Source organism: Rhodococcus sp. YL-1 (assembly GCF_001942025.1).
Classification (GTDB): Bacteria; Actinomycetota; Actinomycetes; order Mycobacteriales; family Mycobacteriaceae; genus Rhodococcus_F; species Rhodococcus_F qingshengii.
This window is the reverse complement of the sequence record NZ_CP017299.1, coordinates 4,285,001-4,400,343: the sequence shown is the minus strand read 5'-3', so window position 1 is coordinate 4,400,343 and position 115,343 is coordinate 4,285,001. Positions and strand designations below refer to the sequence as shown.

Annotated in this window: 101 protein-coding genes (2 of these 101 running past the window's edge); 57 read left to right on the top strand and 44 right to left on the bottom strand. The window is 63.5% G+C overall.

The window, feature by feature from the left end:
* A protein-coding gene (locus BH682_RS20235; protein ID WP_075833896.1) for an ABC transporter permease crosses the window boundary here: on the top strand, nucleotides 1-372 show its 3' portion. The gene continues 387 nt to the left of window position 1, outside the view; the window shows 372 of its 759 coding nt (coding positions 388-759); its start codon lies beyond the left edge, outside the window; it ends in the stop codon at nucleotides 370-372.
* Nucleotides 373-381: 9 nt separating this feature from the next.
* On the opposite strand, the gene BH682_RS20230 is transcribed toward BH682_RS20235, so the two are convergent.
* Both BH682_RS20230 and dapD read right to left on the bottom strand, forming a co-directional pair.
* Nucleotides 382-1,764, bottom strand: a complete 1,383-nt coding sequence (locus BH682_RS20230) for an amino acid permease (protein WP_058228135.1) — start codon at nucleotides 1,762-1,764, stop codon at nucleotides 382-384.
* Entirely contained in the window at nucleotides 1,764-2,717 is a 954-nt protein-coding gene (dapD, locus tag BH682_RS20225; protein WP_019749368.1) for a 2,3,4,5-tetrahydropyridine-2,6-dicarboxylate N-succinyltransferase, read from the bottom strand. The genes BH682_RS20230 and dapD overlap by 1 nt, the downstream gene beginning before the upstream one ends.
* 49 nt (nucleotides 2,718-2,766) lie before the next feature.
* Between dapD and dapE the strand changes: the two genes are divergently transcribed.
* The 10 genes from dapE (at nucleotide 2,767) to BH682_RS20175 (ending at nucleotide 11,216) form a co-directional block, all read left to right on the top strand.
* A complete protein-coding gene (dapE, locus tag BH682_RS20220) occupies nucleotides 2,767-3,837 on the top strand; it encodes a succinyl-diaminopimelate desuccinylase (RefSeq protein ID WP_030536946.1) in 1,071 nt (356 codons plus the stop codon).
* Nucleotides 3,838-3,853: 16 nt separating this feature from the next.
* Complete coding sequence (locus BH682_RS20215; protein ID WP_003945176.1) at nucleotides 3,854-4,657, top strand: TIGR00730 family Rossman fold protein; 804 nt, start codon at nucleotides 3,854-3,856, stop codon at nucleotides 4,655-4,657.
* Nucleotides 4,651-5,208 (top strand): TIGR00730 family Rossman fold protein, encoded by a 558-nt coding sequence (locus tag BH682_RS20210; protein ID WP_042923356.1) that lies wholly within the window; start codon nucleotides 4,651-4,653, stop codon nucleotides 5,206-5,208. The genes BH682_RS20215 and BH682_RS20210 overlap by 7 nt, the downstream gene beginning before the upstream one ends.
* A gap of 112 nt (nucleotides 5,209-5,320) precedes the next feature.
* Nucleotides 5,321-7,093 (top strand): long-chain-acyl-CoA synthetase, encoded by a 1,773-nt coding sequence (locus BH682_RS20205; protein WP_003945170.1) that lies wholly within the window; start codon nucleotides 5,321-5,323, stop codon nucleotides 7,091-7,093.
* 30 nt (nucleotides 7,094-7,123) lie between these two features.
* Nucleotides 7,124-8,023, top strand: a complete 900-nt coding sequence (folP, locus tag BH682_RS20200) for a dihydropteroate synthase (protein WP_050656816.1) — start codon at nucleotides 7,124-7,126, stop codon at nucleotides 8,021-8,023.
* The gene (locus tag BH682_RS20195) at nucleotides 8,020-8,961 is read left to right on the top strand and encodes a glucosyl-3-phosphoglycerate synthase (protein WP_003945188.1); all 942 of its coding nucleotides are present in this window, start codon (nucleotides 8,020-8,022) and stop codon (nucleotides 8,959-8,961) included. Before folP ends, BH682_RS20195 begins: the two co-directional genes overlap by 4 nt.
* A 32-nt stretch (nucleotides 8,962-8,993) precedes the next feature.
* On the top strand, nucleotides 8,994-9,371 hold the full coding sequence (locus BH682_RS20190; RefSeq protein WP_007736086.1) for a DivIVA domain-containing protein: 378 nt from the start codon (nucleotides 8,994-8,996) through the stop codon (nucleotides 9,369-9,371).
* Complete coding sequence (locus tag BH682_RS20185) at nucleotides 9,371-9,940, top strand: DNA-3-methyladenine glycosylase I (RefSeq protein WP_075833893.1); 570 nt, start codon at nucleotides 9,371-9,373, stop codon at nucleotides 9,938-9,940. The genes BH682_RS20190 and BH682_RS20185 overlap by 1 nt, the downstream gene beginning before the upstream one ends.
* A gap of 151 nt (nucleotides 9,941-10,091) precedes the next feature.
* Entirely contained in the window at nucleotides 10,092-10,259 is a 168-nt protein-coding gene (locus tag BH682_RS20180) for a DUF3117 domain-containing protein (protein WP_003945169.1), read from the top strand.
* Nucleotides 10,260-10,376: 117 nt separating this feature from the next.
* Nucleotides 10,377-11,216 carry a putative RNA methyltransferase gene (locus BH682_RS20175; protein WP_075835395.1) on the top strand — a complete coding sequence of 280 codons (840 nt, stop codon included), beginning with the start codon at nucleotides 10,377-10,379 and terminating at the stop codon, nucleotides 11,214-11,216.
* A 6-nt stretch (nucleotides 11,217-11,222) separates the two neighbouring features.
* On the opposite strand, the gene glgA is transcribed toward BH682_RS20175, so the two are convergent.
* Nucleotides 11,223-12,395, bottom strand: a complete 1,173-nt coding sequence (glgA, locus tag BH682_RS20170; protein ID WP_075833891.1) for a glycogen synthase — start codon at nucleotides 12,393-12,395, stop codon at nucleotides 11,223-11,225.
* Nucleotides 12,396-12,527: 132 nt separating this feature from the next.
* Here glgA and glgC point away from each other — a divergent pair, with 132 nt between their 5' ends.
* On the top strand, nucleotides 12,528-13,742 hold the full coding sequence (gene glgC, locus BH682_RS20165; protein ID WP_003945185.1) for a glucose-1-phosphate adenylyltransferase: 1,215 nt from the start codon (nucleotides 12,528-12,530) through the stop codon (nucleotides 13,740-13,742).
* On the opposite strand, the gene BH682_RS20160 is transcribed toward glgC, so the two are convergent.
* On the bottom strand, nucleotides 13,739-14,374 hold the full coding sequence (locus BH682_RS20160) for an O-methyltransferase (protein WP_007736091.1): 636 nt from the start codon (nucleotides 14,372-14,374) through the stop codon (nucleotides 13,739-13,741). The two genes, glgC and BH682_RS20160, sit on opposite strands and share 4 nt — an antisense overlap.
* A 330-nt stretch (nucleotides 14,375-14,704) precedes the next feature.
* On the opposite strand from BH682_RS20160, the gene sigE reads away from it, so the two are divergent.
* The 4 genes from sigE to tatB all read left to right on the top strand — a co-directional run bounded on the left by sigE (nucleotide 14,705) and on the right by tatB (nucleotide 17,734).
* A complete protein-coding gene (gene sigE / locus BH682_RS20155) occupies nucleotides 14,705-15,301 on the top strand; it encodes an RNA polymerase sigma factor SigE (protein WP_029255812.1) in 597 nt (198 codons plus the stop codon).
* A 52-nt stretch (nucleotides 15,302-15,353) separates the two neighbouring features.
* The gene (locus BH682_RS20150) at nucleotides 15,354-15,713 is read left to right on the top strand and encodes a hypothetical protein (RefSeq protein WP_003945180.1); all 360 of its coding nucleotides are present in this window, start codon (nucleotides 15,354-15,356) and stop codon (nucleotides 15,711-15,713) included.
* 30 nt (nucleotides 15,714-15,743) lie between these two features.
* Complete coding sequence (locus tag BH682_RS20145) at nucleotides 15,744-17,267, top strand: S1C family serine protease (RefSeq protein ID WP_411561151.1); 1,524 nt, start codon at nucleotides 15,744-15,746, stop codon at nucleotides 17,265-17,267.
* Between the two features lie 74 nt (nucleotides 17,268-17,341).
* On the top strand, nucleotides 17,342-17,734 hold the full coding sequence (gene tatB, locus BH682_RS20140; RefSeq protein WP_003945177.1) for a Sec-independent protein translocase protein TatB: 393 nt from the start codon (nucleotides 17,342-17,344) through the stop codon (nucleotides 17,732-17,734).
* Between the two features lie 64 nt (nucleotides 17,735-17,798).
* Here the strand turns inward: tatB and BH682_RS20135 are convergent, their stop codons facing one another.
* From BH682_RS20135 to BH682_RS20115, 5 genes are all read right to left on the bottom strand, one after another.
* Nucleotides 17,799-18,935, bottom strand: coding sequence for an Mrp/NBP35 family ATP-binding protein (locus BH682_RS20135; RefSeq protein WP_003945178.1), 1,137 nt, complete (start codon nucleotides 18,933-18,935; stop codon nucleotides 17,799-17,801).
* A 24-nt stretch (nucleotides 18,936-18,959) separates the two neighbouring features.
* Nucleotides 18,960-19,823: a lytic transglycosylase domain-containing protein gene (locus tag BH682_RS20130; protein ID WP_003945171.1), complete on the bottom strand. Its 864-nt coding sequence runs from the start codon at nucleotides 19,821-19,823 to the stop codon at nucleotides 18,960-18,962.
* A gap of 145 nt (nucleotides 19,824-19,968) precedes the next feature.
* A complete protein-coding gene (locus BH682_RS20125; protein WP_047268997.1) occupies nucleotides 19,969-21,399 on the bottom strand; it encodes a lytic transglycosylase domain-containing protein in 1,431 nt (476 codons plus the stop codon).
* A 114-nt stretch (nucleotides 21,400-21,513) separates the two neighbouring features.
* Complete coding sequence (locus BH682_RS20120) at nucleotides 21,514-22,056, bottom strand: DUF1003 domain-containing protein (RefSeq protein WP_003945067.1); 543 nt, start codon at nucleotides 22,054-22,056, stop codon at nucleotides 21,514-21,516.
* On the bottom strand, nucleotides 22,053-23,339 hold the full coding sequence (locus BH682_RS20115) for a magnesium transporter MgtE N-terminal domain-containing protein (protein WP_003945077.1): 1,287 nt from the start codon (nucleotides 23,337-23,339) through the stop codon (nucleotides 22,053-22,055). The genes BH682_RS20120 and BH682_RS20115 overlap by 4 nt, the downstream gene beginning before the upstream one ends.
* 72 nt (nucleotides 23,340-23,411) lie before the next feature.
* On the opposite strand from BH682_RS20115, the gene BH682_RS20110 reads away from it, so the two are divergent.
* The 6 genes from BH682_RS20110 to BH682_RS20085 all read left to right on the top strand — a co-directional run bounded on the left by BH682_RS20110 (nucleotide 23,412) and on the right by BH682_RS20085 (nucleotide 29,533).
* A complete protein-coding gene (locus BH682_RS20110) occupies nucleotides 23,412-24,374 on the top strand; it encodes an HpcH/HpaI aldolase/citrate lyase family protein (RefSeq protein ID WP_020908461.1) in 963 nt (320 codons plus the stop codon).
* Nucleotides 24,375-24,481: 107 nt separating this feature from the next.
* Nucleotides 24,482-24,976 carry a general stress protein gene (locus tag BH682_RS20105; RefSeq protein ID WP_003945065.1) on the top strand — a complete coding sequence of 165 codons (495 nt, stop codon included), beginning with the start codon at nucleotides 24,482-24,484 and terminating at the stop codon, nucleotides 24,974-24,976.
* A gap of 251 nt (nucleotides 24,977-25,227) precedes the next feature.
* Nucleotides 25,228-26,565, top strand: coding sequence for an ABC transporter substrate-binding protein (locus BH682_RS20100; RefSeq protein ID WP_030536939.1), 1,338 nt, complete (start codon nucleotides 25,228-25,230; stop codon nucleotides 26,563-26,565).
* An 80-nt stretch (nucleotides 26,566-26,645) separates the two neighbouring features.
* Complete coding sequence (locus tag BH682_RS20095; protein WP_044480569.1) at nucleotides 26,646-27,527, top strand: carbohydrate ABC transporter permease; 882 nt, start codon at nucleotides 26,646-26,648, stop codon at nucleotides 27,525-27,527.
* A 1-nt stretch (nucleotide 27,528) separates the two neighbouring features.
* Nucleotides 27,529-28,359: a carbohydrate ABC transporter permease gene (locus tag BH682_RS20090; protein ID WP_075833885.1), complete on the top strand. Its 831-nt coding sequence runs from the start codon at nucleotides 27,529-27,531 to the stop codon at nucleotides 28,357-28,359.
* Nucleotides 28,360-28,363: 4 nt separating this feature from the next.
* On the top strand, nucleotides 28,364-29,533 hold the full coding sequence (locus BH682_RS20085) for an ABC transporter ATP-binding protein (RefSeq protein WP_003945069.1): 1,170 nt from the start codon (nucleotides 28,364-28,366) through the stop codon (nucleotides 29,531-29,533).
* 3 nt (nucleotides 29,534-29,536) lie between these two features.
* Here BH682_RS20085 and BH682_RS20080 read toward each other — a convergent pair whose 3' ends face one another.
* Complete coding sequence (locus tag BH682_RS20080; RefSeq protein ID WP_007736112.1) at nucleotides 29,537-29,773, bottom strand: hypothetical protein; 237 nt, start codon at nucleotides 29,771-29,773, stop codon at nucleotides 29,537-29,539.
* 126 nt (nucleotides 29,774-29,899) lie between these two features.
* Between BH682_RS20080 and BH682_RS20075 the strand changes: the two genes are divergently transcribed.
* Together BH682_RS20075 and BH682_RS20070 are read left to right on the top strand one after the other, a co-directional pair.
* Nucleotides 29,900-31,165 carry a sensor histidine kinase gene (locus tag BH682_RS20075; protein WP_075835393.1) on the top strand — a complete coding sequence of 422 codons (1,266 nt, stop codon included), beginning with the start codon at nucleotides 29,900-29,902 and terminating at the stop codon, nucleotides 31,163-31,165.
* Nucleotides 31,166-31,175: 10 nt separating this feature from the next.
* Nucleotides 31,176-32,279 carry a winged helix DNA-binding domain-containing protein gene (locus BH682_RS20070; RefSeq protein ID WP_075833883.1) on the top strand — a complete coding sequence of 368 codons (1,104 nt, stop codon included), beginning with the start codon at nucleotides 31,176-31,178 and terminating at the stop codon, nucleotides 32,277-32,279.
* Here the strand turns inward: BH682_RS20070 and BH682_RS20065 are convergent.
* Nucleotides 32,272-33,135, bottom strand: coding sequence for a hypothetical protein (locus tag BH682_RS20065; protein WP_003945080.1), 864 nt, complete (start codon nucleotides 33,133-33,135; stop codon nucleotides 32,272-32,274). The two genes, BH682_RS20070 and BH682_RS20065, sit on opposite strands and share 8 nt — an antisense overlap.
* A complete protein-coding gene (locus tag BH682_RS20060) occupies nucleotides 33,125-33,823 on the bottom strand; it encodes a metallophosphoesterase family protein (RefSeq protein WP_003945097.1) in 699 nt (232 codons plus the stop codon). Before BH682_RS20060 ends, BH682_RS20065 begins: the two co-directional genes overlap by 11 nt.
* A gap of 71 nt (nucleotides 33,824-33,894) precedes the next feature.
* Between BH682_RS20060 and BH682_RS20055 the strand changes: the two genes are divergently transcribed.
* Nucleotides 33,895-34,479: a suppressor of fused domain protein gene (locus tag BH682_RS20055; protein ID WP_019749342.1), complete on the top strand. Its 585-nt coding sequence runs from the start codon at nucleotides 33,895-33,897 to the stop codon at nucleotides 34,477-34,479.
* Nucleotides 34,480-34,504: 25 nt separating this feature from the next.
* On the opposite strand, the gene BH682_RS20050 is transcribed toward BH682_RS20055, so the two are convergent.
* Both BH682_RS20050 and BH682_RS20045 read right to left on the bottom strand, forming a co-directional pair.
* Nucleotides 34,505-34,951, bottom strand: a complete 447-nt coding sequence (locus BH682_RS20050; RefSeq protein WP_037131905.1) for an SRPBCC family protein — start codon at nucleotides 34,949-34,951, stop codon at nucleotides 34,505-34,507.
* Between the two features lie 134 nt (nucleotides 34,952-35,085).
* Complete coding sequence (locus tag BH682_RS20045; protein WP_007736118.1) at nucleotides 35,086-36,156, bottom strand: magnesium and cobalt transport protein CorA; 1,071 nt, start codon at nucleotides 36,154-36,156, stop codon at nucleotides 35,086-35,088.
* Nucleotides 36,157-36,325: 169 nt separating this feature from the next.
* Between BH682_RS20045 and BH682_RS20040 the strand changes: the two genes are divergently transcribed.
* The 4 genes from BH682_RS20040 (at nucleotide 36,326) to BH682_RS20025 (ending at nucleotide 39,759) form a co-directional block, all read left to right on the top strand.
* Nucleotides 36,326-37,180 (top strand): PHP domain-containing protein, encoded by an 855-nt coding sequence (locus BH682_RS20040; protein WP_042923377.1) that lies wholly within the window; start codon nucleotides 36,326-36,328, stop codon nucleotides 37,178-37,180.
* Nucleotides 37,177-37,791, top strand: coding sequence for a MarC family protein (locus BH682_RS20035; protein ID WP_164490628.1), 615 nt, complete (start codon nucleotides 37,177-37,179; stop codon nucleotides 37,789-37,791). The genes BH682_RS20040 and BH682_RS20035 overlap by 4 nt, the downstream gene beginning before the upstream one ends.
* Before the next feature lie 3 nt (nucleotides 37,792-37,794).
* Nucleotides 37,795-38,187: a hypothetical protein gene (locus BH682_RS20030; protein ID WP_007736120.1), complete on the top strand. Its 393-nt coding sequence runs from the start codon at nucleotides 37,795-37,797 to the stop codon at nucleotides 38,185-38,187.
* Nucleotides 38,188-38,565: 378 nt separating this feature from the next.
* Nucleotides 38,566-39,759 (top strand): NAD(P)-dependent malic enzyme, encoded by a 1,194-nt coding sequence (locus tag BH682_RS20025; RefSeq protein WP_003945072.1) that lies wholly within the window; start codon nucleotides 38,566-38,568, stop codon nucleotides 39,757-39,759.
* A gap of 73 nt (nucleotides 39,760-39,832) precedes the next feature.
* On the opposite strand, the gene BH682_RS20020 is transcribed toward BH682_RS20025, so the two are convergent.
* From BH682_RS20020 to BH682_RS20005, 4 genes are read right to left on the bottom strand one after another with little or no spacing between them, the layout of a single operon-like run.
* Nucleotides 39,833-40,522 (bottom strand): ABC transporter permease, encoded by a 690-nt coding sequence (locus tag BH682_RS20020; RefSeq protein WP_003945081.1) that lies wholly within the window; start codon nucleotides 40,520-40,522, stop codon nucleotides 39,833-39,835.
* Nucleotides 40,519-41,202 (bottom strand): ABC transporter permease, encoded by a 684-nt coding sequence (locus tag BH682_RS20015; RefSeq protein ID WP_007736121.1) that lies wholly within the window; start codon nucleotides 41,200-41,202, stop codon nucleotides 40,519-40,521. Before BH682_RS20015 ends, BH682_RS20020 begins: the two co-directional genes overlap by 4 nt.
* Nucleotides 41,203-41,206: 4 nt before the next feature.
* Nucleotides 41,207-42,352 (bottom strand): ABC transporter ATP-binding protein, encoded by a 1,146-nt coding sequence (locus tag BH682_RS20010; RefSeq protein ID WP_003945084.1) that lies wholly within the window; start codon nucleotides 42,350-42,352, stop codon nucleotides 41,207-41,209.
* A 4-nt stretch (nucleotides 42,353-42,356) separates the two neighbouring features.
* Nucleotides 42,357-43,295 carry an ABC transporter substrate-binding protein gene (locus tag BH682_RS20005; RefSeq protein WP_003945094.1) on the bottom strand — a complete coding sequence of 313 codons (939 nt, stop codon included), beginning with the start codon at nucleotides 43,293-43,295 and terminating at the stop codon, nucleotides 42,357-42,359.
* 203 nt (nucleotides 43,296-43,498) lie between these two features.
* On the opposite strand from BH682_RS20005, the gene BH682_RS20000 reads away from it, so the two are divergent.
* Complete coding sequence (locus BH682_RS20000; protein ID WP_030536932.1) at nucleotides 43,499-44,383, top strand: ABC transporter substrate-binding protein; 885 nt, start codon at nucleotides 43,499-43,501, stop codon at nucleotides 44,381-44,383.
* A gap of 21 nt (nucleotides 44,384-44,404) precedes the next feature.
* On the opposite strand, the gene BH682_RS19995 is transcribed toward BH682_RS20000, so the two are convergent.
* The 3 genes from BH682_RS19995 to BH682_RS19985 form a co-directional block, all read right to left on the bottom strand.
* Nucleotides 44,405-45,346, bottom strand: a complete 942-nt coding sequence (locus tag BH682_RS19995) for an alpha/beta hydrolase fold domain-containing protein (RefSeq protein ID WP_007736126.1) — start codon at nucleotides 45,344-45,346, stop codon at nucleotides 44,405-44,407.
* Nucleotides 45,347-45,409: 63 nt separating this feature from the next.
* Nucleotides 45,410-46,240, bottom strand: a complete 831-nt coding sequence (locus BH682_RS19990) for an SDR family NAD(P)-dependent oxidoreductase (RefSeq protein ID WP_042450371.1) — start codon at nucleotides 46,238-46,240, stop codon at nucleotides 45,410-45,412.
* Nucleotides 46,237-47,811, bottom strand: a complete 1,575-nt coding sequence (locus tag BH682_RS19985; protein WP_075833881.1) for a flavin-containing monooxygenase — start codon at nucleotides 47,809-47,811, stop codon at nucleotides 46,237-46,239. The genes BH682_RS19990 and BH682_RS19985 overlap by 4 nt, the downstream gene beginning before the upstream one ends.
* Before the next feature lie 71 nt (nucleotides 47,812-47,882).
* On the opposite strand from BH682_RS19985, the gene BH682_RS19980 reads away from it, so the two are divergent.
* On the top strand, nucleotides 47,883-48,512 hold the full coding sequence (locus BH682_RS19980) for a TetR/AcrR family transcriptional regulator (protein ID WP_007736130.1): 630 nt from the start codon (nucleotides 47,883-47,885) through the stop codon (nucleotides 48,510-48,512).
* 72 nt (nucleotides 48,513-48,584) lie between these two features.
* On the opposite strand, the gene BH682_RS19975 is transcribed toward BH682_RS19980, so the two are convergent.
* The 5 genes from BH682_RS19975 to BH682_RS19955 form a co-directional block, all read right to left on the bottom strand.
* Entirely contained in the window at nucleotides 48,585-52,346 is a 3,762-nt protein-coding gene (locus BH682_RS19975) for a multifunctional oxoglutarate decarboxylase/oxoglutarate dehydrogenase thiamine pyrophosphate-binding subunit/dihydrolipoyllysine-residue succinyltransferase subunit (protein ID WP_075833879.1), read from the bottom strand.
* Nucleotides 52,347-52,521: 175 nt separating this feature from the next.
* Entirely contained in the window at nucleotides 52,522-56,331 is a 3,810-nt protein-coding gene (locus tag BH682_RS19970; protein ID WP_075833876.1) for an ABC transporter ATP-binding protein, read from the bottom strand.
* A 36-nt stretch (nucleotides 56,332-56,367) separates the two neighbouring features.
* Nucleotides 56,368-57,141 carry an ABC transporter permease gene (locus tag BH682_RS19965; protein WP_075833874.1) on the bottom strand — a complete coding sequence of 258 codons (774 nt, stop codon included), beginning with the start codon at nucleotides 57,139-57,141 and terminating at the stop codon, nucleotides 56,368-56,370.
* The gene (locus tag BH682_RS19960; RefSeq protein ID WP_030536929.1) at nucleotides 57,138-58,139 is read right to left on the bottom strand and encodes an ABC transporter ATP-binding protein; all 1,002 of its coding nucleotides are present in this window, start codon (nucleotides 58,137-58,139) and stop codon (nucleotides 57,138-57,140) included. Before BH682_RS19960 ends, BH682_RS19965 begins: the two co-directional genes overlap by 4 nt.
* 68 nt (nucleotides 58,140-58,207) lie before the next feature.
* Entirely contained in the window at nucleotides 58,208-58,957 is a 750-nt protein-coding gene (locus BH682_RS19955; protein ID WP_003945111.1) for a hypothetical protein, read from the bottom strand.
* Between the two features lie 154 nt (nucleotides 58,958-59,111).
* Here BH682_RS19955 and BH682_RS19950 point away from each other — a divergent pair, with 154 nt between their 5' ends.
* Nucleotides 59,112-59,522, top strand: a complete 411-nt coding sequence (locus tag BH682_RS19950) for a VOC family protein (protein WP_003945129.1) — start codon at nucleotides 59,112-59,114, stop codon at nucleotides 59,520-59,522.
* 11 nt (nucleotides 59,523-59,533) lie between these two features.
* On the opposite strand, the gene BH682_RS19945 is transcribed toward BH682_RS19950, so the two are convergent.
* Together BH682_RS19945 and BH682_RS19940 are read right to left on the bottom strand one after the other, a co-directional pair.
* On the bottom strand, nucleotides 59,534-60,568 hold the full coding sequence (locus BH682_RS19945) for a glutathione S-transferase family protein (RefSeq protein WP_042450363.1): 1,035 nt from the start codon (nucleotides 60,566-60,568) through the stop codon (nucleotides 59,534-59,536).
* A gap of 23 nt (nucleotides 60,569-60,591) precedes the next feature.
* Nucleotides 60,592-61,281, bottom strand: coding sequence for a hypothetical protein (locus BH682_RS19940; protein WP_007736143.1), 690 nt, complete (start codon nucleotides 61,279-61,281; stop codon nucleotides 60,592-60,594).
* A 126-nt stretch (nucleotides 61,282-61,407) separates the two neighbouring features.
* Here BH682_RS19940 and BH682_RS19935 point away from each other — a divergent pair, with 126 nt between their 5' ends.
* Nucleotides 61,408-62,031, top strand: a complete 624-nt coding sequence (locus tag BH682_RS19935) for a PadR family transcriptional regulator (protein WP_007736146.1) — start codon at nucleotides 61,408-61,410, stop codon at nucleotides 62,029-62,031.
* A gap of 2 nt (nucleotides 62,032-62,033) precedes the next feature.
* A complete protein-coding gene (locus BH682_RS19930) occupies nucleotides 62,034-63,518 on the top strand; it encodes a DHA2 family efflux MFS transporter permease subunit (protein ID WP_003945132.1) in 1,485 nt (494 codons plus the stop codon).
* Here BH682_RS19930 and BH682_RS19925 read toward each other — a convergent pair.
* A complete protein-coding gene (locus tag BH682_RS19925; protein WP_075833871.1) occupies nucleotides 63,478-64,878 on the bottom strand; it encodes an FAD-binding oxidoreductase in 1,401 nt (466 codons plus the stop codon). The two genes, BH682_RS19930 and BH682_RS19925, sit on opposite strands and share 41 nt — an antisense overlap.
* On the opposite strand from BH682_RS19925, the gene BH682_RS19920 reads away from it, so the two are divergent.
* From BH682_RS19920 to BH682_RS19905, 4 genes are all read left to right on the top strand, one after another.
* Nucleotides 64,877-65,677: an enoyl-CoA hydratase/isomerase family protein gene (locus BH682_RS19920; protein WP_007736151.1), complete on the top strand. Its 801-nt coding sequence runs from the start codon at nucleotides 64,877-64,879 to the stop codon at nucleotides 65,675-65,677. The two genes, BH682_RS19925 and BH682_RS19920, sit on opposite strands and share 2 nt — an antisense overlap.
* A gap of 93 nt (nucleotides 65,678-65,770) precedes the next feature.
* On the top strand, nucleotides 65,771-66,964 hold the full coding sequence (locus tag BH682_RS19915) for a class I adenylate-forming enzyme family protein (RefSeq protein ID WP_029538443.1): 1,194 nt from the start codon (nucleotides 65,771-65,773) through the stop codon (nucleotides 66,962-66,964).
* 35 nt (nucleotides 66,965-66,999) lie between these two features.
* A complete protein-coding gene (locus tag BH682_RS19910) occupies nucleotides 67,000-67,761 on the top strand; it encodes a crotonase/enoyl-CoA hydratase family protein (RefSeq protein WP_003945127.1) in 762 nt (253 codons plus the stop codon).
* A 7-nt stretch (nucleotides 67,762-67,768) separates the two neighbouring features.
* Entirely contained in the window at nucleotides 67,769-68,734 is a 966-nt protein-coding gene (locus BH682_RS19905; protein ID WP_003945144.1) for an adenosine deaminase, read from the top strand.
* A 3-nt stretch (nucleotides 68,735-68,737) separates the two neighbouring features.
* On the opposite strand, the gene BH682_RS19900 is transcribed toward BH682_RS19905, so the two are convergent.
* Complete coding sequence (locus BH682_RS19900) at nucleotides 68,738-70,051, bottom strand: D-arabinono-1,4-lactone oxidase (protein ID WP_030536924.1); 1,314 nt, start codon at nucleotides 70,049-70,051, stop codon at nucleotides 68,738-68,740.
* A gap of 78 nt (nucleotides 70,052-70,129) precedes the next feature.
* Between BH682_RS19900 and BH682_RS19895 the strand changes: the two genes are divergently transcribed.
* Together BH682_RS19895 and BH682_RS19890 are read left to right on the top strand one after the other, a co-directional pair.
* Nucleotides 70,130-70,777 (top strand): TetR/AcrR family transcriptional regulator, encoded by a 648-nt coding sequence (locus tag BH682_RS19895; protein WP_075835391.1) that lies wholly within the window; start codon nucleotides 70,130-70,132, stop codon nucleotides 70,775-70,777.
* Nucleotides 70,778-70,847: 70 nt separating this feature from the next.
* On the top strand, nucleotides 70,848-72,023 hold the full coding sequence (locus BH682_RS19890; protein WP_007736155.1) for an amino acid deaminase/aldolase: 1,176 nt from the start codon (nucleotides 70,848-70,850) through the stop codon (nucleotides 72,021-72,023).
* 46 nt (nucleotides 72,024-72,069) lie between these two features.
* On the opposite strand, the gene BH682_RS19885 is transcribed toward BH682_RS19890, so the two are convergent.
* The gene (locus BH682_RS19885) at nucleotides 72,070-75,513 is read right to left on the bottom strand and encodes a TM0106 family RecB-like putative nuclease (RefSeq protein WP_075833869.1); all 3,444 of its coding nucleotides are present in this window, start codon (nucleotides 75,511-75,513) and stop codon (nucleotides 72,070-72,072) included.
* 83 nt (nucleotides 75,514-75,596) lie between these two features.
* Here BH682_RS19885 and BH682_RS19880 point away from each other — a divergent pair, with 83 nt between their 5' ends.
* Nucleotides 75,597-76,238, top strand: coding sequence for an alpha/beta hydrolase (locus tag BH682_RS19880; protein WP_003945142.1), 642 nt, complete (start codon nucleotides 75,597-75,599; stop codon nucleotides 76,236-76,238).
* Nucleotides 76,239-76,243: 5 nt separating this feature from the next.
* On the opposite strand, the gene BH682_RS19875 is transcribed toward BH682_RS19880, so the two are convergent.
* Entirely contained in the window at nucleotides 76,244-76,861 is a 618-nt protein-coding gene (locus BH682_RS19875) for a cysteine hydrolase family protein (protein WP_030536921.1), read from the bottom strand.
* Between the two features lie 92 nt (nucleotides 76,862-76,953).
* On the opposite strand from BH682_RS19875, the gene BH682_RS19870 reads away from it, so the two are divergent.
* The 3 genes from BH682_RS19870 (at nucleotide 76,954) to BH682_RS19860 (ending at nucleotide 80,096) form a co-directional block, all read left to right on the top strand.
* On the top strand, nucleotides 76,954-77,655 hold the full coding sequence (locus tag BH682_RS19870) for a FadR/GntR family transcriptional regulator (protein ID WP_030536920.1): 702 nt from the start codon (nucleotides 76,954-76,956) through the stop codon (nucleotides 77,653-77,655).
* A complete protein-coding gene (locus tag BH682_RS19865; RefSeq protein WP_075833867.1) occupies nucleotides 77,652-79,022 on the top strand; it encodes an FAD-binding oxidoreductase in 1,371 nt (456 codons plus the stop codon). Before BH682_RS19870 ends, BH682_RS19865 begins: the two co-directional genes overlap by 4 nt.
* Nucleotides 79,023-79,109: 87 nt before the next feature.
* Nucleotides 79,110-80,096 (top strand): NAD-dependent epimerase/dehydratase family protein, encoded by a 987-nt coding sequence (locus tag BH682_RS19860; protein ID WP_223304679.1) that lies wholly within the window; start codon nucleotides 79,110-79,112, stop codon nucleotides 80,094-80,096.
* A 56-nt stretch (nucleotides 80,097-80,152) separates the two neighbouring features.
* Here the strand turns inward: BH682_RS19860 and BH682_RS19855 are convergent, their stop codons facing one another.
* From BH682_RS19855 to BH682_RS19840, 4 genes are all read right to left on the bottom strand, one after another.
* Nucleotides 80,153-81,940, bottom strand: a complete 1,788-nt coding sequence (locus BH682_RS19855; RefSeq protein ID WP_003945133.1) for an AMP-dependent synthetase/ligase — start codon at nucleotides 81,938-81,940, stop codon at nucleotides 80,153-80,155.
* Between the two features lie 139 nt (nucleotides 81,941-82,079).
* Nucleotides 82,080-82,778, bottom strand: coding sequence for a hypothetical protein (locus tag BH682_RS19850; RefSeq protein WP_003945151.1), 699 nt, complete (start codon nucleotides 82,776-82,778; stop codon nucleotides 82,080-82,082).
* Nucleotides 82,779-82,904: 126 nt separating this feature from the next.
* The gene (locus BH682_RS19845) at nucleotides 82,905-83,531 is read right to left on the bottom strand and encodes a phosphoribosyltransferase (RefSeq protein ID WP_054825881.1); all 627 of its coding nucleotides are present in this window, start codon (nucleotides 83,529-83,531) and stop codon (nucleotides 82,905-82,907) included.
* Between the two features lie 55 nt (nucleotides 83,532-83,586).
* Complete coding sequence (locus tag BH682_RS19840; protein ID WP_054831898.1) at nucleotides 83,587-84,414, bottom strand: carbon-nitrogen hydrolase family protein; 828 nt, start codon at nucleotides 84,412-84,414, stop codon at nucleotides 83,587-83,589.
* A 102-nt stretch (nucleotides 84,415-84,516) separates the two neighbouring features.
* Here BH682_RS19840 and BH682_RS19835 point away from each other — a divergent pair, with 102 nt between their 5' ends.
* A complete protein-coding gene (locus BH682_RS19835; RefSeq protein ID WP_003945121.1) occupies nucleotides 84,517-86,292 on the top strand; it encodes a DEAD/DEAH box helicase in 1,776 nt (591 codons plus the stop codon).
* A gap of 101 nt (nucleotides 86,293-86,393) precedes the next feature.
* Here BH682_RS19835 and BH682_RS19830 read toward each other — a convergent pair whose 3' ends face one another.
* The 4 genes from BH682_RS19830 to BH682_RS19815 form a co-directional block, all read right to left on the bottom strand.
* Nucleotides 86,394-88,292, bottom strand: coding sequence for an ABC transporter ATP-binding protein (locus BH682_RS19830; protein ID WP_054831899.1), 1,899 nt, complete (start codon nucleotides 88,290-88,292; stop codon nucleotides 86,394-86,396).
* A 92-nt stretch (nucleotides 88,293-88,384) separates the two neighbouring features.
* Entirely contained in the window at nucleotides 88,385-88,981 is a 597-nt protein-coding gene (locus BH682_RS19825; protein ID WP_007736169.1) for an AMIN-like domain-containing (lipo)protein, read from the bottom strand.
* A gap of 56 nt (nucleotides 88,982-89,037) precedes the next feature.
* Nucleotides 89,038-89,448, bottom strand: a complete 411-nt coding sequence (locus BH682_RS19820) for a YchJ family protein (protein ID WP_075833865.1) — start codon at nucleotides 89,446-89,448, stop codon at nucleotides 89,038-89,040.
* A gap of 22 nt (nucleotides 89,449-89,470) precedes the next feature.
* Nucleotides 89,471-91,033, bottom strand: a complete 1,563-nt coding sequence (locus BH682_RS19815; RefSeq protein ID WP_075833863.1) for a long-chain-fatty-acid--CoA ligase — start codon at nucleotides 91,031-91,033, stop codon at nucleotides 89,471-89,473.
* Between the two features lie 262 nt (nucleotides 91,034-91,295).
* Here BH682_RS19815 and BH682_RS19810 point away from each other — a divergent pair, with 262 nt between their 5' ends.
* The 5 genes from BH682_RS19810 (at nucleotide 91,296) to BH682_RS19790 (ending at nucleotide 97,545) form a co-directional block, all read left to right on the top strand.
* Nucleotides 91,296-92,069 (top strand): ABC transporter ATP-binding protein, encoded by a 774-nt coding sequence (locus BH682_RS19810; RefSeq protein ID WP_003945134.1) that lies wholly within the window; start codon nucleotides 91,296-91,298, stop codon nucleotides 92,067-92,069.
* A gap of 4 nt (nucleotides 92,070-92,073) precedes the next feature.
* Nucleotides 92,074-94,608 carry an ABC transporter permease gene (locus BH682_RS19805; RefSeq protein WP_075833861.1) on the top strand — a complete coding sequence of 845 codons (2,535 nt, stop codon included), beginning with the start codon at nucleotides 92,074-92,076 and terminating at the stop codon, nucleotides 94,606-94,608.
* Nucleotides 94,609-94,676: 68 nt separating this feature from the next.
* Nucleotides 94,677-95,123 carry a hypothetical protein gene (locus tag BH682_RS19800; protein ID WP_007736175.1) on the top strand — a complete coding sequence of 149 codons (447 nt, stop codon included), beginning with the start codon at nucleotides 94,677-94,679 and terminating at the stop codon, nucleotides 95,121-95,123.
* Nucleotides 95,124-95,230: 107 nt separating this feature from the next.
* Nucleotides 95,231-96,406: an acyl-CoA dehydrogenase family protein gene (locus BH682_RS19795; RefSeq protein WP_007736177.1), complete on the top strand. Its 1,176-nt coding sequence runs from the start codon at nucleotides 95,231-95,233 to the stop codon at nucleotides 96,404-96,406.
* A gap of 8 nt (nucleotides 96,407-96,414) precedes the next feature.
* Nucleotides 96,415-97,545, top strand: coding sequence for an acyl-CoA dehydrogenase family protein (locus BH682_RS19790; protein ID WP_030536908.1), 1,131 nt, complete (start codon nucleotides 96,415-96,417; stop codon nucleotides 97,543-97,545).
* Nucleotides 97,546-97,603: 58 nt separating this feature from the next.
* On the opposite strand, the gene BH682_RS19785 is transcribed toward BH682_RS19790, so the two are convergent.
* Nucleotides 97,604-98,950, bottom strand: a complete 1,347-nt coding sequence (locus BH682_RS19785; protein WP_042923399.1) for a DUF5691 domain-containing protein — start codon at nucleotides 98,948-98,950, stop codon at nucleotides 97,604-97,606.
* Between the two features lie 104 nt (nucleotides 98,951-99,054).
* Between BH682_RS19785 and BH682_RS19780 the strand changes: the two genes are divergently transcribed.
* On the top strand, nucleotides 99,055-100,284 hold the full coding sequence (locus BH682_RS19780) for a hypothetical protein (RefSeq protein WP_075833859.1): 1,230 nt from the start codon (nucleotides 99,055-99,057) through the stop codon (nucleotides 100,282-100,284).
* Between the two features lie 136 nt (nucleotides 100,285-100,420).
* Entirely contained in the window at nucleotides 100,421-101,191 is a 771-nt protein-coding gene (locus tag BH682_RS19775; protein ID WP_003945109.1) for a hypothetical protein, read from the top strand.
* 2 nt (nucleotides 101,192-101,193) lie between these two features.
* Here the strand turns inward: BH682_RS19775 and BH682_RS19770 are convergent, their stop codons facing one another.
* A complete protein-coding gene (locus BH682_RS19770) occupies nucleotides 101,194-102,141 on the bottom strand; it encodes an aldo/keto reductase (RefSeq protein ID WP_007732210.1) in 948 nt (315 codons plus the stop codon).
* A 183-nt stretch (nucleotides 102,142-102,324) separates the two neighbouring features.
* Between BH682_RS19770 and BH682_RS19765 the strand changes: the two genes are divergently transcribed.
* Genes BH682_RS19765 through BH682_RS19755 form a run of 3 tightly spaced genes read left to right on the top strand, consistent with a single transcriptional unit; the run spans nucleotide 102,325 to nucleotide 107,146 of the window.
* On the top strand, nucleotides 102,325-102,750 hold the full coding sequence (locus BH682_RS19765; RefSeq protein ID WP_064112462.1) for a hypothetical protein: 426 nt from the start codon (nucleotides 102,325-102,327) through the stop codon (nucleotides 102,748-102,750).
* Nucleotides 102,750-106,853, top strand: a complete 4,104-nt coding sequence (locus BH682_RS19760; protein ID WP_075833857.1) for a cation-translocating P-type ATPase — start codon at nucleotides 102,750-102,752, stop codon at nucleotides 106,851-106,853. Before BH682_RS19765 ends, BH682_RS19760 begins: the two co-directional genes overlap by 1 nt.
* Before the next feature lie 11 nt (nucleotides 106,854-106,864).
* Entirely contained in the window at nucleotides 106,865-107,146 is a 282-nt protein-coding gene (locus BH682_RS19755) for a hypothetical protein (RefSeq protein ID WP_030536904.1), read from the top strand.
* A gap of 69 nt (nucleotides 107,147-107,215) precedes the next feature.
* Here BH682_RS19755 and BH682_RS19750 read toward each other — a convergent pair whose 3' ends face one another.
* Complete coding sequence (locus BH682_RS19750; RefSeq protein WP_075835387.1) at nucleotides 107,216-112,699, bottom strand: ATP-binding protein; 5,484 nt, start codon at nucleotides 112,697-112,699, stop codon at nucleotides 107,216-107,218.
* Between the two features lie 542 nt (nucleotides 112,700-113,241).
* Nucleotides 113,242-114,015 (bottom strand): hypothetical protein, encoded by a 774-nt coding sequence (locus BH682_RS19745; RefSeq protein WP_223304680.1) that lies wholly within the window; start codon nucleotides 114,013-114,015, stop codon nucleotides 113,242-113,244.
* Nucleotides 114,016-114,230: 215 nt separating this feature from the next.
* Between BH682_RS19745 and BH682_RS19740 the strand changes: the two genes are divergently transcribed.
* Both BH682_RS19740 and BH682_RS19735 read left to right on the top strand, forming a co-directional pair.
* Nucleotides 114,231-114,962, top strand: coding sequence for a GNAT family N-acetyltransferase (locus tag BH682_RS19740; RefSeq protein WP_075833855.1), 732 nt, complete (start codon nucleotides 114,231-114,233; stop codon nucleotides 114,960-114,962).
* Between the two features lie 53 nt (nucleotides 114,963-115,015).
* Nucleotides 115,016-115,343, top strand: partial view of a sigma-70 family RNA polymerase sigma factor gene (locus tag BH682_RS19735; protein WP_003945115.1) — the 5' portion only. It continues 647 nt past the right edge of the window; only the first 328 of its 975 coding nucleotides appear in the window; the start codon lies at nucleotides 115,016-115,018; its stop codon lies off the right edge, out of view.

The following is a 115,343-nucleotide window of genomic DNA, read 5'->3' as shown; positions in this document are numbered from 1 at the left end:
GCAGGTGACGCCGGAAGATTCTTGACTCTGTCCGGCGACGAGAACTGGCGGGTCGTCTACGGAACACCGATCTACGCGTTCTTCTGCGTAGTTCTAGCAGTCGGAGTCGGCGCGTTGCTCCGGCAGTCTGCAGGTGCGATCGCATTATTGCTGTTGTGGCCCTTGCTGATCGAGAATCTTTTCAACCTGTTCGGAAGTATCGGCGAGAAGATCATGCCGTTCCTGCCGTTCATGAACGCCAACAACTTTCTCGGTTCCAGCGGTGTCGTCGATTTCCACTGGGGACCCTGGGGCAGCCTGATCTACTTCGCCCTCTTCGTACTCGTCGTATTCGGTCTCAGCATCGTCGTCGTGAACAGGCGGGATGCATAGGCACACGGATCAGACGGGCTGATTCTGCTTACGCCAACGGGCGTTCAGGAAACCCAATGCCGCGATCACGAGGAACAACACGGTGGTCGAGATCAACTGTGCTCGGGCATCGGCGTCGAAGAGCATGAGGACGACGAACACACCGAGCATCGCGAGTGTCGCGTAGCTCAGATACGGGAACAGCCACATCCGAACCGTCAGCTTGCCCGACGCTTCGAGTTGTTTTCGCAGTCGCAGATGCGAGACGACGATGAAGATCCAGATGACCAGCAGCGCAGCGCCGACTGCGTTGAGCAGGATGCCGAGCAGGTCGTCGGGGAGCAGCCAGTTGAGCAGGACGCTGACGAAGCCGAAGAACACCGACAGCAGAACGGCATTGGTCGGAACTCCGGTGCTCGATAGTTTCGCCATGAAGGCGGGTCCGTCGCCGCGGCGCGAAAGTGAGAACGCCATGCGAGAGGTGCCGTAGATGTTGGCGTTGAAGGCGGAAAGCAACGCCACCACTACGACGAGTTCCATGAACCCGGCAACGCCTGGAATGTTCGCCTTGTTCAGGACGGCCACAAACGGGCCGCTCTCGAGTTCGGGGTCGTTCCAGGGCAGCACCAGAACCATGATCGAGATGGCGCCGATGTAGAAGACGCTGATGCGCCACACGACGCTCCGGACAGCGACGGCGATGGAGCGTTCCGGATTCTCGGATTCGGCTGCGGCGATGGTGACGATCTCGATCCCACCGAAGGCGAATGCCACGACGAGAAGTCCTGCGGCTATGCCGGACAATCCATTGGGCATGAAGCCGCCCTGCCCGAACAGATTGCTCGTACCGACCGGATCGGTATCGGGGAGGATGCCGAACACCAGCAGGACGCCGATGACGAGGAAGGCGATGATGACGGTGACTTTGATTGCGGCGAACCAGAACTCGAACTCGCCGAAGTTGCTGACCTTGGCCAGGTTCACCACGGCGAAGAACACCACGAAGACCAGGGCGACAACCCATTGCGGGATCGACGGCACCCAGTCGTTCACGATCGCCGAAGCCCCGGTGATCTCGGCGCCCAGCACCATGATCAGCATGAACCAGTAGAGCCAGCCCATCACGAAGCCGGCCCACTCGCCGATCCCCAGGCGCGCGTAGTGAGAGAAGGAACCGCTGGCCGGGATCGCGGCGCCCATCTCGCCGAGCATGCGCATCACGAACACCACGACGGCGCCCGCAAGGATGTAGGAGATCAGGACGGCCGGCCCGGCCTTGGCGATACCGACGCCGGTTCCGAGGAACAGGCCGGCGCCGATGGCCGAGCCCAAGCCCATCATCGTCAGATGGCGGACCTTGAGACCGTGGCCGAGAGCAGTGGTTGTTCCGTCGGAGACGTCGGTGCTACTCATCAGTCGTTGGCGTGCAAAGCAGCGTTCAGTTCGACGCCGGTGCCCTTCCACGGCACGACCTCGACGGCACCCGAGACCGAGTTACGACGGAAGAGAAGGTTCGACTTGCCGCTCAGTTCCTTGGCCTTGACGACGGTTCCGTCCGGGCCGGTGACCTTGGTGCCGGCGGTGACGTAGAGGCCCGCTTCGAGGACGCAGTCGTCGCCGAGCGAAATGCCGAGGCCGGCGTTTGCACCGAGGAGGCAGCGCTTGCCGAGGGAGATCGTTTCCTTGCCTCCACCGGAGAGGGTGCCCATGATCGAGGCGCCGCCGCCCACGTCGGATCCGTCGTCGACGACGACGCCCGCCGAGATGCGACCTTCGACCATCGAGTTGCCGAGGGTGCCGGCGTTGAAGTTGACGAAGCCCTCGTGCATGACGGTCGTTCCGCTGGCGAGGTGTGCACCGAGTCGGACACGGTCCGCGTCACCGATGCGAACTCCGGACGGCACGACGTAGTCGACCATGCGGGGGAACTTGTCGACGCTGAACACGGTCACGACGCCGCGGATGCGCAGACGCGAGCGAACCTGCTCGAAACCTTCGACGGCGCACGGGCCGAAGTTGGTCCACACGACGTTGCTGAGCAGGCCGAACTGGCCGTCGAGGTTGACACCGTGGGGTGCGACTAGACGGTGCGAGAGGAGATGGAGGCGCAGGTAGACGTCATGTGCGTCGACCGGCGCCTTGGAGAGATCGGCGATGGTGGTGCGCACGACGACCTGCGATACCTCGCGAGCGTCATCAGTGCCTGCCAGCAGTGCAAGATCGGAAGGAATATCTGTTCCCTCGACGTTCTCGGTACCGGTCTTGTCGAATGTTCCCAGCTCCGGTGCCGGGAACCAGGTGTCGAGGACGGTTCCGTCCGCGGTCACGTTGGCGATACCTACTGCTGTTGCTCCCTGTGCGCTCACGGGACTAGAGATTACTGGGTGGTGGGTGCACCGGCCTAGGCTGGTGCGTGTGAGCATCCTCGATCTTGCTTCGGACCCCATCGACTTGACGGCCGCCCTGGTCGACATCCCCAGCGTCTCGCACGACGAATCCGTCATTGCGCAGGCTGTCGAGGATGCGCTGCGTGAGCAGACTTCGGGCTTCGAGATCATCCGCAACGGCAATGCCGTGTTGGCGCGTACGTCGCGTGGTTTGCCCAGTCGGGTCATGCTCGCCGGACATCTGGATACGGTGCCGATCGCGGACAACGTTCCTTCGCGGCGTGACGGCGACATCCTGCACGGCTGCGGGACCGTGGACATGAAGTCGGGCGACGCGGTCTTCCTACACCTTGCGGCCACCATCGAGAACCTGGCCCACGATCTGACCCTCGTCTTCTACGACTGCGAAGAGATCGCCGCAACGTACAACGGCCTGGGACGGATCGAACGCGAGATCCCGCAATGGCTCGCGGCGGACGTCGCAATTCTCGGTGAGCCGACGGCCGGTTTCATCGAGGCCGGGTGTCAGGGCACGATGCGGGTGCGGTTGACGGCTTCGGGAACTCGCGCCCATTCGGCCAGGTCCTGGCTGGGGGACAATGCCATTCACAAGTTCGGCGGAGCGTTGGAGCGGTTGTCGAGTTACCAGCCGCGCTCGGTCGACATCGACGGTTGCGGCTACCGCGAGGGCTTGTCGGCGGTGCGGATCTCCGGTGGCGTCGCCGGAAACGTCGTCCCGGACGAAGCCGAGATGGACGTCAATTTCCGATTCGCGCCCGATCGCAGCGAGGTACAAGCCGAGGCGCACGTGCGCGAAGTGTTCGACGGTCTGGGCCTCGGATTCGAGGTCACCGACTCCTCGCCCGGCGCGCTGCCCGGCTTGGCGAACCCGTCCGCTGCCGCCCTGATCGAGGCGGCCGGTGGTCAGTTCCGTGCGAAGTACGGGTGGACCGACGTGTCCAGGTTCTCGGCGCTCGGCATTCCTGCCGTGAACTACGGACCGGGTGATCCGAACCTCGCGCACAAGCGCGACGAGCACGTTCCGGTGCAGCAGATCACCGACGTCGCGGCCGTGCTGAGGAAGTATCTGTCGGCCTGACCGTTAGCCTTGCCGCATGGCACCAGAGAAGAATTCGGCTTCGAAGAAGCAGAGCTCGTCGATCAAGCACCGCGGGCCGGTTCAGCTTCGACGCAAGCGCAAGGACGAGAAGACCACGACGGATCAGCGCTTGCTCGACAAGCGCGGACCCACGGATTGGGTACACACCGATCCGTGGCGTGTGCTGCGTATCCAGAGCGAATTCATCGAAGGTTTCGGCGCACTCGCCGAGGTCCCGCGTGCGGTGACGGTGTTCGGTTCGGCCCGCACCACGGTCGATCATCCCGAGTACCAATCCGGGCGCGAGCTGGGAACGGCGTTGGCCGAGGCCGGGTACGCCGTCATCACCGGTGGTGGGCCAGGAGTGATGGAAGCTGCCAACCGCGGTTGCAGCGAGGCCGGCGGGTACTCGATCGGCCTCGGCATCGAGTTGCCGTTCGAGCAGGGACTCAACGAGTGGGTGGATCTCGGAATCAACTTCCGGTACTTCTTCGCACGCAAGACGATGTTCGTGAAGTACTCCCAGGCATTCATCTGCCTGCCCGGCGGCTTCGGAACACTCGACGAGCTGTTCGAGGCACTCACCCTGGTCCAGACCCACAAGGTCACGCGCTTCCCGATCGTCCTGTTCGGTACCGAGTACTGGTCCGGACTCGTCGACTGGATTCGCGGCACCCTCGAGCGGGACGGCAAGATTTCCGAAGGTGACGTGAATCTGCTGCACGTCACCGACAGTGTGGAAGAAGCAGTACGAATCGTCCTCAACGCCGACAAGGGCGTCGACGAGGCCGCAGATCTGGGGAAAGAAGAAGAATGGTGACCGATTCCGACAAGAAGTACTCGATCTGCGTCTACTGCGCGTCGGGTCCGGTGGACGAATCGTTCCTGGCATTGGCGTCAGAAGTGGGAACCGCGATCGGTCGACGCGGATGGCAGTTGGTCTCGGGCGGTGGCAACGTGTCGATGATGGGCGCTGTCGCCGAGTCCGCTCGCGCGGCGGGTGCCTGGACCGTCGGCGTCATCCCGAAAGCCTTGGTGCACAAGGAAGTTGCCGACGTCGACGCCGACGAACTGATCGTCACGGACACCATGCGCGAACGCAAGAAGCTGATGGAAGACCACGCCGACGCGTTCATCACGCTGCCCGGCGGAATCGGGACGCTGGAAGAGTTGTTCGAGACGTGGACAGCCGGCTACCTGGGAATGCACGAGAAACCTGTCGTGATGCTCGATCCCGTCGGCCACTTCACCGGCCTGCTCGAGTGGTTGAACAAGCTCGACGGGACCGGCTTCGTCGGGCGTCAGGCGCTGGACACTCTGCTGGTGAGGACGGACGTCGAGGCCGCGCTCGACGCGTGCGTCAAATCCTGATCAGACGCGTGCGTGAAACCCTGACCTGGGGCATGGCGGGCTTTATTACCGTGCAGTAAGGTGGCCGCAGACTGGGCGGCCGAATGGGCGCCGGATACGTGTTAGGGGAGCCATGAGTTCGGAAGCCCGTTCGACCGTCGGCCTGCTCGATCTGGCGGCAAAACTGCCGTCGATGATCACCGAGGTGCCGATCCTGGCGCGGGGGGCCGCCGGGCTCACCCGTAAGCCTTCGGCCAAGGAATCGATCGGGTTGATCTTCCAGAAGGCCGCGCACGCGCACCCGTCGCGCCCGTTCATCCGGTTCGAGGGCCACGCGACCAGTTACGCGGAAGCCAACGAACTGGTGAACCGCTACGCGGACGTTCTCCGTGGTCGAGGAGTCGACCGCGGAGACGTCGTCGGAGTGCTGGCAAAGAACACTCCCGAAGCGCTGCTGATCGCCTTGGCCGCGGTAAAACTCGGCGCGGCAGCGGGCATGCTGAACTACAACCAGCGCGACGACGTTCTGGCACACAGCCTTACGCTCCTCGACGCGCGGGTCCTGGTGGTCGCCGACGAGTGCGAAGAAGCCCTCGAATCGTTGCCCGCCGGATTTAGCGGACCGAACCAACTTCTCGTCAGCGAACTCGCGGATCTGGCGAAGACAGCTGATCCGTCCAACCCCGCGGTCACCGCCGAGGTGCTGGCAAAGGAGAAGGCGTTCTACATCTTCACCTCGGGCACCACCGGAATGCCCAAGGCCAGCTTGATGACTCACTTCCGTTGGCTGAAGTCGATGTCGGGCCTCGGGTTGATGGGCGTGCGCTTGCGCGGCTCGGACACCCTGTACTGCTGCCTGCCGCTCTACCACAACAACGCGTTGACGGTCTCGCTGTCCTCGGTGCTCGCGTCCGGTGCGACAATCGCGATCGGACGTCAGTTCTCGGCCTCGCGGTTCTGGGACGACATCGCACTGAACAAGGCGACCGCGTTCACCTACATCGGCGAACTGTGCCGCTATCTGCTCAACCAGCCGGTCAAGCCGACCGACAGCGACAATGCTGTTCGGCTGATGGTGGGTAACGGTCTGCGCCCTGAGATCTGGGCCGAATTCACCCAGCGGTTCGGCATACCCCGCGTCGCCGAGTTCTACGGTGCGAGCGAATGCAACATTGCGTTCGTCAACGCACTCAACGTCGACAAGACGGCCGGCATCTGCCCGTTGCCGCACGCCGTCGTGGAGTTCGACGAGGACACCGGAAAAGCGTTGCGTGGAGCCGACGGTCGACTCCGCAAGGTTTCCACGGGTCAGGTCGGACTCCTGCTGTCGAAGGTCACCGACCGGGCGCCTTTCGACGGTTACACCGACGAAGCGGCGAGCAACAGCAAACTGGTACGCGGCGGATTCAAGGACGACGACACCTGGTTCGACACCGGAGACCTGGTGCGCAAGCAGGGATGGGGCCACGTCGCCTTCGTCGACCGTCTCGGCGACACCTTCCGTTGGAAGGGAGAGAACGTCGCCACCACGGAGGTCGAGGGCGCGCTGAGTTCGCACCCGGCCGTCGAGGAAGCAGTTGTCTACGGCGTCGAGATTCCGGGCACCGACGGTCGCGCGGGCATGGCGGCAGTCAAGCTGCGGGACGGTCAAAGCTTGGAGGGAAGTGAAGTCGCGGCACACCTCTACGGCAAGCTCCCCAACTACGCGGTCCCGCTGTTCATCCGCATCGTCGACTCACTCGAACACACCAGCACTTTCAAGTCGCGCAAGGTGGAATTGCGCAACGAGGGTTACGACGTCGGCGCCGACACTCTGCACGTTCTCGAAGGCCGCGAGGGTGGTTACGTGGACTCGTACGACGAATACGTCGGAAAGGTCGCGGCGGGCTCGGTACCCAAGGGCTAGACCGAGTTCCGTCATGCCAGTATGAGTGGCATGTCTTCACTCCCCGGTTCTACCGCGCAGCCAGGTCCGGCGCCCACCCTGTGTGGGCGTCCGGTCGCGGTCGACCGTGCACTGGTGATGGCCATCGTCAACCGCACTCCCGATTCCTTCTACGACCAAGGCGCGACGTTCTCGGATTCGGCAGCGATGGCTGCCGTCGACAGGGCCGTCGACGAGGGCGCCGATCTGGTGGACATCGGGGGAGTGAAAGCTGGGCCCGGTGACCTCGTCGACGCCGACGAAGAGGTCAGGCGAGTCGTTCCGTTCGTCGCCGCGATCAGAGCCAAGTACCCCGAGCTGATCATCAGCGTCGACACCTGGCGGAGCGGCGTCGCGCGGTTGGCACGCGTCGAAGGCGCCGACCTGATCAACGACACGTGGGCGGGTGCGGATCCCGACCTCGTCCTGGTTGCTGCCGAGACTGGTGCCGGGATCGTCTGCTCGCACACGGGTGGCGCGGTTCCGCGCACCCGCCCGCATCGTGTCCGCTACGACGACGTCGTCGCAGATGTGGTCACCGAGGTCGTGTCGGCGGCAGAGCGCGCCCTGGCACTCGGGGTTCCGCGTGACGCGATCCTGATCGATCCCACCCACGATTTCGGTAAGAACACCTTTCACGGGCTCGAGTTGTTGCGGAAAGTGGACGTTCTTGTAAACACCGGGTGGCCAGTGCTGATGGCGCTGAGTAATAAGGACTTCATCGGGGAGACTCTTGGTGTGGAGCTTTCCGAGAGGTTGGAGGGAACATTGGCAGCGACAGCAATGGCCGCGGCGGGCGGCGCCCGGGTGTTCCGTGTTCACGAGGTGGCGTCCACCCGTCGAGTCGTCGACATGGTGGCCGCGATCCAGGGACGCCGTGCCCCGGTACGTACGGTTCGAGGTCTGGCATGAGCATCACCGGTGCGGGCCCGACCCGCGTATGGGCAGACGCCAACAGTTGGGACCATCCGAGTTGGACGGTCGCCGAGCTCGAACGGGCGAAGGGTGGCCGAACCGTCTCGGTGGTGTTGCCCGCACTCAACGAAGAGGACACCGTTGCCGCGGTGGTCGACACCATTCATCCGTTGCTCGGTGGCCTGGTCGACGAGTTGATCGTTCTCGATTCCGGTTCGACCGACAGAACCGCCGAGCGTGCTCGCGCTGCTGGAGCAACGGTGATCAGTCGTGAGAGCGCGGTCCCGTCCATCCCGCCGACTGCGGGCAAAGGTGAGGTGCTCTGGCGTTCGGTCGCCGCAACGACCGGTGATCTGATCGCATTCGTCGACTCCGATCTCATCAATCCCGATCCGGCGTTCGTGCCCAAACTGCTGGGGCCACTGCTCACGGTTGACGGCATCCATCTGGTGAAGGGCTACTACCGCCGTCCGCTGCGCGTGAGCGGCACGGAGGATGCCAACGGCGGCGGGCGAGTCACGGAATTGGTTGCGCGGCCCATGTTGGCCGCGCTGCGGCCGGAACTCACGTCGGTACTGCAACCGCTTGGCGGTGAATACGCGGGCACCCGTGAGCTGCTGTCCGCTGTCCCGTTCGCGCCCGGCTACGGCGTCGAGATCGGTTTGCTGCTCGACACGTACGACACGTTGGGGCTGGCGGCGATCGGTCAGGTCAATCTCGGCGTGCGCAAGCATCGCAACCGGCCGCTCGCCGACCTCGGCGTGATGAGCCGGCAGATCATCGGAACGATGCTCAGGCGGTGCGGGATCGAGGATTCGGGTGCCGGGTTGACCCAATTCCTGGTCGACGGCGATTCTTTCGTGCCCGAGACCACCGAGGTTTCGCTACTCGATCGACCCCCGATGAATTCGATAGTGCGCACCGCGGGGGTCTGACCGCTCACACTCGGGTATGGGAGTATCGGTCCATGATGACGATCCTCCTGTACCTGATTGTCATGGCTCTGGTCGGCGCGATGATCTTCCTCGCCGCCAGCGCTGTGTTCGGGCGCTCGGAAGAGCTGCCGCCGCTGCCTCCTGGCACGACGGCGACCGTACTCCCGGCAGAGGACGTCACCGGGGCGGATGTCGACGCGCTGCGTTTTCAGCAGGTGCTGCGTGGCTACAAGGCGAGTGAAGTGGATTGGGCCCTGCATCGCCTCGGGTTGGAAATCGATTCTCTGCGTGCACAACTGGGCCGTGACGAGCGGTCTGAGGTCCTGGTGAAAGCGGATGCTCCGGACAAGGCCGAAGCATCGCAGGAGGAGCCTGAGACCGTATCCGAATCGAAGGATTCCCAGGGCTGATGGCCGACGGACTCGTTCGGTGCGGCTGGGTGGTCGAGACGCCCGGCGACACGCTCTACCGCGACTATCACGACGAGGAGTGGGGGCGTCCGCTGCACGGGCGCGACGAACTGTTCGAACGACTCGCCCTCGAAGCATTCCAATCGGGACTTTCGTGGATCACGATTCTGCGCAAACGCGAGGCGTTCCGCGAAGCCTTCGACGGGTTCGATCCGGACAAGGTCGCAGCGTACGGAGTTGCGGATGTCGAGAGATTGCTCTCCGATGCCGCGATCGTCCGCAATCGCGCGAAGATCGAGGCGACGATTTCCAACGCCCAAGTGCTCGTGAATTCGCCCGATCTGGACCTCGATTCGTTACTCTGGTCGTTCTCGCCGCCTCGACGCACCAGAAGACTGACATCAATTGCAGAGGTTCCCGCGGTCACTCCCGAGTCGACTGCCATGGCTAAGGAACTCAAGCGGCGCGGGTTCAAGTTTGTGGGTCCTACCACGGCTTATGCGCTCATGCAGGCCACCGGAATGGTCGATGATCACGTGGCTGATTGCTGGGTTCCGGCGCAGGTGTGACGGACGACTGAACACCCCTAAATGTGACTCAGATTCCCGGTTCCCGCATCCATAGGGAACAATGGAGGGTACGAGCCTCGCTGATTGTTGGCGGGGCGCACCGTTAGTCGAGGCGCAGAGCAATGCAGCGCAGATCTGGAGGGAGCAGAGGATGGCGGCCATGAAGCCCCGGACCGGGGACGGTCCCCTCGAAGCAACCAAAGAGGGACGAGGAATCGTCATGCGGGTTCCACTCGAGGGTGGCGGACGCCTCGTCGTCGAGCTGACCCCGGATGAAGCTGCAGCGCTCGGTGTGGAACTCACGAACGTCACCAGCTAGTCGGGTCCAGGTTGTAGCAGTACGAACAACAGCACGTGATTGCACGCAGGCTCCGTATCCGTTTCGGTACGGGGCCTGAAGTGTGTGCGCACCGCCGGTAGCCGAAAGGACGGATCAATGCTTGCCGCCGTGATCGATCTTCTGTCCTGCCCGCAGTGTGCTGCTGATCTGGAATTGGTGGACGGCGCCGCCGAGTGCGACCGCGGACATCGATTCGATATCGCTCGCCAGGGTTACGTGAGCCTGATCAGTGGCGGTGCCACGAAGTTCACCGGCGACAGTGCCGAGATGATTGCCGCGCGTGCACGATTGCTCGGCGCCGGCCACTTCGGCCCGCTGATGGATGCCGTCACCCGGGCCTGCGCGACGACGGCGAGGTCGGATCCCGCGCGGATCGTCGAAATCGGCGCAGGCACAGGACAATACCTCGCACACGTCGTGGATTCGCTGCCTGATTCTCGGGCGATAGCCTTGGACGTGTCCAAGTTCGCGGCCCGGCGTGCCGCGAAGGTCCACGAAAGAATCGGTTCGATCGTCGCAGACGTCTGGCAACCACTGCCCATTCGCGGCGGAGCGCTCTCTCATGTGCTCTGTGTGTTCGCTCCTCGTAACGGTCCGCAGTCCCATCGAGTTCTCGCCGAAGACGGCGCTCTGGTGGTCCTGACGCCCACCGACAGGCATCTGCGCGAGCTGATCGACATTCTCGCGATGGTCCGGGTCGACGACCGCAAAGTGGAACGTCTCGAATCGTCGATGGCCGGATACTTCGAGCGTGTGAGTAGCGACGAGGTCGAGTTCACGATGTCACTCTCACACCAGGACGTCCTCGACTTGGTGGGGATGGGACCGTCGGCGAGACACCTGACGCCCGCCGATCTGGCTGCCGCCGTGGAGAAGCTGCCACAGCCGAGTACCGTCACCGCGTCGGCGACGGTCTCGACCTATCGCAAGATCTGACGCGGATCAGCGTCTCGTGACGGCGTCCGCGTAGACCTCGAGCGTCTGCTTGGCGATTTCGGCCCAGGAGAACTCGTCGATCGCACGGATCCTGCCCGCACGACCCATCGCGTCGGCGCCTTCTCGGTCGGCGACAACGGCATTGACGGTGGCCGCGAGCGATTCCTCGAACGCGTTCGGCTCGTAGGCGTTGTAGTGCACGAGTCGACCGGTGACGCCGTCGGCGACCACCTCGGGGATGCCGCCGACGTCGGAAGCGACCACGGCGGTCTCACACGCCATGGCTTCGAGATTGACGATCCCGAGGGGTTCGTACACCGAAGGGCAGACGAATACCGTTGCTGCCGAAAGTATTTCCCTGATCTGCTCGGTCGGGAGCATCTCGCGCACCCAGTAGATATTGCCCCGGTGCCGGGCGAGTTCGGCCACCGCCTTCTCCGTCTCGGCGGCGATCTCCGGCGTATCGGGAGCGCCGGCGCACAGCACGAGCTGAATCTCCGGGTCGAAGTGGTGGGCTGCCGCGACGAGGTGCCCGACGCCCTTCTGCCTCGTGATGCGTCCGACAAAGGCCACGATGGGTTTTGCCGGGTCGACGCCGATCGACGCGAGTGCGGACTGTGCTCCCGGCGCAGATCCCCCGGGATGCCATACCTCGGTGTCGATTCCGTTGCGGACTACGTGAACGCGACTCGGATCGACAGCGGGGTACGCGTCGAGGACGTCGAGTCGCATACCGGAACTGACGGCGATGATCGCGTCTGCGTGCTCGACGGCGTTGCGTTCGGACCACGACGAGATCCGATAGCCGCCGCCTAGCTGTTCGGCCTTCCACGGGCGTCTGGGCTCGAGTGAGTGCGCGGTGAGGATGTGCGGCACGTCGTAGAGAGCCGACGCGAGATGCCCGGCCAGTCCGGTGTACCAGGTGTGGGAGTGGACGATGTCGACACCGGCCGCGGCGTCCGCCATGCGCAGTTCGGTGGAGAGCGTCGTCAGGGCCGGGTTGGATCCGGCGAGAGCGGGGTCGGGAGAGTGGACGATCACGCCTTCGCGCGGGGCGCCCATGCAGTGCACGTCGACCTCGCACAGCCGTTTCATCTGAGCGACGAGCTCGGTTACGTGTACTCCTGCGCCGCCGTAGATCTCCGGCGGGTATTCCTTGGTCATCATCGCGACTCGCACGCGCTAAACCTAACCGCCCGTGGTCGATCCGGCTACCGATCACGTTATCCTCGACCGTTCGGAGGGGGACACGATCGGACCTCTCGGACTGCTTCGCTAGCGGGAGTTCACCAGTGCGGATAGGTTAGCGGTGTGAGAAGCCAGCCGCATGTGCTTGGAATCGTGCTCGCCGGGGGCGAGGGCAAACGCTTGTATCCGCTGACCGCGGACAGAGCGAAGCCCGCAGTGCCCTTCGGAGGTGCATATCGACTTATCGACTTCGTGTTGAGCAACCTTGTCAACGCGGGATATCTGCGTATTTGTGTGTTGACGCAATACAAGTCACATTCACTCGACCGCCACATTTCGCAGACGTGGCGATTGTCCGGGTTCGCGGGTGAGTACATCACCCCGGTCCCGGCCCAGCAGCGGCTCGGGCCGCGCTGGTACACCGGCAGTGCCGACGCAATCCTGCAGTCGCTCAATCTCGTTTACGACGAGGACCCCGAGTACATCGTGGTTTTCGGTGCCGACCACGTGTACCGGATGGATCCGGAACAGATGGTTCAGCACCACATCGAATCCGGGGCAGGCGTGACGGTCGCGGGTATTCGTGTACCGCGAAGTGAGGCTTTTGCTTTCGGCTGCATCGACAGTGACGAGTCCGGACGCATCACCCAGTTCCTGGAAAAGCCCGCCCATCCTCCCGGGACACCGGACGACCCCAATTCGACGTTCGCGTCCATGGGTAACTATGTGTTCACCACCAAGGTACTCGTGGACGCCATCCGCGCTGATTCAGAGAATTCCGATTCCGATCACGACATGGGCGGCGACATCATTCCCGCCTTGGTCGCCGCGGGTGAGGCGTCGGTCTACGACTTCAAGGACAACGTCGTTCCCGGTGCCACTGATCGAGACCGCGGCTACTGGCGTGACGTCGGTACCCTCGACGCCTTCTACGACGCTCACATGGACCTGGTGTCGGTGCACCCGATCTTCAATCTCTACAACCGTCGCTGGCCCATCCGCGGCGCCACCGAGAATCTCGCGCCCGCAAAGTTCGTGAAGGGCGGACTCGCGCAGGAATCGGTGGTCGGTGCTGGGTCGATCCTGTCCGCGGCGACCGTGCGCAATTCGGTACTCAGTTCCAACGTGATGATCGAGGACGGTGCGACCGTCGAGGGCAGCGTGCTGATGCCGGGTGTGCGCATCGGCAAGGGTGCCGTCGTACGGCGAGCGATCCTCGACAAGAACGTCGTCGTCGGTGACGGCGAAATCATCGGCGTCGATCTCGAACGTGACCGCGAACGATTTGCCGTCAGTCAGGGTGGCGTCGTCGCCATCGGTAAGGGCGTCTGGATCTAGAGCTTGCTCGCGCAGAGGAGGCCGTCACCGAGGGGGAGGAGGACTCGAATGAGTCGCTCGTCCTCGGTCACGGCCTTTGCCGCTTCTCGGACCGCAACCGTTGTCGCGTCGCGTGCGGAGCTGTCGGCAACGCGGCCGTCGGCCAGGGCGTTGTGCAGAACGATGACACCGCCGGAGCGCAGCAGGCGGACACCTTCGCGGACGTAGTGCGGGTGGTCGATCGCGGCGCAGTCGACGAATACCAGGTCGTAGCCGCCGTCGGCGAGCCGGGGAAGCACGTCGAGAGCCCGTCCGTTGATCAGGCGAGTGCGTGCCGGAGCGATTCCGCTTTCGCGGAAGGTCAGCTTGGCGGCCCGCTGGTGTTCGGGTTCACTGTCGATCGTGGTCAGGACGCCGTCGTCGCGCATTCCGTGCAGAAGCCACAGGCTGCTCACGCCGGCTCCGGTACCCACCTCGACGGCCGTCTTCGCGTCGAGCATCCTCGCGAACATCGCGAGCGTCGCACCGACGGCGGGCGTCACCGGATGGGCTCCGAGATCCAGCGCTCGATCTCGCGCCGCGGTCAAAATCTCGTCCTCGGAAACTACGTCCTCGACGTGGCGGAGTATCTGTTCGGCGTGGGTCACGCTCATGAGGTTATCGGGCGGTTCGGATTGTCGCTGCAAGGCGCGCAGTCACCAGGATTCTCAGGAATCCCTCAGGCTCCTCATATGGCGTGCACACCGCGATGAGAAAAGGTGTATACATCGCCGGATCGAAGATCGCACGGCGGTATCGATTTCTACCAAGTTGATCTTTCGCAGCTCGGTGATCGGGAACAAATCACAGCATCGGCTGGTTCTCCCGAATATCGCGCATCACGTGATTCGGACAACGCGGTGATCGAACTACGCGATCCCGAGCAGGAGGATCAACTTATTTACCAGGTCAACGACGAGCCTCGCCCTCGAGAGTCGGAAGTTTTGACGACGGAATCGGCTGTGGATTCCGAATTGATCGGCACTGCTGTGTTCGATGCAACTGGTGAGAAGTCCTCCATGCCGTCTTGGGACGAACTCGTGCGTCAGCACGGTGACCGGGTGTACCGCCTGGCCTACCGGTTGTCAGGCGATGCCCAGGATGCCGAGGACTTGACGCAGGACACCTTCATCCGGGTGTTCCGCTCGCTCTCCGATTATCAGCCCGGAACTTTCGAGGGCTGGTTGCACCGCATCACCACAAACCTGTTCCTCGACATGGTTCGCCGACGCAATCGCATCCGTATGGAAGCGCTGCCCGAGGACTACGACCGCGTTCCCTCGCCCGGTCCCGACCCCGAGCAGATCTACCACGACGCGCGCCTCGACGCAGGTCTGCAAGCCGCACTGGACTCGCTCGCACCTGAATTTCGTGCCGCTGTCGTGCTCTGTGACATCGAAGGTCTGTCGTACGAGGAAATCGGTGCCACACTGGGAGTGAAGCTCGGAACGGTTCGTAGCCGTATCCATCGTGGGCGACAGGCGATTCGTGATCATCTGGCAGCGCAGCGCGCAGCCGAATCCGAACTCGTCGGTTTCTGACGGTCGGGTTCGAGCTACAGAGCGGGACGTGGTCAATCACCTGGAGGGACGAATGACGGAGGCGCGGGCACATCGCCAGTTCGGTTCGACCGAACATCTGGCCAGCGAGGCAATCGCTGCCTACGTCGACGGAGAACTCCGAATGCAGGCCTACTTGCGGGCCTCGCATCACATCTCGATCTGTGCCGAGTGCGCTGCGGCCGTCGATGCTCAGCAGCAGGCACGTGGTGCGCTGCGTCGAAGCGGCGAGATGACGATGCCGTTGTCCCTGGTGGGACTTCTCAGCCAGATTCCTTCGTGCAACAGTCCGACTACCGGGCCGAATTCGGAAAACGCCGACAGTTCCGTCGGTAATCAACCCGCCGGCTTCTCCACCATCAGCAAGAGGTTGTCCCGTCGCTGGCGCAAATGACGCCGCGCGCCAGCTTCCCGGCGCGGATCAGTGATACTGGACCATGTGACTGACGGAAAAAGGGGGCACTCCGGAGTGAGTTCGGATTCTTCGGCAAACGGTTCGGTGGACAGACCGGCAGATGCGCCGGTTCTCGACCCCCGTCCGGTCTATCGACCCCAGATCGATCCGGCCTCGCGCCAGGTGTTCGGTCGGCCGAGTGGAGTCGAGGGCTCGTTCACTCCGGTGGCCGCGCGATCGACTTCGTCCTCCGATGTCGTGATCGGGACTCCGGACCCGGTTCTGGCCGAAGCGTTCGGTCGACCCGCAGACGCCACCGAGTCGATCGGTCGCGATCCCGATGCGACGGCGAACAACACGCCCGACGAAGAACCGCCGCGTGATCCGTGGCGTGATCCTGAATCCGCCGTCTCGCTCGGCAAGCCCGCAGAGTCCGAGGCGCCGGTGCAGTTGCCTCCCGCCCAGAAACTCGACGTGCGTGAGCTGTTGTTCGGTCGCAAGGTCGCCCCCTCGGCACTGGCCGCGCTTGCGGGCATGGCGCTTGTCATCGCTCTCGTCGGTGGGTTGCTTGCCACTGTCATCACTGCCGATCGCAGTTCACTCACCAGCTCACGTGTCACGCTCGTTCAATCCGGCGGTGGGGAACAGCCGGAGTCTCAGGTGGCGAAGGTCGCCGACGCGGTACTGCCATCAGTGGTGTCGATTCAGGTCGCCGTCGGCGACCAGGGCAGCACGGGTTCCGGTGTGGTCATCGACGGCGCCGGATACATCGTCACCAACAACCACGTGATCTCCTCGGCCGTTCCGCCCGCTCAGGACGCGAAGATCCAGGTGATCTTCTCCGACGGAACCAAGACCGACGCCCAGATCGTCGGACGTGACGTCAAGACAGACCTCGCAGTGCTCAAGGTGTCGGCGAACAATCTGACGGTCGCTCAGCTCGGAAAATCCGAGGATGTTCAGGTGGGCGACGACGTCGTCGCCGTCGGCTCACCGCTCGGATTGAGCAAGACCGTCACCCGCGGAATCGTCAGTGCACTGAACCGGCCTCTGCGGTTGTCGGGTGAAGGCACCGACACCAACGCCGTCATCGACGCCGTCCAGACCGACGCGGCGATCAACCACGGCAACTCCGGTGGTGCGCTCGTCGACGACGAAGCCCGCGTCATCGGCATCAACACCGCAATGCTCAGTGAGTCCGGCGGTTCGGTCGGGCTCGGCTTCGCGATTCCGATCGACACGGTGACCGAGGTGGCGCAGACCATCATCCGCGACGGCAAGGTTCATCACCCCGACATCGGCGTGAATGCCCGCACCGCGGTCAACGACGCGACCAGTGGTGCGGCAGTGGCCAATGTCCGCGACGGCAGCCCCGCTCAACGTGCGGGGATCGTCGAGGGGGACGTCATCGTCAAGGTCGGTGACCGACCGGTGACAAGCGCCGACGAATTGGTGGTTGCGGTCAACGCGACGACCGTCGACCAACCCGTCAACGTTCAGTTGATCCGCGACGGACGGCAGGTCGACATTTCGGTCACGCCGGTGTCGGACTGATCGGCCCCTGCGATCTTCCTGTGAGGTTGATCCGGACATGCGCGCACCGAGCGAGCACACAGTAGGCTGACCCTGTGTTTGGCAACATCGGTTGGGGCGAGTTCATGATCCTCCTCGTAGCGGCTCTGGTCATCTTGGGACCTGAGCGGCTTCCTGGTGCGGTCTCCTGGGTCACGAAATCTCTGAGGCAGGTGCGCGAATATGCTTCGGGCGCTTCCAATCAGCTCAAGGAAGAACTGGGCACCGATTTCGAGGATCTGCGTAAACCGCTCGCAGATCTGAACAAGCTGCGCGGAATGACGCCGCGCGCTGTGATCACCCAGCACCTCCTCGACGGCGACGACTCCATCTTCACGGGCAACTTCGACAAGAAGCCGCAGAGCGGAGTGCAGGAGCCGAAGACGCTGTCGAAGGACAAGCCACTCACCGCCGGCGAACGTCCTCCTGTGGACTTCGACGCCACCTAGATTCGACATACGCAAGGGCGCCTGTCACCGATCGGTGACAGGCGCCCTTCCGTATGAGGGGGTTCTACAGGTTGCGAACCGTGTTGATACCGAGCGACATTCCGGCCAGCCCGCGCTGACGGACGGCCAACTTGTCGGCGATGTCCTTGAGTGCGATGGCTGCGGGTGAATCGGGAGCGCTGAGGACGATCGGCGTCCCGGCGTCGCCTGCCTCGCGGACGGACGGATCCAGCGGGATCTGTCCGAGAAGCGGAACCTTGGCGCCGACGGCCTTCGTGAGGCGATCGGAGACGGTCTGCCCGCCGCCTTCGCCGAAGACGTCCATACGGGTGCCGTCGGGAAGTTCGAGCCAGGACATGTTCTCGACGACGCCGGCGACGCGCTGGCGGGTCTGCAGGGCGATCGCGCCCGCGCGCTCGGCGACCTCTGCAGCAGCCTGCTGCGGTGTGGTGACGACCAGGATCTCGGCGCTCGGGATGAGCTGAGCCACCGAGATGGCGATGTCACCGGTGCCGGGCGGCAGATCGAGCAGCAGCACGTCCAGATCGCCCCAGAACACGTCGGCGAGGAACTGCTGGAGCGCGCGGTGCAGCATCGGTCCGCGCCAGACGACAGGTGTGTTGCCCTGGGTGAACTGCGCGATGGAGATCATCTTCACGTCGTGGGCGACGGGCGGCATGATCATGCGCTCGACCTGAGTCGGCTTGGCGTCGGTGCCGAGCATGCGGGGGATCGAGTGGCCGTAGATATCCGCGTCGAGTACACCCACGGACAGTCCGCGCGCGGCCATTGCTGCCGCGAGATTGACTGTCACGCTGGACTTTCCGACTCCGCCCTTGCCGGAGGCCACGGCGTAGACGCGGGTGAGTGAACCGGGCTGGGCGAACGGGATGACGGGCTCGGCGGAATCGCCGCGAAGCGACTTGCGAAGCTCGGTTCGCTGAGCGTCGTCCATGACGTCGAGTTCGACGCGAATCGCGCCGACCCCGGCGACATCGGCGACGGCCTTGGTGACGCGTTCGGTGATCTCGGTGCGCATCGGGCAGCCGGCGGTCGTGAGATAGATGCCGATGTCGACGCTGTTGTCACTGGAGAGGGAGATCCCCTTGACCATCCCCAGTTCGGTGATGGGTTTGCGGATCTCTGGGTCCAGAACTCGCGCGAGCGCGGAGCGAACGTCGGACTCGGTCAGTACAGACATGACTCCATGGTAAGTCCAGGTAGGTCAGTGGATGCGCGGCAGGTCCGATGCGGCGGGCACGATGCCGGTGGAGTACCCGAGCGACCAGGCCAGAACGTTGGCGACGTAGGCGGCCGAGTTGTTGTAGCGGTGGATGGCGGAGGCAACCTGGGTGACGTCCTGCATGTTGAGTCCGCCGTCGCACAGGTACTTGCCGGTGGTCAGTGCGGAGTCGAAAAGGTTCTGCGGGTCGGCGATTCCGTCACCGTTGCCGTCACCGGCGTATTGGTTCCACGTGGACGGGATGAACTGCATCGGGCCGACTGCGCGGTCGTAGACGGTGTCGCCGTCGAGGGCGCCGCCGTCGGTGTCCATGATGACGGCCTGGCCGGGGAGGCTGCCGTTGAGTGGCAGGCCGATCACGGGCTTGTAGAGGTTGCCGTTCGCGTCGGCGTCCTTGCCGTCGTTGGCGTGGCCGGATTCGACGCGGCCGATTCCGGCGAGGAGCGTCCAGTGCATGTTGCAGTTGGGCTTCTCGACAGCGAGGATTCGCTCGGCGTTCTGGTAGGCGGCGACGCTCACGCTCGGGATTCCGAGTGCTCCCTCGGCCATCGAGGCGGGGAGCGGGGGAGTGGCCTGCACGGGAGCCAGCGGCGCGGGTTCCGGCGCGGGGGCGGGAGCCGGCTCGGCGATTGCTTCGACGGCGGGCAGAATCTGCGCCTGCGGTTCCTGCGTGGCTTGTGCGGCGGTGTCCACCGTTTCGGCGGAGCTGGTGTTGAAGAACGGGACCTTGGGAGCGGCGCCGGCCGTGTTGGCTGCGGTGACGAGTCCGATAGGGATGAGTCCGGTGAGCGCGATGACCGAATTTCGACGGATGTGCGAATCTGTCTTCTTGCTGTGCCGACCCACTGTTTATGCCTCCTGAACCTCCGCGAGGAGGTTTTCCGTTCAACTGACGGAGTCGAGGCTACCTGATTTGTTGCGTTTCCGTTATTCAACCGTGATCTAGAAGGGCAGTTTGGGGCATATGCACTGTTCTTTCGTGATTTTTCGGTTACAGAGCGGGCATGCCGGGCAGGCCTGGGAAGAACGGCACGAATGCCGGAGCCGGGGCCGGAGCGGGCTCCGGTGCGGGTGCGGGTGCCGGTGCCGGTGCGGGCTCCGGAGAGGGGGCGGCGGGTGGAGAGGATTCCGCGGGAGCCGCGTCGGTGGTGGCGGGTGCCGTGGCGGCCACTGCCATGCCCGGGATCGTGCACGGCAGAAGGATGCCGTCCTGCAAGGCGTCGAGGGCTGCGGGGTCCGGAAGGATCACACACATGTCGTCGGGCCAGCGCCATCCCTCGGCCGTCAGAATCGGCCACACGAGACCCCGTGAGGTGAGGACGGGGAGCGGGATGATCGGACCGGGAGCTGCGTTCCGGGCGGCGTTGGGTCCCGGAGCGGGGCTGGTCGGCATGACGCCCGGCGGGATCAGGGCCTGGATCTCGGGTGAGAGTGCAGGCATGTCCGGCAGACCCGGGAAGAGGGGAGTGGTGGTCGGGGTCGGCGTCGTCGACGCTGATTCCTTGTCGCCGGCCGCCGGATCGGTAGCCGCAGCCGCGGCGAGTACGGCCGAAGCGGCGGAGTCTGCCGAGGCGGCGGCGTTGATCGCGGAGCTTCCGGTGTTGATGCCCGAGGTGTACGGCAGCTGACCGGAAGGAATGACACCGTTCTTGTATGCCGTCGACCACATGATCACGTTTGCTGCGTAAGCGGCCGAGTTGTTGTATCGCAGAACAGCTTTGGTCTCCTGGGCGACATCGCGCAGGTTGAGTCCGCCGCTGCAGAGGTACTTCGCTGCCGAGAGTGCCGCATCGAAGACGTTGTTGGGGTCCTTGATTCCGTCCCCGTTGCCGTCGCTGGCATATCCGGCCCAGGTGGCCGGAATGAACTGCATCGGCCCGACGGCGCGGTCGTGAGTGGGGTCGCCGTCGATTGCGCCCTTGTCGGTGTCCCGAATGACTTCGTTGCCTGCCAGCCGTCCGTCGAGGACGGGGCCGAGGATCGGGGTGACCGTCGTACCCACCGAGGTCGTCTTGCCGCCGTTGGCGTGACCGGATTCGATGCGTCCGATGCCGGCCAGAAGATGCCAGGGGATTCCGCATCCCGGTGCCTCGGTCATCATCACCAGCTCCGCGGAGCGGTACGCGTTCAGGACGATCTCGGGGATGCCCAGAGAGGTGAGGACGACGGCCGCGGCGTTGGGCGCTGCCGGGGCGCCGGCGACCGTATCGCTGGGCGGGGCCGATCTTTGCGTTCGGACCGTGCGGGGCGTCGGGAGGAAGTCGACAGAGTCCGGCTGCGCAATCGAGGCGGAGCCCGCCAGTGCGATCGGAACCTGTGACCCTCCGGTCGGTGCGCTTCCGGCAGTGAGGGCCGCTGGACCTGTGACGACGAGCAGTCCCCCCACCAGTGTGGATGCTGCAATCATTCCGCGTACTCGCACGATTCCCCTTTGCTGGCGCTCCCGCTCCGGAGTACCCACCGTGATATCCATATTGCTGTGACTTACGTTACATATCGGTCACGGTGCGTGCAGCAAAACTCAGCGAACGCTCAGCTAGTTGTGACTTTGTTTCGCAGTATTCGAGTCACGGTGCTTCTTCTTCGGGGTCGGTTCGCCGTCGGCAGCAAGGATCGACTTGATCTCCTCGAGCTCCCGTCGCAGGTAGTCGCGGGTGGCAACCTCGCCGACGGCGATACGCAGAGCTGCGAGTTCTCGGGCGAGGAATTCGGTATCCGCCTTGGTTTGCTCGGCGCGTGAGCGGTCCTCCTCGAGCGAGACCCGGTCGCGGTTCTCCTGACGGTTCTGGGCCAGCAGGATCAGCGGCGCCGCGTAGGCGGCCTGGGTGGAGAAGGCCAGGTTGAGCAGGATGAACGGGTACGGGTCCCACTGCAGGGCCACCGCGAACACGTTGATCAGGATCCAGACGATCACGATGATCGTCTGGATTGCGAGATAACGCCCGGTGCCGAGGAAGCGGGCGATGCGTTCACTGACGCGCCCGACAGCTTCGACGTCGAAATCGAGATTGAACCGGCGGCTTCCGCGAGGCGTTTCCAGTCGTTGCCGTGCGGTCGTGCTCGACGCCCGTTCGCTCATCGGAGTAGTTCCTCGTCGTCGGAGTAATCCTCACGCCAGTCTTCCGGCAGGAGGTGATCGAGCACGTCGTCGACCGTCACGGCCCCGATCAGGTGGTTCTCGTCGTCCACGACCGGCCCGCATACCAAGTTGTACGTCGCGAAATATCGGGTGACCGACGCCAACGAGTCGTCCGGGGCCAACCGGGGCATGTCGGTGTCGAGTAGTCCGCCTACCAGGCTGGCGGGAGGCTCGCGGAGAAGCTTCTGCAAGTGGACGCAGCCGAGATACCGCCCGGTCGGAGTCGCCGTCGGCGGACGTACGACGAAGACCATGCTCGACAGCGCCGGGGTCACGTCGTAGTTGCGGGCGCGGGCAAGGGCCTCCGCGACCGTCGTCGAGGCCGTCAGTACCACCGGTTCGGGCGTCATCAGACCACCGGCAGTGTCCGGGGAATGCTCGAGCAGGCGTCGAACAGGTTCGGAATCCTGCGGGTCCATCAACTGAAGCAGTGACTCGGCCTCGGTTTCGGGCAGCTCGCCCAACAGGTCGGCGGCGTCGTCGGGATCCATCGCTTCGAGTAGATCGGCGGCACGTTCGACTTCCAGGTGCATCAGCAGATCGGTCTGGTCGTCCGCCGGCAGTTCCTGCACGACGTCGGCGAGGCGTTCGTCGTCGAGCGCCACGGCCAGTTCGTGGCGGCGCTTCTCCGGCAGTTCGCGCATGGCGTTGGCCACATCGGCGGGTCGCATGCCTTCGTACTGGAGAAGCAGGTGAGCTACGCCCTGGCCGGGGAGTGAGAGATCGCTCTGGGTGAGGCCGGCGACGTGCTGCCAGTCGACGATGTGAATCGCCGCGCGTCGACCGAGGCGTCCGCGATGGCCGCGAACCGCGACCTTGGAGACCACCCAGTCTCGCGTCCGCGTCGATTCGATTCCGAGATCGACGACTATCGTGTCGACGCCGTGAAGCTCCTCGAGTTCCGGGTCGTCCACGCGCACATGCGAATCGAGTACCTGCGCCAGAGCGAGCACTTCGCCCGGGCGCTGGTTGAAGCGCCGCAGACTGACGTTACCGGTGGTGAGGGTGACTGCACTCGGTTCGATTGCTGTCACACGCAACATCGGAACGAAAATGCGTTTGCGCGTGAACATTTCGATCACCAGACCGAGAACGCGGGGTTGCTGGCGTCCGATGCGGACCGTGATGACGACGTCGCGCACACGACCGATCGATTCGCCGTCCGGGCCGAGTACAACCAGGCCGGCAAGCCTGGCTGCAAATACCTTGCCTGCTGCTGCCATGATTGCAAGGCTAATTCGTCCAGCGTCAAAATCTGCAACGGCGCCACCGAAAATCGAGAAGGGCAGTCCGCAATGACTTCACGCAACCGTTCCCGTCGATCGGTATTGGCAGTTCCCGGCAGCAGTCGGAAGATGATCGACAAGGCGAAGGGATTGCCCGCCGACGAGATCTTTCTCGACCTCGAAGATGCGGTGGCGCCGCTGGCGAAGCAGGCGGCCAGGGAGTCGATCGGCGACGCGTTGGCCGAGGACGGGTGGGGCAAACAGGTCAAGGTCGTCCGGGTCAACGACTGGACCACCGAATGGACGTATGCCGACGTCGTGGAGGTGGTGGGCCGTGCCGGAGCGCATCTGGACGCCATTCTGCTGCCCAAGGTTCCCGATGCGAGTCACGTCCAGGCGCTCGATTTGTTGTTGACGCAGGTCGAGAAGGCCAACGGTCTCGAGGTCGGCAAGATCGGGATCGAACCGCAGATCGAGAACGCGATCGGCTTGACCAACATCGACGCGATCGCCACCGCGAGTCCCCGCGTCGAGGCGCTCGTGTTCGGCCCGGCCGACTTCATGGCGAGCTTGAACATGCGAACTCTGGTCGTCGGTGAGCAACCGGACGGCTACGACCGCGGTGACGCGTATCACCACATCCTGATGACCATCTTGATGGCCGCGCGGGCGCACGGCGTCCAGGCCATCGACGGGCCGTACCTGCAGATCCGCGACGTCGAGGCTTTCACTCGGTCGGCTGCGCGAACGGCAGCGCTCGGTTTCGACGGCAAGTGGGTTCTGCACCCCACGCAGATCGAGGCGGCCAACGAGGTGTTCAGTCCGCGCCAATCCGACTACGACCGTGCGGAACTCATCTTGGACGCGTACGCGTTCCACACCTCGGCTGCCGGGGGAGGGCGGGGCGCCGTCATGCTCGGCGACGAGATGATCGACGAGGCGAGTCGCAAGATGGCACTGGTGATTTCGGCCAAGGGCCGCGCCGCGGGGATGACGCGCACCTCGGAATTCACGCCGCCCGAACACGCCTGACGCTCGCATAGCCGAACGAATCAGGTCTGTAAAGGGCACAATAGGGGGTAGATGTACTTGCGTCATCCGCGTGGATGACGTGCCCGAAAAGAGGAGCGCAGCCAGCCATGTCCAATCCGCTCGGTCAATCGTCGAATGGGTCGCGCCGTGGAGCGTTGCCGACACCGCCTTCGGGATGGCCCATCGGGTCGTACCCCACCTACGCCGAGGCGCAGCGCGCAGTCGATTACCTCTCCGATCAGGAATTCCCGGTTCAGGACGTCACGATCGTCGGCGTGAACCTGATGCAGGTCGAGCGAGTTCTCGGTCGGTTGACGTGGGCCAAGGTGATCGGTGGCGGCATCGTCTCCGGTGCTTGGCTCGGTGTCTTCTTCGGCCTGGTGCTCGGAATCGTCACCGGTGGTTTCCTCGCTCCGCTGATCGCGGGCATCGTGGGCGGCATCATCTTCGGTGTCATCTCCACGACGATTCCGTACGCCGCGACGCGTGGGCAGCGGGACTTCGCCTCGACGATGCAGTTGGTCGCCGGACGTTACGACGTACTGTGTGAGCCCAAGACGGCGGAGTCGGCGCGCGACCTGCTCGCCAAGCTCGCCATCTGACATTCTCGCTCGGGCTGCCAACTTGTGTGATCTCGGTTACTTTATGTACACGCGGGCGAGGTAGTACTCGCTTCCCGTGACCGTTTGCCGGACAAGGAAATAGGTCCCTTCTCCGGCAAAAGTGCCGATGTGTGGTGCGTCGGCCAGCCGTAACGACTGCGCCGTCTCGCCGCCCGAGGAGGACGGCTGTGCAGAACAAGAGATCGCGGGCGGGGCAGAACGAGAGATCGCGGGCGGGACAGAAGAAGAAATTGCGGGCGGGGCTGCTCGGCGCGGCAACATTGTTGTTGGCGCCCTTGCTCAGTGCGTGCGGATCGGACAATGACGACGGCGTGGTGCTGTCCTTCTACACCGCTGCCGACGGCGCCGAGCAGTATGCGGAGGCCGCCGCCAATTGTTCGGCGGCGTCGAACGGCGCGTACCGGGTCGAGCAGAAAACTCTGCCCAAGGGTGCCGACGACCAGCGACTTCAGTTGGCCCGGCGTCTGACCGGCAACGACAAGTCACTCGATCTGATGACGCTCGACGTGGTGTGGACTGCCGAATTCGCCGAAGCGGGATGGGCATTGCCGCTTCCTGACGACGTGGCGGCCGAGGTCAGCAACGGGACGCTCGAGGGTCCGCTGGAGTCGGCGAAGTGGCAGGACCAACTCTATGCGGCGCCATTGAACACCAACACCCAATTGCTCTGGTATCGAAAGGATTTGATGCCGGACGGGCAACCACCCCAGACCTGGGATCAGATGATCGACATCTCCGAAGGCCTGGCCGCGGAGGGGCGCCCCAGCTGGATCGGTGTGCAGGGCAAGCAGTACGAAGGATTGATGGTCTGGTTCAACACCCTTCTCGCCAGTGCCGGCGGATCGGTGGTGGGGCCGGACGGAACAACCGTGACGGTGGCCGACGGTGATGCTGCCCAGCAGGCGCTGACCGTCATGAAGCGCGTCGCTACCGCCAAGGGTGCGGATCCCTCGATCTCGCAGGGGGATGAAGCGTCGTCGCGACTGGGTATGGAGAGCGGCAAATCTGCCTTCCAGGTCAACTGGCCGTTCGTGCTGCCCGGCATCATGGAGAACGCCGAGAAGGGCGATCTGCCGTACATCGACGACAAGGGCAACGTCACCAGTGAGAACACCGGAAACACGGTGCTCACGGTGAACGGAGAACGGAATTTCCTTGCCGCTCCGTATCCCTCGGTGATCGAGGGTAAGCCGGCCGAGGTCACGATCGGCGGCTTCAACGTGGCGGTGGCCAAGACCAGCCAGCATCCGGACCTCGCTTTCGATGCGCTGACCTGTCTGCGTAACGAGGAGAATCAGCGCAACAACGCGGTAGCCGGTGGCGTTCCGCCGACTCTCGAGAGCCTGTACGACGACCCGGCGTTCCAGGAGGCGTACCCGGCGTGGCGTGAGGTTCGCGACAGCCTGGACACCGCTTCGGTTCGTCCGGTTTCTCCTGCCTATCAGAGTATTTCGACGCTCATCACTGCCACGCTGAACCCTGTGGGAAACATCGATCCGGAATCGACCGTGAACGATCTTGCCGAGCAGGTACGCAAGGCAGTCAATTCCGAGGGGCTGATTCCGTGACGATCGACAGCGAAAATTCGGGAGCTGCACCAACAGTCGCGACGGCATCGCCGGAGCCGAAGCACTCCGCGAAGTCGAAGATGTCGGACGGAAAGGCGGCCGAGCGTCGCCTCGGTCTCTGGCTGGTGGCCCCGGCCGCGATTCTCATGATCGCGGTGACCGCATATCCGGTGGTCTACGCCGTGTGGCTGAGTTTGCAGCGCTACGACCTGCGCTTCCCGGATCAACGAAAGTTCGTGTGGTTCGACAACTACGTGTCGGTGCTGACCGACGGTTACTGGTGGCAAGCGTTCGCGGTGACGACGTCGATCACGGTTGTCTCGGTCGTCATCGAGTTCGTTCTCGGACTGACCATCGCACTGGTGATGCACCGAACGATCGTGGGCAAGGGGCTCGTCCGCACCGTTGTGCTCATCCCGTACGGCATCGTCACCGTCGCGGCGGCATACAGCTGGTACTACGCGTGGACGCCGGGGACCGGCTACCTCGCCAATCTCCTGCCCGACGGCAGTGCGCCGCTCACCGACCAGATCCCGTCGCTCGCGATCATCGTCCTTGCCGAGGTGTGGAAGACGACGCCGTTCATGGCGCTGCTCCTGCTCGCCGGCCTGGCGCTCGTGCCCGACGACCTCCTCAAGGCGGCTCAGGTGGACGGCGCCGGTGCGTGGACCCGGTTGGTACGCATCATCCTTCCGCTGATGAAGCCCGCCATCCTCGTCGCTCTGCTGTTCCGCACACTCGACGCGTTCCGCATCTTCGACAACATCTACGTGCTGACGAAGGGAGCGAACGACACCGGGTCGGTGTCGATTCTGGGTTACGACAATCTGTTCAAGGCATTCAACTTGGGTATCGGATCCGCGATCAGCGTGCTGATCTTCGTGTGTGTGGCAGTGATCGCGTTCATCTTCATCAAACTTTTCGGTGCTTCGGCTCCCGGATCCGATACGGAAGGACGCTGACATGACCGTGACTCCCAGACTCAAGGTCAGCTGGTCCGTCGTCAACCTTCTGGTCTTGCTGTACGCGTTGGTTCCCGTCCTGTGGATTGCGAGCCTGTCCTTCAAGCCCGCCGGAACCATCAAGGACGGCAAGTTCATTCCGGAGAAGTGGACCCTGGACAACTACCGAGGAATCTTCGACACCAGCGCCTTCACCAGTGCTCTGATCAACTCCATCGGCATCGGACTCATCTCGACGGTCATCGCCGTGGTGATCGGAACCATGGCTGCTTACGCGATTGCGCGCCTGGATTTTCCGGGCAAGAAGCTGCTGGTGGCTGTTGCCCTGCTGATCGCGATGTTCCCGCAGATTTCATTGGTGAGCCCGCTGTTCGACATCGAACGACGGCTCGGACTCTTCGACACCTGGGCCGGACTCATCCTGCCGTACATCACCTTTGCGTTGCCGTTGGCGATCTACACGCTCTCGGCATTCTTCAAAGAGATTCCTTGGGAACTCGAGAAGGCGGCGCAGATGGACGGCGCGACGCCGGGGCAGGCGTTCCGGAAGGTGGTAGCTCCGCTCGCCGCGCCCGGCATCGTCACGGCGGGCATTCTGGTGTTCATCTTCTGCTGGAACGATCTGTTGTTCGCGATCTCGCTGACGTCGACCGAACGCTCCATCACCGCCCCTGCAGCCATCGCAAACTTCACCGGCGCTTCACAATTCGAGGAGCCCACCGGGTCGATCGCCGCGGCCGCCATGGTCATCACCATTCCGATCATCATCTTTGTTCTGTTCTTCCAACGTCGTATCGTGGCCGGGCTTACTTCCGGCGCAGTGAAGGGATAAGCCTGTGGCCGAGATCGTGCTGGACAAGGTGACCAAGCTGTACCCGGACGGAGCCAAGGCGGTCAGTGATGTCGACATCACCATCGCCGACGGAGAATTCATCATTCTCGTGGGCCCGTCCGGTTGTGGAAAATCCACGACTCTCAACATGATTGCCGGGCTGGAAGACATTTCGACCGGTGAGTTGCGGATCGCGGGTGAACGCGTCAACGAACGCGCCCCCAAGGACCGCGACATCGCGATGGTCTTCCAGTCGTATGCGCTGTATCCGCACATGACGGTGCGCCAGAACATCGCGTTCCCGTTGACCTTGGCGAAGATGTCCAAGGACGAGATCAACGCCAAGGTCGACGACGCGGCGCGGGTCCTCGACCTCACCCAGCATCTCGATCGCAAACCGGCGAACCTGTCGGGCGGTCAGCGTCAGCGTGTGGCGATGGGACGCGCAATCGTGCGCAGCCCGAAGGCGTTTCTCATGGACGAGCCGCTTTCCAACCTGGACGCCAAACTGCGCGTGCAGATGAGGACGGAGATCGCCCGTCTGCAGCAGCGGCTCGGTACGACAACGATTTACGTGACCCACGACCAGACCGAGGCGATGACGCTCGGCGATCGGGTAGTCGTGCTGCGCGGCGGAATCGTGCAACAGATCGGTGCGCCGCAGGAACTCTACGATCGTCCGAACAATCTGTTCGTGGCGGGGTTCATCGGGTCCCCGTCCATGAACTTCTTCCCCGGACAGTTGACGGCCGACGGTGTGAGCACGCCGATCGGCGATGTTCGCCTGCCCGCGGCGGCGCAGTCGAAGATCTCGGGCAGCGGCTCGGGCAAGGACGTCGTGGTCGGTATCAGGCCGGAACATTTCGAGGACGTGGCGCTGGTCGATGCAGCGCAGAAGCCGCACGGTGGGACGTTCACCGTCGACGTCGACGTGCTGGAATCGATGGGTTCGGACAAGTACGCGTATTTCCTCGCTGGTGGCCCCGCCGTCAATTCTCGTGAACTCGAGGAACTCGCCGCCGATTCGGGAACGGCCGTCGCTGGTGGCGGTCAACTGGTTGCCAGGCTCTCGTCCGAGTCCACGGTGGCCCAGGGCAGGTCTGTCGATCTCTGGTTCGATCCCGCCAAGATCGCAGTGTTCGACGGCGGTACGGGAGCCAATCTGCTGCTGTGACCTTTACCCGGGCAAGGTGACCGAATACGTCGCGCCCCAGGGGAGCGGTACCTGTTCGGGGCCGGGCGCTGCGTCGGCCGGTTCGGGTAGGGGGACCAGGCGGCCGAATTGTTCGTGATGGGTGGAGGCCGGGGCGGCTTGCGCTGTCCCGGCGACCACGGCGATCGGCGCCGCTGCCAGGGCGCCGGCGACGGCAAATCGAGTGGCGATGCGGCGCTTGCTTGCTCGGGTCGAGATCATGAGCACTCCTGCGTGGTTTCGAGGTTCGGTGAATGCTGTGTCATTCACGATATTGCGGGTTGATTGTGAAATCTCGTGTGCGAAGCTCATTCACAGGGAACTGGGATGGGCGGCACAGGAGGACAGATGAACGAATCCTCGGTACGAACCGAGCACCTGCCCGGTGGCCCGGACCTCGAGCGGATCATGCGCGAACACGCCTACCGCGGTGCGTACCTCCAACTGACGGTGCGTGGCGCTCTGGTGCTGCTCATCGCCCTGACACTGATCTTCGTCCCGCCGATGAACGACGCGGGATGGTGTTTCGCGATTCTGGGCACCTATGCCCTCTGGTCGGCAGCCGTGGCGCTGTGGATCCGCAAGGGCGGCACCGGCCCGGTGACGATGATCTGGCTCGGCTTGTTCGTCGACCTTGCCGTGCTCGCAACTCTGACATTGCTGACCGGTCTCGCGGCCGAGCAGAGTTGGACCGCCGACATCTTGAGCAACGGGCTCTTCGTCATTCCGGTTCTGGCGTGTACGCAACTGCGGACGGACGTGTGTGTCGGCGTCGTTGCCTGCACGATCGGGGTGTTCTTCGTTTCCAGTTGGGCAACGATGACTTCGAACTCCGAGCCGTGGCCGTCGATCCTGCTGAGCACCATGGCCTTGGCCGGAGTAGGCGCGGGCGCAATCGGACTGACTCGGATTCAAAGATCACGCGTGCTGACCATCGGGCACCTCGTCGGGCATCGCACGAGCCTTCTTGCCGAGCTCATGGGGCTCGAGCAGCGTGAGCGCACGGAACTGTCGGAGCAATTACACGACGGGGCGCTGCAGTACGTCCTCGCGGCGCGGATGGATCTCGACGAATTGGCAGACAGCGCGGAGCCTGTCGCCCTGGCGCGAGCTGGGAAAGCGCTCGGTGAAGCGACAACGCTGTTGAGATCCTCCGTCTCGGAGTTGCATCCCACTGTCCTTGTTCACGTGGGTCTTGCCCGCGCAATCGGGGACCTCGCGCGATCGGCGCAGGGACGCGGCGGAGTAGTGGTCGACGTCGACACTTCGGGCTGGAACGACGATCTGCGCACGTCCGCGGACGACGTCCTGTTCGGCGCCGCACGAGAGCTGCTGGCCAACGTCGTCAAACATGCCGGTGCGCACAATGTTCGGATCGAGCTCGCACGACTGGACCACCGTGCGGTGCTGGTGGTCTCGGACGACGGCCGGGGGATCAGCGCCGATCGGATTGCCGAACGACGGGCCGCCGGCCACATAGGGCTGCTCTCGCACGAACTGCGAGTGGTTGCTGCGGGTGGCTCGTTCTCGGTCGGGCCGGGTGAAGAGTCCGGAACCCTCGCGCGAGTCGAGATACCGTTCCAGATCGTCACCGAATCCGACCACGAGCGCTGAGGAGTTGTCGATGACACTGATCACCGATCGCGAGCTCAACCTGGCGACACTGGCGAGGCAGTTCCTGCTGCGGAGGGCCGAGGTCAGCGCGTTGGATGCGATCGAGCACCTGGCGGGTCTGCAAGCCCAGGCGCCGACGCCTCCCTATCTGGCACTGTGGGCGCGGCTGAAGAACTTTGCAGCAGAAGACCTCTCCACCCTTGTGGAGAAGCGCCAGGTGGTGCGGCTGGTTGCCATGCGGGGCACGGTTTTTGCTCTCTCGGCCGCGGATGCGGGCCCCTTCCGGGCCACGGTTCAGACGATCATGGAACGCGATCTCCACACCAACAGCACACAGCGTGCGGCGCTCACCGGGTTGGATCTCGACGCTCTGGCGCGGGCGGGACGGGACCTCGTAGCGGACGGGCCGCTCACCCAGATGCAGATGAGACCGATACTGGCAGAGCGCTTTCCCGGTCACGCGGCCGAGGGACTGGCGCACGGAGTTCGAGGACTTCTGCCGATGGTGCAGGTCCCACCGCGAGGCCTGTGGGGACGATCCGGAGTACCGGCACTGACGACCTTGGAGAATTGGCTTGGCACGGAAGTGAGTTCATCGCCGGATCCGGATGCGATGGTGCTTCGTTATCTGGCGGCCTTCGGGCCCGCCAGTGTGAAAGATGCGCAAGCGTGGTCAGGGCTCACGAGACTCGCCGAAGTCTTCGAGAGGCTACGTCCCGGCTTGATCACCTTTGTCAACGCGAAAGGGGCCGAGGTGTTCGACCTGCCGGACGCGCCACGACCGACCTCCGGAACACCGCCGGTCAGAATCCTTGCTCCGTTCGACAACATCCTGCTCTCGCACGCCGACCGCTCGCGAATCATGGACGAGCAGTACCGAACTCGCGTCTTCACCGTGAACGGCATCATCAAGCCCGCCATCCTGGTGCGCGGGAAGGTGGTGGGATATGCGACGGTGACGCCGGCAAAGGAGACGGTCGAGTTGGGTGCGACTCTGTTTGCGCAGCAACCGAAGACCGCCCTCGCGTCCATCGAGAAAGAAGCGCGTTCGTTGCTGAAGTTCATGCACCCGAAGATCCCGAACCGCGAGGTTCGCTTCACTGCATCTACGTAGCGGGCTTGTGCTTTCGGGGTGCTCGATCGCGCAGTTCGGCCACGATCTCGTCGTTCCACATGTGGCGCCGCACCAACCGGTACCGCTCCCGGGCGATCCACAAGTACGCCTCGGCATCGGTGTGCTCGGGCAACATGTCGGCGCCCCTCAGCATTCGCACGACGGGGAGAAACTCCTCGCCGAACCAGCGCCGGGCGACCGTGTCTCGGCCGAGGAACTCACCCTTTTCCTGCATGAGCCGAAAACCCCACGCCTCCACGCACTCACTGAGTTCGGCGTACTCCCACGGGTCGGTGACCTGGACAGCTTCGCGTTGTGAACCCTGCAGCGGAACGCGAGTGAGGAAGAGTCGGCGATGGTCCTTGATGAGCAGATCGGCGCGCTGAGTGATGCCTTCCGGCGAGATGCGCGTGATGATCTCGGTGACGTACGCGTCGATTGTCTTCTGGTGCATCGCACACGCAATGGACACTCGGTGGTGTCCGTCGATCACGAAATGCATGGAGCCGACACGGTACAACTGAACGGGTGGCACCGATTCGCCGCGTCGTTGCGCCACCGCAAGTCGCTCCCAACGAGCGCGCGAATGAGTGGACGTCGGACGGAAGTACCTGTCGAAATCACCTGTGCGGTCGACACTTCCGACTATCGATTCGATGGTGACGACCTGTAGACCCAGAGACTTCTCACCAACCTTGCCGAGCGCTGCGACAACCTCGTCGAACGGCAGGATCGCGTTGACGTCGTCCGGTTCGCGTCGTAGCCAACTGACCAGACGGGCAACGTCGGCGCGTCGACGCTGACGAGCGAAGTCGTTTTCCGCGTCGGCTGTGGGAAATCCGGTGTCACGAGCCATGTCGGCGCCTCACGATCGTCGGCGGAGTACCTGGGGAAATCTCCATCAGCGTGAAGCCGACGGTATTGAGCACGATAGTCCGGCCTACCTCCAGATCGAGAGGTGTTCGCCCGTGCGGGTGGATGTGTCCGTGAATCATGACCGTCGGATCGAGGGTGCGGATCAAGGGGGTGAAGCATTCGAACCCACGATGTGGCCGATCCTCGGCGTCGCCGACACCGCGGGCGGGGCTGTGGGTGAGCAGCACATCCACGCCCGCCCGGCCGCCGGGAAGCCTCGATTGCCAGGCGTTTCGCCAGGTGAGCGAGCGGGCGCGTCGGCTCTGCTGGCGCTCGGACCACTGATTGGGACCCGTGTTGTATCGGATGGAACCACCGAGGCCCGCGATCCGCAGACCGGCGACGGTCACGATGCGTCCGTCGGCGTTGACTGCTCCGGTCGGGCCGGGCCACTGCGCCGGCATACCTGCCCGCATCCAACCGGATCTCTTGTTCGAATATCCGGACAGATCGACGTCGTGGTTTCCGGGAACGAACACGCACGGCGCATTCAGCTGATCGGACAGGTACTCCAGATACGCAAACGGCAGATCGCCCGCGCCCAGGATCACGTCGACTCCGAGTGAACGAACTTGACTGCTCCACAGGAATTCGACGGTCTCGTCGCTGACAGCGAGAACGGAGACCATTTCGACGACGCTACCGCCACCGCGAGGTATCTGCGCTGCGAACCTCGCGGGCACGGTGTTTAGATGGACGAGTGTCAGACAGCGTCGTATCTTCCGTCCGGGCCCATCTCGTCAGCAGCATCGAGGGGCCGGACCCCACCGCGGCCTCAGTGACGTTCCTCGGTGTCGAACCGCTGGACGTGCTGCGTTTCGAATCACCCGACGGACTGGTCCGCTACGTCACACTGGGGTGCTCGCGTCATCCGATGGGCGACCCCAACGAACTGGTCGCAGACCCCACACGCGGTCCTCGCGCCGAGTTGGTGCTCACCCTGCGCGGTGGCACGGGTGTCGCGTCGGGTGTGGCCAGGACGCTCGCGGTCCTGGCTGCGGCGCCGTCCGTCGAAGGCGTCGTGCTGCTCGAGGACGCACTGTTGGACCTGGGCGAGCCGCTGTGGAAGGACACCGCGTTCACGGCGGTGCTTCTCGGTGACAGCGGGATCGCCGACCTGACGCTGCCGGAGCCGTTCGATCCGGTGCGCTTCCTTGGCGTGGTCCCCCTGACCGGTACCGAAGCCGCCTGGGTGCGTCTGCGCGGCGCGGAGGCGCTGCGGGAAGCGTGGACCGAGGCGGGGATCGACATTCGCGATCCGCACCGTTCCGCTGCCTCGCTCTAGCTGCGCCGGCGCTTTGTCCGTCAGATCATTCGGCGTGCACGAGGATGTCCGCCAAGTTCTCGAGACTTACCCGAACCGTCCGTGAAAATGCTTTCGTGACGATCGGGTCGGCCATCTTGCCGAATACTCCTCCCAGGCCGCTTTCGCTGTCGAGTCGGTAGGTGACCCGAGTGCCGTCACCGACTTCTTCGCAGGTCGTGGTCTGCGAGAAGCTGACCGGACTTTCGACGGACGTCGATTTCGACGATCTCGGTGGGTCGTACTCGGTGAATTCGGATGTCCACTCGAGACGCTTGCCCAGAATTCGCGAGACGCCGTGCCAGCGGCTTCCCACGCCCATCGGGCCGTCGGTGATCTGTTTGCATTCGACCATCGAGTTTTCCCAATTGGGCCAATTCTCGGCGACGGACATGTACTCCCAGACGTCTTTGGGTGGCAACGCGATCTCTACGGATTGCTCGACTGTAGGCATGGTTGTTCCTCCACTTCTCCTTGGGTCTGAATTTGCTTGTCGCAAAATGGATTTCGGGAACGGAATGAAAATGCGTACCCATATCCATTGTCCGCCTGCGACGGTGGCAAGTACAGGGAGTCAGAAGGAGTTGTTCACAGCCAGTTGTTGCGACGGAAGAGAAAGAACAAGCCGACACACACCGACGCGATGAGGAACAGGATGGACTGATAGCCGTACTTGTAACCGAGTTCCGGCATGTTCTCGAAGTTCATCCCGTAGATACCGGCAACGCCGGTCGGCACGGCGGCGATAGCGACCCACGCGGAGATCTTGCGCATGTCGGTGTTCTGCTGCACCGCGATCTTCGCGAGTGCGGCGTCGACCAGCGAACTCAACACCTCGTCGTATTCCGAGATACGTTCGGCCACGATCGTGTGGTGATCTCGTACGTCACGGAAGTATCGCCGGATCTCCTTCGGGACGAGGCCGCCCGCGGGCTGGGTCAGCTGGAGCAGTGGCAATCCGAGTGGAGTGACCGAGCGTCGTAGTTCGACGATTTCACGTTTGAGCAGGTAGATGTGCTCGACGGCAACGGTGTTCCGCGGGTTGAACACCAACTCTTCCATGCTGTCGACGTCCTGTTCGACGAGTTGGATGACGGAGAGATAGCTGTCGACGACGTGGTCGGTGATCGCGTGCAACACCGCGAACGGGCCCATGGTGAGGCGCTCGGGGTTCTGCTCGAGTGACTTGCGCACGCTTGCCAGTTCGGAGTGATCCCCGTGCCGGACGGTCACCACGAAGTCGGGGCCGACGAACACCATGATCTCGCCGGTTTCGACGATCTCGCTCGCCGTCGCGACGGACTCGTGCGGTACGTAGACGACCGTGCGCAGCACCAGGAACATGACGTCGTCGTAGCGTTCGAGTTTCGGGCGCTCGTGTGCATGGACAGCATCCTCGACCATCAGCTCGTGGAGTCCGAAAGTTGCTGCGACATCTTGCATCTGACCTTCGTCGGGAGCGTGCATGCCCACCCAAACGAATGCGTTGTCGCGACTACGAACCTCGGCCAACGCAGCGCGGTGCGTGTACTTGCCCGGCAACCGCACGCCGTCCACGTAGACCGCGCAGTCGACGATCGCGCGGGCTGCCGGAACGGGGATCTTGGGCGCATCGGCTTGCGTCGATTTGCCGTTCGACCAATTCGGCAGTGACGGCATGGTTGGCACGCTCGCTCCTTCTCGGTCTGTAATGCAGTGGAACGGCAGGGGAACGGCACTACAGCGACACCTGATCGAATTGCGCTGCCGCTGCGGCGTAATCGTACGTCAGCTTCCGGCTCGCCCACCGGAGCGCGATGAAGTTGCCGATTGCTGACACACTGGAACAGTGCGAATAGATCTTCACACCCACTCCAACGCATCGGACGGCACCGACACCCCGGCTGCCCTCATGCGCGCCGCAGCCGACGCCGGACTCGACGTCGTCGCCATCACCGATCACGACACGACTTCGGGCTGGGCCGAGGCGGCGCAGGCCTTGCCGGCCGGCGTCAGCCTGGTTCGTGGGATGGAGATGTCGTGCGAAGGTCGAGGTGAGCGTGGTTGGCCGGTCGCTGTACATCTTCTGGCGTACCTGTTCGATCCGACGCACCCCGAATTCGCAAAAGAACGTGAGCGACTGCGCGCCGAACGCGTCGAACGTATCCGGGTGATGACGACCATGATGGCGCGTGACGGTCTGCCCGTCGATCCCGATCAGATCTTGGCTGACGCCGGTCCGTCCGTCGGACGCCCGCACGTCGCAGCGGCCCTGATGCGAGCGGGAGTGGTGTCGAGCATCAGTGAGGCTTTCTCCGACCTGTTGTCCAGTCGAGGACGATACGACGTTCCCAAGTACGACACTCCGCTCGAGTACGCCGTCGAACTGGTGGCAGCCGCCGGGGGAGTGACCGTCCTGGCGCATGGACGGGCCCGTTCGCGCGGCGGATTGCTTGCGCTCGACCACATCCGCGATCTGGCCGATCTGGGTCTCGGGGGTCTCGAAGTCGATCACCCGGACCATCGCAGCGACGATCGTGACGTCCTGCGCCGCCTGGCTGTCGACCTCGGTTTGGCAGTCACCGGATCCTCTGACTACCACGGCGAGAACAAGACGATCGGACTCGGCGACGAGCTCACGGACGAAGCCGAGTTCGACAAACTCGTCTCGGCCGCCACCGGCGTGGAGGTACTGGGGCGCTGATGCTCGACACCACGCTCTACCTCACCGTGTTCATCACGCTGTTCGTGATCATGGACCCGCCCGGAGTCATCCCGGTGTTCTTGTCACTCGTCGGACGTAAAAGCCGTGAAGATCGCAATCGAGCGGCATGGCAGGCCCCCGCCGTCTCCCTGGCGGTCATCTCGGTCTTTGCCATCGGCGGTCAGGCGATCCTCAACTACCTCCACATCGGCATTCCGGCGTTGCAGGGCGCCGGCGGATTGCTGCTGCTTCTCATCGCACTCGAACTGCTGACCGGCAAGGCCTCCAACCGTCCGCAGGGAGCCGACGACGTCAACGTCGCACTCGTTCCTCTGGGAACGCCGATGATGGCCGGTCCCGGTGCGATTGCAGCCGTCATCGTCTTTGTCGCCCAGGCCGACGGTGAAGCGGCGTCGTATCTGGCGATCGCGTTGGCGATTCTGTCCATCCACCTCGTGCTGTTCGTGGTCCTGCGCTTCTCGACCGCACTGATCCGGATACTGGGCGAGGGTGGCATCAGTCTGCTGGCACGCATCGCCGGTCTTCTGCTCGCCGCCATCGCGGTTCAACTCATTGCGGAATCAGTCCGCGGATTCGTCGCGGGAGCGTAAGAGATGACATACGACGACAGGTACGACCGGAACGACAGGTACGAGGACGACTACCAGTACCAGGAATATCAGGACTATCAGTACGAAGACGATTACGACTATCCCGCCGACAAACGACAATGGCTGCTGGTCCGCGCTCTACGCGCCCTGAGTGGCACCGTGGCGGCCGGAATCGTGGTCTTGACACTCGTGATCATCGGTTCGGCATATCTGGGCGGCAACCGCGGATTCCCGGGTCCGGGAACAACGTCGATCACCGCGCACATTGCGGCCTCGGTGGTTGCTCTCGCCGCGCAGATCTGGTGCGACCGCAGGCGGGGTATCGCGGCGGTTGCCGGATCGGTGGTCGTGCTCGTGGTGGCGGGGCTGTTGTTGGTGACGCAGTGGTGGGGATGACTGGGTGGGGATGACGGCTCGGGTTCGAGTGTGGTGAGGAATCCGACCGCTTGGAGGATTTGATTGTGATCCGACTCTGGTGGCAAACTGGAGTTGCTTCGAGGCGGCGCCACAGCCCGGCCCCGAAGTGCAGGTTTCGTCAGAATTTCTCCCGAAACCTAGATTGCATGGATACGCCAGGGCTCACCCGCCCCACACCATGACGCTTCGGATGTATTGCGGCCCACTTTCTCGCGCACGCCGAATGCTCTTCTTCTCAGTAGTCGTTCGCGGAAGAAATGATCTCTGACCGTTGTGAACGTAGTTTCGCAGCGGTCCGAAGGATTACTTCCCAGTAACCCAGCCCCGCTTGAGGCTGGACTAATCAGGAGTGTCATCGTGTCCCTCGTGACTGAAGCCATCAACGTACCCAAGGTCGAGTTGACCGACGAAGAAATCTTTGCCGCTCACGTCGGTGGCAAGCTCTCGGTCGAGACCACAGCACCGCTCGATACGCAGCGGGCCCTCTCGATCGCCTACACGCCGGGTGTTGCTCAGGTGAGCCGCGCCATCGCTGCAGACGAAACCCTCGCCGATCGATACACGTGGACCAACCGACTCGTCGTCGTGGTCAGCGACGGCACCGCGGTTCTCGGACTCGGCGACATCGGCCCCCGCGCGTCGCTGCCCGTCATGGAGGGCAAGTCGGCACTGTTCAAGAACTTTGCCGGACTGAACTCCATTCCGCTGGTTCTCGACACCAAGGACCCCGACGAGATCGTCGAGACACTCATCCGACTGCGTCCGAGCTTCGGCGCGGTCAACCTCGAGGACATCTCGGCGCCGCGTTGCTTCGAGATCGAGAAGCGCGTCATCGAAGCTCTCGACTGCCCCGTCATGCACGACGATCAGCACGGAACCGCCATCGTGGTCCTCGCGGCACTCAAGGGCGCCGTGAAGGTCCAGAGCCGCGACATCACCACACTCAAGGTCGTCATCTCCGGCGCCGGCGCTGCGGGTGTTGCCTGCGCGAACATCCTGCTCGCCGCCGGAATCAGCGACGTCATCGTGCTGGACTCGAAGGGCATCATCTCGGGTGAGCGCAGCGACCTCAACGACGTGAAGGCAGAACTGGCGGCCCGCACCAATCCCCGTGACCTGCATGGTGGTGCCATCGAGGCTCTCGAAGGTGCCGATGTGTTCCTCGGTGTCTCGGCGGGCAAGATCCCCGAGGAGCTCATCGCTTCGATGGCTCCCGAGTCGATCGTGTTCGCACTCTCCAACCCGGACCCGGAGATTCACCCCGAAACCGCGTCGAAGTACGCGGCGATCGTGGCGACGGGCCGTAGTGATTTCCCGAACCAGATCAACAATGTTCTTGCCTTCCCCGGTGTCTTCAAGGGCGCGCTCGACGCCGGCGCCCGTCGCATCACCGAAGGTATGAAGCTCGCTGCCGCCGAGGCAATCCTGTCGGTGGTCGGCGACGAGTTGGCGGCGGACAAAATCGTCCCCAGCCCACTCGACCCTCGCGTGGCACCCGCAGTAGCGGAAGCCGTCGCGGCCGCAGCGCATGCTGAGGGCGTGACCAGCTAAGAGGGACTACGAAAGCCCCGATCGGAACCCGCACACAAGGTTCCGATCGGGGCTTTTTCGTGTGTACCGAGAGCTACAGACGAGTGAGGTCGGGTGTTCGGCGTAGCCTGCCGGTCCCGGGAACCGATGCCCAGACCACCAGCGCCAGTAAGCCGTCCACGACGAGAGCCACAACCGCGACCAGGATTGCGCCGACGACCACTCGGTCGTACTTGTAGAGCGCGAGACCGTCGAAGATGTACCGGCCGAGGCCGCCGAGGTTGACGTAGGCGGCGACCGTTGCCGTGGCAATCACCTGCAGTGTCGCGTTACGCAGTCCGCCGAGAATCAATGGCAGCGCATTGGGTATCTCGACGCGGAAGAGCACTTGGAGTTCGGTCATACCCATCGCCCGTGCGGCCTCGACGACGCCGCGGTCGACGCTGGCGATTCCGGCGTACGTGCCGGCGAGTAGTGGGGGAATACCAAGAATGACGAGGGCGAGAATCGGCGGCATCACTCCCAGACCCATGAGAAGAACGAGGAAGGTCAGCAGGCCGAGAGTAGGCAGTGACCGCAGTGCGTTGACCAGACTGACGACCACGATCTCACCGCGACGCAGATGGCCGATGAGTAATCCGATGGGCACCGCGATCACAGCCGAAAGTGCCACGGCCAGAACGCTGTACCAGAGGTGCTGGAGGATGCGGGTGCCGATTCCGGTGTCGCCGCTCCAATTTCCGGGATCGACGATGAAGTCCCAGGCCCCGGTGAAGATGCTCATACGGGTTCCCCCTCGGCTGACAGGACGGCGGGAACCTTCGACGAGGTCGACGTTCTGGTCCACGGGGTCAGGAATCGGCCGATCAGATACAGGATCAGATCGAGCGCCAGTGCCAGCACGACGATCGCGATGATGCCCGCAACGATCTGGTCGGGATAGTCGCGGTCGTAGCCTTGTTTGAACAGGACTCCAAGCCCGCCGATTCCGATCAGAGATCCGACTGACACCAGCGAAATATTGGTAACGGCAATAACTCTGATGTTCGCGATCATCACCGGCAGCGCCAATGGCAACTCGACCGTCAGAGCGCGTCGTAGTGGTGTGAAACCGACGGCGGTGGAGGCGTCGATGACGTTGTCCGGCACCGAGTCGAGTGCTTCGGGTACAGCCCGGATGAGCAGTGCCGTCGCATACACGCTGAGTGCGATCACGACGTTGAGAGGATCAAGGGTCTTGAGTCCGAACAACTGGGGGATGGTGACGAACAGCGCGAGCGACGGAATCGTGAACGCAATGCTCGCCAGGGTCAACGTGATTCGGCGCAGCCATCTGACGTTGCGGATCGCTGTTCCGACCGGAACGGCAATCAGGAGACCGATCAGCAAAGGAAGCAGTGCCAGATACAGATGGGTCTTCGAGTAATCCACGACCGTCGAGAAATTGTCGATGAGCCAGCGCATGCCGCTACGACCCGAATCCCTCGGTGAAGGCGACGCGGTTGCGTTCCTCGTCCTCGCGTCGACGCTGATCTGCCAATTTCGCCACGACTTCGGAACCGAGGATCCCGCCGATGACCGCTCCCTCGCCGTCGACGGCAACGCCGATACCGGAAGGCGACGAGATTGCCGCATCGAGTGCTTGGCGGAGATCGCCGCCGGGGGAGAACAGCGAACCACCGGCAGACGTCGACTGAGCAAGGGTTCGTCCCGAGCGCAGGCCTTCGACGCCGGTCACGTCGATCCATCCCTGCGGAGTTCCGTTGTCCGTGACCACGAGAACCCACTCGCCCAATTCGAGACGCAGAGCCTTCAATTCGTTCTCGACGGCCGTGCGTACAGGGTGCAACGGAACCTCGTCGGCAGCGCGGAACGACAATCCCCGATATCCGCGATCGCGCCCGACGAATCCGGCGACAAAATCCGTTGCCGGTGCAGCCAACACGTCGCGAGGTGCCGCCACCTGCTGAAGCCGCCCGCCGGGACCGAAGACGGCAATGTGATCACCGAGTTTGACTGCCTCGTCGATGTCGTGGGTGACAAAGACGATCGTCTTCTTCAGTTCGCTTTGCAGACGGAGCATTTCGGTCTGCAGATCCTCACGCACGACGGGGTCGACGGCGCTGAACGGCTCGTCCATCAACAGGATCGGCGGATCGGCCGCCAATGCACGCGCAACTCCCACACGTTGCTGCTGCCCACCCGAGAGTTGCCCGGGGTAGCGGGTGGCAAGTGAGATGTCCAGACCGACTCGTTCGAGCACACCCAACGCGGCTTTACGGGCGGCGCGGCGGGACTCACCGCGCAGCACCGGAACCGTTGCGACGTTGTCGATCACGGTGCGGTGCGGAAGCAGGCCGGCGTTCTGGATGACGTACCCGATACCGAGACGCAGTTTCACCGCGTCGGTCTGGGCGATGTCGCGACCGTCGACGAAGATCTTGCCCGACGTCGGTGTGATCATCCGGTTGATCATGCGCATCGACGTCGTCTTGCCGCACCCGGACGGCCCCACGAACACCGTGAACGACTCGGCCTCGATGGTGAGATCGAGACGGTCGACGGCGGTGGTGCCGTCCGGATACTGCTTGGTGACGCCCTCGAAGGTGATCACGTGACTACGAGACCGGCTTGTCGAGGCCCTGCGCCGTCACCCACGCCTTGGCCGCCGCTGCCGGCTCCGTCTTGGTGTCGCCGGACACCTGGACGTTGAGTGCCAACAACTCTTCGGTGGTGAGCTTGGCGGACACCGCATCGAGGACCGTCTTCAACTTGTCGGAAGACTTCGACGCGCGCAGCACCGGCACCACGTTCTGAGCCGGGAAATTGTTCTTCGGGTCTTCGAGAACCACGAAGTTGTTCTCCGGGATGGAGGCCGACGTCGTGAAGATGTTTGCCGCGGTGATGTCACCGGAGGAGAGAGCCTTCACGGTTGCCGGTCCACCGCCGTCGGCGATCGGAACGAAGTTGGCTGCCGAGATGTCGAGGCCGTAATTGGACTTCAAACCGGGCAATCCGGCTGGACGTTCCTGGAACTCGGCCGGAGCACCGAACTTGACCTCGGCGGAATGCGGAGCCAGATCGGCGATCGTCTTCAGGTTCCACTTGTCAGCGGTTTCCTTCGTGACGACGACGGCGTCCTTGTCCTCGGCGGATGCAGGCGTCGCAATTGCCAATTCCGACCCGAGAGCTGCGGGAAGAGCAGCGAGGACGTCAGCGGAGCTGGTGGCCGTGCTGTCGGGATCCAAGTACTGCAGGAGATTTCCCGTGTAATCCGGAATGACACTGATGGACCCGTCCTTGAGTGCCGGAATGTACGCCTCGCGGCTGCCGACGTTGAACGACGTGGACACATCGAACCCGTTGACACGCAGTGCTTCGGCGTAGATGTTGGCGATCGTCTCGGATTCGGTGAAGTTGGCGGAGCCGACGACGATCGCGTTGGGATCGCTGTTGGAGTCACCGTCGCTGCTACCGCACGCTGTCAGTGCAGTCAGAGAGACAACGGTTGCCGCGGCTACGAGCCAACGGTTGGAACGAAATCGTGAGGTGCGCATGAGCGTCCTTCCGGTTTTTCGGGCGTCCCGTGTTTCGGGCGTCGGAAACCATTCCCTTATGGCGAAGCCACCCGAGTGACTTCGACGGCGCCGCCACCGAGTGGCTGCGTCAGGACTGGTTACCGCGCATCGCCCGACAAGTGTAACGATAGGTACCGACATGGCACGGTTTTCGATCCATGGGATTGGATGTGAGGATTTCGGTGAAGAGCACACGCACGAAGTATTCGACTGTTGTTGCAGCACTGATGGTCCTGCCGATTCTCAGCGGATGCGCAAACGGTGATTCGGTGGTAGAGGGTGCCGAAGCGGAGTCTCGTGACCAGATCGTGGTGGCTGCTGACGCATCGGTGGAGAGTTCGGTGTTGGCCGAGGTGTATTCGACGGTGCTCTCCTCCTCCGGCCTGTCGGCTCGCGTCGAATCGGTGGGTGGTGGCCGAAACCAATCACTCGAGGCTCTGGACGCAGCGCGAGTCACTTTGGTGCCCGAGTTCACCGGCGCGCTGCTCGATCACTACGACCCGTCATCCCCGGCCCGCAAGGCCGACGACGTCTTCGAAGCCTTGAGTCGCTCTCTGCCGGAGGGTCTTTCGGTCTCCGACTATGCGATGGCCGAAGATCGTGCGGTCCTCGCACTCGACACCGGATACGCACAGTCGTTGGGAGCGAAGACGATAGAAGCCTTTGCTCCTTCGTGTGCCGCGGCGAGGCCGCTCGTCTCCGCGAGATTCGTCGAGGACGGGGCAGTGGAACAGTTGGCCGAGGGCGCCGAGTGTGTCTTCGCCGGTGTCGATCAGGCAACGCCGGCAGACGTACCCGGTGCACAAGTATTCGGAACCACGACGCTGTCGGCGTTGGCACAATCCGATGCCGTCACAGTGCTCGCTGATTCGAATCACGTTCTGGCTGCGCAGAATGTCGTTCCGCTCTTTCGAGCGGGCGCACTGGGAGATTCGGCTGTCAAGGCGCTCAGCGTCGTTGCCGGTGAACTGTCCACCACCGATCTCGCCGCAATGATCGAGCAGGTGCGGACCGGCAAGGCGTCAGCCTCGGAAGTCGCCCGCACCTGGTGGGACACCCGTCAGTGACATGGACGGGTGTCCCAGCCGTCAGTGACTGTTCGAGCCTACTGCTGAACTCGAATCATCTTTGGCACGAATCAGTTTCGATGCGATGAACTGGCCGAGGTCGGAAACGGCGTCTGCTGCTTCCTTCACCAGTGACGCCTGTGCGTGAGCCACGTGCCAGAGTCTTGCGTACTCAACCAGGGACACGTCGACGCCGGCAGCGGAGAGCTTGTCGGTGAACGTCATGATCTGCGGGTAGAGGACTTCCTCGGAACCGACGTGAATCCTGGTGGGTGGCAACCCGTCGAGCTTGCCATGCATCGGTGCGTAGCCGGGATCAGTACGGTCGCCTCCGGCAAGGTAGGCGTCGGCGGCGTCGAAGGACCACGCTGTGTTGACCACCAGGTCGGCCTTTTTGGTGGCACCCCGATCGCCGGGATCGACCCACGGTGAGATCAGTGCAAGCGCGCCGGGGGTCACGCCGTGACGCTCGATCAGACGGATAGCGGTCGCCGCGGCCAGGCCGCCACCGGCCGAATCGCCGGCGATGGCAACGCGGTCTTCCGAATAGTCGAACTCGGTGACCAACTGCATGAAGGCTGAGACCGCGTCGTCGAGAGCGGCGGGATACGGATTCTCCGGCGCGAGACGGTAGTCCAAGGTGAAGACCGCACTGGACGACTCACGGGCGAGATGAGCTGCGAGAGAACGGTGTGTGGACAGCGAACCCAGCGTGTACGCCCCGCCATGCAGGTAGAGAACTGCGGTGGGGCGCTCGGTTGCGCCGACGGTGATCTTCTCTGCCGGTCGGCAAGCCAGCTCCAGCGGGCGCACGACGGCGCCCGCTGGAACCTGCTGTAGCGGTGCCCCGGCCTCGAGCAACAGACGTTGAATCCGATACGGCAGCCGCGAGTTGAAAGCCAGACGGAAGTACGGCTTCAACAAGAATGCGACCACGGGCAGCGGAAGGGTGAACGTGCTCACCGGCAGGGCTCCTGACTCTTTGTGCGAACTGCGCTGTGAAACGAACTGCGCTGTGAAACGAACTCAGCTGGACTTGGGCATCATTCGGCCGGCGACGATCGCGACGATGCGCTGGTAGCCCGATCCTACGAGGCGAACCCAGGCGTCGAGTGCGATTGCGTCCATCCCGATGAGAACTCGCGGCTTGCTCTTCCGAACACCGTTGACGATCGTCTTGGCGGCGTCCTCCGGTGTGGTGCGCGCGAGCTTGCGGTCGAAGAACTCGGAGAAGACCGCAAGATCTTCACCCGGGCCTGCGGTGGCGTTGCGTGCGATGGCGGTCTTGATTCCGCCCGGGTGCACACAGGTCACCTTCACCGGGTGCTTGGCGATCAGCATTTCCTGGCGAAGCGACTCGGTGAAACCGCGAACGGCGAACTTGGCCGAGTTGTATGCGCTCTGACCCGGCATCGACAGCAGACCGAAGAGGCTCGACACGTTCACGACGTGCCCGTCGCCGGAGGCGATGACGTGGGGGAGGAATGCCTTGGTGCCGTTGACAACTCCCCAGAAGTCGACGTCCATGACACGTTCGAAGTCCTTGAATTCGGACTTCTCGAAAGTGCCGTGGTAGGCGATTCCGGCGTTGTTGTAGATCTGGTTGACCTTGCCGAAGTGGGCGACAACCGCGTCGGCGTACTCGAGAACCGCTTCGCGCTGGGTGACGTCGAGATGGTCCGACTTCACCTCGGCGCCGATGGCTTCCACCAGACGCGTTGTCTCGGCGAGCCCGATGGTGTCCACGTCGGAGATCGCCAACTTGGCGCCCTGGCCGGCCAGGTTCAGTGCTAGTGCGCGACCGATGCCCGATCCCGCTCCGGTGATGACTACGACCTTGCCTGCAAAATCACTCATTGTGCTACTGCCTTCTCGTCGTCGAGGTCGATCTGTGAAGTGGTCGCGGTGCCGACGGCGCCGCGATCCGAGGTGGCGACGCTGCGGTATGCCGCGAGGTCGAAATGCTTGGTGGCGTTGCGGAACTGGAAGGTGAAGCCAGGCCACAGGGTGGTGTTGTTTCCGTGCTTGTCCATGTACCAGCTGGCGCAACCGCCGTTGTTCCACACGCTCTTGGACATAGCTGCCTGCAGGTCCTTGTTGTACTTGTCCTGCTTGTCCTTGCGCACCTCGATGGTGCCGATGTCGTACTTGTCGATGGTGGCGATCGCGTCGACCAGGTAGTTGATCTGCGACTCGATCATGAAGACCATCGACGAATGTCCGAGGCCGGTGTTGGGTCCGACGAGGAAGAACATGTTGGGGAAGTTGGCAACTGCCGCGCCCTTGTATCCCTGCATGCCGGTCTCTTCGAAGACCTCGGCGAGCGAGCGTCCGTCCTTGCCGAAGATTCCCGCGAAGGTGGGGGAGTCGGTGACGTGGAATCCGGTCGCCACGACGATGGCATCGATCTCACGGGTGATGCCGGTCTTCGAGACGATCCCGTTGGCGGTGACCTCCTCGATGCCTTCGGTCACCAGGTCGACATTGTCCTGGGCGAGGGTGGGGAAGTAGTTGTTCGAGATCAGCATGCGCTTGCAGCCGATCTGGAAGTTGGGCATGACCTTCTTGCGAAGATCCTTGTCCTTGATCTGGGCCTTCAGGTGACGCTCGGCGGCGAACTGCAACGGCTTCATGAAGACCGGCGCCTTGGCCAGGCCGACGACCTGCGTCTCTCGCATCCAGTAGATACCGGTGCGGCACAACTTCTGGAAGCCGGGGAGGTACTTGAACGCGAGGTGCTCGATCTTGGTGTACTCGCGGTCTGCGCGGGGCAGGATCCACGGCGCCGTGCGCTGGTACACGTCGAGATGCGAGACCTTCTTGCCGATGGCCGGCACGATCTGGATGGCCGAGGCGCCGGTTCCGATGACGGCCACACGCTTGCCGGTCAGATCGGCGTCGTGGTTCCAACGCGAGGAGTGGAAGATCTCGCCCTTGAAGCCGTCGATGCCCTTGATGTCCGGAAGTGAAGGCTCACACAATGCGCCGACGGCCGAGACGACGATCTTTGCGACGAATTCGCCCTTGTTGGTGCTGACGTGCCACCGAGCAGACGCCTCGTCCCAGCGTGCGGAGAGAACGTCGCAGTCGAAGATGTGCTTGTCGAGCACCTTGTGGCGGTTGGCCACCGACTGGATGTACTTGTAGATCTCGGGCTGAGTGGAGAAGGAGCGCGTCCACTCCGGATTGAGTGCAAAAGAGTACGAGTACAAATGCGACGGCACGTCACACGCGGCGCCCGGGTAGCTGTTGTCACGCCAGGTTCCGCCGACGTCGTTGCCGCGCTCGAGAACGACGTAGTCCGTGATGCCGGCCTGTGCCAGTTTGATCGCCGCACCGAGACCGGCGAAACCACTGCCGATGATCAGTGTGCCGACGTGGCGAGTATCCGCGGCAGGTGCTGAGGTATCTGTAACTGGAAGACTCATGTAGGGAACGATATGCCTTTATTGAGTCACGGTCAATAGCTTATTGACGAATATTCAGTAGTCTATTGGGCATGGACGCAGTAAAGCGAACGCGGCTCGACCCTGCGCAACGCCGAGCGCAACTCATCGACCTCGGGGCGCGGATGCTGGCCGAACGGCCGCTCGAACAGATTTCCGTCGAGGACATCGCCGATCAGGCTGGTGTCTCGCGGGGGCTTCTGTTCCACTACTTCGCGTCGAAAAGCGAGTTCCATCTGGCGATCGTCCGACACAGCAGTGAACAGATGCTCCAGCGCACCGAACCGAGCGAGTCGGACGATCCGATGCTCACCCTCCGCTCGGTGCTGGCGTCGTACGTCGACTACGTGACCGAGAACCGCAATACCTACGTCTCGCTGCTCCGGGGGACCGCCAGCGGGGATCCGCAGATGCGTGAGGTGTTCGAGCAGACTCGCGACATCATGGCCAAGAGAACCCTCGATCAGCTCCCGAAGATCGGCCTGACTCGAACACCTCAGGTGGAGTTGGCCGTTCGCGGTTGGATCGCGTTTGTCGAGGAAGCCACCATCAGTTGGCTCCGAGCGCCCGCCATCACCCGCGAGGAACTGATCGACCTGACGGTTCAGTCGTTACCTGCGTTGGCACTGGCCGCCGTCGGCTTCGATGCCGGGCCGGATCTGGGCCTGCTGCAATCGAATTGACGTGAACGCAGAAAGGCCGGGCCCCACACTCCTTGCGGAATGTGGGGCCCGGCCCTTGTCAAATTACTGAGATCAGTTGGTCGGCAGGAACGCCTCGTCCAAGATCTCCTGCTGCTCCACCGCGTGGACCTTGCTCGATCCCGAAGAGGGAGCGGACATCGGACGACGCGAGATGCGCTTGATACCGGTCAAGGTCTCCGGCAGAAGGTCCGGCAGAGCCAGCCCGAGGAACGGCCACGCACCCTGGTTTGCGGGCTCTTCCTGGACCCAACGGAACTGATCCGCATTCGGGTAACGGTCCAGGGTCTCCTTGAGGCGACGCTTCGGCACGGGGTAGAGCTGCTCCATGCGCACGATGGCGATGTCGTCTCGCTCGTCCTTGTGCTTCTTCGCCAGGAGTTCCCAGTACAGCTTGCCGCTGACCAGCAGAACCCGCTTGACCGATTCGCGTGCGCTTTCGCCGCTCTCGTATGCCGGCTCCTCGAAGACCGAACGGAACTTGCCCGTCGTGAAGTCCTCGACGTTGCTGACGGCAGCCTTGTTACGCAGCATCGACTTGGGCGTGAAAACCACCAGCGGACGGCGGATGCCGTCGAGGTGATGGCGACGCAGCAGGTGGAAGTAGCTGGCCGGAGTCGACGGAACCGCAACGGTCATCGAGCCTTCTGCACACAGCTGAAGGAAACGCTCGATGCGACCGGAGGTGTGGTCCGGACCCTGACCCTCGTGACCGTGCGGCAGGAGCAGCACGACGTCGGAGAGCTGACCCCACTTGGCCTCACCCGAAGAGATGAACTCGTCGATGATGGTCTGCGCGCCGTTGACGAAGTCACCGAACTGCGCTTCCCACAGGACCAGAGCGTCGGGGTTACCGACCGAGTAGCCGTACTCGAAGCCCAGACCTGCGTACTCGGTGAGTGCGGAGTCGTAGACCATGAACTTGCCGCCGTTTTCGGCGTCGGCAGCGATCTTGGCGATCGGGCTGTACTCGTTGCCGGTCTTGCGGTCGATGAGGACCGAGTGACGCTGCGTGAACGTTCCTCGCTTGGAGTCCTGACCCGCGAGGCGGATCAAGGCACCCTGCTCGGCCAACGAGCCGAACGCAAGCAATTCTGCGAACGCCCAGTCGACATGTCCCTCACGGGCCATCTCGCGGCGCTTCTCGGCAACCGGCTTGACGCGCGGGTGAACGGTGAAGCCGTCGGGGACGTTGACGAACGCATCACCGATGCGCTCGAGGACCTCGGGAGCGACAGCCGTGGTCAGGCGAGCCGGGGGAGTCTGGTCGAGTTCGACGGACTCGGACGGTTCGGGCTGGAACTTCTCGAGTTCACGGACCTCGTTGAAGACCCGTTCGAGCTGGCCCTGGTAGTCGCGAAGTGCGTCTTCGGCTTCCTTGAGCGAGATGTCACCGCGGCCGATGAGGGACTCGGTGTAGCTCTTACGAACGCTGCGCTTGGTGTCGATGACGTCGTACATGGCCGGCTGGGTCATCGACGGGTCGTCGCCCTCGTTGTGACCGCGACGGCGGTAGCAGATGAGGTCGATGACAACGTCCTTGCCGAACTTCTCACGGAAGTCGACGGCCAGCTGAGCAACCCAGACGCAAGCCTCGGGGTCGTCGCCGTTGACGTGGAAGACCGGTGCGGCGATCATCTTCGCGACGTCGGTGCAGTACTCGGACGAGCGTGAATGTTCCGGAGCGGTGGTGAAGCCGACCTGGTTGTTCACGACGATGTGCACGGTGCCACCGGTGCGGTAACCGCGAAGCAGCGAGAGGTTGAGCGTCTCGGCGACAACACCCTGACCGGCGAATGCAGCGTCACCGTGCAGCATGAGCGGCAGGACGGTGAAGCCTTCTTCGCCCTTGTCGAGGATGTCCTGCTTGGCGCGGACCAGGCCTTCGAGAACCGGGTCGACGGCCTCGAGGTGCGACGGGTTTGCGGTCAAGGAGACAGCGATGTCGTTGTCGCCGAACATCTGGATGTACGTTCCGCTGGCACCCAAGTGGTACTTCACGTCGCCGGAGCCGTGAGCGGCTGCCGGGTTCATGTTGCCCTCGAACTCCGTGAAGATCTTGGAGTACGGCTTGCCGACGATGTTGGCAAGGACGTTGAGACGGCCACGGTGCGGCATGCCGATGACGACCTCGTCGAGCTGGTGCTCGGCGGCCTGGTCGATCACGGCGTCCATCATCGGGATGACTGCTTCTGCGCCTTCGAGCGAGAAGCGCTTCTGGCCGACGTACTTGGTCTGCAGGAACGTCTCGAAGGCCTCGGCGGCGTTGAGCTTGCTCAGGATGTACTTCTGCTGAGCGACCGAAGGCTTGGCGTGATGGCCCTCGACGCGGTCCTGGATCCACTGACGCTGATCCGTCTCGAGGATGTGCGTGTACTCGACGCCGACGTGGCGGCAGTACGCGTCGCGCAGCACGCTCAACACGTCGCGCAGCTTCATCTTCTCTTGGCCGTGGAAGCCGCCGACCTTGAACTCACGGTCCAGATCCCACAGCGTCAGGCCGTGGCTGATGACGTCGAGGTCGGGGTGGCTGTGGAACTTGTCCTTGACGAACTGCAACGGGTCCGTGTCGGCCATGAGGTGGCCGCGGTCACGGTATGCAGCGATCAGTTCGAGAACGCGGGTGTTCTTGTCGACAGCGCCTTCCGGCACGTCCTTGCGCCACCGCACCGGCTCGTACGGGTTGCCGAGCGCGTGGAAGATCTCGTCGTAGAACTCGTCGCTGATCAGCAGGTTGTGGATCGTGCGCAGGAAATCGCCCGACTCGGCACCCTGGATGATGCGGTGATCGTAGGTCGAGGTGAGAGTCATCAACTTGCCGACGCCCATCTCGGCCAGCTTCTCGTCGCTGGCGCCCTGGAACTCGGCGGGGTATTCCATCGCGCCGGCACCGATGATGGCGCCCTGGCCCTTCATCAGGCGAGGAACGGAGTGAACCGTGCCGATACCGCCCGGGTTGGTCAGCGAAATGGTGACGCCGGTGAAGTCTTCGCCGGTGAGCTTGCCTTCACGGGCGCGTCGGACGATGTCCTCGTATGCCGCGTGGAACTGGACGAAGTTCATCGACTCGGTGTTCCGGATGGCGGCAACTACCAGTGAGCGGTTGCCGTCCTTTCCGGGAAGGTCGATCGCGAGTCCGAGATTGGTGTGCTCGGGCGTGACCGCGTTCGGCTTGCCGTCGATTTCGGCGAAGTGCCGGTTCATGTTGGGGAACGCGTTGACTGCCTGGACGATCGCGTAACCCAAGAGGTGGGTGAACGAGATCTTGCCGCCGCGGGTACGCGCGAGGTGGTTGTTGATGACGATGCGGTTGTCGAACATCAGCTTCGCGGGGATGGCACGCACGCTGGTTGCAGTCGGGATCTCGAGCGAGAGCGACATGTTCTTGACGACTGCGGCTGCGGCGCCGCGGAGAACCTTGGTTTCCTCGGCTCCGCCGGCAGGGGCAGGCTTCGCAGTAGAGGCCGCGGGCTTGGCTGCTGCGGGCTGGGCCGGGGCGGCCTTGGCGGCGGGCGCTGCCGTCTTCGCGGGGGCCGGAGCGGCAGCCTTGGCAGCCGGCGCAGGAGGTGCGGTCTTGGGGGCGGGAGGCGTGGCCTTGGGAGCAGCAGGCGGAGCTACAACAGCGGCGGGTGCAGCCGCGTTGCCGTTCGAGGCAGTCCCGTTTCCACCTCCCGTGTTCGCCGAGTCCGGCGAGTAATCGGTCAAGAATTCGTGCCAACTGGGATCCACGGACGACGGATCGTCCTGGAAGCGTTGGTACATCTCGTCAACCAGCCACTGGTTCTGTCCGAATTGGGATGTAGAACTGCTGCTCACGGCAGGTGTTCGCCTCGTTTCTATTTCGGTACCCGATCAGAGCGCCTATATACATGAGATTAGCCCGAGCGTGTGACGAGCAATTGTGCGGCACACAATTTGTGAGCTGTCTCACGGAAGTCCGTGATCTTGCGATCGCGCACTACCTCTCGGCGGTACAAATCCGTGCCGACTGTCACGCGACGGGGTTGCCTTCGATGACAGTTCTCGACGTCAGATTATTCCCCTCACGCGCCTGCGATGCATCCCAGAGTCCCGAGTAGTGACCACCGGCATACCGCAGAACATCGTGCGGGCCGTATTCAACGATACGTCCCCGGTCAACTACGACAACGAGGTCCGCTCGGGCAGCTGTCGCGAGGCGGTGAGCTACGACGACGGAAGTCCGTTTCCGGGTGACCGACCGACTTGCTTCGAGCACCATTCGTTCGGTCGCGGGATCGAGCGTCGCGGTCGCCTCGTCGAGGAGCAGAAGGTCCGGGTCGACGAGTTCGGCACGGGCCAATGCGATCAGTTGGCGTTGGCCCGCCGAGAGCCCCTGGCCGCGCTCGCCGACGGGATGATTCATGCCTCCACGCATGTCGGCTATCGAATTCAGTGCGCCGACGGAACGTGCCGCTTCCTCGATCTCCGCGTGCGACGCCGACGGCCTGCCGTACGCGATGTTGTCGGCGACCGTGCCGGTGAACAGATGGGCTTCTTGTGGGACCACGCCGAGGCGACGTCGGTACTGCGAGAGGTGGAAGTTCCGGATGTCGGTTCCGTCCACGTCGACCGATCCGGACGTCGGGTCGTAGAAGCGGGCGAGCAACTTCACGACCGTCGACTTCCCGGCACCGGTTCGGCCGACCAGAGCGACGGTCGTGCCCGGCGGGATTTGCAGATCGAAATCGGAGAGGGCGTCGACGTCCGCACCCGAGTACCGGAACCCGACCCCGTCGAGATGGACGGCGCCGTCGAGTCGTCCGGAGATCGCGATCAAATCCTCGCTGTCGGCAGTCTCGATCGAACTGCGAGTGCGCAGCAGGTCGCCGATTCGTTGCAATCCGACGTTTGCCTGTTGGTAACCATCGAACACTTGTGAGAGTTGCTGAATCGGTCCGAACAGCAGACCGAGGTAGAGCACGAAAGCGATCAGTACGCCGGGCGAAGTCGATCCGTTGGCGATCTGGTGCGCACCGACGAACACGACCGCGGCCAACGCGAGGTCGGACAGGAACGAAATGAAAGGGAAGTAGATCGAAATGGCTCGCTGCGACCGCATCCGCGATCGGCGGTAGCTCTCGGAGCGTTCTGCGAACCTACGCGCAGCACCTTCTTCGCGGCGGTAGGCCTGAGCCGCTCGCAGACCGGCGATGTTCTCTTGGAAGTCGGCATTGACGAGCGAGATCCGTTCGCGGGACTGGCTGTAGGCAACCGAGGAGATCTTGCGGAAGACCACGGTCGCGACCACGAGCGGTGGGATGACGGCCAGCGCCACCAGGCCGAGCGTCACGTCGGTCGCCAGGAGGGCGATCGAAATTCCGCCGACGGTCAGGACGCTCACGATCGCCGTTGACATACCGGTTTGGATGAACGACGAGAGCGCGTCGACGTCGGTGGTCATACGCGTCATGATGCGGCCGGACAATTCCCGTTCGTAGTAGTCCAGACCCAGGCGCTGCAAGTGTGCATAGCTGCGGACGCGGAGCCCGAACAGCACGCGTTCACCGGCTCGGGCCGTGAGCACCGTCATGACCGCCACGATGACCCAGTCTGCGGCGACCAGGAGCGCGCCGAACGCCGTCGCGATCCAGAGTGTGGTGCTGTCTGCGGTCACGACTCCGTGGTCGATCGCATATCTGACGAGGGAGGGAAATGCGATCGCCGCGGCGGAGTCCAGGGCAAGGCACACGACAACCGCCAGTAGAACCCAGCGGACCGGCCTCAAGATCTGTCGGAGTGAGAACTGTGGATTCGATTCGCGCAGGCTCTCAGGAGCGATTCCGGGGTCTTCGCGTGCGGGTGGGAGAGCGTCGACTGCTGCCCGCAGGGACGGCGTCACCGCGATTCCGCTGAGCGCTCCGGCCATCGGTCCGCCCGCACCCTGCGTCGTAGCGGCTGTGCTGTCGGCTTCGGATTCCGGTGCCTGCGGCCACAACTGCTCGGTTGTCGGCTCGCTGCGGTCACGTCCGAAAGCATCGGAGTCGACGTCGTCGAGTTCGGCCGGTAGTTCCGGCGGCGAGGAGAACAGGGCACGAAAGAGCGGACATCGCGCTTCCAGTTCGTCCACGGTTCCGGAGTCGATGATCCGTCCGCCGTCGAGAACCGCGACCCGGTCTGCGAGCGTCAGGGTGGACCGCCGGTGAGCGAGGATGAGCGTGGTCTGGCGCCGTCTGGCCCGGAACGAGTCGAAGATCGCGGCTTCGGTAGCCGCATCGACTGCGGAGGTCGCGTCGTCGAGGACCAGGATCCGTGGGTCGACGAGCAGTGCCCTGGCAAGTGCGATGCGCTGACGCTGGCCGCCCGACAGCGTCAGACCTCGTTCACCGACAACGGTGTCGTATCCGTCCGGGAGTGCCTCGATGAACGAATCTGCCTGTGCCAGTGCTGCTGCGTCGCGGATGTCCTCGTCGGAGGCGTCCTCGCGACCCAGTGCGATGTTGGCGGCAATGGTGTCCGAGAACAGGAAAGGTTCGTCGAAGACCAGGCTGACGGCGGCACGAAGCTGCTCACTGCGCAGTTCGCCGATGGGGAACGTCTCGCCCGCGGTATCGACGGTCACTACACCCGAAGTCGGGGCGTAGAACCGGGGGAGAAGCAAGGACAACGCGGTCTTGCCCGACGCGGCCGGCCCCACGACGGCGACGGTCTCGCCCGGTTCTATGCGGAGGTTCAGCCCGGTCAGGACGTCGCGTTCGGTGTCGAACCCGAATGCGACGTCTTCGAAAGTGACGCCGAGCGGACCGTCGGGCAGGTCCACCGGATGGTCAGGATCGGCGATGTCCGGCTGAGCGTTGATGACGTCGTAGACACGCTCGACAGCGGCGCGCGCAAGCTGCGCCATGACGATGACCGACGACAGAGTTCGGGTGACGCCGGTCATCGTCACGATGTAGGTGGCGAACGCGAGAAACGTTCCCACGGTGATCTTGTCGTGCAGTGCGAGATACCCGCCGAGGGCGATCACTCCCACCTGCCCCAGCTGGGGCAAGGCGGCCATGGTCGGCGCGAATTTCGCGTTCAACCACGCGGCGCGAAGACGCTCCGAATACAGCGTGCGGCTGTGCTTTTCGAGTTGGTCGACGGCTCGTTTTTCCTGCCCGAATCCCTTGACGACGCGCACGCCCGTGACGGTTTCCTCGACATGTTGGGCGAGGTCGGCGGCCCGCTGCTGCGCGGACCATGTTGCGGCGAAGAGCATCGGTCGCATCAGGAACACCACCAGCCCTACTGCGGGGATGACGGCGACAGCGACGAGAGTCAACAGCGGCGAGAGCCACGCCATGATGCCGATCGCGAGCACGAATTGCAGGAGCGCACCCGCGGACATGGGCACCATCGCGAGCAAACCCTGGACGAGTTGTAGATCGGTGATGGACCGGGATACCACCTGGCCTGTGCGGATCTGATCCTGCCCGCGTCCGTCGAGGCGTTGCAGCGAGCCGAGCAGGGCGAGCCGCAAGTCGTGTTGAACATCGAGCGAGAGTCGGCCGGCAAGCATCCGTCGGCCGTACTGGCACGCGAAGCGCACGACCGCGAGCAGCGCGATCGCCAGCGCGGCGAACCCGATCACCTTGCCTGGGTTCTCCTGGCTTGCGGCGTCGAGCGCATAGCGGGTCAGAAGAGGAAACGAGATGTCGATCGCCGAAGCGATGACGGTCACCAGAAGCGCGCCGATGGCAACTCTTCGGTGCAACCAGCATGCGTGCGCCAAGCGGCGGATCCAGCCCGGAGCTCGATCGTCCTCTCCAGCTACCGGACTGTCCGTGTTGATCGTGTTCATCGAGATCCACGGTAGACCCGGCCCCAGACAGCCTTTTCAGGTGATGTCGCGGGTCCTGGTCCGCAGCCAACCGAGCCCGCAGAACAGAACCACCCAAGCTGCCAGCATCATCGGGCCGCTCGGCCAGGACGCAAACGCGTCGACGTCGATCGACGGGGCCGCATTGATGATCGTGCCGATCGTGGCCGACACCGGAAGCGCGGCCCCGACCCCGCCGAGATCCATCGCGAGCAGCACTGCGCGGACGATCCATTCACCGAAGACGAACCACAGGATGACCGAGAGGGCACCGGCCATCGACGAACCGGTGAGCAGTGCCACCCCGGCGCCGAGCAGTGCCCACAGAGCGCACGCCAGAATGCCTGCGGCGCAGATGGCGAAGAGATCGGTGGTGAAGCTGAAGTCCCGGCCGAAGAGCAACATCGCGCCGATGCTGACTACTTCGACCGCCAATGCGTAGCCGACGGCGAATACCGCGACGACGGCAAGTTTTGCGCCGAGAACTCCGTCACGGCCGCGAGCTGTGAGGAACGTCGTGGTGAGAGTTTTGTAGCCGAATTCGGATCCGGCGGTGAGTGCTCCGAAGACAGCCGCGAACACCAGGACAAGCGTGTTGGAGACACCGAGGCTGACGCCGGTGGACACGACATCGACGTCGAAGGTGGTGTCAGCCGAATCGGCCACGACTTCGACGAACGTCCGAGTCGAGGCAGCAATCAGCACGGCCACGACGACCGGTGCGATGGCCAGTGCCCACCAGTAGCGCAGGGTGAGAACTTTGAGTGTCTCCGCGCGCACGAGCGTGGTCATCGGTGTCCTCCGGAAGGTCCGTATGCGGCAGGGCCGTAATAGCCCGGTCCGGAACCGGGACCGGGTGGGCGGTGGTATCCGACCTGGGGGACGGCATATTGCGGCGTTGTCATGGCCAGGAACAGTTGCTCGAGATCTGCGCCTTCGGTTGCGACACCGAAGATCGTGACTCCGGCGGCGGATGCCACCGGTGGCAGTACCGACGTGTCGGTGCCGCCCACGGCGAGCCGTCCGTCCTGGGTGATCTGGGCGTCGATGATTCCGCGAGCGGCCAATGCCGTGGCGAGGAGCGCTGGGTTGGAACACGAGACGAGCAGTCGACTGCGCTGCGAGCGGCGAAGTTCGTCCATGGTCCCTTGGTAGACGAGTGAGCCGGCGCTGACGATGACCACGCTGTCGACGGTCGCTTCCACTTCACGAAGCGCGTGACTCGAGATCAGAACCGTTCGGCCGGAACCGGCGAAGGTCTGCAGGAACTGACGAAGCCACGCCATGCCCTCGGGGTCGAGTCCGTTCGCGGGTTCGTCGAGCACGAGGATCTCGGGATCACCGAGCATCGCGGTGGCAAGGATCAGGCGTTGGCGCATCCCGAGCGAGAAGGTGCCGGTCTTGTGGGCTCCGACCGATCTCAGACCGACCATGTCCAGCACCTGCGCCGCGCGCTGAGTCGGCATGCCGATAGCGGCCGCGTAGATCTCGAGGTGTCCGAGGGCCGTTCGTTTCGGATGGAGACTGCCGACATCGAGTACTGCGCCGACGGTCCGAGCCGGGTTTGGCAGCAAACGCATCGGGGTGCCGTTGATCGTGGCCGATCCCGACGTCGGTGACACCAGTCCGAGGAGCATCCGCAACGTGGTCGTCTTGCCCGAACCGTTCGGACCGAGAAACCCGGTGATCGAGCCCGCCTGAACGTCGAAGCTCAGGTCGTTGACCGCGCGCGCCGCCTTGAACGTCTTCGTCAACCCACGAATCTCGATGGGGGCAGAGAAGGATCCCATTGCGGTGTTCGTCAATGCTGCTCCCGGGTCGGCGGCGAATACGTGATGCGAGCCTACGGCCCGGACGGCTATCTGCGGATGGCCCGGCGTGTCTCCGTCTGGGGAAGCACTGCGGCATCGTCGGCAGGCATCACGATCAGGTGGTCGGTCCACCTGGCCGGTGCCGGTCCGAAGGCTTCGCGCGCATTCTTGACGACGCCCTTGCCGATTGCACGGTTGCCCGCACCGCCGATGACCGCACCGATTCCGGCCGGAACGAGCTTGCCGAGGATCAGTGCGCTGCGCTTGGCGGCGTACTTGGTCACGAATTTCCGCACGAGGGTGCTGTTCATTCCCCTCATCGTGGGTCCGGGAATCTTGCTCGTGATTGCCGTTCCCCAGTTCTTGGCTGTGATTCCGGTGGCCTTCTGCACGATCTCCATACCGGATTCGCCGAGGGCGACTGCCAGGACCAGGGCACGTCGTTGCTGGTGATCCTGTACGGAGATTCCATGCACTGACGCAATTGCCAACGTCAGCAGCGCTGACGCCTCGAGGAAGAAAGCCGATTCCGCACCGACGGCAGCGATGGACGCGACCGTTCCGACGCCCGGCACCGCGGCGGTGGCGCCGACGGCACTGCCGCTGCCGGTCACGGCGAGAATGAACATCTTCTCCATCCGCTCGACGATCTGAGCAGGTGACTCGTCGGGGTGGGCCTTACGGACATGGTTGACGTATTTGGCCACTGCGGGCGCTTGCAGGCGGCTTCCGTTGTCGAGAACGGAAACGAGGACCTTCTCGATACGCCCGCTGTCGTTGTTCGTCGACTTGCTCATTGCTGCCCCTCCACAGTTGTCCTCCTCTGAAGCGAGGTGGACCGTATCTCGAGAATAGGTGAAGTTTTCGCTGGCGGCGGTGATCACCGGGGCCATAGGCTCGTACGAGACTCGGTTTTCTTCGTGAGTTTTCCCAGGCAGGAGTTCGAGTGTTATGACCGCCACTTCGGAATCTCGTTCGACGACCATCTGGCCGACGCTGCGCTACCTCGACGCCCGTGCGGCAATCCACTTTCTGGTGAGCACCTTCGGTTTCGTGGAGAAGGCCGTCTACGGAGAGGGAGACGTGGTCGACCACGCCCAACTCGACTGGCCGGGCGGTGGCGGCATCATGTTGGGTTCGCCGCGCACCGATTCGGCGATCGCCGGCCTGCCGCCTGGAATCGGTTCGGTGTACATCGTCGTGGACGACGCGGACGCCGCCGATGCACTCCACGAACGCGCTGTCGCGGCGGGCGCCACGATCACGCAGGGATTGCGCGACGAGGACTACGGTTCGCGGGGGTTCACCTGCCGTGATCCCGAAGGTGTGTACTGGAGTTTCGGCACGTACGCAGGGGAGTAGCCCCCCGCGACCTACCTGGTGGCCCAGTGCTCTGCCGGAACCACTTCCGACGGGATGGGCGGATGAGGTGGTGTGCCGTCCCCGAACGGTCGGCCACCCAACTGTTCGCGTCCGTGCGGTTCGAGCCAGTGTGTCAATTCCGGTCCCTTGGGCACGATTCCGGAGGGATTGATCTCGGAATGCACGATGTAGTAGTGCGCTTTGATCTGTGTGAAGTCGATGGTGTCACCGAATCCGGGGGTTTGGAACAGATCGCGCGCGTAGTCCCACAGCACCGGCATCTCGCTGAGTTTGCTTCTGTTGCACTTGAAGTGGCCGTGATAGACGGGATCGAACCGCGCCAGCGTGGTGAACAGGCGCACATCGGCTTCGGTGATGGTGTCGCCCACCAGGAAACGTTGCCGGGCAAGACGTTCGGTGAGCCAGTCGAGGCGAGCGAACAGCGTGTCGTATGCCTCGTCGTACGCCTGCTGTGAACCGGCGAAACCGCAGCGGTAGACGCCGTTGTTGACGTCGCGAAAAACGTACTCGGCCACTTCGTCGATTTCGTTTCGCAATGGCTCCGGGTACAGATCCGGCGCGCCTTCGCGGTGGTACTTCTTCCATTGCGTCGAGAAGTCGAGGGTGATCTGTGGGTAGTCGTTCGTGATCACCTTGCCCGTGGCGATCTCCACCATGGCGGGCACCGTGATTCCCCTGGGGTAGTGGGGATCTCGGGCGAAGTATGCGTCCTGCAGTCGCGGGATCTTCAGTACGGGATCGACGCCGCCCGGGTCGAGATCGAAAGTCCAGCTTCGCTTGTCGTGAACCGGACCGCAGATGCCCATCGACAGTACGTCTTCGAGGCCGAGTAGGCGGCGGACGATGATGGCGCGGTTTGCCCACGGGCAGGCACGTGCCACGATCAACCGGTATCGCCCGGGTTCGACGGGGTACCCGTCGCGGCCGTCCTCGGTGATCCGGGTCGGGATGTAGTTGGTGTCGCGTTTGAATTCACGACCCTCTTCGACGAATGTCGGTTCGCTCGCGCCGTCTTCCGTACTCATCTGCGGTCCCTCTCGTTCGAGTGTCAACTGGGCAGGTGCACGTGTACCCGAGCGTATGCCCCCAGAACGTCGAATTTGGCTTTACGTGGAAGCGTCGCTCCGATCGCACTGCCGCGACTTGTGCGTAGCTGCGGGATCAATCCGGAATCGAGAGCGTCCTCCGCAGCGAGAAGCGTTACTGCGCAGCCGATTCCGTGACGGCGATGCGCTGGAGCAGTCAGGGTCGTGAGATCTGCCACGAATCCCTGAAATTCGGAGTATGCCGCGCATCCGAGCACCTCGGCGGAATCGGTGAGGGCGGTGAACCACCGCGTCCGGTTCCCGAGGTCGGCTGTGGTGCTGTCGTCGGGTGGGCACAGCGCAGCGACGGCGAGGGCATCGTCGATGTCGTGGGAAATCAGTAGTTGCTCGTCGGGTGGCGCGTCCGTGTAGTCGCCGAGGAAAGCGAGATCGACGGGGCCGGTGATTCGGCCGCCGTGATCGCCGGCGATCTCGAGCAGACGCGCCGGTTGCAGCAGGGCGTCGACGGAGATGTCCTCGGTGCGCTCGATGAACCACTGCGGCCCGACGATTGCACCTGAGCCTGCCAGATCGAGAACGTGGATGTCGTCGCCGACGACGCGGGCCGTGTGTGCCGGCCGAAGTGCCGAGTCGCCGAGGCCCAGTTCACGTGCCCAAGCGAGTCGGATGATGTCGAGGTGATGTTCGTCCACTTGCTACAGGCTAGTCCGATTCGAACGGGTTGATCGAGATGGACAGAGGTCGTATATTCCATGTGGACTATTTCAGGTGGAATAGTCAAGAAATAGTCAATTGCGGCTTGTCAGGGAGGGGGACTCATGGGTGACGTGTCACTGACGCCTCTGGGAATCACCGTTCTGGGCCTGCTGTCCGAGCGTTCGATGCATCCGTACGAGATGTATCAACTTGCCTCGGTTCGCCGGGGCGATCAGTTGGTGAAGATCAAGCCGGGATCGCTCTATCACACGGTTTCCCGGCTGGAGAAGCAGGAACTTCTGGCCTCGATCGGGACCGATCGTGAGGGCAACCGGCCCGAACGGACGACGTACGAGATCACCGCCCGGGGCCGTGAGGCCCTCGAGCATCAACTACGTGAGATGTTGGCGGTTCCGGTGCGGGAGTATCCGCGGTTGCCGCTCGCGCTCGCTGAAATGCACAACCTCTCCGCGTCCACCGCGTGTCAGATGCTTCGAATTCGTCTCGCGCACCTCGACAAGACGATCGCGAAATTCGAGGCCGACTACGAAGCGCTGAAGGCGGCGGAAAAACCACGAATCTTCACGGTGGGCGCGGACTACGCCCACGCACTGACCGTCGCCGAAAGAGAGTGGATCGGCGCGTTGGTGACAGACATCGAGAGCGGCGAAATGCCCTGGCTCTCACAAGAACTTCTCGACCGGCTGGCCGGCTCCGCAGGCTCGTCCGCACTACCTAAGGACTGAAGATGGAAAAGCAGGTCAATCCCTGGCACGCGCTGTGGGCGCTGTGTATCGGGTTCTTCATGATTCTGGTGGACAGCACCATCGTCGCTGTCGCCAACCCTGCGATCATGGAGGACCTCGGCACCGACATCAACAAGGTCGTCTGGGTCACCAGCGCGTACCTGCTGGCGTACGCGGTGCCGCTGCTCGTCACCGGCCGGCTCGGTGACAGGTTCGGACCGAAGAACCTGTACATGATCGGCCTCGTACTGTTCACCGGCGCTTCACTGTGGTGTGGTCTGTCCGGCAGCGTCGAGATGCTCATCGTGGCAAGGGCTTTCCAGGGTCTGGGCGCCGCAATGATGACGCCTCAGACCATGGCCGTCATCACACGCACGTTCGCGCCGAACAAGCGTGGCGCCGCAATGGGCCTGTGGGGCGCGGTTGCCGGTGTTGCGACGCTGGTCGGTCCGCTTGCCGGTGGTGTGTTGGTCGACAATCTCGGCTGGGAATGGATCTTCATCGTCAACGTCCCTGTCGGTGTCATCGCCTTCCTCCTCGCGTGGAAGCTTGTTCCGTCGTTGCCGACCAGCGAGCACAAGTTCGACATTCCCGGCGTGATTCTCAGCGCCGCAGGCATGTTCCTGCTCGTGTTCGGAATCCAGGAAGGCAGTTCGTACGACTGGAACGGATTCGTCTGGAGCCTGATCGGCGCCGGTGTGGTGTTGCTCGCGGTGTTCGTGTTCTACCAGTCGCGCAACAAGAACGAGCCCTTGCTCCCACTCGAACTCTTCAAGGACCGCAACTTCTCGCTCGCCAACGTCGCCATCACCGCGATGGGCTTCGCGATCACGTCGATGGTCCTTCCTCTGATGTTCTACACCCAGGCAGTTCGCGGACTCTCCCCGACGCAGTCGGCGCTCCTCCTCGTTCCGATGGCCGTGCTGACCGGCATTTTTGCGCCGATCATCGGCAAGCTCGTCGACAAGACGCATCCGCGCTACATCGCGGGCACCGGCTTCCTGCTGTTTGCGATCGCCCTGGGCTGGCTCGCACTGGTGATGTCTCCCGACGTTGCGATCTGGGAACTGCTCCTGCCGATCGGCCTGATCGGCTTCGCCAACGCATGCATCTGGTCACCGCTCGCGGCCACCGCCACACACAACCTGCCTCCGATGCAGGCCGGCGCCGGCGCCGGCGTCTACAACACCACCCGGCAGGTGGGTGCGGTTCTCGGCAGTGCCGCGATCGGAGCACTGATCACCGCACGATTGGCGGCTCAGGGTCTGACCGGCGGCAGTTCCGAAGCCGGAGTGGGTCACCTACCCGAGTTCGTCCGTGAACCGTTCAGCACGGCGATGTCGGAGTCGATCTGGCTGCCCGCAGGCGTACTGCTCATCGGCTTCGTCGCTTCGGTGTGCTTCGCTCGGCCTCTGCGCGGCGACGCACACGACGACGCGATGGCCGTCAGCGCCGAAGCGCGTCGGGAAACATCACTGCACGATTGAGATAGTCGCTCGGGTCCAGGGCTCGCTTGATCGCCCACATCGTGGCTATGTCCTCCGCAGAGAGGGCCAGGTCCAGATAGTTGCGTTTGAGCGAGCCCACCCCGTGCTCGGAACTGACGTTTCCGCCGTGATCGCGAACCAGTTCGAGGACGCTGCGGTACACGGTGTCGGCGTTCGGGCAGTTCAGGACGTTGAGGTGGATATTTCCCTCGGCGACATGTCCGAAGAGGATCGGAATTGCCTCGGGGGCACGACTCGCGATCACCGCCGCGGCGTCCTCGGCGAAGGTGGCAAGCGAGTCCAGCGGCAGCGCCGCGTCGAATTTCAGTGGGGGACCGAACAGTCCGACCACTTCGGCGAAACACTCCCGCGCCGCCCACAAACGCGTCGAGCCGGGATCGTCGACCGCCACTGCCGGGTTCTCCGGTGGGTCGATGCGTTCGAGCAGCTCGGCCAGGTCTTCCAGCGGATCGTGGGCCGCGGACACCTCGGCGAGGAGGTACCACGGTCGCCCCGTCGGAACCGCGGCTTTCAAATGGCGTGCGGCCAGTTCGAGACCGCGCCCGTCCAACAATTCGAGTGCGTCGACGCCGTCGAGAGTGCGCAACACTCGCCCTGCCTCGACGACGTCTTGGAGTGCGTCGAAACCGATCAGCGTCGTGACCCGGTGAGTCGGTACCCGTCGTAGTTTCAGATCGACTGCCGTGACCACACCAAGAGTTCCCTCGCTGCCCACCCACAGAGCGGGCAGGTTGTATCCGGAATTGTCGGACAACACTTTCGGTGACCGGCGCACAGGAGTTCCGTCGGGGAGTACCACCTCGAGTCCGAGCACCTGTTCGGCCATGTTCCCGTATCGAACCGTGTGCAGGCCACCGGCATTGGTGGAGACCATGCCGCCGATCGTCGCAGTGTCCCGCGAGGCTATGTCGACACCGAACTTCAAACCGGCGGCGGCGGCCGCCGAATGTACCTGCGCGAGTGTCGCTCCCGCACCGACGGCGATCCGACCGGCGGCAACATCGACTTCGCCGATCGCCTCGAGGCGTTCGGTGGAGAGCAGGACGTCGTCGTGCTCGGGCACCGTCCCGGCGACCAGACCGGTTCGCCCGCCCTGAATGGTGACCGGTACGCCGCGCGAGCGGCACACGTTCAGCACTGCCGAGACTTCGGCGGTATTTCCGGGTCGGACCAGAGCGCTGGCGCGCCCGCTGTAGCGCCCTGTCTGGTCGGTGGAACGGGTCGCCAACACGTCGGCGTCGTCGACGACGAACCGGTGTCCCACAACGTCCGCGAGTGCATTTCTCAGACCCTCCACCCGACGATCGTAGGCCGGTTCGATGTGGCAGTGTGGCGGCATGACTGCTCCCGAATCGCATCCCACCCGCCTCGAGCGCTTCACCACCGATGGTGGTGCCGAGGTGGCTGTCCTGACGTTCGCGCACGGACCACTCAATCTGTTCGATCAGGCCATGTTCGACGCCGTCATCGCCGATGTTGCAGCGCTGACCGAAAACCCACCGCGCGCTGTGCTTCTGCGCGCCGAGGGCAAGGTCAACTCGGCCGGCGTAGACGTCCATGTGTTCGACGGACTGAACCCGGAGCAGGGAGCGGAATTGTGGCGCGAACTGTTCGCCCAGATCTGCCATCCGCTCGAGGCGTTGCCGTGCCCGGTCATCTACGCGGCGCACGGGCTGACGCTGACTGCTGCCTTCGAGATCTCCTTGGCCTGCGACATCATCCTCGCGGCGCCGAAGGCGAAGTTCGGACTGGTCGAGACAGTGGTCGGTCTGACGCCGTCCATGGGTGGACCGCAGCGTTTGGCCGAGCGCGCCGGTTCCGGACGGGCTCGGGAGTTGGTCATGACCGGCGATCTCTACGACGCCGCAACCCTGCACTCGTGGGGCGTCGTCAATGCCGTTCACGACGATGTCGATGCTGCGGCGCGTGCCCTGGCGGCCCGGTTGGCGGACGGGCCCACGCGAGCCCACGACGCCACCAAGCAGATCGTGGCGGCCTGGCGTTCCGGCGGGATCGCCCACGCGGATTCGGTGACTCCCGGGGTGTCCGGTGCGCTGTTCGCCACCGATGACCTACGCGGCGCTGTCCGCAGTTTCCTCGAGGTCGGACCGGGCAAAGCGGTCTACTCCGGAAAGTAAGTTTGCGACGATTATCGCCAGAGACCTCCACGAACTGTGATCCACGTCATATAGTCGAATGGCCGGTGGGTTGTCAGTGACGTGGAGGTATCGATGCGGTCGACGCTTGTGGAATACCCGTGTTCGAATCAGCTCCTCGCCGACGCCCGCGTCACCCGCGCCGGTGACGGGGTGCTTCGGTACAGTCAACTGGACCCGTCGTTGTCCGAACTACTGGACATCGCCGTCCATCGGTTCTCCTCACGCGTCGCGGTCGAGGAGGTCGACGGCGAGCAGGTCACCTTTGCGGAGCTGTGGGCCGAGGCGTCGCGGGTCGCGGGAGGGCTGAAGTCGCGGGGCGTCGAGATCGGTGACCGTGTGGCCATTCGTGTCGCCGCTGGGGTGAGGTGGATGGAGGCGTGCCTCGGCGTCATCCTCGCCGGCGGTGTTCCGGTCTCCGTCGGTGTGCACTTGAGTGATGACGCGGCGGACTTCGTCATCGCGGACAGTGGCTCGGTGTTGGTGCTCGACGGGGAACTCCCGCACGGTGTTCCGTTCATCGACGACGGCGCCGCCCCGGACGAGATGGCGGTCCTCGCGTACACCGCGGATTCTTCGGGCGAGATGCTTGGCGTCGAGTTGAGCAACGAGAACGTGCTTTCTGCCATCGTCGGAATTCTGCACTCGCGTGACTACGGCGTCGAAGGTGTGCGGAATCTGCTGGTGGACAATGACTTCAAGTCGGTGCGGCAGTTCGTGCACGTGCTCGCGACGTTGGTGGTCGGTGGAACGGTGGTCCTCGCCGGCGACTTCTGGCGTGAGAGTGTGCATACCGTCGACATCGTGACCGGGCGGCCCGAGGACCTGCTCGAGCCACGGTTGCTCACCCTTGGACCGGCGGCGCGTGCCGGTTCGAGGTCGGTTCAGTGGATCGATTGCAGCGGGTCGCCGATCACGGCCGAACAGGAATCCAAGCTGCTGACCCTGTTCCCGGCCGCTCGGCATGTGATCGGGTGGGGCAAAACCGAGACCTGTGGGGCTGGTCTCATTCTGCCAACCGAGTCGGCACCCACCCACCTCGGAAGCGTCGGAATCGCTTTCGGTGGAATGGAAGTGGCGTTGTACGGCCCGGATGCTCCAGGTGGTTTCGGTGAGTTGCTGTGCCGTGGACCGAGTGTCACGCGTCGGTATTGGAACTCGCCGCAAGCGACCTCGACGAGGTTCACCCAGGGGTGGTTCTGCACTCACGACACCGCGCAGATCGACCCCGATGGCTTCGTCCGTATTGTCGAACGCAACGTCGCGTAGTCACGCGAGCGTGGTCGACAAACGAGAGGGACATCATGGCGGACGAGGTTCTCACCGAGCGGCGCGGGCGGACACTGATCATCACCATCAACCGGCCCGAGGCGCGTAACGCCATCAACTCGGCGGTCAGTCACGCATTGGCCGCTGCGGTCGAAGAGCTCGATGCGGACGACGATCTGTCCTTGGCGGTGCTGACAGGAGCCGGCGGAAACTTCTGTGCCGGTATGGATCTGAAGGCATTCGTGGCCGGCGAGAACGTACTCGTGCCGGGACGCGGTCTCGGATTCACGGAAGGGCCGCCGCGTAAGCCGATCATTTCGGCGGTCGAGGGCTTCGCGTTGGCAGGCGGCACGGAACTCGTGCTTGCCACCGACCTGGTGGTCGCGTCGTCCGAAGCGAAGTTCGGTATCCCGGAGGTCAAGCGAGGGCTGGTCGCAGGTGGAGGCGGATTGTTGCGCCTGCCCAAGCGGATTCCGTACCAGAAGGCATTGGAACTGGCCCTGACCGGTGACAGTTTCACAGCCGAGGAGGCCTACCGCTACGGCTTCGTGAACACGTTGACCGAGCCAGGTAAGGCGCTCGAAGGCGCGCTGGAGCTGGCTGATCGCATCACCCGCAACGGACCGCTCGCGGTTGCGGTCACCAAGGAGATCATCGTCAAGGCCGGCGGTTGGTCCGACGACGAAGCTTTCGCGAAGCAGTTGCAGGTCATGGCGCCGGTGTTCGCGTCCGAAGATGCACGCGAGGGCGCGACGGCGTTCGCCGAGAAGCGCGCCCCGGTCTGGAAGGGGCGGTAACACCGACATGGCTACACCTGTCGCAGAGCTGCACATGCACATCGAGGGTTCTCTGGAACCCGAACAGATTTACCGACTTGCCGAGCGCAATCGAATGGACTTGCCGTACAAGGACATCGACGATCTGAAGTCGAGGTACGAGTTCACCGATCTGCAGTCGTTCCTCGATCTCTACTTCGCCAACATGGCCGTCCTGCGCACCGCGGAGGATTTTGCCGACCTGACGCGAGCGTACTTCCGCCGCGCGGCTGCCGCCGGCGTCGCGCATGCCGAGTTCTTCTTCAATCCACAGGCGCACGTGGTCCGTGGTGTTCCGCTGACCGAGGTCCTGGACGGGATCATGGATGCGGTGGCATCGAGTGAGCGCGAGTTCGGGCTCAGCAGCGCGGCAATCGCCGCCATCCTCCGAGATCAGCCCGTCAAAGACGCCGAGGAGATCTTCTCCGAGATAATTCGCCTGCAGGCTCCAATCGTCGGGCTCGGACTCGACTCCGCGGAGGTCGGCAACCCGCCGTCACTGTTCGAGGACGTGTTCGCCCGCGCGCGTGCCGAGGGTTTGCACGTTGTGGCTCACGCCGGTGAAGAGGGACCGCCCGAGTACATCTGGCAGGCGCTCGACATTCTCGGCGCCGAGCGGATCGACCACGGAGTCCGGGCACTCGAGGATCCTGCCCTGATCGAGCGTCTGGTCGACGAGGAGATTCCACTGACGGTCTGCCCGTTGTCGAACGTTCGTCTGCGGGTGTTCGATTCGCTGTCGGATCATCCGCTTCGATCGATGCTCGAGATGGGTTTGATCGTCACGGTCAACTCCGACGACCCGGCCTACTTCGGGGGATATGTCGACGACAATTTCACCGAACTGGGCCGAGCCCTGGGTCTGACGGAGGCCGAGCGAGACACCCTCGCCCGGAACTCGATCAAAGCCTCGTTTGCGAGCGATGCGCGAAAAGCGGAACTACTGCGGCACTGACCCTCAGTCGCCGAGTACCTGACGCAAGTATTCGTTGTCGAACACACGATTCGCGTCGTACTTGTCTCGAACGGCGACAAAGTCGTCGAGTCGGTCGTACGTAGGACGCAGGTCGTCGACGGTCCGGTTGTGCATTTTTCCCCAATGCGGCCGGCCGTCGACGGCGCGCGCGATTGCCTCCACTGCGGCGAAGTATTCGGTTTCGGGTCGTCGGTGGTACTGGTGTACGGCGATGTATGCGGTGTCGCGTCCGTGAGCAGTGGAGAGCCAGAGGTCGTCGGCGGCAGCAAAACGTACTTCGACGGGGAATGCGACGTTGGTTCCGGACTTCTTCATCCAGCGGTCGATTTCGTGGAGTGTCTCGGTGACGTGTTCGCGGGGGATCGCGTATTCCATCTCCTTGAACTTCACCCGGCGCGAAGACGCGAATACTCGGTAGCTGCGATCGGTGAACTCCCGGGCGCCGAGCAATCGAGACGACACGTTGTTGATTCTCGGGATCGCGGCCGGCGCCAGGGTGGCAACGCGGTTGACGCCTTCGAAGAGTGTGTTGGAGAGGAGTTCGTCGTCGACGAACGCGCGGACCTTGCCCACTGGATCGGGTTCGGTATCTCCGGGCAGTCGCGTATTGCTCTTCGTCAGGACACGGTCGGTGTGCGGAAACCAGTAGAACTCGAAGTGGTCCAAGCCCAGGCGATCGCTCTCGAGGGTGTCCAGTATGTGAGACAGCGTGTCGGGTTCCTCGATTGCGCGAAGTGTGAATCGCGGAACGCAGGCGAGAGTGATCTTCGAAATGATGCCGATTGCGCCCAACCCGAGGCGGCCCGCTTCGAACAACTCGACGTTTTCGTCGGCGCTTGCGGAAACGACGGATCCGTCGGCGAGAACGACCTCGATTCCGCGAATCTGTGTGGCGATGCCGCCGAATCGTGCGCCGGTGCCGTGCGTGCCGGTGGACGTCGCGCCGGCCAGTGACTGGACGTCGATGTCACCGAGATTTGCCATCGCATATCCGCGTTGCCACAAGGCGTCGTTGAGAGCATGAAGGCGAGTGCCTGCAAAAACAGTGACCAGCGCACCGTCGTCGGTCGGTGTGATCGAGTCGATTCCGCTCAAGTTGTCCAGGCTGACGAGGACACCGTCAGTGACCGCGACACCGGTGAACGAGTGGCCGGCGCCGACGGCCTTCACACGTTGGCCACGCGAGGCGGCCTCGGCGACCAACGACGAAAGTTCACGGGTATTTGTCGGCGTCGCAAAGCGACGCGGCGCGGCGCTTTGAGTGCCCGCCCAGTTCTGCCAAGTGTCCGAAGCCATTACGCAATAATGTACTTGGACGGTCGTCCAGGCAAGTATTGCGCGAAGATTTTGTCATTTGCGTTCTACGATCATTGGATGCTGAACAGGCTCCCGGCGGACGAACGCCGCACACAATTGGTCGAGTCCGCCTTGTCTATTGCGGAACAGCGCGGTGTCAGTTCTGTGACGGTAAGGGCGGTGGCAGAGGAGGCCGGGGTATCGCTCGGCGTCGTTCATTACTGCTTCGAGAGCAAGGAAGCGCTGATCGCGGCAATGGGTGAAACGCTCATTCTGCAGCTCAGTGCGTCGATGCAGTATGCGTTCGCGCAGGTCCGCCATGCGCCGGATCTCAGTGGCGTGCAGGGGCTCAGGGAATTGCTGCACATCGGCCTGACCGGAATGTGGCCGACCATCGAGGCAACCCCGGATCGCCAGTTGTTGACCTACGAAATTACCGCGCAAGCACTGCGTAGTCGCAATCTCGGAGCCGAACGTGCTGGGGCGGTTGCATTTGAGCAGTACCGAATCATGGATGAGCTCGCGGTGTCGTTTCTCGAAGAGTGCGCCAAGATATCGGGCACGGTGTGGACGGAGCCGTTGAGTTCGATTGCGCGACTGAGTCTTGCAATGATCGACGGCCTTGTTCTGCGATGGCTGGTCGATCGTGACTCCGACGCGACTATTGCCGAGTTCGGAGAAATGGTTCAGGTAATCGCCAACAAAGCCGTGGTCGCGCCTCATTAGAACCGCAATCCTGGACATACGTCCAGGATTGGTGATTGACTGGTCGCACGCCGCGACGATTGGATCATCTGTGACCAGGACCCTTGATCGACTCACTGCTGCCACGCGAGAACTCGACCCGCCTCTGGCTGCTCTGGATCTGACCACACTGCGCAGTAATGCAGCCGACCTGGTGCGCCGCGCCGGTGGAACCCCGGTGCGAGTGGCGAGCAAATCGGTTCGTTGTCGGACGGTTCTGGCTGAAACTCTCGGCGACACACTGACCGCGTCCGGCGGATTCCGCGGAATCATGGCGTACTCACTGCGCGAGGCTCTGTGGCTGGTCGGGCTCGGCGCACGGGACATCCTGATGGGGTACCCGACCGCCGATCGTGGCGCCATCGCGGATCTCGCTGCCGACGACACCGCTCTCGCATCGATCACCTTGATGGTCGACGACGATGCGCAGTTGGACCTCATTCGTTCGGCGTCGACGGGGGATGCGCCTGTCCGCGTGTGTCTCGACGTCGACGCGTCGCTTCGGATCGGCCCGATCCATCTGGGCGTACGACGCTCGCCACTGCGCGAACCTGGCGCGGTCGCCGCACTCGCGGCGCGTGCGCGCCAACGCGGATTCTCCGTCGTCGGAGTGATGTTCTACGAAGCCCAGATCGCCGGCCTCCCGGACACCAGCGCTCCGATCGGTTGGGTCAAGAAAGCCTCTGCCCGCGAATTGGCGTCCAGAAGGGGCGCTGTGGTCGCGGCCGTCACCGATGCCGTGGGTGCACTCGAGATCGTCAACAGCGGCGGTACGGGGTCGCTGGAGGTCAGCTCGGCCGATCCTGTGGTGACCGAGGTAACAGCAGGCTCCGGACTGTACGTACCGACCCTGTTCGACCGCTACCGTGCCTTCCGTCCCGATCCGGCGCTGTTCTTCGCGCTGTCGGCCGTGCGCAAACCGACGCCGTCGGTCACGACCCTTTTCGGCGGCGGATACATCGCGTCGGGACCTGCCGGAGCCACCCGCGTTCCGTCACCGGTCTGGCCCGCTGGTCTCAAACTGCTCCGCAACGAAGGAGCCGGCGAAGTCCAGACGCCGGTCACCGGGAAGGAAGCCGGAAACATCGCGATCGGCGACCGCGTGTGGTTCCGTCACGCCAAGGCCGGCGAGCTGTGCGAGCGCTTCGACCGCGTGTACGTGGTCGAAGCCGACGGCACCCGAACGTCGGTTCCCACCTATCGCGGCGAAGGGCAGTGCTTCGGGTAGGGCAGTGCTTCGGGTAAGGCAGTGTTTCGGGTAAGACAGGCTTCGGCTAGCTCGTCAGCCTCATGAACGCGCCCAGTTCGACCAATCCCGCAGGCGTACTGGGCATGTACTGCGTCAACGCGTGCGATCGAACGATGATCGCGCACCACTTGCCGCGTGAGACAGCAACATTGAGACGGTTTCGCGACAGCAGGAACGACATCCCTCGCGGGACGTCCTCGACGGCAGATGCGGCCATCGACACGATTGCCACCGCAGCCTCGCGGCCCTGGAACTTGTCGACGGTCCCGACCTCGACCTCCGTGAGACCGGCCTCGGTGAGATCGCGCTCGACGGTGCCCACCTGGGCGTTGTACGCCGCGACCACGAGAATGTCCGACTGCTCCAGCGGCCTGGTTCCCTCGAACTCGCTCGGGTCGGTCCAAGGCGTACCGAGAAGGCCCTGGATCTGGCGAACGATTTCCTGGGACTCTTCCGGGGAGTAGGTGGAATTGCCGCGGTGATCGACGAACACCGTGTGTACTCCGGCAGCGAGTCCGTCGAGTTTTCTTGCCGCACTAACGGTTTCCTGGGAATGCAGCTTGCCCTCGTACGACAATGCGGACACGGGCGCACACAGATCCGGGTGCATCCGCCACGTTTTCTCGAGGAAGTAGCCGAGTTCGGGTGGCAGTGCGCCGTGTCCCTCGGCGAGCCAACCGAGTGCCGATTCGTCGACCGGTTCGGGGTGAGTGCCTTGGCTCACCTGCGGCAACTGCTGCGGATCGCCCAGCAGCAACAGGTTTCGCGCGGAAATCGCGACGGCAATGGTGTTCGCCAGCGCGAATTGGCCTGCTTCGTCCACGACGAGCAAGTCCAAGCTGCCCGCTGGAACACGATCGGTGTTCGAGAAGTCCCACGCAGTGCCGCCGATGACACAGCCGACGCCTTCGGCCTCGGCGATGAATCCCGCATATTCTTCGGATGCGATGTCCTGCCATTCTGCGGTCTTGCTCCGGCTGCCCTTCTTCGCGACCAGTGCAGGGTCCACGCCGGCCTTCAGAATGCCGCCGAGCATGTTCTCGACCACCGAATGTGATTGTGCCACCACGCCGATTCGCCAATGGTGTTGTTCGATCAGTGTCTTGACGACACGAGCGCCCGTGTAGGTCTTGCCCGTACCAGGGGGACCCTGTACTGCCACGTAGGAATCATCGAGGTCGAGAAGTGCGGCGGTGATGGCGTCGGCGTAGTTGTTGTCGGTGCCGACAGGTGGCAGCGGTGAACCCGAGAGGGTTCTCGGGGTGCTGCGCCTGAGAATGTCGACTGCCGCGATGTGTGGCAGTTCGGGCAGGCTCTCGCTGGCGTCGGACGCGGCAGCGGCGATGGACTTCTCCATGCGTCCGGTGGGAATCGGACGACCAGGTGCCAACGCGACCGGGGAATCGATGTATTCGTCACCGCTGAGCAGTTCTTCGACGGTGACCACGTCGAGCCCTTCGGACTTGACGACGGCGGTGACCTTGACGCTGCTGGTGCCGCGCTGGGTGGGGTTCTCGCTTGCAACGGCATCCGGGGAGGGGGTTGCGTAGAGCGCGAAAAGATCACTGCCCGGGCTCAAAGACGTTCCGGTGCCGAAACTTCCGGTCAATTGGATGTGGCGACGAAACTTCTTCTGCCGCGCGGTGCTCTTGTGCCAGTCCGTTTCGATTTCGGACTGCTCGACCACCATGACGTCGCGGATGTCCACGAGGTCTTCGATCGGTGTGACCAATCGGTCGAAGTGGGCCCACCAGTACGGCTTCCGCTCACGATTGTGGTAACCGACTGCTGCGGCCAATAGAGCAGCAGCCTGCTGATCGGGGGTGCGTGTCGAACCGGCCTTGTGGCCGGCGAAGTCGCGGAGTGCGATTTCCGATTCGGTGAGTTCTTCGAGTGGAATCTTGATCTGTCCGGTCGGCTCACGAAGTTCGACACCATGTTCTGCGGCGCGCTCGGCGAGCCAATCGCGCAGGCGGAGAGTGGATTCGCAGTCGTACTCGTTGTAGTCGGAGATGCCCTGAAGAAGTTCCCTGGCCTGGTCGGCTTGTCCGCCGTCGCGCAATTCGCAGTAATCGGCATAAGCGACAACCGAAGCGGCGGCATTGGTCACGTCGCCGTCGCGGCCGTGCTCACCCATGTAGAGCGGCTCGAGTTTCTTGATGCTGTACGAGCGTTGTCCGATCCGCAGGCAGGCACGGACGATCGGGTACAGGTCCACGAGCACGTTCTCGCTGAGCAGGGTGTCCACCGTTTGCTCGCCGACACCGTGACGTGCGGCCAAGCGCAACAGCGCCGATTTCTCGTACGCGGCGTAGTGGTAGATGTGCATGCCTGGATGAGCTTCTCGACGCGCGGTGACGTAATCGAGGAAGTCGAGGAGCGCCTGGCGCTCACCCTCGCGATCGTGTGCCCAGAACGGCTTGAACACGTAGTCGTCCGCAGGCCCTTCGACCACACCGAACAGATACTCCAACCCCCAATCGGTGGACCCGTCCTCGGCCCAGAGCGGATCGCCCTCGAAGTCGAAGAAGATGTCGCCGTCGTCGGGGATGGGGAGTCCGCCGAGCGCCGAGGGTTCGTAGACCTCGAATTCGGCGTCGCCGGACACTTCCTGGCGTAGTTGAACCGCTGCCTGTGCACGGAGCTTGTCGAGTGTTTCCCGGCGGATTCCCTCGACTGGGCCGGTGCTCGCGGCGAGTTCGTCAATTGTCGTGATCCCCGAGACGATCAGCTGTTCACGCTGATTGCCGCGGACACCCGCAACCAGCAGCAGGTCTCGATGGCTTTCGACCTCGACGCTGCAGGTGTCGCATCGACCACAACGCAGGTACCGATCGTCGAGCCACTGTGTCGGTTTCCCCTCGGCGCGGTGCTCGTCGAGGACTCGTTCGAGTTCAGCTCTACGTGCCGCGAATACCGGCGCGATGTCTCCGATGTCGTGCGACGACGTGCTGCCGTCGCCTAGCAGTAGATGAACTTGATCGGAGGCGGCGATTGCATTGCGCTCCAACGCATCCGCGTATGCGGCGAGTTGTAGAAGTGCCGACACCTTGGCGTGCCGGGAGAGCTTGCTGTCGTAGACCGCGTAGGTGTCGCCTTCGCGGACGAGGAAATCGCAGAACCCGAGGAATCGGCCGTCGAAAAAGGTTCCCTGATAAATGACTGGCGCGCCCGATCGTGCTGCCTCGACGGTGGCCAACGTGGCAGCGGTCAGGCCTGCGCGTGAGTGTTCCGGTCGCGGCATGACGACGACGCCGTCTCCGTGCTGATCGATGAACTTCTGAAGCTGTTCGCGCTCGTGCGAGTCGCCGAGGCTCGACGTCCGTTCGAGCATCGGATCCGCCTCGGCGGCCTCGGCCGCGATCAGACCGGTACGGGCGTCGAGTTGCCGCAGCAGTGCGAACTCGCACGAGGCCGCAGCCGAGAGGTCGCTGGCGCTGTAGACGATCTGATCATCGAGTAGGAACACAGGGCGATTGTGCCATCGCTCACCGACAAGGCAACCCACCAGTAATCGCTCACGAGCCGCGGATACCGGTAGCGGCGTGCAGAATGACGATCATGCCTTTCTTCGACGGACGAACCGGTCAGGTGCACTTTCGGCATTGGCCGGCGGCAGGGGGTGCGGTGCCCACGGTGTCACTGGTCTTTCTGCACGGTCTCGGCCAGCACAGCGGCCAGTATCACCGCTTCGCGGGCGCAATGACGGCGTCGGGGATCGACGTGTGGGCGATCGATCACACCGGGCACGGTTTGTCGGAGGGTGATCCGGGAGTCGGGGCTCCGCTCTCCGATCTTGCTGCCGATGCAGCCGCGCTGGCTGACATCGCCTTGGCGGAACTGCCCGAAGTTCCGCAGGCGGTGATGGGTCATTCGTTAGGTGCCGTGACGGCGCTGACGATGCTGGCTCATCGCGATCACGATTTTGCCTCCGCAGTGCTGTGCGGCATCCCGCGCAGTGCGGTCGAGCAACACGGGTGGGCGGAACTCTCCGACGCGGGCATCCCAGTCCTGGTCGTTCACGGTACCGACGACCGGATCGCCCCGGTCGATCCCGTCCGGGACTGGGCGCGGACGCTGCGCAACGTCGAGATGCGCGAGTTCGAGGACGCCGGTCACGACCTGCTGCACGAGAAGGTTCACGCCAGTGTCACCAACGTCAGCCGTGAATTCCTTCTCGCGCATTCCAGGTAGTCCTCTCAGGAGAGCGCGCCGAGCACCTCTTTCGACGTGACGGGGTGCGAGAACATCGGGTAGTCGTAGGTGATTGCGTTCTCGTGTTCGGCGACCGAAGTGCCTGCCACGCAATCGGTGAGTGTGATGACCCGGTAACCGTTCTCGTATCCGGTGCGCATGGTCGATTCGACGCAGCAGTTGGTCAGGAAGCCGCCGAGAAGGATCGTGCGAATTCCTTTGCTGCGCAGAATGAAATCGAGGTTGGTGCTGGCAAAAGTGTCGAGTCCGCGCTTGCCCTCGATGACGATGTCGCCGTCTTTCGGAGTGAGGTCGTCGACGATAGCGGCGCCCCACGAACCTTTCACGAAAGCCTTTCCGTCGACGACGCCCTTGAGGATTCCGTACGGATGCGAGGTGATTTCGTTGTACCCCTCGGCGAAGGTGATCGGTGCGTGCATCACGGTGACACCCGCCGCCCGGGCCGCATCGACCAGCGCGGCGGTGTTCGCGAGGAGTCCGTTCGATTCCATGACTGGTGCGACGGCCTCGTGGAGGACACCGCCCTCGGTGGTGAAGTCGTTCTGGTACTCGATGAGCACGACGGCGGTGGTCGCGGGATCCAATTCGAGCTTGTCGGTCATGGTCGGCACCTTCTCTGTTGTGGTCCGGGTCACGAATCTCCTCAATTAAACAGTTTGTCAGACAAGCAGGCAAGGGGTGGTAGCGTCGCGGCATGGATACGACTCCGTTGTCGCGCATGCCGCTCAGCCTTGCCGTGTCGGGAAGAATCCGTGCTGCCATACTCGACGGCTCGCTTCCCGTCGGCGAGGCATTGCCGACCGAACAGGAACTCGCGCAGACGTTCTCGGTGGGGCGATCGACGGTCCGTGAGGCGCTTCGTGTCCTGCAAGCGCAGGGATTGTTGACCGGCGCGGACACCACTTCTACTGCCAGGCCTCGGGTGACGCACGAGCATACGGCCGATTCCGCGGCCACAGCTCTCAGCACGGCGTTGCAGGTGGGTGCAGTTCCATTGGGCGATCTTGTCGAATTGCGAGTGCTGCTCGAAGCTGCTGCGCTGCGCACTGTCGTCGCGGTGCCGAACGGCGCCCGGGATGCGATCGAGCGGATGCGCGTCGCAACCCTTGCCGACGACTCGGTCGCATTCCACGACGCCGATGTCGACTTTCACGTTGCGCTGGCCGGAGCCGGCGGGAACAAGGCGTTCGGGTTGGTCATGACGGTTCTCCGCGACAGCATCGCCGGCTACCTGCTGAGTGAACTCGACTCGCGCGAGAACTCGGCGGCCACGCTCGGCGCACTGCTGGCAGAGCACGAGGGTATCGCCGACGCGATCGAGCGCGGTGCAGTTGACGAGGCTGCCGTTTTGGTCGAGCGCCATGTGCGCGGATTCTACGAAGGACGAACACAATGACCACGAGTATCGATCTGTTGGGCGAGCGTCTGCAGAAAGCGGTGGGGGACAGGGCGACAACCGATCCCGACCGAATGGGTGCGTACGTCCGGGATCAATCACTGCTCACCGCAGCCGGAAGGCCCGCCGCGCTGGTCAAGGCGAAGACGGTCGACGACGTCGTTGCGGTCATGACGGTGGCCCACGAACTCGCCGTTCCGGTGGTGACACGAGGGGCGGGTACCGGGTTGGCCGGCGCTGCCAATGCGCTCGACGGATGCATCGTCCTGAGCGTCGCGGGCATGGATCGCATTCTCGAGATCGATCCTGCCGCGCGCACCGCCACGGTGGAGCCCGGAGTGATCAACGGTGACCTGGCGGAAGCTGCTGCACAGCAGGGCCTTTGGTACGTACCGGATCCGGGAAGCCGGTCCATCTCGAGTATCGGCGGCAATCTGGCGACAAATGCAGGCGGCATCTGTTGCGCCAAGTACGGCGTCACCGGTGATCACGTTGCGGCCCTGACGGCGGTACTCGCCGACGGGCGTGTGATCCGTGCCGGTGCACTGACGCGCAAAAACGTTGCGGGGCTGGACCTGACACATCTGCTCGTCGGGTCGGAGGGCACTCTCGCGGTCATCGTCGAAGCCACGATGCGGTTGCGTACGGCGCCCACTGCCGCGACCACTGTGGTCGCCTTCTTCGATTCCGCGGAGTCCGCGATCGATGCCGTCCTCGCCGTGTCGGCAGTGGCCGAACCGTGTCAGATGGAGTTGATGGACGACGTCACCATCGGCGCCGTCAATCGGCTGACCAAGATGGGGCTGGACGAATCGGCCGGGGCGATGCTGCTCATCCAGTGCGACGGTAGGTCGGCGGCCGCCGAGGCAGCGGACTGCGCCGCGGCGTGCGAAAGTGCCGGGGCCCGAGAGGTTTTCCACACCGACGATCCGGTGGAAGGTGAAGAGTTCACCGCCGCGCGCCGCATGGCCTTGCCGGCTCTCGAGGCGTTGGGCACGGTACTTCTCGACGACGTCGCGGTGCCGGTGCCGGCGTTGCCGTCCATGTTGGAATGCATTCGTGAAGCGGCCGATCGCCACGGCGTCACGATCGGAACCTTCGGTCACGCCGCCGACGGCAATCTCCACCCGACCATCGTGTTCGACGCTGCCGAATCGGGTGCGCAGGATCGTGCGCGCGGAGCTTTCGACGACATCGTTGCCGGCGCACTGGCGTTGGGCGGAACGATCAGCGGTGAACACGGTATCGGGGTTCTCAAAGCGCCGTACATGGCGGACATGGTCGGCCAGACCGAACGCGAAATGATGCTTGCAGTCAAGGCCGCATTCGATCCGAAGAACATTCTCAATCCCGGACGAGGTATCTGAGCGGTTCGTCCGTGCCTCAGTCGCCGGAAATTGCGCTACCAGACGAACGTGTTGCCGCACGACGCTTTTCAAGTGACGATGGCCCTCATGAAGCTGTTGATGCTCGGAGGAACACGGTTCCTCGGCCACGCTCTCGTCGATGACGCTTTGGTCCGGGGCTGGGAGGTGACAGTGCTCCATCGTGGGCTCACCGGAGCGCCACCACCTACAGCGGAGGTCCTGTTCGCGGATCGCACCGATCAGCGTGCGATGGTTGATGCGCTCGGTGATCGTCGATGGGATCTTGTCGTCGACACCTGGTCGGGTAGCCCCCGAGTGGTCGGTGAGAATGCACGCGTCTTACTCGGTCACGTCGACCGGTACGCATACATCTCCAGTGGATCCGTCTACCAATGGGGCTTGCACGTAGACGAGACCTCACCAGTGGTGGCCGCATCTGCGACCTCCGATGACTACAGCGATTACGCGTCCGCCAAACGCGGGGCCGAACTCGCTGTCCTGGAATCCTTCCCGGACGCGTTACTCGCGAGGGCAGGGTTGATCCTCGGCCCGCGCGAGGACATCGGGCGGTTGCCGTGGTGGCTGCAGCGTATCGCGGCGGGCGGACGTGTCGTTGCTCCCGGAGTGCCGACCAGACCGTTGCAGTACGTCGATGCCCGCGACATCGCAACCTTTGTCCTGTCCGGACTGGCCGCCGGGATCAGCGGGGCATACGACGTCATCAGCCCGTCCGGCCACACCACTACCTCCGGACTCCTCCAGGCGTGCGTGGTTGCCACCGGTTCGGACGCTGAACTCGTGTGGATCGACGAGGACAGGCTGGCGGCCGCTGGAGCGCAGCCGTGGACACAACTTCCGTGTTGGGTGCCGCAGGAGGGTGAGTTCGCGGGCTTCCTCGAAGCCGACACCGCCAAGGCGGGGCAAGCAGGGCTGCGGTGCCGGCCCGTCGAAGACACCGTGCGCGATACCTGGGAGTGGATGCAGCGGGAAACTCTGCCGACTCAGCGGGAGGATCGTGCGGTGCACGGCCTTCCATCCGAGATCGAAAAGGAACTACTCTCCGCCGGACAGTGAAACGGGTCTGGCCCGGTTCGCATTCGAACCGGGCCAGACTCGTGAAAGACGATCGATCAGGCGTACAGGTCGCTGATCTTGGTCTTGTGAGCTTCGTGAATGATGTTGCGCTTGAGCTTGAGCGTCGGCGTCAATTCACCGGTCTCCTGGGTGAAGTCGACCTCGAGGATCGTGTACTTCTTGATCTGCTCGGGGTTGGAGACCTTCTTGTTCGCGTCGGCAACGGCCGAGTCGATCTCGGCGATCAGGTCGGCGTTCTTCACCAGATCGGCAATCGGGGTGCCGGCGGGCAGGCCGTTGCGCTCGACCCAACCGGGCAGAGTCTCCGGATCGAGGGTGATCAGTGCACCGATGAACGGCTGACCGTCGCCGACGACGAGGCACTGGCTGATCAGAGCGTGCGCGCGCAGGGAATCTTCGAGGCCTGCCGGTGCGACGTTCTTGCCGCCCGCGGTGACGATGATTTCCTTCTTGCGTCCGGTGATGGAGACGTAGCCCTCGTTGTCGATCGAGCCGAGGTCGCCGGTGTGGAACCAGCCGTCGACGATGGATTCGGCAGTGGCCTTCTCGTTGTGCCAGTAGCCGGCGAACACGACCGGGCCCTGCAGGAGGAGTTCGCCGTCCTCGGCGATCCGTGCTGCATGGCCGTTGATCGGCTTGCCGACGGTGCCGACGCGCTGCGCGCTCGAGGTGTTGACGGTGATTGCGGCGCTGGTCTCCGTGAGTCCGTAGCCCTCGTAGATCGGGATGCCGACGCCGCGGAAGTAGTGGCCGAGGCGCGCGCCGAGGGCTGCGCCACCGGAGACTGCACGCTCGCACTCGCCACCCAGAGCTGCGCGCAACTTCGAGTAGACGAGCTTGTCGAATACCGCGTGCTTGAGCTTGAGTGCCAGTCCGGGGCCACCCTTTTCGAGGGATTCGCTGTATTCGATGGCGGTGGCAGCAGCCTTGTCGAAGATGCTGCCCTTACCGCCGTCGACTGCCTTCTGGCGAGCCGAGTTGTACACCTTCTCGAACACGCGGGGCACCGAGAGGATGAAGTTGGGCTTGAAGCCGGCGAACTGCTCGAGCAGCGTCGTCAGGTCCGACGTGTGGGCGACGGTGACCTTGGCGTCGAAAGCGCCGAAGGAGATCGCTCGCGCGAATACGTGGGCAAGCGGCAGGAACATCAGAGTCTTCTTGCCGGGGACCATGGACTCCGGCATCGCCAGGCGGCAGGCGTTGGACTCGGCGTAGAAGTTGGAGTGCGTCAGCTGGACACCCTTGGGGCGTCCGGTGGTTCCGGAGGTGTAGATCAGGGTCGCGGGCGAGGCAGCGGTGACCTGGTGACGACGAGTGTGCAGTTCTTCGTCGGTGATTGCCGAACCGCGACTGGACAGCTCGTCGATCGCACCCGACTCGATGACAAGAACCTCGCGGAGGGCTTCTGCGCCGTCGGTGACTTCCTTGTGAGTCTCCGCGTGTTTGGCCGTTTCGACGACCAGAAGTGTTGTCGCTGAATCCTCGAGGATCCACTGCGCCTGATCAGGGGAGGAGGTCTCGTAGATCGCGACGGTGCATCCGCCTGCAGTCCAGATGGCGTAGTCGAGAACGACCCACTCGTAGCGAGTCGCGGACAGGATAGCGACGCGGTCGCCGAGCTCGACGCCCGAAGCGATCAGGCCCTTGGCAACTGAGGAGACCTGCTTCGCGAATTCAGCTGCAGTGACGTCGACCCATCCACCGTTCGACGGCCTCTTGAACGGCACGAATGTGGGGTCTTCTTCGGCGTGACGGAACACGGAGTCGGCCATGGATACGTTCTCCGGAATTGAGAACGACTGTGGAACTGAGAACTCGCGCACTATTGACCCCTCCAGTGACTACTGACATTTCTGATGTGCATTGCATCACATTAGTCGTCATTTTGCACTGTCGTTACTATTCGGTAGAACTGGTCGGGCGCTGACCTGCAGTTTAGTGTGACCGCCTGTTTACAGGTACTCAGGCGACGTGTTGGAGCGTGCGACCGTGCACGGACAGCCACCGCCGAATTGCGTAGTCCAATCGGTCCGGATCCACTCCGAGTTGCTCTGCAGTAGCTGCAAGGATCTCCGAGGTGTCTCCCGGCAACTCGGTGGTGCCGAGTGTCGCGCTGATGAAGGTGTCGGCAGCGGTCCCCAGATCGGTGTGCGGAATTCCGGCCAACATCAACAGGTGGGCCCAGGTCACTTCGGAACCGTCTCCGCACGCGTCCACCCAGGCATGGTGAACGGCTTCGAGAGCGTTGTCGGAATCGGCGGCCGACAGCAGGTCCTCGACGCTGTTGATCCGCAAGTGATGGAGTTTCTCGGCGACCTGTTGGATGTGCCGTGCCTCGATCGGGACACCCGTCGCCGTGTAGCGGCGCTTGTACGAGCCGATCTTGCCTGCCCACTGGTCCGAACTGCCGGCTTCCTCGAAGGTGCGGAGTAGTTCACGTGCGCCATCCGTGACGGGTTTGTCCTCGCGGGCTTTCCGGTACGCCAGGTAGCGATCGACGACGGTCACTTCGCTGTGACCCGACGTGGACTGAACGGATTCGATGATGCACAGGGCGAGGCTCTGTCGATAAGCGTCTGACGCAACCCAGGCGGAAGGGTCGCCCAGGCGGTCACGGCACGCAGCTGCGACGGCGTCGACGGTATCGGTCGAGATGGTCACGGTTCCTCCAGAAAGCCGAATTCTTTTTGTTCCATTTGGGCTATCGGCACCGAGGAGCGAAATGTTGCACACATCACAAATTCTCAGAGATCTCTTGGACTGTGCTCAGGCTGGAGAGGTGTGCACTCAGGCGAGGAAGGACAGCACTTCGTCGTCGCTGAGTTGATGAAAGTCCTCGAATGCAGCACCGACGCCGCCTAACAGGGCAGGAACGAAGGGGCAGACGACCCGATCGGCGGAGCACGCGATCACTCTCATGGCTTCGGGGGACGCTACTGGGACAGCGACGATCACGGAGGCAGCACCCGCGGTGCGCGCGCATCGGCAGGCAACCGCGGCACTCGCGCCCGTAGCCATTCCGTCGTCGACGATCACCGCAGTGCGTCCGTGGAGGGAAACCGGGGTCCGCCCCTCGCGCAGGAGATGCGCCCGCCGTTCCAATTCGGTTCGCTCGTCGCGTTCGACGGCGACGAGTTCGCTTTTCGAGACGCGAACCGCTGCGATGACGTCGTGGTTGAGGACCCGCACGCCGCCCTCACCGATGGCGCCCATCGCCAGTTCCGGGTTGTACGGACTGCCGAGCTTGCGCACCACCACGATGTCGAGCGGAGCGTTCAGTGCCGCAGCCACCTCGGCTGCGACCGGAACTCCGCCGCGCGGGAGTCCGAGAACGACGGGCTTGTCGATACGCAAGGTCTCGAGCCGCCCGGCCAGAAATTTGCCGGCGGAAGATCGATCCCGATACTGGGTCACTGCGTTGTCCTCGAGAAGCTCGAACCCCGACCAGTTCGACGCTACTCGCTGCAGGTCACCGCGACGAGACTGTGAACCTCCGCAGCGCGAGAGCAGGATTCTTCTCGCGTACCTCGGCGATGCGAGCAGCCGAAACGAGTGCGGTGGTGACCCCGACCTGCTCGCCAAGGGAACACATCACGACGCCCATCGGGTCGACGATCATGCTGGCACCCGCGCCGCCGCGCGCGCTCTGATCTGCCGCTGCGATGTACATCGTGTTCTCGATGGCCCGGGCGCGCACGAGAGTGGTCCAGTGGTCTTCCTTGAGCGGCCCCGGCACCCACTGGGCGGGCAGGAGCAAGATGTCTGCGCCGACGTCGACGATGCGCCGGGTGACTTCCGGGAAGCGCAGGTCGTAGCAGGTCTGGAGGCCGAAGGTCAGGCCGTCGCACCCGAAAGTCTGCGGTTCGGTGATCTCGCCCGCGCGGATCACGGCCGACTCCTGGTAACCGAAAGCGTCGTAGAGATGCAGTTTCCGGTAGGTCGCCACCAGTTCGCCGTTCGGGTCCATCGCGACGAGGGTGTTGGAGATTCTGCTCACGTCGTCGATCCGCTCGTTCATTCCTGCCACGAGGAAGATTCCGAACTCCGCGGCGACCGACGCCAGCGCCGAACCGAATTCGCCGTCCAGGTCCTCCGCGGACTCGATCAAACGCTCATCCGTCTTCGGTGCGGTGAACATCGAGTATTCCGGCGCCACGACAACTTTCGCGCCGCGTGCTGCTGCATCGGAAGCCAGTGATCGCAGTGATTCGAGGTTGGCTTTCTTGTCCGTCCCCGGGGCGAATTGGGCAATCGCGACAACGGTCTGGGAGGGGGTGGCTGCGGTGGCTTCGGTCATGCTTCCTACGCTAGGCGAAACCCGCTGGGAGGGTGGATCTGTCGTAAATGCACCCCCGGTATGTCGTCGTGTCTATACTCTATCCGCTAAACTGCTGGTCAAATGAGTGATATTGAGCGTGACCCCGAACCCCCAACATTTGCCGACCTCGACATCGATGATCGGGTACTGAAGGCACTGTCAGACGTGGGCTACGAGTCGCCCTCGCCCATTCAGGCTGCCACCATTCCGCCGCTGCTCGAAGGCAAGGACGTCGTCGGTCTCGCACAGACCGGTACCGGCAAGACCGCAGCCTTCGCAGTTCCAGTCCTGTCGCGGATCGACACGTCGATCAAGCAGACCCAGGCGCTGGTGCTTGCTCCCACGCGTGAGCTGGCGCTTCAGGTTGCCGAGGCCTTCGGCAAGTACTCCGCGCACATCCCCGGACTCAACGTCCTGCCGATCTACGGTGGCCAGAGCTACGGCGTCCAGCTGTCCGGACTGCGCCGCGGTGCGCACGTCGTCGTCGGTACGCCTGGTCGTGTCATCGACCATCTCGAAAAGGGCACCCTGGATCTGACCAATCTCAAGTACCTCGTTCTGGACGAGGCCGACGAGATGCTCAAGATGGGCTTCCAGGAGGACGTCGAGCGCATCCTCCGCGACACCCCCGGCGACAAGCAGGTCGCTCTGTTCTCGGCAACGATGCCCGGCTCGATTCGCCGGATCTCGAAGCAGTACCTGAACAATCCGGTCGAGATCACCGTCAAGTCCAAGACGTCGACCGCCTCGAACATCACGCAGCGCTACATTCAGGTTGCTCATCAGCGCAAGCTCGATGCACTGACCCGAGTCCTCGAGGTCGAGGCATTCGAGGCGATGATCATCTTCGTCCGTACCAAGCAGGCCACCGAAGACCTGGCGGAGAAGCTGCGGGCCCGCGGGCACTCGGCTGCCGCGATCAACGGCGACATCGTCCAGGCACAGCGTGAGCGGACCATCGGTCAGCTCAAGAACGGCGCCCTCGACATCCTCGTCGCGACCGACGTTGCCGCTCGAGGCCTCGACGTGGATCGAATCTCCCACGTCGTCAACTACGACATCCCGCATGACACGGAGTCGTACGTCCACCGCATCGGTCGTACCGGCCGCGCCGGTCGTCAGGGTGACGCGTTGCTGTTCGTCGCCCCGCGTGAGCGTCATCTGCTCAAGTCCATCGAGAAGGCGACCCGTCAGCCGCTTGCGGAGATGCAGCTTCCCAGTGTCGACGACGTCAACGCCCAGCGCGTGGCCAAGTTCGGTGACTCCATCACCGAGAGCCTGGCCTCGGAGAATCTCGCGATGTTCCGCAAGATGATCGAGGACTACGACCAGGAACACGACGTTCCGCTCATCGACATCGCTGCCGCTCTGGCGTTGCAGTCGCGCGACGGCGAAGCATTCTTGCTTTCTCCCGAGCCGCCGGCACCGCCGCGTCGTGAGCGCGAGCCTCGTGAACCACGTCCTCCCCGTCGTTTCGACGATGGCCCGGCCCCGCGCTCGCGTGGGCCCGAGGGCCAGGAGCTGGCCGCGTACCGCATTGCAGTCGGCAAGCGTCACCGCGTCGTTCCGGGTGCCATCGTCGGTGCCATCGCCAACGAGGGTGGGCTTCGTCGAAGCGACTTCGGGCACATCAGCATTCGCCCGGATCACAGCATCGTCGAGCTGCCGGCCGACCTCTCCAACGAGACTCTCGAAGCTTTGCGTCGCACACGCATCTCCGGCGTCCTGATCCAGCTGCAGCCTGATTTCGGGCCGCCGCAGGGACGTCCGAGTGGCCGTGGCGACCGTGGTGGCCGGGACGATCGCGGTGGACGTGACGACCGCCGCGGTGGCGGACGCGATCGCTACAACGACTGACCTACAGCTTCAACGACTGACATAAAGACTGAAACAGGCGCTGCCCTCCGCGAGGAGGACAGCGCCTGTTTTCTGTGTGGGGGGCAAGGCGCTGCGCGGTATCAGATCGGCGTCGGTGCGAGGGCGCCGTTCTTCCGGGCGTTGGTGTCGAACTGCGTGCGGTACAACTCGGCGTAGCGGCCACTGCGCGCGAGCAGTTCCTCATGGTTGCCGCGCTCGACGATCTGGCCTGCCTCGACGACAAGGATCAGGTCCGCGGAACGGATCGTCGACAATCGGTGAGCGATCACCACCGCCGTCCGCCCGGCGAGTGCTTCGCCGAGTGCTTCCTGAACCGCAGCTTCCGACGTCGAGTCGAGATGCGCGGTGGCCTCGTCCAAGATGACGACGCGAGGCTGGGCCAGGAGCAGGCGTGCGATGGTCAGGCGTTGACGCTCGCCGCCCGAGAGGCGGTAACCGCGTTCACCCACCACCGTCTCCAATCCGTCGGGCAGCGACGCAACCAGGTCGGTGAGCCGTGCGCGCTCCAGAACCTCACGCAGATCTTCTTCGGTGGCATCCGGTCGCGCAAGGAGCAGGTTGGATCGAAGGCTCTCGTGGAACAGGTGCCCGTCCTGCGTGACCATGCCGACGGTCTCCCGGATGGAATCGGCACTGAGGTCGCGGACGTCGACGCCGCCCAACTCGACCGAACCGGAGTCGATGTCGTAGAGGCGCGGAATCATCTGCGCCACGGTCGACTTTCCGGCACCGGACGTGCCGACCAAGGCGACCATCTGTCCTGCTTCGGTGCGGAACGACAGGTCGTGCAACACGTCCTCGCCGCCGCGGGTGTCGAGGATCGCGACTTCCTCCAGGGACGCGAGAGACACCTTGTCCGCGGATGGGTATGCAAAAGTGACGTTCTTGAACTCGACGGACACCGGTCCCTGCGGCACCGTGCGTGCATCGGGCTTCTCGGTGATGAGCGGCGCCAGATCGAGAATCTCGAATACCCGCTCGAAGCTGACCAGGGCGCTCATGACGTCCACCCGGGCGCTGGCCAGTGCGGTCAACGGCGAGTACAGCCGCGTCAACAACAATGCCATCGCCACGACGGCGCCTGCGTCCAACTGTCCGCGCAGCGCGTAGAAACCGCCGAGTCCGTAGACGAGGGCAAGAGCAAGGGCCGAGACCAGTGTCAGCGCTGTGACGAAGACGGACTGCAGCATTGCGGTCCGGACTCCGATGTTGCGCACACGCCTGGCGCGAACCGCGAACTCCGCAGATTCTTGCGACGGGCGGCCGAACAGCTTGACCAGAGTCGCGCCGGGAGCGGAGAACCGCTCCGTCATCTGGGTGCTCATGAGCGAATTATGGTTGGCTGCTTCACGATTGAGTGCTGCAAGTTTTGCGCCCATGCGCCGTGCGGGGATGACGAAGATCGGGAGAAGTAGCAGCGCGAGGACGGTGATCTGCCAGGAGATCCCGAGCATGACGATCAGCGTGATCACCAGGGTGACCAGATTGCTGACCACTCCGGACAAGGTGTCGCTGAAGGCGCGCTGAGCGCCGATGACGTCGTTGTTGAGACGGCTGACCAGTGCTCCGGTTCGAGTTCTGGTGAAGAACGCGATGGGCATCTTCTGGACGTGATCGAAGACGGTGGTGCGCAGATGCAGGATCAGGTCTTCGCCGATGCTGGCCGAGAGCCACCGGGTCAACAGTCCCAGAGCGGCTTCGAGAAGTGCAACCAGTGCGATCAGGGCGGCAAGTTTGACGACCACGTCGACGGCGTCGCCGCCGACTATCGCGTTGACCACGCGCCCGGCCAGGACAGGTGTTGCCACGGCAAGCGCAGCAGTGACGACACTCAGTACGAGGTACCAGCTGAGGTTGCGTTTCTGTGGAACTGCGAACGTCGCGATCCGCTTCAGTGTCGCCTTCGAGAACGGGCGCCGATCTTCTTGCGCGTGCATCGCGTTGTACATCGCGTTCCACGCGGTGACTTCCATACTCATGACTTCGCCCCTCCGGTCGCCGGCCACGAAGATTACGTGGCCGGTACGACACGAAGGTAGAACCTCAACCAAACTTCAGGTCAAGTGCGGCCTCAGCGGGCCACGTCGACCACCACGCGAGGAGGGTCGCTGAGCGTCGTGACCGTGAACGGCTGCTTCTCGGTCACGCCGATGAACGACTGCGTGACTCCCTCGAAGACGTTGGACCCGTTGACCTCGGTCACGACTCCGCCGACGCCGGGGACCGGGTTGGGGCCGGAGTACTGCTCGACTCCGCTGTCGAAGGGATATGCGGAACCGTCGATCAGGACCTGGATCACTGCGGCACCCTTGATGTCCACGGGCTTACCGCTGCCTTCCTGCGTCGCCGCGTCGACGTACTTGACGCGCCAACCGGGTGTGCCGGTTCCACCCATTTCGTAGACGACACGATCGAATCCGTCGTGCTCGCCCACTCGGATGTCGACGACGGTGAGCTTGGATTCGGTGCCCGCAGCCGACGTCTTGTCGGAGCTGTCCGTCGGGACTGGTTCTGTGGTCGACGCTGCTGCACTCGAGGTCGAGGTCGAGGTGACGGCCGAGGTGGCTGCCGTGGGAGTGGTCTCCGCGTCCTGCGAACAGGCAGTCAGGCTCACGCCCACTGCGATGGCAGCGACAGCGGCAAATGATCTCGTCCGGTTCGTTGTCATGACTCGATCGTAGGGCTCGCGTTATCGGGATCCGCGGCGGCGGTGCCCGGAGTTACCTAACCGATATCGCCGTCGACGTAGAGCCACTTACCCTCTGTTCGCGCAAATCGACTGCGTTCGTGGAGCATTCCCCGCTCGCGTCCGAATGTGTAGTGAGCGCGAAATTCCACGACGCCGTCGGAATCGAACAGCCCGCCCCGTTCGGTGTCCAGGATCTTCAACCGGAGCCATTTCTGGTCGGGGTCGAGATCGAGTTGGGCTGGGCGATGGTCGGGATGCCAAGTCCGCGTGAGATATTCGTCGTCCATCACAGCGAAAGCCGTGTAACGCGAACGCATCAGGGTTTCGGCGGTCGGTGCGTGCGCTACTCCGCTGATGTACTTGCCGCAGCATTCGGCCAACGCGTTGCCGCTGCCGCACGGGCACGGATCGGTCGGATTGGGTGTGGTGGGGCGGCGCGAAGTCACCGCCCCATTACAGCACGCGAACTCAGACCAGTTTGTGTTCGCGGTTCTCCCAGTACGGTTTGCGGAGGTCGCGTTTGAGGATCTTTCCGGTGGGATTGCGGGGAAGAATCTCGACGACGTCGATACTGGTCGGGCACTTGAACTTTGCGAGGCGTTCCTGTGTATAGGTGATCAGTTCGGCTTCGTCGATCTGCGCTTCGGCAGTGAGAACCACGACAGCCTTGACGGTTTCACCCCAACGGTCGTCGGGAACGCCGATGACCGCGACCTCGGCGATTGCCGGATGCTCCACCAGTACTCGTTCGATCTCGGGGGAGTAGACGTTCTCGCCGCCGGTGATGATCATGTCCTTGAGGCGGTCCTCGATGAAGACGAAGCCGTCGGAGTCGGCGCGGCCCATGTCGCCGCTACGTAGCCACCCGTCTGCGGTAATCGTTTCGGCCGTCGCCTCAGGCTTGCCCAGGTATCCGGGTGTGCACTGTTCGGATCGCCACCACAGTTCACCGGTCGTTCCGGTGGGCACGTCCTCGAGCGTGACGGGGTCCACCACGCGCATCTCGACGCCGGGGATCGCCGTACCTGCCGATGCCATGCGCTCGACCTGCGACTCGTCGCGGTGAACGTCCGGCATCAACGCGGTAATGACGCCTGCCATTTCGGTCATGCCGTAGACCTGCACGAATTCGGTGTCCGGCCACGCTGCGAGTGCCGCGCGCAACAGTGGGAGCGGCATGGGGGCGGCGCCGTAGGTGATGCGTTTGAATGCTTTGAAGGCGGCGACCGCCTGCTCGCCTGCGGCCAGGACTCCGGCAATGACCGGTGGGACGAGAAAGGCGATGTTGGCTCCGGCGGCGAGACCGGCGAAGATCGACGGTCCGTCGGCTTCTCTCGTGAAGTAACAGCGGCCACCGGTGTGAATTGCCATGATGGCGTAGCACGTTCCGCCGACGTGGAACATCGGCATCGCGATCAAGAATCGGTGATCCTCGTGGGCCGGCAGGATTTCGAGGACATTGTTGCTGTGCGCGAACAGGTTTCGATGCGTGAGCTGGACACCCTTGGGGCGACCGGTCGTCCCGGAACTGTAGAGAACCAGAGCGGTGGCATCGGGGCTCACCTCGGGGCGGGCGTGCAGCGGTGTGACCTCGTCGATCCACGGCTCGAATTCGTCGTGTTCACCGCCGACGGCGAAGATCGATTCGACGGCCGTCAAGCGGTCTCGCATCGCGACGACCTGGGGGAGAAGTTCGCTGCCGACGAACAGAATGCGAGCGCCACAGTCCGCGAGAACGTAATCCAGCTCTTCGCTCGAAAGTCGCCAGTTGGGAACGACATTCGCGGCGCCGAGTAGTGAGGCGGCGTAGGTGACTTCGAGACAGGACAGATGATTCTTGTCGACGAACGCGACAGTGTCGCCGGCACCGATGCCTGATTCGGCGAGGGCGGCGGCGATACGCAAGATGCGGTCCCGCCACTGAGCCCACGTGAATTCGGTCCCTTGGAAGGTCATCGCTGCTTGATCAGGCTTGACCGTCGCCCAGTGCTCTAGCCGATCGAAAATGATTCCAGCGGTGGCGTCGGACATTCGGCCGCCTCTCTCGTGTGATTGGTGTCACAAGGTTAATGTGCGCCCGGTCTTCGTATCGCTGTTTCCAGTCAATGCGCACAAGCAGGAGGGGTCGCATTCCCCCGACCCTGACCGGCTCGACCGCAGATATCAGGGTGGTCCCCGATGGCGGGCGCGCCCGCCACCCGACAGGATGGAACCAACCATTGCGGGCGTCCGTGTTTTCACGGGCGCCCGTCACGCCCGCAAAGTAGCACCGAAGTGAACAGGAAAGGCGATCATGAGTTCGCACGCCCAGGATGTCGCGGCCCGCGCAGTCGGCCTGTCCAAGACCTACGGCACCGGAGATACCCAGGTGCACGCCCTCAGCTCGGTGTCCGCAGATTTCGCCCGCGGTGAGTTCACGGCGATCATGGGGCCGTCCGGTTCCGGTAAGTCGACGCTGATGCATTGCCTCGCCGGTCTGGATTCCGCCAGTTCGGGTTCTGTTCTCATCGGTGACACGGAACTCACGACGCTTTCCGACAAACAGATGACACAATTGCGACGCGATCGCATCGGTTTCGTTTTCCAGGCGTTCAACCTGGTGCCGACCCTGACGGCGCTCGAGAACATCACGTTGCCGCTCGACATCGCGGGACGCAAAGCGGACCCGACCTGGCTGAACAGCGTCCTGACCAAGCTGGGTCTCGGGGATCGCCTCGATCACCGGCCGGGAGAGCTCTCGGGTGGTCAGCAGCAGCGTGTGGCGTGTGCGCGTGCGCTGGCGGGTCAGCCGGAGATCATCTTCGGCGACGAGCCGACCGGAAACCTCGATTCGAAGTCCTCCGGGGAGGTGCTCTCGATCCTGCGGGCGGCCGTCGACGAGTTCAACCAGACCGTGGTGATCGTGACGCACGATCCGCGGGCAGCGGCGTATGCCGACCGGGTGGTGTTCCTCGCGGACGGCAAGATCGTCGACGAATTGCGCGAGCCTACGGCGGATTCGGTCCTCGACCGGATGAAGCGTCTGGACGCTCCGCAGGCGGTCGTGAACGTGGAAGCCGGGGCTTGAGCACATGGCTTCGGTAAGTAACTCGCCGATGCGCAAGGTTTCCCTGCGCAACTTGGCGGCACACAAGGTGCGACTTGCGCTGACGGTTCTCTCCGTGGTGCTTGGCACGGCTTTTGTCGCGGGGTCGTTCGTTTTCACCGACACCCTCCAGAAGACTTTCGATTCGATCTTCGAGAACACCGCCCAGGGCGTCGACGTCCGGGTATCGATGGAAGAGCGCAACACCAGTGGCGTTCCGGTCGAGGATGTCGACAAACTTGCCGCAGTCGACGGTGTCCGAGCGGTGGCGCCGGCTGTCAGCGGACAGATCGTCCTGATCAACGCAGACGGCGGCGCTGTTCAGACCGGCGGCGCGCCGAGTATCGGGCAGTCCTACCTACCGCCGGGCCAGGCGATTGCCGAACCCGACACCTTCGTCGAGGGCGCGCCTCCGACGCAGACCGGTCAGGTCGCGCTGAACACCAGCGCCGCCGAGCGAGCCGGACTGAAGGTGGGGGACTCCGCCAAGGTTCTGGCACCGGCCCGCGGAATCGTGGACGTGACGTTGTCCGGTATCTACGAGGGGGCGGGCAGTGACACCGGCGGGTTCATCGGCGCGCTCTTCACCGACGAGCAGGCCCGTGGACTCTTCACCGACGGCCAACACGTCGAGTACATCGACGTCGCGGGCGACGGGGTGTCGCAGACGGAACTGCAGCAACGCGTCGAGCAGGTTTTCCCCGATCTCAAGGTGCAGACCGGCGACCAGGTTCGTGAGGAGACCAAGGCCGAGGTCGACTCGGCGCTGAGCTTCATCAACTACTTCCTGTTGGCGTTCGGCGCGATTGCTCTGCTCGTCGGAACGTTCATCATCTACAACACCTTCTCGATGATCGTGGCGCAGCGTCTTCGTGAGCTGGCGCTGCTGCGTGCGATCGGTGCGAGCCGAGCGCAGGTCGGCCGTTCGGTGGTCACCGAGGCGCTCGTGGTCGGACTCATCGGCAGCATCATCGGTCTGCTCGGCGGTATCGGTCTCGCCTACGGATTGCGCAGTCTCCTCAACACATTCGACGTCGGTCTGCCGGAAGGCCCGCTCCAGGTGGGTGCCCGCACGATCATCGTCGCGTTGGTGGTCGGCGTCGTCGTCACGACGCTCAGCGCTTACGCCCCGGCTCGTCGTGCGTCGAAGATCCCGCCGGTAGCGGCCATGCGTGAGGAGTTCGCCTCTACCGGTGACTCACTGCGAGTGCGGACGTTGATCGGTGCGATTCTCGGCGTGATCGGTGTGGCACTGCTCGTGTTCGGCTCTCGCGGTACCGGTGGTGGCGCGGCGCTGATCGTCGGGCTCGGTGCGTTCTCGTTGATCATCGCGGTGCTTCTCGGGGCTCCCGCGCTGTCGCGGCCGATCGTCGGCGCGCTCGGTGCCGTGTTCGCCAAGCCGTTCGGTGCCATCGGGCGATTGGCTCGTACCAATGCGGTGCGCAATCCCCGTCGCACGGCCGCAACGGCATTCGCGTTGACTCTCGGTCTGATGCTGGTGACGGTCATCGGAGTGTTCGGTTCTTCGGCCAAGGCGAGCATCAATGCTCTTGTCGACGTGGGTGTTTCGGCCGACTACATCCTGACCGGTCCCAACGCGATCGGCGTGCCGCGAGGTGCGGCCGACGCCGTCCGACAAGTGCCCGACGTGCAGAGCGCGACGTCGTTGCACGGAGTGCGTGCGAAGGTCGACGGTGAGGACGAGCAGGGCGCTTCGTTCGACGGCCCGATCGAAGGCGTGCTCGAGTACAAGATCCTCGAGGGCACGGTCGATCTGACCGGCAACAACATGCTCGTCTCGAAGTCGACTGCGGATGACAAGGGCTGGACTGTCGGCTCGACCCAGACGTTGACCGGTCCTGGCAGCGTCGAGTACCAGACCGTTGTCGCGGGAGTGTTCGAGGACAACCAGCTGATCGGCTCGTGGATCGTCTCGGACGAGGCGTACAGGAAGCTGATGCCGGCCGAGAGTCTGCCGGACTTCGTGGTTCTGGTGAAGGCGAAGCCTGGCGCGGATCTGACAACGCTGCGATCCGAGCTCGAAACGGCCACGGAGAAGTACGTCGTCGTCCAGGTGCAGGATCGTGAGGAGTTCAAGGGAACTCAGGGCCAGCAGATCAACACGTTGTTGGCGATCCTCTACGGACTGCTTGCACTCGCGGTCGTGATCGCAATCCTGGGCATCATCAACACCCTGGCACTCTCGGTGGTCGAGCGGCGACGAGAAATCGGAATGCTGCGAGCTGTCGGCATGCAGCGCGGACAGATGCGACGCACGATCTACCTCGAGTCGGTGCTCATCGCGGTGTACGGCGCGGCGGTCGGAGTTGTTCTCGGCATCGCGTTCGGTTGGGCCTTCGTGAGCACTCTCGCGGATCAGGGCCTCGACAAGATCACGATCCCGTGGGGTCAGGTGGTCGGAATGCTGATCGGCTCGGGTGTGGTGGGTGTCTTGGCGGCGCTGTGGCCGGCCAACCGAGCGGCCAAGACAAAGCCGCTGGAGGCGATTGCAGACATGTAGGGCCTTCGGCCCCCGTGCGCACTTTTGGTAGCGGAAGCAGCCGAAAGTGCGCACGGTACCGTTGCCACATGAGCACCCTTCAAGAAGTCGGCGAACGTGAATCCTGGCGCTGCTGGCTGTGTGACGAACCGGTCGATCCCGACATGTCCGTCAATGATCCGCGCGGCCCGAGTATCGACAGCATCAACACCGCAAAAAAGGGTGGCAAGACCAAAGGCGGCGTCGAACGCTTGGCGCACCGCGCATGCAACACCAAGAAGGGTGCGGTCAAACCTGTTGTGGAATGGCCGGATCGGCTGTTCGTCGTGGATCCCGCTCCGATCATCGGGGTCGTGGAGCAGCTCGAGCGAAAGGGTGGCCGCGTCGCCGTCGCTCGCTGCCCCGGCAAGGACGACGCCCAGGAAGCGTCGGATTGGCTGATCGATCGGTTGTCGCGTCTGGCTCCCGCGTTGAATGTCGAAACAAGCATCGACGCCGCGGGCGGGGGTTACCTGTTGGTCCTGAAAACCGTGTAGGAGGTCGGCCCCGAGTGCCGTCTTTTGCGGTACCTGTTCCGCCTCCATAGCTGTCGGGGTACGGTCGAACCGAACATGAATCCGGTTTCGAGTGCGAAGGAATCCCGATGAACCTGGCATTGACCGACGAGGAACTAGCGTTCCGCGACGAGATGCGGACGTTCTTCCGTACGCAAATCCCCGCGGACATCAGGGAGGCGTACGCCCACGGCGAGGAGTTGGGGCGCGACCGTATGGTCGAGGCGCAGCAGATCCTCAACGCTCACGGTCTGGCGGTACCGCACTGGCCGGTCGAGTGGGGCGGCAAGGACTGGACCCCGGTCCAGCACAACATCTGGCTCGACGAACTGCAGCTTGCGTCGGTTCCCGAACCTTTGGCGTTCAACGCCAACATGGTCGGTCCGGTCATCGCGGCCTTCGGCTCGCAGGAGCAGAAGGAGAAGTTCCTTCCGGCGACTGCCAACCTCGACATCTGGTGGTGCCAGGGATTCTCCGAACCCGAGGCCGGTTCCGATCTCGCTTCGCTCAAGACCCGTGCGGTCCGCGACGGCGACGACTGGGTCATCAATGGTCAGAAGACCTGGACGACGCTGGGACAGTACGCCGACTGGATCTTCTGCCTGGTGCGCACCAATCCCGATGCGCCCAAGCGTCAGGCCGGCATCTCGTTCATCCTTGTCGATCTGAAGACGCCTGGCGTCACGGTCCGCCCGATCAAGCTGATCGACGGCGGCTACGAGGTCAACGAAGTGTTCTTCGAGGACGTCCGCGTTCCGGGAGAGAACCTGGTCGGTGAAGAGAACCAGGGCTGGGGCTACGCCAAGTTCCTGCTCGGCAACGAGCGAACCGGTGTCACCCGCGTCGGTTTCTCGAAGGTTCGTCTGGCCCAGGCCAAGGCTCGCGCTGCCGAGGTCAAGGTCGGTAACGGAACACTGCTCGAAGATCCGCTCTTCGCTGCGCGCCTCGCCGAACTCGAAAACGAATTGCTTGCCCTCGAGCTCACTCAGCTCCGGGTGGTCGCCAGTTCCGCTGACGGCCAGCCGAACCCGGCGTCGTCGCTGCTCAAGCTTCGTGGCTCCGAATTGCAGCAGGCGAGCGTCGAACTGCTGATGGACGTGGCCGGCCCTGATTCACTGCCGTACGACGCGGGCAGCGACATCGCCTCCGCGAGCTGGGCACAGCACACTGCCCCGACGTACCTGAACTACCGCAAGGTATCCATCTACAGCGGATCGAGCGAAGTGCAGCGCAGCATCATCGCCTCCTCGATCCTCGGATTGTGAGGCGTGGCATGGACTTCGAACTCAACGACGAACAAAAACTTCTCCGCGACACCACCAAGGATCTCCTCGCGCGTAGCTACGACGCCGAGAAGCGCAACGCGATCATCGACTCCGATCCCGGGTGGAGCCCGCAGGTCTGGAAGCAGTTGGCCGAGGTCGGCTTGCTCGGCCTGACATTCTCCGAGGACGACGGCGGCATGGACGCCGGCCCAGTGGAAATCGGCGCCGTCATGACCGAGATCGGTCGACGCTTGGCACCCGAGCCGCTACTCGACGCGGTCGTGACGCCGGGCGGCCTCATCTCCGAAGGTGGCAGTGCAGAGCAGCGCTCGTCGATTCTTCCCGGAGTGGCCGAGGGCACCACGTTCCTCGCGTTCGCCGATCAGGAACCCGGAATCCGTTGGCCGGCAACCGAACGGGCCACCGCGGCGGCGCAGGTCGACGGCGGCTGGACCATCACCGGTATCAAGAATCCCGTCGGCCACGGCGCGACGGCGGACATCTTGGTCGTGAGCGCTGCGCTCCCCGGCGGTGGCGTCGGACTGTTCCTCGTCAAGAGCGATGCCTCCGGTTTGGTACGCAAGTCCTACGCCACTCACGACGGGTTGCGCGGGGCGCAGATCGAGTTCACCGATACGCCGGCCGAAGCACTCGGTGAGGGCGGTGACGCTACTGCTCTGATCCAGGCCGCGCAGATCCGTGAGCAGGCCGCGCTGTGCGCCGAGGCTGTCGGAGCGATGGAAGAGGCGCTACGCCTGACCACCGAATACCTCAAGACGCGTAAGCAATTCGGGGTTCCCCTCGCAAAGTTCCAGACACTGACACACCGCGCCGCCGACCTGTACGTCTCGCTCGAGTTGGCACGCAGCATGAGTCTGTACGCAACGATGTCCCTTGCCGACGGCGTCGTCGATCCAGTGATCGCTTCGCGGGTGAAGTTGCAGATCGGGCGTTCGGCTCGGCTCATCGGCCAGGAGGCGATCCAGATGCATGGTGGTATCGGTATGACCGCAGAGTACCCGGTGGGGCACTACGTGAGCCGACTCGTCGCCATCGAGCACACCCTCGGCAGCACCGAAGATCACCTTCGGGTGTTGGCCGCCGGTGTGGCTGATCACGAGATGGTCAGCGTGGTCTGATCTTTCACGAACGACGAAGGGGCCGCATTCCGTTCCAAGGATGCGGCCCCTTCGTCGTTCAGCGGTGATTGCGCAGGACGTCCAAGCGGAGTCGGCGCTGCTCGATGTTGACGGCGCTGTCGGTGAATGCGTGTTGCCACCCGGGGTCACTCGTTCGGGCCGCCGCGTCCTGCAGAAGCGGTACGGCGTCGAAAGGGAAGCGCGCCTGCACGCTTCGCAGGGTGGAAAAGTGACTGTGACGCGAGTGGATGCCCAAGTCCTCACCCGTCGCAGCATGCTCCATCGCTTCGTTCTCCAAGGCGTTCAACAACTTTTCGGCGACGGCCAGGGGCCATGGGCGGTCGATGCCGTCGAGTAGTGCGCTGCCGTCGACGCCCAGAAGGTACTCGTCCGCGTGGCCGGCAACGATGTACTCGACGCGCTCGCGTGGGTCCGCGATGGCGACGATTCTCCGGTCGGTCGTGCGCCCGTCCCGCTCCAGAAATGCCGACGCCCACGCGGTGTTCTTCTGGAGAACGGTTGCGGCAATCCATGATTCGATCATCACCGCGCGCCATTGCTTCTCGATGGGGATGGTGAGGGCCTCGCGTGGCGAACCGGCCATAGATTCCCACAGCGTCAGCGGAGTGGCGGTCACGACTTGCCGTAACCACCAGCGCCGGATGCCCTTGTTCTTGTAGTGGACGTCTTCGATGCCGTCACGAAATGCGAGGTCGTCGAGCGAGCCGGGCAATCGGACGGCAAGGCGCGGCCGCAAGGGCTTCGTCTCGAGCCGCACCCAGGACCGAGCCCGAGTGACCATTCGAGAGGCAAACGGAGATCGGGGGAGTTGCCGTAGTAGTTGAATTGCACGCTCACGGACCCGCACGGCTGGATCGTCGAGTGCACGCTCGAGGAGCGCGTAGTCGTGTTCACCCAGCCCGACGTCGAGATGGTCGAGGAAGTGCAGCCGGCTTGCCGTGGCCTCGTCGTCCCAAGCGATCTCGAGCTCTTCGCTCGCCAGTTCCGGGTCGACCGTACGTATGTAATCGAACCAGGCCGTACGGTCGTCCCGATCGGGCGAAAGCCACAGCTCGTCCCGGCGTGATCCGATTCGTCGTAGCTGGGCCCAATCCGGGTTCTGCTCCGCCAGGTACTGCCCGCGTCGACCGGCGAGGCGAAGTAGCGCCTCGCGGTGCTCGGGATACTTCAGCGCGGCTTCCATGAAGAGCGGGACACTGGCCGCGGGCGCGAGGAATCCGCGTTGGTCGGCCATCGCGAACCATTCCGCGAGAGTCCAGGAACGTACTTGCAACAAGGACTGAAGTTGTTCGATCGCGAGGTCGGGAAGCAGCGGTTGAACTGCTGGATCAGTCTTCGATGCGCGCGAGTGACCTGCGTGCGCGTCTGATCGCAGGGAGGTCACCCGCCTACGGTATGGCAGGGGTGCGTCGAGCTGGGTCGCAGGGGTCGGGCGCGTGTCGGCAGATTCTGGAACAGTGGTAACCGGCACCCAGCAGGAGGCGTGAGATGACGGATGGCCGTGAGATGAGAGACGGAACTGACGACGTCTTTGTCGTGGCATCGGTGACCGAACGGCGAACGCTCATCTCCACCCGAGTGAGGGAGTGGTGTGCGGCGGGAACCGTCGAGTCGAACCGGCCGGAGTTGTCCGATGATGTCGCGCTGCTGATTGCCGGGGGGTATGGGGACGAGTCGACGCGATCGATCCTGGCGAACCGGCGCAGTGTCGGACGTTCGTTCCCGGAGATCGGCGGCTTCTCGGAGTTGCGGTATGTCACCGACGAGCTGGCCCGCACCAGACGTCGACTGCTCGCGACTCGCATCGGCCCTGTTCAGGTTGTCCTCGAACGACGGGTGCAGGCGCTCGACAAGCGCGTTCAGTCGATGCGATCGGCGATCGTGCATTCCAATCGTCACTTCGCGAGCAGTGTCCGTGCCATCCGCAAGGACCGGCGCGACGGCCTGCATCTCGACGTCGAGCAACGCGAGGCTCTCTTTGCCGGGCTCACCCGTACACCGGTTCCAGCCAAGCTGCCGGTGGGGCTCGGTGTCGTGGCCAGCAGTGGAAACGCAGCACTCGACAAACTTGCCGCCCAGTTCGGGAAGGTCCAGGGAACCGGTGTCATCGCCGATGCCGGAAGGCGCATCGCGGAAGTCCTCGACGGACTGGTCGATTCAGAACCCGAGGGACGCGCCGGTGAGTACGACGCCTTGCTTTACCTCGCCGGGAATCTGTTCGACCGGATCGAAAGCTCCAGCGCGTGGCATTCCGACCACTTCGTCATTCAACGCAACCAACTCGACCTGGCCGACGAGATCACCCAGATCGCGGTCGACACCGTCGCGCTGCGTTCGATTCTTGCGGAGTTGGACGACGCGGAAACACTGGCACGCGACGAGGGAACCCGAGCCGGAATCGCTTCGCGCAGGGAAGCGCTCGGCGCGGTCTGGGACCAGCTGGTCGAGCGCGTGGCGGCCCTCGCGCGGATCGGTGACCTGGTCGCACGGGCCGAGGATCAGTTGAGTTCGCAGCGCGCGGTTGCGCATGCAGCGAGCCTCGACAGCCGGATCGACGACCTACTTGCGCGCTCCGGCTCACGTGAACTTTCGGCTGCAAACACGCACTACGTCGGGGATCAATTCGACGGTGTGGAAGAGCTGATGTTCGCTCACCGGGCGGCGCTTTACGGGGACATTGCACTGCTGACCTCTGGGAACGAGCGTCGGGCGCCGTAGTCAGGCCGTCGCCGGAGCTGTAAGGTCGGGGGTACTGACCGGCCACACGATCGAAGTAAAGGCCGGGATTTCGCTCAATGCTCGACCCCGATGCCGATCCGGTGATGCGGGCGTACCCGCTCGAGACAGGTCGATCATGGAAGACACCGCAAGCCGCGGCATCAATGCGTTCATTTCCGAAGCTACGCAGCGTGGGGGCAAGGCTGTCCGTCTCACGCACTCACGTCGTAATCCCGTCGAGGTGACGGGCGCTGACGGTGTCAGCCGAATCGTCCGCGTGCGGTCCAAGCTCGACGGTGACTGGCAGGCCAGGCGTCAGGACGAGTCGCTCGAGAGTGACGACACCCGCTCCGAGTTCTGGGTGTTCGTCGACCTGGCAGCAGATCCGCACGAGTTCTACATGTTGCCCTCCAACGAGGTCGCCGACGACATCCGCGCCGAGGTCGACCTGTGGATCATGGACAGCCCCGGACGTAATCGCACCGGCCATCACGCGATTCCGCGTGGGCGCGTCGTGCACGGTCACGATCGTTGGGATGCGCTGGGCTTGGCCGCGGTCAAGGATCCGAGCATTTACGTCGAGACCCCGGTTGCGACCAAGCGTAAGACGTCGCCAGTCGCCGCGAAGAAGCGTCGCGCCAGCGGTGTCGAGGAGATCGAAGTCGTCGACAATCGCCTCGAGATGACAGCCGATTGCCACGGATATCGCTGGGTCGGGCGCTTCGACGAAACCACCGAGGTCGTCGAGATCATGCGCGGACCGATGGAAGGCCGCCGATTCCCAGATCCGACCGCGGCCGCAAATGCCGTCACCGGTCACATCTCAGGCGACACCGAGAGCCATGACGGTTGGTCGTTCTGGACGATCAACAACACGGCCCTCGGCGCTCATCTCAAAACTGCCTGATCTCAGGCTCCGACTGCCGCCGACACCCGTTCGAGAGTGTCCAGTTCATTCGACGAGAGCACCAGATTCGGGGCGTCCAGTAGCGCCGGGAGCTGCTCGGGCCGGCTGACGCTCGCGATCGGTGCGGTGATGCCCGGTCGAGTCAGCAGCCAGGCCAGCGCGACGGTCGAGATCTCGCTGTCGTGTGCCTGCGCGATTGTCGCCAGTTCCGCGACGACGTCGAGTCCGGCGTCGCTGAAGTATCCGGCCGTCAGTCGTTCGCGGGAGCTGCCTTCGATGTCCGCGCGGGTCTTGTATTTTCCGGTCAGGAAGCCGGAAGCGAGAGCGAAGTACGGGAAGACGCTGATGTTGTTGTCGGTGGCGATCTGGGCAAGTTCGGGTTCGTACGACTTGCGGTGAACCAGGTTGTAGTGCGGTTGCAGGGCGATGGGCGCGGCGTAACCGTTCTCCTCGGTGATCCGCAGCCACTCCCGGACGCGGTCGGGGCTGTAGTTGGAGATTCCGAGATAGCGAACCTTGCCCGCGACGACCAACGCATTGAAGGCTTCGAGAGTTTCCTCGAGCGGAGTCTGCGGGTCGTCGAAATGCGCGTAGTACAGATCGATGCAGTCCGTCTGCAGGCGCTGCAGCGACGCCTCAGCTGCGGCCGCGATGTTGTCGGCCTTCAGGCCCTTGAAATCGGGATGGCTACCCACCTTGGTGGCGACGACGATGTCGTTCTGCAGTCCCCGATCGGTGATCCATTTCCCGATGATCGTTTCGGATTCCCCGCCGGAATTGCCGGGAGCCGACGCTGTGTACGAGTCGGAGGTGTCGATGAAATTTGCACCGGCTTCGGCGAACGAGTCGAGGATCTCGAAGGACGTCTTCTCGTCTGCTGTCCATCCGAAAGGGTTGCCGCCCAAGCTAAGTCGGAAGATGTCGAGGTCCGAATTTCCGATGATCGCCACTGTGTGGAACTCCCGTCGATGAAGGTGGTCGCTGCATCCCGCACCGTACCCTCTCACGGCGCTGGCGATGGCGCGCCCTCGCCAGGTTCGCCGAAAAATGTATCGGATCGTGATTGCCGCCGTCAGCGTTGGGTATGGCCTCAAATACTGAATTCTTCGATGGACTGCTGATAGGAGCGTCCGATGATGATTGTGGACGAAGCCACCCGCGTCGTTCGTGGGGTGGCAGACGCAACGACGACGGTGGCCGGAGCCGTCGGTGGTGGAGTGATCGGTGGAGTGACGGGCGGGATACGCGGATCGGCGGAGGGTGTCCGAGACGGAATTCGTGCGGGTAGTTCCTCGACGCCGACGGCGGTTCTCACGATGGCGGCCGTGGGTGCGGCGGGATTGGTGGAATGGCCGGTGATCTTGGCAGTCGGCGGCACGGCCCTGATACTCCACGAATGGGATCGCAAGAGCGGTCGGACGGATCGCGAGGTCAAGGCGGTTGGCCGCACGAGCAAGCCAGAACAGGTAAAGAAGGAATCGAGCGGAAACTCCCACAAGGCGGCCGGCCGGTCACAGGATCGAACTCACAGTTCTTCGCACACTCGATCCACTCACTGATGTTCTCAGCGATGGCCCGGCGTGCGGTGTCGGTGGCAACTTTGCCTCCGCGTCTGGCGTTGTCGGGACTCGCGTTGGTGGGTGGTTCGACGATTCCGCGAACCGCTGTCAGTGACGTGGCGTTGCGGACCGGCACCCTCGCGTTGGCGGGTGTGGGGATGATTCCTGCAGCAGCGGGATCGATATTCGGTGCCCCGCGAATCCCAGGTTCCGCCTATGTCTCGGCGGCGGTGTCGGCGATCAATTATCAACCCCGGGTGCGTCGGCGAATCGAACAGCGCCTTGGCCGTTCGCTCACCGACTTCGCATTGGAGTCGGCGACGTCGTTCGCGGATGTTCTGACCTATGCGCCTGCGTCATTGGGCGTGGATTTCTGGCTGCGGACGATGCTGCTGCGCGAAACTCTGGCGGCGCGAAGCTCTCGGCGTGTGGGGCCATTCGAACCTGGCGGTCGCGGTTCTTCCGTGAGGCCTGAACCGAGTGGCTCAGGTGAGCGTTACGCAGACAGGATCGCAGGGGTTCAGTTGGTGGCCGGGGCTGCACTGGCTACCGTCTCTGCCGGCGGCGACACCGTCGCGACGAGTATCAAGGTTTCGGCGCCGCGGCCGCTTCGGATGTCGCGCGAATCATTCGCTGCTGGTGTGTCATACGGTCTGTGGCGGACGCACCACACCGCCGTTTCGGACTCTGCGGCTCTACGCATGCTCGATCGTATTGACACCGTCCTCGTCGATCCGAGCGTCCTCTTCGACGACTCGCTCCGGGTTTCCGACATACGAGAGGTGGCCGAGTCGGATCGCGTCGCAGTGTGGGAACAAGCCAGGAAAGCTCTGAACGACGGAACTGTGGGAGTGGGAAGGCACCGCTTCGGCGGCGCCGAAGTGGTCGTGCGACCCGTGCGAAAAGGTCTGGCGGAAACACTGATAGGCGAAATACGTGCGGCCGGGGTCGCAGCCGTCACGATCGACGACGACGGGCTCGGATCACTGCGAAGTGGATTCGACGAGCTCTATCCGGCGCAATCGACTGCCGAAGCCGGCCTGCGCGAGGCTCTCTCGGCGTTGGTGGCCGAGGGTCGGACAGTTGCGATCGTGTCGAGTAGGGCGATATCGGGACAGGCAGTGCTACGCATCGGGATTTCACCACCGAGTGGCGAGCACGTGAGTGCCGACATCCACACCGACTTGGCCGGGGCGTGGCGGGTTGTCCATGCGCTCCCGGCTGCTCGAACAGCGACGAGGCGCGGTGTCGAACTCTCCTCAGGCTCTTCGGCATTGGGTGCCTTGATCATGCTTCCGGGAGTTCGAGGGGCTGGGCCGGGGCCGATCACAGCTGGTTCGGCCGCGGGACTGTGGACCGGATACACCTTGTCCCGATCTGTGATTCAAGCGCCCGTCCCTGTCGGTACTCCGAGCGATACCTGGCATGAGATGGACGGTGATGCTGTCGTTCGCGAACTATCCGAATCCATCCGACATACACCGCACCGTGCGGAAGCTCGTGTGCGAGCGCCCGCACGGTTCAGGTTGATCCGTGACGGATTGTCGGCGTTGCGAACAGAATTGGCGGATCCACTGACGCCTGTGTTGGCGACCGGCTCCGCTGCCAGTGCAGTCCTCGGTTCACCGGTAGACGCCGTCCTGGTCGGCTCGGTCTTGGTCGGCAATGCCGCGATGTCCGCTGTTCAACGGCTTCATTCGGAGCGGGCGGTGCAGCGGCTCTTGCGGACTCAGGAACCGGTAGCTCGGCGAGTAACCAACGACGGCACGGTCGAGACAGCGGCCGACGCGCTCGAACTCGGTGACGTCGTGGCAATCGAGTCCGGGGACATCGTGCCCGCAGATTGTCGCCTGTTGAGCGTCGAATCACTGGAAGTCGACGAGTCGTCGTTGACGGGAGAGTCCCTGCCCGTCGACAAGCAGACCGACCCGACCCCTGGGATGCCACTGGCCGAGCGACGGTGCATGGCCTACGCAGGGACAACAGTGCTTGCCGGATCCGGTCGTGGCGTGGTCACGGCCATCGGAGCCCGAACGGTGACCAGGCGTGCCGATGTCGGTGTGTCCCGATCCGGACCTGCTGTGGGCCTGACCAACAGACTTCGCGAACTCACGAGGGCGACTCTGCCGGCCAGTATCGGCGGTGGGGCGTTGGTGACAGTCGCGGGTCTGCTTCGTGGTACCGGTCTGCGCCGCGCCGTCACCGGAGGTGTGGCCGTAGCTGTGGCTGCCGTGCCGGAGGGGCTGCCTCTGGTTGCCACTCTGGCTCAGCAGGCCGCAGCGCGAAGGCTCACTGCAGCAGGAGTGTTGGTTCGTGCGCCACGATCGATAGAAGCGCTCGGTCGTGTCGACGTGGTCTGCTTCGACAAGACCGGAACCCTCAGCGAGAACAAGCTACGGGTGGCCGCGGTCGAACGCGTCGACGGCTGGGACGAAAGCGAGATTCTGGAAGTTGCGGCGCGCAGTGCCTTGGGAAGTCGCGACGATCGCGTGTTTCATTCGACGGATGCCGCCGTCGTCGATGCAGCCCAGCAAGCTCTGGACGATGCTTCGGTTTTCGGTGACGTCGAGGCGAACAACCTCGTTCCGTTCAGGTCGGGGCGGCCGTACTCGGCAGCTTTGCTCGGCAGGCGGATCGCACTCAAAGGTTCGCCGGAATTCGTGACCGAAGCAGGACGAGATCCGAATGCTGTGTCGGCGAAGCACGTTCAAAGCATGGCCGGACGCGGGCTGCGGGTGGTTGCCGTCGCCCAGCGCGAGTTGTCGGAACACGACGCGCGACGCGCAGGCGAAGACTCGCAATTTCTCGAACAGTGTTGCTCCGAGGGGTTGGAAGCGGTCGGCCTTCTCGGACTCTCGGACACGCTGAGACCCGAAGCAACGCAACTTGTTCGAGAACTTCGAGGCGACGGACGGCAAGTGCGCGTGCTGACCGGGGATCATCCGACAACAGCGGCCGCGGTCGCCACCGAACTGGGGTTGGACGTCGCACGCGAGGATGTTGTCACCGGTCCTGACTGGGAGAACTTCTCTCGCGCCGAAAGACGGGATGCGGTCCGCGGCAGCAGCGTCTTTGCGCGCGTGACACCCGAGCAGAAGGTCGAGATCGTGCAAGCGTTGGAGACCGACGGGCGGGTGTGCGCCATGGTCGGTGACGGCGCGAACGATGCTGCGGCGATCCGAGTTTCCAGCGTGGGAATCGGGGTGGCGTCGACTGACAGTGATCCGGCGCGCGGCGCCGCAGACATCGTGCTCCTCGACGGCCGTGTCGGCGGACTGACCGACGCATTGGACGAGGGCAGTCAATTGTGGCGGCGGGTCAGATCAGCGGTAGGGGTTTTGCTCGGAGGCAACGCGGGTGAAGTCGCATTCGCGCTGATCGGTTCTGCGTTGTCCGGCGAATCACCGCTCAACGCAAGGCAGTTGCTACTGGTCAATCTGATGACGGACGCCTTGCCCGCTGCCGCGCTTGCGGTGAGCACCCCGTCCGAGAACGGATCCGAGAAGTCCGAACAGATGGACGCTCATGCCTTGTGGCAGACGATCGCTGTCCGCGGCGGTGCCACGGCAATCGGTGCGCTGGCAGCGTGGCTTCTGGCCCGGGCGAGCGGTAGGAGGCGGCGAGCGTCGACGGTGGCGTTGGTTGCCCTGGTGGGCACCCAACTGGGGCAGACGCTGCTCGAATCACGCAGTCCGCTGGTGGTCGCAACCGTTGCCGGATCCGCTGCGGCGCTGGCGACGCTCGTCAGCACACCCGTGGTGAGCCAATTTCTCGGTTGCACGCCGCTCGGTCCCATCGCCTGGGGCCAAGCGGTGGGCTGCGCGTCGGCGGCGACGCTGCTCGCGGCGCTGGCCCCGCGGGCGTTGGAGCGGATTGCCGCAACTGAGGAGAACGCGAACGGTCAGTCGACGATTCGCAAGATCCCGACGCGAACGAGCACTGCGTACACCTCCCGAACCGGGGGAGTCAGCGCCCGCGACAGCGTGGAAATCAGCGACGTGGAAATCAAAGAAGCGGAAACCGGTGAATCGGACACGCTTGTGAGCGTCGCTGCTGGAAGTGACACGTCGCCGAACTCCCGGGCGACCCGAGATGAATCCTGAGGAATCGTGACATGTCCCAGAACACCGTCGACCACACGAACCCCGTCGATCACCGCGCGGTAGTCGAATCCGTCCGTTCGGCACGGAGCTTCGAGTTGGAGCTACCGATCGTCGGTGCCATCCCTGTTCCGAGACCCGAGCAGATCGCCTACTTTGCGGTGATGGGACTGATGGTCGCCTTCGAGATCATCGAGTGGCCCGTGGCAGTCACCATTGCAGCGGGGCATCTGCTCGCAACAGAGCAGCACAATCACGTCCTCGAAGAGATCGGAGAGGCGCTCGAGGGCGTCTGACGCAGGCGCTGCCTGGACACAAATCGAGCGGCCCCGCATTTCGCGGGACCGCTCGACGTGCGGAGAAACTTACTGCGCGAGTGCGCGCTTCATGCCGCGTTCGACTGCTGCGATGATCTGCGGACGCAGTTCTGCGGCAGGGACGATCTCATCCACCGAGCCGACCTCTCGGGCCCGCTGGATGTTGTGGATCGCTTCGAATTCGGATGCCACTTCGCCGAGCTTGTCGGAGCGGACGGCGATGCGCTGAGCGTTCAGTTCTACGCGCAGATGTGCTTTCTCCGTGTCATCCTTGGCTGCTGCCAAGTCTGCCTCCAGTTGCTGCACCTTCGGGTCGTTGTTGGTGCGGGTGTTCACCTCACGGGTGAAGACCACTGCGGCGGCGGGGGCGCCGCCGAGTACCGACGCGAACGAGCCTTCGACAGCAAGAACTTCCATGTTGTCGTTGAGCGCACCGGAGAACACGACGAACGCGCCGCCGTGGTAGCGGGAGACGACGCAGAACACGATCGGTCCGTCGAAGTTGACGATGGCGCGGCCGATCTCGGCGCCGTACTCGAGCTGGATGTTGCGCAGCGACTCCGGGGAACCGTCGAAGCCGGACAGGTTGGCCAGCACCACGATCGGACGGTTGCCGCTCGCAGCATTGATCGCGCGGGCAGTCTTCTTCGACGAGTTCGGGAACAGCGTTCCCGACGTCCAGGTGTCGGGACCGTCGGCGGGGAAGTGCCCCTTACGTGGGATCGCGCGGGATTCGATGCCCACCACTGTGACCGGATGTCCGGCGAGATGCGCGTCCAGAACGACCGAGGTGTCGGCGCCGGCCATGTCGGCCCAACGCTCGAGAACAGAGTGGTCCTGGTCGACCACCGAACGCATCACGGTGCGAATGTCGAAGGGCTTCTTGCGATCCGGGTTCTTCGCCGAGGAGAAGATGTCGCCGACCGTCTCGAAGTCGCTCGACGGGTGGGTGTGCGGGAAGCTACGCACGTCGCGATCGACGGGGTCCGTCGTCGCTGCGCGGCGCGGGAACCGTTCGCCGGGAGCGAGGTACGAGTGTGCGTAGTGACGGAACAGGATCTCGCACGCCGCAGTGAGGTCGGGGGCCCAGTACTGCGCCTGGCCGTTGGGGCCCATGACGCGGTCGTAGCCACCGATACCGAAGTTGTCCTCGGCCGACACACCACCGGAGTAGTCGAGAGACTGCTTGCCGGTCAGCACCATCGCGCTGTCCGGGGTCATCACCAGAATGCCCTTGGTGTGCATCAACATGGTGGCTTCGGCGTTCCAGTAGGGCTGAGCGCCGACGTTGATGCCCGTGACGACGATGTTGATCTCGCCGCCGTTCTGGGTGAAGGTGATGATCCGGCGCAGACCGCGGGAGACCCAGTCCATGTTCTCGGTGCCGCTCTCCATCGAGATGGTGGCACCGGAGGACAGTGCGAACCACTCGACCGGAGCGTTCAACTTCTCGGCCAGGTCGATGGCAGCGACGACGCGTGAGCATTCGGCCTCGGCGACGGTACCGAGCGCCTTGGTGGGGTCACCGAATAGCGCGACACGGGTCATTCCCTCGGGATAGCGCGGCGTCGGCGTGTTCACGAGGCCGACGACGATGCCGGCCTTGTTGAGCCCGTACGGACGCTCGACAGGTGACAGGACGCCCGCTTCGTCGAAGTCGTGCTCGACGAAGGTGCCCTTGGTGCCGGTCAGGAGTGGAATCAGCTCGTACGGGTACACAGTTCCGCGTGCCCGCGAACTCTGGACCTTCTGGGCGTACGCGTCGAGGGGGAGCAGCGGTTCAGTGGGAGGCGTGGTCTTGTTGATGACCACACCGGCACCTGCGCGGTAGGAGAATCGCAGCGCAACTTCCTTGGGCGCGCCGCCCTTTCGGTCCTTCAGGCGGGTGATGAGTGTGATCTCTTCTAGCCCGGCGCCGACGGTCAGTCGGGCTGCGTTCTGAGCGATCACGGAGAAGCGTTCGCTGGGAACGTCGGCGACCGGCCACACGTACAGCACGACGCGGTTGGCTGCCAGTCGACGCTTGTCTCCGCGCTGGGACTGCGCACGGCGGATGCCGTCGAGGCACGCGGCAAGTGTGCGCTCGATGGCCGGAAGCGCAACCATCTGGCCTTCGTCGTCCAGCTGCGGTGTCACGTCACGGATTTCCGCGAGAGCGATCAGGCGCTCGTCCTTCGGGTTCTCCTTGGCGGAGAGGTGGAACAGGTAGGTGTTCTCCGGAGCCGGCAGACGCTTGCCGTTGAAGTTCTTCAGACGCCACATGTCCAGACGCTGACCCGTGAGCGGATGCATGTCGCGGATGATGTTGTCCTCGACCAGTTCACCGTCGATCGGGCGGAAGGTGACCCAGCGGACCGGCTCCCCATTCGGATTGCAGATGATCACAGTCGCGCGGCGAGACCGTGTGATCGTCTCGTTGCGCGAGAGTTCGGTGCGCAGCGTCTCGACGAGCGTGTCGCCGTCGGCGGGCTGATTCGGCCAGTCGAGGTAGATGTCGACTACCAGCCCGCGACCGGATGGAGCATCCTGCGCGATCGTGGCGACATCGTCGAGAGCCGTACCGAGAGCGTCGAATTCGGCCACCGTCGAGACCAGATGCAGCCCGTCGCCCTTGAGGTCGAAGTTACCGGTCACGAAACGGCGGTCGACGTGCTCGAAAACGCGGACGTCTTCGAACGAGTGAATCTTGTAGTAGCGACGCGTGATGACCTCGAGCAGAGGGCCGCCATCGCGGTTGCCGAGGCCGATCTTTCGACCCAACAGGTCCAGGAGCGGTTCGGGAGTGGCGACGAGATTGGCGATTCGCTCGTCGAAATCGGCAGCGTCCGGCTGCTCTTCGAGGTAGGCGAGGTTGCCGCGTACTCCGTCGTAGACGTCTTCGCGAACCTTGCGGATGCGCGGCTCGTCGAAGAACCGGAAGCGAAGGTTGCGGGCGACGTCGCCGATGACGGGGTAGCGGACCTGCGTCGCGACGATGAGTCGATCGAGAACCTCGTTGAGCTCCTGCGCCGAGCAACCGGGAGCCTTGTCGCCGACGAGCCAGCCTTCGAGAAGTGCTGCAATGACCGGGATCTGGGCTTCCATGCGCTGCAGAGCCAGGAAGAGTCGGTACACCGCTTCCTCGACGGCCTGGCGATCTTCCAGATCGGTGACGTCGTAGTGGCGAAGTGCCCGTTCGAGTCTCGTGCGGAACGACGCCGGCAAACCTTCGCGCTCGGAGTCGAGTGAGTGCAGGAAGGTGTGGAAGTGCTCGCGGGGGCTGTGGACGGACTCGTCCTTCGCGGACTCGCCCGAGGTGGGCTTGTTGCGCGAGAGTTCGCAGATGTCGGCGAAGGTGGTCAGCACAGCCAGTTCTGCCTGGACCAGTTCGCGGTCCTCGGATTCGAGTGCGCTGCGAAGTGCGTCGTATTCGGCCAGAACAGCGTTTGCGTGCTTGCCGCTGACGTCGTAGCCACTGATCATCGCGGTCAGTGCTTCCAGCTGTGCCAATGCATCTGCGCGGGTATCGGATCCGGAAGTTGCTGCGGGAAGATCGAATTGGACTCGCGGAGCCTTCTCCGTGACAGCTTCCTCACTGACCTGATCGACGCGCAGGAGCGGTGCGCCGGCATCGACCTGGGAGTTGACGGTAGCGAGAACCTCACGCACTTTGCCCGCGTACGGAGCGCGAACCGCGGTCTCCATCTTCATGGATTCGAGCACGACCAGAGTGGATCCGGCTTCGACGTCGTCGCCGACCGCGACCGGTACTGCTACCACTACGGCGGGAGCCGGCGCGCGGACTACGCCGGCGTCGTCCTGGCTGATCTGGTGGCTGATGCCGTCGACCTCGACGAGATAGCGAGCCGGGCTCACGACGGAAACGACGTGGAAGCGGCGATCACCGATCACCAGCCGTGACTCGAAGTCACCGAGACGATCGACGTCGACCTCGATGTCTCCGGCGTCTCCGTCGACGCGGTAGCGGTGCGGGCCGATACGCCCGACAGTCAGTTTGTATGCCTGACCTTGGTAGTTGAGCTCGACGGTACGGCCGATCGCGTGATTGGCGCGTGGGCGGCCGCCACGTGCCGAGGCGAGGAAGGCCGCACGCTCGAGGGACTCCTCGGCGTCGTAAGCATCGATGGCGGTGGCGATCAGCGCGACGTCCGCGCGGCGAGTGGTGCCGGTGAGGGCGCCCGTGCGGTCGAGCCAGCCGGTATCCGCGGATGCCGAGATGACCTCGTCTCGATCGAGTAGATCGAGGAGGAACGACTTGGTGGTAGTGCCGCCGTCGAGTACGACAGTGGTTTCACGAAGGGCGGTGCGCAGACGCGCAAGCGCTTCGGAGCGGTTGCGGCCCCACGCGATGACCTTCGCGACCATCGAGTCGTAGTCGGGCGGAATGACGTCCCCGGCAGCGATGCCGGTGTCGACCCGGATGCCGGAGCCGAGCGGGAACTTGAGGAGCTGAACGGTGCCGGGTGCCGGCGCGAAATCGTTGTCGGCGTCTTCGGCGTTGAGGCGGGCTTCGACGGCGTGGCCGAATGCGGGCGGGCAGTCACCGACCAATTCGTCACCACTGGCGACCAGAATCTGCAGCTTGACGAGGTCGATTCCGGTGGTGACCTCGGTGATCGGGTGCTCGACCTGCAGGCGGGTGTTGACCTCGAGGAACGTGAAGAGCTTGTTCTCGGGCTGGTAGAGGTATTCGACCGTGCCTGCGCCCTGGTACCCGGCTGCCTTGACCAGTTCGGCGGACACCTTCTTGAGGTGGTCCGACTGTTCTTTGGTCAGGACGGGGGAGGCGGATTCTTCGATGACCTTCTGGTTGCGACGCTGAATCGAGCAGTCGCGAACGCCCGGAGCCCAGACATTGCCGTGGTTGTCGGCGATGACCTGTACCTCGACGTGGCGTGCATCGGTGACAAGGCGTTCGAGGAAGACGACGGGGTCGCCGAAGGACCGCTCTGCTTCGCCCTGCGTGCGCTCGAGTGCAACTTCGAGTTCGTCTTCGGCCCAGACCTTGCGGATACCGCGTCCGCCGCCGCCGCTTCGGGCCTTGATGATCAGGGGATATCCGATGGACTGAGCATGACGACGAGCGTCGGCGCGCGTTTCGACCGGTCCGCCGCTCCACGGGGCGACCGGTACGCCGACCTTCTCGGCCAGGATCTTGGCGGCAACCTTGTCGCCGAGCAGGCGCATCGCGTCGGCGCTCGGGCCGATGAACGTGATGCCCAGTTTCGCGACGATCTCCGCGAAGGCGGGATCCTCGGCCACGAAGCCCCAGCCGACCCAGACTGCGTCGGCCTTGGCTGCGAGCAGTGCTCGCTCGAGTTCGGCGTAGTCGAGGTACGGGCTACCGGTGCCGGTGCTGCGCAGGGTCACGCCCTCATCGGCCTGGCGGACGAACATGGCGCGGCGCTCGGCCTCGGTGTGCAGCGCAATGACGCGAATGCCGTAGTCGTGTTCGGCGTTCAGTTCGCGTACAGCCCTGATCAGCCGGACCGCGGCCTCACCTCGATTGACCACTGCGATTCGTTTGAACATTGTCACTGCCACCGTCCTTGATGAGATTCTTCGTCACGTACGTTGCGATATGAGCCGACCGTGTCCCACGTACCCGGATTCCCCGGTTCGTGAACTACGCCGCGATGCGCTGTGTTTCCCCCGGTTGCGCGTCGGCAAGTGATTGCCCTTCCGGTTCGTCGAGTCCCCTGCGCTGAAGCACTGTGTGCACCGAAGCGCTGTGTGCGCTGAGGCACTGTGTGCCTTGTGCGCCACCCTGCAGGCGTGGACTCAGAACCGCTCCAATCACGAATCAGCAACATATTGTGTCTGCTTCCAGGGAATCCCTGGTTTATCTAAGAATGCAGTATGTCGACGCTCATGTCACCTGGGCGAATTGAAGAATATTAGTCAACGTGAACCACGGTTACACATATGGCGTTAAATCATTGCGGTGCAATGGAATTCGGACTTGTGACACGGATCACGATGGTAATGTAATCGGCAAGAAAGTGAATACTCACTGGTAACAAAATCGCATATTCGGAGAATTCTCTGGGTTGCTCGATTATTACTGATCGGTACTACTGGCGAGTATTTTTTATGTCCGGTCGGACCGTATTCGAGAAATCGCGTTCGATGGTTGCGATGTGCTTTGCAATCGCGTCGAGTCCTGAGGGAGGGAGGTGCAATCCGTTGCCGAGAGCAAGTGAAGTCCGCTTGAAGTGCTCCACGAGTGGTTCGTATTTCGTGACCAGCCTCAGCCTGTCGGTCTCGCTCAGGTACTTCACGCTTCCCGCGTTGTCGACGAAGTCGCTGAACTTCACGAGGAATACTGCGGGATCCGCTATCGCGCGGATGACGTGATCCTGATATCCGGCGGTGGTGTTGTCGCATGGGTAGTCGATTGGATTGGTCACTGCCTCAACAAGTTCGGAGATTCTGTGGCCGAAGCGCGAGGCGATGAGTGTTGACGCACGTTCCTGCGCTTCGGATGCGGACATGTCGTCTGCAGTCTGGCCACCGAGGAGCGCGATGACGGCGTGTGGTCGGTCTTCGACCGTGTCGTGAAGCGCGGTTGCGCTCAGGATCTCGACATCGGAGCACCCGTACCGAAGCAGCCGCAATACATTTCGTAGGGGATGAACGATGTAGGGATCCTCGTCGGACTTGATCCCGTTCTTTCTGAACTGATCGAGGTGCGCAAGGGTCGCGACCTCCATGGCGAGCCGTAGGGTTTCACCCGAGATCGCCAGCTCGTCGACGGCGCTCTCGATGGCGAAGACCAGCGTTGCAGCGTCCATCTCCTTCAGGGGCAACTGGTCGAATGCAGACCTGATCGGGTCGGAGTTGCTCATGCCAAATAGCCTTCCGGTTGGTGAGGCGTCGCGACGAATGTCCTGGTGCAGATCTGCAATCGAGCCCTGATTGACGCCGGAAATACAGGTCGAGGTCAGAATCATCTTGATTCTATCCGGCGACTACGACAGCAAGTGTTCCTAGCGTTGTCATAGAGGTGGGCGGGGAGGTTCGTTCGCCTCCATCACAGGCAAATAGGGCAGGAAGAGGTTCGATGACCACGGAGGCGACCCTGGCGTCGTTTGTCGAGACAGTTGACACGGATGTCGACACCCATCCGCTGGACGATCCTGTGCGACAAGGACTTCGCGGACATCATGCGCAATTCGCTCGCTGGGCAGGGAGAGTTGCGCGATACGACCCGACGGTCGCGCCGTTTGTCGGTCATCCGCCCGAGTTGGACGCCGAGGACTGGGAGAACCTACTCACACTCGTAGGTCCTGGCGGCACAGTAGGTTTGCGAGGATTTGATCACCGCCCGCCGGAAGGGTGGCGCGTTGTGGATCAGTTCGGTTCGGTGCAGATGGACGGATCCGCACTCGAAGTCTCCGTTGATCCGTCGGTCGAACTTCTCGGAACGGGCGACGTTCCCGAAATTCTGGCATTGATCGAGCGCACCAAGCCAGGACCGTTTCTTCCTCGTACCGTCGAGATGGGCAGTTACTACGGCATTCGCGTCGACGGAAGACTTGTTGCCATGGCGGGGGAGCGGTTGCACCCTCCGGGATGGACGGAAATCAGTGCGGTGTGCACTGACAGCGACTTTCGGGGTCGAGGCCTGGGTACGACGCTGATCCGTGCCGTCGCTGCCGGGATTCGCGAGCGCGGCGAGCTGCCATTTCTCCATGCAGTGCAATCGAATACGAATGCGATCAGACTCTACGAATCACTGGGGTTCGTTCTCCGGAAGAGATCCAGGTTGACTTCTGTGCAGGCGCCTGCCTGATCGAATTCTCGCCGACGCCTGTGTTTCGGGCGCTCGGCCACTAGTCTGAACAAATGACAGTCGATCAGGCGTTGGACAGTGATTTCCTCACTCTTGCCGATCCGTACCGCCGCGAGTTGCTGGCGCACTGCTATCGCATGATGGGGTCGATTCACGACGCCGAAGACCAGGTCCAGGAGACGTTCATCCGGGCTTGGCGCGGGTTCGACGGTTACAAGGGCCAGTCATCTCTCAGGACCTGGCTCTACCGCATCGCGACGAATACCTGCCTGACCGCGCTGGAGGGGAGATCGAGGCGTCCCCTCCCGACCGGCCTCGGCGCACCTAGTTCGGACCCGGCCGACGATTTGATCGAGCGCAACGAGATTGCCTGGTTGGAAC

Excerpts from the sequence above, each read along its gene's own strand:
- BH682_RS20230 (WP_058228135.1), bottom strand. The coding sequence starts at position 1,764 with ATGAGTAGCACCGACGTCTCCGACGGAACAACCACTGCTCTCGGCCAC.
- BH682_RS20215 (WP_003945176.1), top strand. The coding sequence starts at position 3,854 with ATGGCACCAGAGAAGAATTCGGCTTCGAAGAAGCAGAGCTCGTCGATC.
- BH682_RS20210 (WP_042923356.1), top strand. The coding sequence starts at position 4,651 with ATGGTGACCGATTCCGACAAGAAGTACTCGATCTGCGTCTACTGCGCG.
- BH682_RS20205 (WP_003945170.1), top strand. The coding sequence starts at position 5,321 with ATGAGTTCGGAAGCCCGTTCGACCGTCGGCCTGCTCGATCTGGCGGCA.
- folP (WP_050656816.1), top strand. The coding sequence starts at position 7,124 with ATGTCTTCACTCCCCGGTTCTACCGCGCAGCCAGGTCCGGCGCCCACC.
- BH682_RS20195 (WP_003945188.1), top strand. The coding sequence starts at position 8,020 with ATGAGCATCACCGGTGCGGGCCCGACCCGCGTATGGGCAGACGCCAAC.
- BH682_RS20190 (WP_007736086.1), top strand. The coding sequence starts at position 8,994 with ATGATGACGATCCTCCTGTACCTGATTGTCATGGCTCTGGTCGGCGCG.
- BH682_RS20185 (WP_075833893.1), top strand. The coding sequence starts at position 9,371 with ATGGCCGACGGACTCGTTCGGTGCGGCTGGGTGGTCGAGACGCCCGGC.
- BH682_RS20180 (WP_003945169.1), top strand. The coding sequence starts at position 10,092 with ATGGCGGCCATGAAGCCCCGGACCGGGGACGGTCCCCTCGAAGCAACC.
- BH682_RS20175 (WP_075835395.1), top strand. The coding sequence starts at position 10,377 with ATGCTTGCCGCCGTGATCGATCTTCTGTCCTGCCCGCAGTGTGCTGCT.
- BH682_RS20160 (WP_007736091.1), bottom strand. The coding sequence starts at position 14,374 with ATGAGCGTGACCCACGCCGAACAGATACTCCGCCACGTCGAGGACGTA.
- BH682_RS20150 (WP_003945180.1), top strand. The coding sequence starts at position 15,354 with ATGACGGAGGCGCGGGCACATCGCCAGTTCGGTTCGACCGAACATCTG.
- BH682_RS20135 (WP_003945178.1), bottom strand. The coding sequence starts at position 18,935 with ATGTCTGTACTGACCGAGTCCGACGTTCGCTCCGCGCTCGCGCGAGTT.
- BH682_RS20120 (WP_003945067.1), bottom strand. The coding sequence starts at position 22,056 with ATGAGCGAACGGGCGTCGAGCACGACCGCACGGCAACGACTGGAAACG.
- BH682_RS20115 (WP_003945077.1), bottom strand. The coding sequence starts at position 23,339 with ATGGCAGCAGCAGGCAAGGTATTTGCAGCCAGGCTTGCCGGCCTGGTT.
- BH682_RS20110 (WP_020908461.1), top strand. The coding sequence starts at position 23,412 with ATGACTTCACGCAACCGTTCCCGTCGATCGGTATTGGCAGTTCCCGGC.
- BH682_RS20105 (WP_003945065.1), top strand. The coding sequence starts at position 24,482 with ATGTCCAATCCGCTCGGTCAATCGTCGAATGGGTCGCGCCGTGGAGCG.
- BH682_RS20095 (WP_044480569.1), top strand. The coding sequence starts at position 26,646 with ATGTCGGACGGAAAGGCGGCCGAGCGTCGCCTCGGTCTCTGGCTGGTG.
- BH682_RS20090 (WP_075833885.1), top strand. The coding sequence starts at position 27,529 with ATGACCGTGACTCCCAGACTCAAGGTCAGCTGGTCCGTCGTCAACCTT.
- BH682_RS20080 (WP_007736112.1), bottom strand. The coding sequence starts at position 29,773 with ATGATCTCGACCCGAGCAAGCAAGCGCCGCATCGCCACTCGATTTGCC.
- BH682_RS20075 (WP_075835393.1), top strand. The coding sequence starts at position 29,900 with ATGAACGAATCCTCGGTACGAACCGAGCACCTGCCCGGTGGCCCGGAC.
- BH682_RS20070 (WP_075833883.1), top strand. The coding sequence starts at position 31,176 with ATGACACTGATCACCGATCGCGAGCTCAACCTGGCGACACTGGCGAGG.
- BH682_RS20065 (WP_003945080.1), bottom strand. The coding sequence starts at position 33,135 with ATGGCTCGTGACACCGGATTTCCCACAGCCGACGCGGAAAACGACTTC.
- BH682_RS20060 (WP_003945097.1), bottom strand. The coding sequence starts at position 33,823 with ATGGTCTCCGTTCTCGCTGTCAGCGACGAGACCGTCGAATTCCTGTGG.
- BH682_RS20050 (WP_037131905.1), bottom strand. The coding sequence starts at position 34,951 with ATGCCTACAGTCGAGCAATCCGTAGAGATCGCGTTGCCACCCAAAGAC.
- BH682_RS20045 (WP_007736118.1), bottom strand. The coding sequence starts at position 36,156 with ATGCCGTCACTGCCGAATTGGTCGAACGGCAAATCGACGCAAGCCGAT.
- BH682_RS20030 (WP_007736120.1), top strand. The coding sequence starts at position 37,795 with ATGACATACGACGACAGGTACGACCGGAACGACAGGTACGAGGACGAC.
- BH682_RS20020 (WP_003945081.1), bottom strand. The coding sequence starts at position 40,522 with ATGAGCATCTTCACCGGGGCCTGGGACTTCATCGTCGATCCCGGAAAT.
- BH682_RS20015 (WP_007736121.1), bottom strand. The coding sequence starts at position 41,202 with ATGCGCTGGCTCATCGACAATTTCTCGACGGTCGTGGATTACTCGAAG.
- BH682_RS20005 (WP_003945094.1), bottom strand. The coding sequence starts at position 43,295 with ATGCGCACCTCACGATTTCGTTCCAACCGTTGGCTCGTAGCCGCGGCA.
- BH682_RS19990 (WP_042450371.1), bottom strand. The coding sequence starts at position 46,240 with ATGAGTGATTTTGCAGGCAAGGTCGTAGTCATCACCGGAGCGGGATCG.
- BH682_RS19985 (WP_075833881.1), bottom strand. The coding sequence starts at position 47,811 with ATGAGTCTTCCAGTTACAGATACCTCAGCACCTGCCGCGGATACTCGC.
- BH682_RS19980 (WP_007736130.1), top strand. The coding sequence starts at position 47,883 with ATGGACGCAGTAAAGCGAACGCGGCTCGACCCTGCGCAACGCCGAGCG.
- BH682_RS19970 (WP_075833876.1), bottom strand. The coding sequence starts at position 56,331 with ATGAACACGATCAACACGGACAGTCCGGTAGCTGGAGAGGACGATCGA.
- BH682_RS19965 (WP_075833874.1), bottom strand. The coding sequence starts at position 57,141 with ATGACCACGCTCGTGCGCGCGGAGACACTCAAAGTTCTCACCCTGCGC.
- BH682_RS19960 (WP_030536929.1), bottom strand. The coding sequence starts at position 58,139 with ATGGGATCCTTCTCTGCCCCCATCGAGATTCGTGGGTTGACGAAGACG.
- BH682_RS19955 (WP_003945111.1), bottom strand. The coding sequence starts at position 58,957 with ATGAGCAAGTCGACGAACAACGACAGCGGGCGTATCGAGAAGGTCCTC.
- BH682_RS19950 (WP_003945129.1), top strand. The coding sequence starts at position 59,112 with ATGACCGCCACTTCGGAATCTCGTTCGACGACCATCTGGCCGACGCTG.
- BH682_RS19945 (WP_042450363.1), bottom strand. The coding sequence starts at position 60,568 with ATGAGTACGGAAGACGGCGCGAGCGAACCGACATTCGTCGAAGAGGGT.
- BH682_RS19935 (WP_007736146.1), top strand. The coding sequence starts at position 61,408 with ATGGGTGACGTGTCACTGACGCCTCTGGGAATCACCGTTCTGGGCCTG.
- BH682_RS19930 (WP_003945132.1), top strand. The coding sequence starts at position 62,034 with ATGGAAAAGCAGGTCAATCCCTGGCACGCGCTGTGGGCGCTGTGTATC.
- BH682_RS19920 (WP_007736151.1), top strand. The coding sequence starts at position 64,877 with ATGACTGCTCCCGAATCGCATCCCACCCGCCTCGAGCGCTTCACCACC.
- BH682_RS19925 (WP_075833871.1), bottom strand. The coding sequence starts at position 64,878 with ATGCCGCCACACTGCCACATCGAACCGGCCTACGATCGTCGGGTGGAG.
- BH682_RS19915 (WP_029538443.1), top strand. The coding sequence starts at position 65,771 with ATGCGGTCGACGCTTGTGGAATACCCGTGTTCGAATCAGCTCCTCGCC.
- BH682_RS19910 (WP_003945127.1), top strand. The coding sequence starts at position 67,000 with ATGGCGGACGAGGTTCTCACCGAGCGGCGCGGGCGGACACTGATCATC.
- BH682_RS19905 (WP_003945144.1), top strand. The coding sequence starts at position 67,769 with ATGGCTACACCTGTCGCAGAGCTGCACATGCACATCGAGGGTTCTCTG.
- BH682_RS19900 (WP_030536924.1), bottom strand. The coding sequence starts at position 70,051 with ATGGCTTCGGACACTTGGCAGAACTGGGCGGGCACTCAAAGCGCCGCG.
- BH682_RS19895 (WP_075835391.1), top strand. The coding sequence starts at position 70,130 with ATGCTGAACAGGCTCCCGGCGGACGAACGCCGCACACAATTGGTCGAG.
- BH682_RS19880 (WP_003945142.1), top strand. The coding sequence starts at position 75,597 with ATGACGATCATGCCTTTCTTCGACGGACGAACCGGTCAGGTGCACTTT.
- BH682_RS19875 (WP_030536921.1), bottom strand. The coding sequence starts at position 76,861 with ATGACCGACAAGCTCGAATTGGATCCCGCGACCACCGCCGTCGTGCTC.
- BH682_RS19870 (WP_030536920.1), top strand. The coding sequence starts at position 76,954 with ATGGATACGACTCCGTTGTCGCGCATGCCGCTCAGCCTTGCCGTGTCG.
- BH682_RS19865 (WP_075833867.1), top strand. The coding sequence starts at position 77,652 with ATGACCACGAGTATCGATCTGTTGGGCGAGCGTCTGCAGAAAGCGGTG.
- BH682_RS19860 (WP_223304679.1), top strand. The coding sequence starts at position 79,110 with ATGAAGCTGTTGATGCTCGGAGGAACACGGTTCCTCGGCCACGCTCTC.
- BH682_RS19840 (WP_054831898.1), bottom strand. The coding sequence starts at position 84,414 with ATGACCGAAGCCACCGCAGCCACCCCCTCCCAGACCGTTGTCGCGATT.
- BH682_RS19835 (WP_003945121.1), top strand. The coding sequence starts at position 84,517 with ATGAGTGATATTGAGCGTGACCCCGAACCCCCAACATTTGCCGACCTC.
- BH682_RS19830 (WP_054831899.1), bottom strand. The coding sequence starts at position 88,292 with ATGAGTATGGAAGTCACCGCGTGGAACGCGATGTACAACGCGATGCAC.
- BH682_RS19825 (WP_007736169.1), bottom strand. The coding sequence starts at position 88,981 with ATGACAACGAACCGGACGAGATCATTTGCCGCTGTCGCTGCCATCGCA.
- BH682_RS19815 (WP_075833863.1), bottom strand. The coding sequence starts at position 91,033 with ATGTCCGACGCCACCGCTGGAATCATTTTCGATCGGCTAGAGCACTGG.
- BH682_RS19810 (WP_003945134.1), top strand. The coding sequence starts at position 91,296 with ATGAGTTCGCACGCCCAGGATGTCGCGGCCCGCGCAGTCGGCCTGTCC.
- BH682_RS19805 (WP_075833861.1), top strand. The coding sequence starts at position 92,074 with ATGGCTTCGGTAAGTAACTCGCCGATGCGCAAGGTTTCCCTGCGCAAC.
- BH682_RS19800 (WP_007736175.1), top strand. The coding sequence starts at position 94,677 with ATGAGCACCCTTCAAGAAGTCGGCGAACGTGAATCCTGGCGCTGCTGG.
- BH682_RS19795 (WP_007736177.1), top strand. The coding sequence starts at position 95,231 with ATGAACCTGGCATTGACCGACGAGGAACTAGCGTTCCGCGACGAGATG.
- BH682_RS19790 (WP_030536908.1), top strand. The coding sequence starts at position 96,415 with ATGGACTTCGAACTCAACGACGAACAAAAACTTCTCCGCGACACCACC.
- BH682_RS19780 (WP_075833859.1), top strand. The coding sequence starts at position 99,055 with ATGACGGATGGCCGTGAGATGAGAGACGGAACTGACGACGTCTTTGTC.
- BH682_RS19775 (WP_003945109.1), top strand. The coding sequence starts at position 100,421 with ATGGAAGACACCGCAAGCCGCGGCATCAATGCGTTCATTTCCGAAGCT.
- BH682_RS19765 (WP_064112462.1), top strand. The coding sequence starts at position 102,325 with ATGATGATTGTGGACGAAGCCACCCGCGTCGTTCGTGGGGTGGCAGAC.
- BH682_RS19760 (WP_075833857.1), top strand. The coding sequence starts at position 102,750 with ATGTTCTCAGCGATGGCCCGGCGTGCGGTGTCGGTGGCAACTTTGCCT.
- BH682_RS19755 (WP_030536904.1), top strand. The coding sequence starts at position 106,865 with ATGTCCCAGAACACCGTCGACCACACGAACCCCGTCGATCACCGCGCG.
- BH682_RS19750 (WP_075835387.1), bottom strand. The coding sequence starts at position 112,699 with ATGTTCAAACGAATCGCAGTGGTCAATCGAGGTGAGGCCGCGGTCCGG.
- BH682_RS19745 (WP_223304680.1), bottom strand. The coding sequence starts at position 114,015 with ATGAGCAACTCCGACCCGATCAGGTCTGCATTCGACCAGTTGCCCCTG.
- BH682_RS19740 (WP_075833855.1), top strand. The coding sequence starts at position 114,231 with ATGACCACGGAGGCGACCCTGGCGTCGTTTGTCGAGACAGTTGACACG.